Source organism: Flavimobilis marinus, assembly GCF_900113055.1.
GTDB classification, from domain to species: domain Bacteria; phylum Actinomycetota; class Actinomycetes; order Actinomycetales; family Cellulomonadaceae; genus Flavimobilis; species Flavimobilis marinus.
On record NZ_FONZ01000001.1, the window covers coordinates 509,350 to 624,692 of the forward strand.

The 115,343-nt window shown below is 72.8% G+C and carries 88 protein-coding genes, 1 tRNA gene, 1 pseudogene and 2 riboswitches (2 of these 92 only partly in view); of the genes and pseudogenes, 58 read left to right on the forward strand and 32 right to left on the reverse strand.

Annotated elements, in window-relative coordinates; all coding sequences use genetic code 11:
• The 4 genes from aceB to BMZ30_RS02390 form a co-directional block, all read left to right on the forward strand.
• On the forward strand, positions 1 to 407 hold the final stretch of the coding sequence (gene aceB, locus BMZ30_RS02375; RefSeq protein WP_229828313.1) for a malate synthase A. 1,291 nt of this gene lie to the left of the window's left edge; the window shows 407 of its 1,698 coding nt (coding positions 1,292-1,698); the start codon falls outside the window, past its left edge; the stop codon is at positions 405 to 407.
• Between the two features lie 113 nt (positions 408 to 520).
• Positions 521 to 1,645, forward strand: a complete 1,125-nt coding sequence (locus tag BMZ30_RS02380) for a GuaB3 family IMP dehydrogenase-related protein (RefSeq protein WP_093374702.1) — start codon at positions 521 to 523, stop codon at positions 1,643 to 1,645.
• A gap of 5 nt (positions 1,646 to 1,650) precedes the next feature.
• Complete coding sequence (locus BMZ30_RS02385; RefSeq protein ID WP_093374704.1) at positions 1,651 to 2,112, forward strand: GNAT family acetyltransferase; 462 nt, start codon at positions 1,651 to 1,653, stop codon at positions 2,110 to 2,112.
• A 254-nt stretch (positions 2,113 to 2,366) separates the two neighbouring features.
• Positions 2,367 to 3,983: a succinic semialdehyde dehydrogenase gene (locus BMZ30_RS02390; RefSeq protein WP_093374706.1), complete on the forward strand. Its 1,617-nt coding sequence runs from the start codon at positions 2,367 to 2,369 to the stop codon at positions 3,981 to 3,983.
• Positions 3,984 to 4,058: 75 nt separating this feature from the next.
• Here the strand turns inward: BMZ30_RS02390 and BMZ30_RS02395 are convergent, their stop codons facing one another.
• Genes BMZ30_RS02395 through BMZ30_RS02405 form a run of 3 tightly spaced genes read right to left on the reverse strand, consistent with a single transcriptional unit; the run spans position 4,059 to position 9,912 of the window.
• On the reverse strand, positions 4,059 to 5,315 hold the full coding sequence (locus tag BMZ30_RS02395) for an acetate kinase (protein ID WP_093374708.1): 1,257 nt from the start codon (positions 5,313 to 5,315) through the stop codon (positions 4,059 to 4,061).
• Positions 5,315 to 7,432 (reverse strand): phosphate acetyltransferase, encoded by a 2,118-nt coding sequence (gene pta / locus BMZ30_RS02400; protein WP_093374710.1) that lies wholly within the window; start codon positions 7,430 to 7,432, stop codon positions 5,315 to 5,317. The genes BMZ30_RS02395 and pta overlap by 1 nt, the downstream gene beginning before the upstream one ends.
• Entirely contained in the window at positions 7,429 to 9,912 is a 2,484-nt protein-coding gene (locus BMZ30_RS02405; RefSeq protein WP_093374712.1) for a phosphoketolase family protein, read from the reverse strand. The genes pta and BMZ30_RS02405 overlap by 4 nt, the downstream gene beginning before the upstream one ends.
• Positions 9,913 to 10,092: 180 nt before the next feature.
• On the opposite strand from BMZ30_RS02405, the gene BMZ30_RS02410 reads away from it, so the two are divergent.
• The gene (locus tag BMZ30_RS02410) at positions 10,093 to 10,938 is read left to right on the forward strand and encodes an SURF1 family protein (RefSeq protein ID WP_093374714.1); all 846 of its coding nucleotides are present in this window, start codon (positions 10,093 to 10,095) and stop codon (positions 10,936 to 10,938) included.
• Between the two features lie 7 nt (positions 10,939 to 10,945).
• Here BMZ30_RS02410 and BMZ30_RS02415 read toward each other — a convergent pair whose 3' ends face one another.
• Together BMZ30_RS02415 and BMZ30_RS02420 are read right to left on the reverse strand one after the other, a co-directional pair.
• Positions 10,946 to 12,685 carry an ABC transporter ATP-binding protein gene (locus BMZ30_RS02415; RefSeq protein ID WP_093374716.1) on the reverse strand — a complete coding sequence of 580 codons (1,740 nt, stop codon included), beginning with the start codon at positions 12,683 to 12,685 and terminating at the stop codon, positions 10,946 to 10,948.
• Positions 12,682 to 14,493: an ABC transporter ATP-binding protein gene (locus tag BMZ30_RS02420; RefSeq protein ID WP_093374718.1), complete on the reverse strand. Its 1,812-nt coding sequence runs from the start codon at positions 14,491 to 14,493 to the stop codon at positions 12,682 to 12,684. The genes BMZ30_RS02415 and BMZ30_RS02420 overlap by 4 nt, the downstream gene beginning before the upstream one ends.
• A 122-nt stretch (positions 14,494 to 14,615) precedes the next feature.
• On the opposite strand from BMZ30_RS02420, the gene BMZ30_RS02425 reads away from it, so the two are divergent.
• The 3 genes from BMZ30_RS02425 (at position 14,616) to BMZ30_RS02435 (ending at position 17,274) form a co-directional block, all read left to right on the forward strand.
• Complete coding sequence (locus tag BMZ30_RS02425) at positions 14,616 to 14,996, forward strand: DUF3817 domain-containing protein (protein WP_093375667.1); 381 nt, start codon at positions 14,616 to 14,618, stop codon at positions 14,994 to 14,996.
• 18 nt (positions 14,997 to 15,014) lie between these two features.
• On the forward strand, positions 15,015 to 16,589 hold the full coding sequence (guaA, locus tag BMZ30_RS02430; RefSeq protein WP_093374720.1) for a glutamine-hydrolyzing GMP synthase: 1,575 nt from the start codon (positions 15,015 to 15,017) through the stop codon (positions 16,587 to 16,589).
• A 172-nt stretch (positions 16,590 to 16,761) separates the two neighbouring features.
• The gene (locus BMZ30_RS02435; RefSeq protein WP_093374722.1) at positions 16,762 to 17,274 is read left to right on the forward strand and encodes a hypothetical protein; all 513 of its coding nucleotides are present in this window, start codon (positions 16,762 to 16,764) and stop codon (positions 17,272 to 17,274) included.
• Between the two features lie 202 nt (positions 17,275 to 17,476).
• Here BMZ30_RS02435 and BMZ30_RS02440 read toward each other — a convergent pair whose 3' ends face one another.
• On the reverse strand, positions 17,477 to 17,899 hold the full coding sequence (locus BMZ30_RS02440) for a hypothetical protein (RefSeq protein WP_093374724.1): 423 nt from the start codon (positions 17,897 to 17,899) through the stop codon (positions 17,477 to 17,479).
• The gene (locus BMZ30_RS02445) at positions 17,896 to 19,335 is read right to left on the reverse strand and encodes a PspC domain-containing protein (protein WP_093374726.1); all 1,440 of its coding nucleotides are present in this window, start codon (positions 19,333 to 19,335) and stop codon (positions 17,896 to 17,898) included. The genes BMZ30_RS02440 and BMZ30_RS02445 overlap by 4 nt, the downstream gene beginning before the upstream one ends.
• Positions 19,336 to 19,505: 170 nt before the next feature.
• On the opposite strand from BMZ30_RS02445, the gene BMZ30_RS02450 reads away from it, so the two are divergent.
• Genes BMZ30_RS02450 through BMZ30_RS02465 form a run of 4 tightly spaced genes read left to right on the forward strand, consistent with a single transcriptional unit; the run spans position 19,506 to position 22,386 of the window.
• Positions 19,506 to 20,786 (forward strand): ATP-binding protein, encoded by a 1,281-nt coding sequence (locus tag BMZ30_RS02450; protein ID WP_093374728.1) that lies wholly within the window; start codon positions 19,506 to 19,508, stop codon positions 20,784 to 20,786.
• Positions 20,783 to 21,493, forward strand: a complete 711-nt coding sequence (locus tag BMZ30_RS02455) for a LuxR C-terminal-related transcriptional regulator (RefSeq protein ID WP_093374730.1) — start codon at positions 20,783 to 20,785, stop codon at positions 21,491 to 21,493. Before BMZ30_RS02450 ends, BMZ30_RS02455 begins: the two co-directional genes overlap by 4 nt.
• A 24-nt stretch (positions 21,494 to 21,517) precedes the next feature.
• Positions 21,518 to 21,874 (forward strand): hypothetical protein, encoded by a 357-nt coding sequence (locus tag BMZ30_RS02460; RefSeq protein ID WP_093374732.1) that lies wholly within the window; start codon positions 21,518 to 21,520, stop codon positions 21,872 to 21,874.
• 26 nt (positions 21,875 to 21,900) lie between these two features.
• Complete coding sequence (locus BMZ30_RS02465; protein WP_177191251.1) at positions 21,901 to 22,386, forward strand: DUF456 domain-containing protein; 486 nt, start codon at positions 21,901 to 21,903, stop codon at positions 22,384 to 22,386.
• Between the two features lie 24 nt (positions 22,387 to 22,410).
• Here BMZ30_RS02465 and BMZ30_RS02470 read toward each other — a convergent pair whose 3' ends face one another.
• The 4 genes from BMZ30_RS02470 to BMZ30_RS02485 form a co-directional block, all read right to left on the reverse strand.
• Positions 22,411 to 23,550, reverse strand: coding sequence for an ABC transporter permease (locus tag BMZ30_RS02470; protein ID WP_093374734.1), 1,140 nt, complete (start codon positions 23,548 to 23,550; stop codon positions 22,411 to 22,413).
• On the reverse strand, positions 23,547 to 24,461 hold the full coding sequence (locus tag BMZ30_RS02475; RefSeq protein ID WP_093374736.1) for an ABC transporter ATP-binding protein: 915 nt from the start codon (positions 24,459 to 24,461) through the stop codon (positions 23,547 to 23,549). The genes BMZ30_RS02470 and BMZ30_RS02475 overlap by 4 nt, the downstream gene beginning before the upstream one ends.
• 127 nt (positions 24,462 to 24,588) lie before the next feature.
• Complete coding sequence (locus tag BMZ30_RS02480; RefSeq protein ID WP_093374738.1) at positions 24,589 to 25,275, reverse strand: response regulator; 687 nt, start codon at positions 25,273 to 25,275, stop codon at positions 24,589 to 24,591.
• The gene (locus BMZ30_RS02485) at positions 25,272 to 26,594 is read right to left on the reverse strand and encodes a sensor histidine kinase (protein ID WP_143073111.1); all 1,323 of its coding nucleotides are present in this window, start codon (positions 26,592 to 26,594) and stop codon (positions 25,272 to 25,274) included. Before BMZ30_RS02485 ends, BMZ30_RS02480 begins: the two co-directional genes overlap by 4 nt.
• A 123-nt stretch (positions 26,595 to 26,717) precedes the next feature.
• Here BMZ30_RS02485 and pcrA point away from each other — a divergent pair, with 123 nt between their 5' ends.
• The 9 genes from pcrA to purN all read left to right on the forward strand — a co-directional run bounded on the left by pcrA (position 26,718) and on the right by purN (position 38,199).
• Positions 26,718 to 29,177 (forward strand): DNA helicase PcrA, encoded by a 2,460-nt coding sequence (gene pcrA, locus BMZ30_RS02490; RefSeq protein WP_093374741.1) that lies wholly within the window; start codon positions 26,718 to 26,720, stop codon positions 29,175 to 29,177.
• Positions 29,178 to 29,280: 103 nt separating this feature from the next.
• Positions 29,281 to 30,459 carry an ADP-forming succinate--CoA ligase subunit beta gene (sucC, locus tag BMZ30_RS02495; protein ID WP_093374743.1) on the forward strand — a complete coding sequence of 393 codons (1,179 nt, stop codon included), beginning with the start codon at positions 29,281 to 29,283 and terminating at the stop codon, positions 30,457 to 30,459.
• A 34-nt stretch (positions 30,460 to 30,493) separates the two neighbouring features.
• Complete coding sequence (gene sucD / locus BMZ30_RS02500; RefSeq protein WP_093374745.1) at positions 30,494 to 31,384, forward strand: succinate--CoA ligase subunit alpha; 891 nt, start codon at positions 30,494 to 30,496, stop codon at positions 31,382 to 31,384.
• Positions 31,385 to 31,493: 109 nt separating this feature from the next.
• A complete protein-coding gene (locus BMZ30_RS02505) occupies positions 31,494 to 31,979 on the forward strand; it encodes a hypothetical protein (RefSeq protein WP_093374747.1) in 486 nt (161 codons plus the stop codon).
• Positions 31,980 to 32,024: 45 nt separating this feature from the next.
• Positions 32,025 to 32,456 carry a hypothetical protein gene (locus BMZ30_RS02510; RefSeq protein ID WP_093374749.1) on the forward strand — a complete coding sequence of 144 codons (432 nt, stop codon included), beginning with the start codon at positions 32,025 to 32,027 and terminating at the stop codon, positions 32,454 to 32,456.
• 9 nt (positions 32,457 to 32,465) lie between these two features.
• Positions 32,466 to 34,169, forward strand: a complete 1,704-nt coding sequence (locus BMZ30_RS02515; protein WP_093374751.1) for an ATP-binding cassette domain-containing protein — start codon at positions 32,466 to 32,468, stop codon at positions 34,167 to 34,169.
• Entirely contained in the window at positions 34,166 to 35,947 is a 1,782-nt protein-coding gene (gene cydC / locus BMZ30_RS02520) for a thiol reductant ABC exporter subunit CydC (protein WP_093374753.1), read from the forward strand. Before BMZ30_RS02515 ends, cydC begins: the two co-directional genes overlap by 4 nt.
• Before the next feature lie 61 nt (positions 35,948 to 36,008).
• Positions 36,009 to 37,544 (forward strand): cell division protein PerM, encoded by a 1,536-nt coding sequence (locus tag BMZ30_RS02525; protein ID WP_143073112.1) that lies wholly within the window; start codon positions 36,009 to 36,011, stop codon positions 37,542 to 37,544.
• A gap of 10 nt (positions 37,545 to 37,554) precedes the next feature.
• Positions 37,555 to 38,199: a phosphoribosylglycinamide formyltransferase gene (gene purN, locus BMZ30_RS02530; protein ID WP_093374757.1), complete on the forward strand. Its 645-nt coding sequence runs from the start codon at positions 37,555 to 37,557 to the stop codon at positions 38,197 to 38,199.
• Between the two features lie 6 nt (positions 38,200 to 38,205).
• On the opposite strand, the gene BMZ30_RS02535 is transcribed toward purN, so the two are convergent.
• Positions 38,206 to 39,477 (reverse strand): MFS transporter, encoded by a 1,272-nt coding sequence (locus tag BMZ30_RS02535; RefSeq protein ID WP_093374759.1) that lies wholly within the window; start codon positions 39,475 to 39,477, stop codon positions 38,206 to 38,208.
• 64 nt (positions 39,478 to 39,541) lie between these two features.
• Positions 39,542 to 39,630: riboswitch (ZMP/ZTP riboswitch) on the forward strand.
• 29 nt (positions 39,631 to 39,659) lie between these two features.
• Here BMZ30_RS02535 and purH point away from each other — a divergent pair.
• On the forward strand, positions 39,660 to 41,240 hold the full coding sequence (gene purH / locus BMZ30_RS02540) for a bifunctional phosphoribosylaminoimidazolecarboxamide formyltransferase/IMP cyclohydrolase (RefSeq protein WP_093374761.1): 1,581 nt from the start codon (positions 39,660 to 39,662) through the stop codon (positions 41,238 to 41,240).
• A gap of 71 nt (positions 41,241 to 41,311) precedes the next feature.
• Here purH and BMZ30_RS02545 read toward each other — a convergent pair whose 3' ends face one another.
• On the reverse strand, positions 41,312 to 42,310 hold the full coding sequence (locus tag BMZ30_RS02545; protein WP_093374763.1) for a glycoside hydrolase family 6 protein: 999 nt from the start codon (positions 42,308 to 42,310) through the stop codon (positions 41,312 to 41,314).
• Positions 42,311 to 42,593: 283 nt separating this feature from the next.
• On the opposite strand from BMZ30_RS02545, the gene BMZ30_RS02550 reads away from it, so the two are divergent.
• From BMZ30_RS02550 to BMZ30_RS02560, 4 genes are read left to right on the forward strand one after another with little or no spacing between them, the layout of a single operon-like run.
• Entirely contained in the window at positions 42,594 to 44,294 is a 1,701-nt protein-coding gene (locus BMZ30_RS02550) for a glycosyltransferase family 2 protein (protein ID WP_219810171.1), read from the forward strand.
• Between the two features lie 5 nt (positions 44,295 to 44,299).
• Positions 44,300 to 44,434, forward strand: coding sequence for a hypothetical protein (locus BMZ30_RS13935; RefSeq protein ID WP_268248137.1), 135 nt, complete (start codon positions 44,300 to 44,302; stop codon positions 44,432 to 44,434).
• The gene (locus BMZ30_RS02555) at positions 44,431 to 46,518 is read left to right on the forward strand and encodes an acyltransferase family protein (protein ID WP_177191252.1); all 2,088 of its coding nucleotides are present in this window, start codon (positions 44,431 to 44,433) and stop codon (positions 46,516 to 46,518) included. Before BMZ30_RS13935 ends, BMZ30_RS02555 begins: the two co-directional genes overlap by 4 nt.
• 21 nt (positions 46,519 to 46,539) lie before the next feature.
• Entirely contained in the window at positions 46,540 to 47,934 is a 1,395-nt protein-coding gene (locus tag BMZ30_RS02560; protein ID WP_093374769.1) for a UDP-glucose dehydrogenase family protein, read from the forward strand.
• Positions 47,935 to 47,963: 29 nt separating this feature from the next.
• Here BMZ30_RS02560 and BMZ30_RS02565 read toward each other — a convergent pair whose 3' ends face one another.
• Positions 47,964 to 49,211 (reverse strand): NAD(P)/FAD-dependent oxidoreductase, encoded by a 1,248-nt coding sequence (locus tag BMZ30_RS02565; protein ID WP_093375671.1) that lies wholly within the window; start codon positions 49,209 to 49,211, stop codon positions 47,964 to 47,966.
• 113 nt (positions 49,212 to 49,324) lie between these two features.
• Between BMZ30_RS02565 and BMZ30_RS02570 the strand changes: the two genes are divergently transcribed.
• The gene (locus BMZ30_RS02570; RefSeq protein WP_093374771.1) at positions 49,325 to 49,606 is read left to right on the forward strand and encodes a DUF3017 domain-containing protein; all 282 of its coding nucleotides are present in this window, start codon (positions 49,325 to 49,327) and stop codon (positions 49,604 to 49,606) included.
• A 4-nt stretch (positions 49,607 to 49,610) separates the two neighbouring features.
• On the opposite strand, the gene BMZ30_RS02575 is transcribed toward BMZ30_RS02570, so the two are convergent.
• Positions 49,611 to 50,606, reverse strand: a complete 996-nt coding sequence (locus BMZ30_RS02575; RefSeq protein WP_093374773.1) for an aquaporin — start codon at positions 50,604 to 50,606, stop codon at positions 49,611 to 49,613.
• Between the two features lie 177 nt (positions 50,607 to 50,783).
• Between BMZ30_RS02575 and BMZ30_RS02580 the strand changes: the two genes are divergently transcribed.
• The 3 genes from BMZ30_RS02580 to pulA all read left to right on the forward strand — a co-directional run bounded on the left by BMZ30_RS02580 (position 50,784) and on the right by pulA (position 60,626).
• Entirely contained in the window at positions 50,784 to 52,004 is a 1,221-nt protein-coding gene (locus BMZ30_RS02580; protein ID WP_093374775.1) for an NADP-dependent isocitrate dehydrogenase, read from the forward strand.
• Between the two features lie 115 nt (positions 52,005 to 52,119).
• Entirely contained in the window at positions 52,120 to 53,115 is a 996-nt protein-coding gene (locus tag BMZ30_RS02585; protein ID WP_093374777.1) for a malate dehydrogenase, read from the forward strand.
• 209 nt (positions 53,116 to 53,324) lie between these two features.
• Entirely contained in the window at positions 53,325 to 60,626 is a 7,302-nt protein-coding gene (pulA, locus tag BMZ30_RS02590) for a pullulanase-type alpha-1,6-glucosidase (RefSeq protein ID WP_093374779.1), read from the forward strand.
• A gap of 85 nt (positions 60,627 to 60,711) precedes the next feature.
• Here pulA and purU read toward each other — a convergent pair whose 3' ends face one another.
• A complete protein-coding gene (gene purU / locus BMZ30_RS02595; protein ID WP_093375673.1) occupies positions 60,712 to 61,584 on the reverse strand; it encodes a formyltetrahydrofolate deformylase in 873 nt (290 codons plus the stop codon).
• Between the two features lie 147 nt (positions 61,585 to 61,731).
• On the opposite strand from purU, the gene BMZ30_RS02600 reads away from it, so the two are divergent.
• The 6 genes and pseudogenes from BMZ30_RS02600 to BMZ30_RS02625 all read left to right on the forward strand — a co-directional run bounded on the left by BMZ30_RS02600 (position 61,732) and on the right by BMZ30_RS02625 (position 71,971).
• Positions 61,732 to 62,220, forward strand: a complete 489-nt coding sequence (locus BMZ30_RS02600) for a GNAT family N-acetyltransferase (protein ID WP_373296802.1) — start codon at positions 61,732 to 61,734, stop codon at positions 62,218 to 62,220.
• 61 nt (positions 62,221 to 62,281) lie between these two features.
• Positions 62,282 to 62,372: riboswitch (ZMP/ZTP riboswitch) on the forward strand.
• Between the two features lie 52 nt (positions 62,373 to 62,424).
• Positions 62,425 to 63,714 (forward strand): serine hydroxymethyltransferase, encoded by a 1,290-nt coding sequence (glyA, locus tag BMZ30_RS02605; RefSeq protein WP_093374783.1) that lies wholly within the window; start codon positions 62,425 to 62,427, stop codon positions 63,712 to 63,714.
• Positions 63,715 to 63,805: 91 nt separating this feature from the next.
• Positions 63,806 to 64,696, forward strand: coding sequence for a bifunctional methylenetetrahydrofolate dehydrogenase/methenyltetrahydrofolate cyclohydrolase (locus BMZ30_RS02610; protein WP_093374785.1), 891 nt, complete (start codon positions 63,806 to 63,808; stop codon positions 64,694 to 64,696).
• A gap of 321 nt (positions 64,697 to 65,017) precedes the next feature.
• A complete protein-coding gene (locus tag BMZ30_RS02615; RefSeq protein WP_093374787.1) occupies positions 65,018 to 68,404 on the forward strand; it encodes an ExeM/NucH family extracellular endonuclease in 3,387 nt (1,128 codons plus the stop codon).
• A gap of 174 nt (positions 68,405 to 68,578) precedes the next feature.
• Positions 68,579 to 71,089 (forward strand): annotated as a pseudogene (locus BMZ30_RS02620) (bifunctional metallophosphatase/5'-nucleotidase); the annotation flags it as partial.
• A gap of 78 nt (positions 71,090 to 71,167) precedes the next feature.
• Positions 71,168 to 71,971, forward strand: a complete 804-nt coding sequence (locus tag BMZ30_RS02625) for an exodeoxyribonuclease III (protein ID WP_229828311.1) — start codon at positions 71,168 to 71,170, stop codon at positions 71,969 to 71,971.
• Between the two features lie 88 nt (positions 71,972 to 72,059).
• Here BMZ30_RS02625 and BMZ30_RS02630 read toward each other — a convergent pair whose 3' ends face one another.
• Genes BMZ30_RS02630 through BMZ30_RS02640 form a run of 3 tightly spaced genes read right to left on the reverse strand, consistent with a single transcriptional unit; the run spans position 72,060 to position 75,028 of the window.
• Positions 72,060 to 73,187 (reverse strand): Mrp/NBP35 family ATP-binding protein, encoded by a 1,128-nt coding sequence (locus BMZ30_RS02630; protein ID WP_093374793.1) that lies wholly within the window; start codon positions 73,185 to 73,187, stop codon positions 72,060 to 72,062.
• 25 nt (positions 73,188 to 73,212) lie between these two features.
• Entirely contained in the window at positions 73,213 to 73,749 is a 537-nt protein-coding gene (locus tag BMZ30_RS02635; protein WP_093374795.1) for a DUF1003 domain-containing protein, read from the reverse strand.
• Positions 73,742 to 75,028, reverse strand: a complete 1,287-nt coding sequence (locus BMZ30_RS02640; RefSeq protein WP_093374797.1) for a magnesium transporter MgtE N-terminal domain-containing protein — start codon at positions 75,026 to 75,028, stop codon at positions 73,742 to 73,744. The genes BMZ30_RS02635 and BMZ30_RS02640 overlap by 8 nt, the downstream gene beginning before the upstream one ends.
• Positions 75,029 to 75,123: 95 nt before the next feature.
• On the opposite strand from BMZ30_RS02640, the gene BMZ30_RS02645 reads away from it, so the two are divergent.
• Positions 75,124 to 75,843: a YflT domain-containing protein gene (locus tag BMZ30_RS02645; RefSeq protein ID WP_229828309.1), complete on the forward strand. Its 720-nt coding sequence runs from the start codon at positions 75,124 to 75,126 to the stop codon at positions 75,841 to 75,843.
• 47 nt (positions 75,844 to 75,890) lie between these two features.
• Here BMZ30_RS02645 and BMZ30_RS02650 read toward each other — a convergent pair whose 3' ends face one another.
• Entirely contained in the window at positions 75,891 to 77,411 is a 1,521-nt protein-coding gene (locus tag BMZ30_RS02650) for an aminopeptidase P family protein (RefSeq protein WP_093374801.1), read from the reverse strand.
• 94 nt (positions 77,412 to 77,505) lie between these two features.
• Here BMZ30_RS02650 and BMZ30_RS02655 point away from each other — a divergent pair, with 94 nt between their 5' ends.
• From BMZ30_RS02655 to BMZ30_RS02665, 3 genes are read left to right on the forward strand one after another with little or no spacing between them, the layout of a single operon-like run.
• Entirely contained in the window at positions 77,506 to 78,348 is an 843-nt protein-coding gene (locus BMZ30_RS02655; RefSeq protein WP_229828307.1) for a PHP domain-containing protein, read from the forward strand.
• Positions 78,345 to 78,962 (forward strand): MarC family protein, encoded by a 618-nt coding sequence (locus BMZ30_RS02660; RefSeq protein WP_093374803.1) that lies wholly within the window; start codon positions 78,345 to 78,347, stop codon positions 78,960 to 78,962. Before BMZ30_RS02655 ends, BMZ30_RS02660 begins: the two co-directional genes overlap by 4 nt.
• Before the next feature lie 58 nt (positions 78,963 to 79,020).
• Positions 79,021 to 79,428, forward strand: coding sequence for a VOC family protein (locus tag BMZ30_RS02665; protein WP_093374805.1), 408 nt, complete (start codon positions 79,021 to 79,023; stop codon positions 79,426 to 79,428).
• Between the two features lie 75 nt (positions 79,429 to 79,503).
• On the opposite strand, the gene BMZ30_RS02670 is transcribed toward BMZ30_RS02665, so the two are convergent.
• The gene (locus BMZ30_RS02670) at positions 79,504 to 81,189 is read right to left on the reverse strand and encodes a DEAD/DEAH box helicase (protein WP_093374807.1); all 1,686 of its coding nucleotides are present in this window, start codon (positions 81,187 to 81,189) and stop codon (positions 79,504 to 79,506) included.
• A 288-nt stretch (positions 81,190 to 81,477) separates the two neighbouring features.
• Here BMZ30_RS02670 and BMZ30_RS02675 point away from each other — a divergent pair, with 288 nt between their 5' ends.
• The gene (locus BMZ30_RS02675) at positions 81,478 to 82,197 is read left to right on the forward strand and encodes a ferritin-like fold-containing protein (RefSeq protein ID WP_093374809.1); all 720 of its coding nucleotides are present in this window, start codon (positions 81,478 to 81,480) and stop codon (positions 82,195 to 82,197) included.
• Between the two features lie 20 nt (positions 82,198 to 82,217).
• Here the strand turns inward: BMZ30_RS02675 and BMZ30_RS02680 are convergent, their stop codons facing one another.
• A complete protein-coding gene (locus BMZ30_RS02680; RefSeq protein ID WP_093374811.1) occupies positions 82,218 to 82,442 on the reverse strand; it encodes a DUF3107 domain-containing protein in 225 nt (74 codons plus the stop codon).
• Positions 82,443 to 82,566: 124 nt separating this feature from the next.
• Here BMZ30_RS02680 and BMZ30_RS02685 point away from each other — a divergent pair, with 124 nt between their 5' ends.
• Both BMZ30_RS02685 and BMZ30_RS02690 read left to right on the forward strand, forming a co-directional pair.
• A complete protein-coding gene (locus BMZ30_RS02685; protein ID WP_229828304.1) occupies positions 82,567 to 85,812 on the forward strand; it encodes a UrvD/REP family ATP-dependent DNA helicase in 3,246 nt (1,081 codons plus the stop codon).
• Positions 85,809 to 89,069 carry an ATP-dependent helicase gene (locus tag BMZ30_RS02690; protein WP_093374813.1) on the forward strand — a complete coding sequence of 1,087 codons (3,261 nt, stop codon included), beginning with the start codon at positions 85,809 to 85,811 and terminating at the stop codon, positions 89,067 to 89,069. Before BMZ30_RS02685 ends, BMZ30_RS02690 begins: the two co-directional genes overlap by 4 nt.
• 24 nt (positions 89,070 to 89,093) lie before the next feature.
• On the opposite strand, the gene BMZ30_RS02695 is transcribed toward BMZ30_RS02690, so the two are convergent.
• Positions 89,094 to 90,026 carry a phosphotransferase gene (locus BMZ30_RS02695; protein WP_093374815.1) on the reverse strand — a complete coding sequence of 311 codons (933 nt, stop codon included), beginning with the start codon at positions 90,024 to 90,026 and terminating at the stop codon, positions 89,094 to 89,096.
• 128 nt (positions 90,027 to 90,154) lie between these two features.
• Here BMZ30_RS02695 and nudC point away from each other — a divergent pair, with 128 nt between their 5' ends.
• Entirely contained in the window at positions 90,155 to 91,135 is a 981-nt protein-coding gene (gene nudC, locus BMZ30_RS02700) for an NAD(+) diphosphatase (RefSeq protein WP_093374817.1), read from the forward strand.
• A gap of 46 nt (positions 91,136 to 91,181) precedes the next feature.
• On the opposite strand, the gene BMZ30_RS02705 is transcribed toward nudC, so the two are convergent.
• Positions 91,182 to 91,448 carry a mycoredoxin gene (locus BMZ30_RS02705; protein ID WP_093374819.1) on the reverse strand — a complete coding sequence of 89 codons (267 nt, stop codon included), beginning with the start codon at positions 91,446 to 91,448 and terminating at the stop codon, positions 91,182 to 91,184.
• A gap of 45 nt (positions 91,449 to 91,493) precedes the next feature.
• Between BMZ30_RS02705 and BMZ30_RS02710 the strand changes: the two genes are divergently transcribed.
• Both BMZ30_RS02710 and BMZ30_RS02715 read left to right on the forward strand, forming a co-directional pair.
• On the forward strand, positions 91,494 to 93,467 hold the full coding sequence (locus tag BMZ30_RS02710; protein WP_093374821.1) for an ATP-dependent helicase: 1,974 nt from the start codon (positions 91,494 to 91,496) through the stop codon (positions 93,465 to 93,467).
• A 399-nt stretch (positions 93,468 to 93,866) separates the two neighbouring features.
• On the forward strand, positions 93,867 to 94,271 hold the full coding sequence (locus BMZ30_RS02715; RefSeq protein ID WP_229828302.1) for a WhiB family transcriptional regulator: 405 nt from the start codon (positions 93,867 to 93,869) through the stop codon (positions 94,269 to 94,271).
• Between the two features lie 16 nt (positions 94,272 to 94,287).
• Here the strand turns inward: BMZ30_RS02715 and BMZ30_RS02720 are convergent, their stop codons facing one another.
• Positions 94,288 to 95,094 carry a hypothetical protein gene (locus tag BMZ30_RS02720; protein ID WP_093374823.1) on the reverse strand — a complete coding sequence of 269 codons (807 nt, stop codon included), beginning with the start codon at positions 95,092 to 95,094 and terminating at the stop codon, positions 94,288 to 94,290.
• Between the two features lie 71 nt (positions 95,095 to 95,165).
• Here BMZ30_RS02720 and BMZ30_RS02725 point away from each other — a divergent pair, with 71 nt between their 5' ends.
• Positions 95,166 to 95,786, forward strand: a complete 621-nt coding sequence (locus BMZ30_RS02725; protein ID WP_093374825.1) for a M48 metallopeptidase family protein — start codon at positions 95,166 to 95,168, stop codon at positions 95,784 to 95,786.
• Between the two features lie 4 nt (positions 95,787 to 95,790).
• Here BMZ30_RS02725 and BMZ30_RS02730 read toward each other — a convergent pair whose 3' ends face one another.
• Complete coding sequence (locus BMZ30_RS02730) at positions 95,791 to 97,221, reverse strand: zinc-dependent metalloprotease (RefSeq protein ID WP_093374827.1); 1,431 nt, start codon at positions 97,219 to 97,221, stop codon at positions 95,791 to 95,793.
• A gap of 92 nt (positions 97,222 to 97,313) precedes the next feature.
• Between BMZ30_RS02730 and BMZ30_RS02735 the strand changes: the two genes are divergently transcribed.
• Entirely contained in the window at positions 97,314 to 98,267 is a 954-nt protein-coding gene (locus tag BMZ30_RS02735) for a Rossmann-fold NAD(P)-binding domain-containing protein (protein ID WP_177191253.1), read from the forward strand.
• Between the two features lie 45 nt (positions 98,268 to 98,312).
• Positions 98,313 to 99,416 (forward strand): YlbL family protein, encoded by a 1,104-nt coding sequence (locus BMZ30_RS02740; RefSeq protein WP_229828298.1) that lies wholly within the window; start codon positions 98,313 to 98,315, stop codon positions 99,414 to 99,416.
• A gap of 34 nt (positions 99,417 to 99,450) precedes the next feature.
• Here the strand turns inward: BMZ30_RS02740 and BMZ30_RS02745 are convergent, their stop codons facing one another.
• Positions 99,451 to 100,014 carry a PPA1309 family protein gene (locus BMZ30_RS02745; RefSeq protein ID WP_093375683.1) on the reverse strand — a complete coding sequence of 188 codons (564 nt, stop codon included), beginning with the start codon at positions 100,012 to 100,014 and terminating at the stop codon, positions 99,451 to 99,453.
• 124 nt (positions 100,015 to 100,138) lie between these two features.
• On the opposite strand from BMZ30_RS02745, the gene BMZ30_RS02750 reads away from it, so the two are divergent.
• The 3 genes from BMZ30_RS02750 to BMZ30_RS02760 all read left to right on the forward strand — a co-directional run bounded on the left by BMZ30_RS02750 (position 100,139) and on the right by BMZ30_RS02760 (position 104,610).
• Positions 100,139 to 103,168: a UPF0182 family membrane protein gene (locus BMZ30_RS02750; RefSeq protein WP_229828296.1), complete on the forward strand. Its 3,030-nt coding sequence runs from the start codon at positions 100,139 to 100,141 to the stop codon at positions 103,166 to 103,168.
• A gap of 190 nt (positions 103,169 to 103,358) precedes the next feature.
• Positions 103,359 to 103,435: transfer RNA gene (locus tag BMZ30_RS02755), tRNA-Met, on the forward strand.
• A gap of 119 nt (positions 103,436 to 103,554) precedes the next feature.
• On the forward strand, positions 103,555 to 104,610 hold the full coding sequence (locus BMZ30_RS02760) for a 2,3-butanediol dehydrogenase (protein ID WP_093375687.1): 1,056 nt from the start codon (positions 103,555 to 103,557) through the stop codon (positions 104,608 to 104,610).
• 15 nt (positions 104,611 to 104,625) lie between these two features.
• Here the strand turns inward: BMZ30_RS02760 and BMZ30_RS02765 are convergent, their stop codons facing one another.
• Positions 104,626 to 105,246, reverse strand: coding sequence for a DUF305 domain-containing protein (locus BMZ30_RS02765; protein WP_093374831.1), 621 nt, complete (start codon positions 105,244 to 105,246; stop codon positions 104,626 to 104,628).
• Positions 105,247 to 105,346: 100 nt separating this feature from the next.
• On the opposite strand from BMZ30_RS02765, the gene BMZ30_RS02770 reads away from it, so the two are divergent.
• The gene (locus tag BMZ30_RS02770) at positions 105,347 to 105,742 is read left to right on the forward strand and encodes a TraR/DksA family transcriptional regulator (protein WP_093374833.1); all 396 of its coding nucleotides are present in this window, start codon (positions 105,347 to 105,349) and stop codon (positions 105,740 to 105,742) included.
• On the opposite strand, the gene BMZ30_RS02775 is transcribed toward BMZ30_RS02770, so the two are convergent.
• The gene (locus tag BMZ30_RS02775) at positions 105,722 to 106,510 is read right to left on the reverse strand and encodes a uracil-DNA glycosylase (protein ID WP_093374835.1); all 789 of its coding nucleotides are present in this window, start codon (positions 106,508 to 106,510) and stop codon (positions 105,722 to 105,724) included. The two genes, BMZ30_RS02770 and BMZ30_RS02775, sit on opposite strands and share 21 nt — an antisense overlap.
• Before the next feature lie 52 nt (positions 106,511 to 106,562).
• On the reverse strand, positions 106,563 to 107,657 hold the full coding sequence (locus BMZ30_RS02780; RefSeq protein ID WP_219810172.1) for a saccharopine dehydrogenase family protein: 1,095 nt from the start codon (positions 107,655 to 107,657) through the stop codon (positions 106,563 to 106,565).
• A gap of 604 nt (positions 107,658 to 108,261) precedes the next feature.
• On the opposite strand from BMZ30_RS02780, the gene BMZ30_RS02785 reads away from it, so the two are divergent.
• Positions 108,262 to 110,310: a DEAD/DEAH box helicase gene (locus tag BMZ30_RS02785; protein WP_219810190.1), complete on the forward strand. Its 2,049-nt coding sequence runs from the start codon at positions 108,262 to 108,264 to the stop codon at positions 110,308 to 110,310.
• Between the two features lie 6 nt (positions 110,311 to 110,316).
• Here BMZ30_RS02785 and BMZ30_RS02790 read toward each other — a convergent pair whose 3' ends face one another.
• Positions 110,317 to 110,928, reverse strand: a complete 612-nt coding sequence (locus BMZ30_RS02790; RefSeq protein ID WP_093375693.1) for a flavodoxin family protein — start codon at positions 110,926 to 110,928, stop codon at positions 110,317 to 110,319.
• Positions 110,929 to 111,059: 131 nt separating this feature from the next.
• On the opposite strand from BMZ30_RS02790, the gene BMZ30_RS02795 reads away from it, so the two are divergent.
• Positions 111,060 to 111,644: a dihydrofolate reductase family protein gene (locus BMZ30_RS02795; protein ID WP_093374837.1), complete on the forward strand. Its 585-nt coding sequence runs from the start codon at positions 111,060 to 111,062 to the stop codon at positions 111,642 to 111,644.
• A 7-nt stretch (positions 111,645 to 111,651) separates the two neighbouring features.
• Here the strand turns inward: BMZ30_RS02795 and BMZ30_RS02800 are convergent, their stop codons facing one another.
• Positions 111,652 to 113,667, reverse strand: coding sequence for a sensor histidine kinase (locus BMZ30_RS02800; RefSeq protein WP_093374839.1), 2,016 nt, complete (start codon positions 113,665 to 113,667; stop codon positions 111,652 to 111,654).
• A 100-nt stretch (positions 113,668 to 113,767) separates the two neighbouring features.
• Between BMZ30_RS02800 and BMZ30_RS02805 the strand changes: the two genes are divergently transcribed.
• The 3 genes in view from BMZ30_RS02805 to BMZ30_RS02815 are tightly spaced (each overlapping or abutting the next) and all read left to right on the forward strand, a layout consistent with a single transcriptional unit that may run on beyond the window.
• Entirely contained in the window at positions 113,768 to 114,136 is a 369-nt protein-coding gene (locus BMZ30_RS02805) for a response regulator transcription factor (protein ID WP_093374841.1), read from the forward strand.
• A complete protein-coding gene (locus BMZ30_RS02810; RefSeq protein ID WP_093374843.1) occupies positions 114,133 to 114,990 on the forward strand; it encodes a HEAT repeat domain-containing protein in 858 nt (285 codons plus the stop codon). The genes BMZ30_RS02805 and BMZ30_RS02810 overlap by 4 nt, the downstream gene beginning before the upstream one ends.
• Positions 114,987 to 115,343, forward strand: the start of a protein-coding gene (locus BMZ30_RS02815; protein ID WP_093374846.1) for a glycosyltransferase family 2 protein. Its footprint extends 1,062 nt past the window's final position; only the first 357 of its 1,419 coding nucleotides appear in the window; the start codon lies at positions 114,987 to 114,989; the stop codon falls past the right edge of the window. Before BMZ30_RS02810 ends, BMZ30_RS02815 begins: the two co-directional genes overlap by 4 nt.

Genomic DNA, 115,343 nt, shown 5'->3' on the forward strand with positions numbered 1-115,343 from the left:
CGGCGTCGGCGACGGGCGCCACGGTCTCCGCGGCTGGCCTGCGGACGAATGTGTCCGTCGGGGTGCGCTACCTCGAGTCCTGGCTCCGGGGCGTGGGCGCCGCCGCGATCGACCACCTGATGGAGGACGCGGCCACCGCCGAGATCTCCCGGTCGCAGGTGTGGCAGTGGATCCACAACGGCACCCGGACCGAGGGGGGCGTCCCCATCACGGCCGAGCGCGTGGAGGCGTTGCTCGCGCAGATCGTCGACGACTTCCCGCGGACGCCGGGCAACCGGATCGCCGACGCCGCCGACATCTTCCGCCAGGTCACGCTCGGCGAGGAGTTCCCGACGTTCCTGACCATCTCGGCGTACTCCCAGCACCTCGTGCGTGGCACGGCGCCGTCGGCCCCGACGCCGTCCTGAGGGCGAGCGGGCGTCACGCCCGCGACCCTGCCGACGCCCTCCGTCCCGCTCCGACCCCTGGAGCGGGGCGGGGGCGTTCTGGCATTGTCGCCGCAGCCCGATAGCCTAGGGCCGTGAGCAACGAGATCGAGATCGGCCGTGGCAAGCGCGGACGCCGCGCATACTCCTTCGACGACGTCGCGGTCGTCCCGTCCCGCCGCACGCGGGACCCCGAGGACGTGTCCGTGGGGTGGCAGATCGACGCGTACCACTTCGAGGTGCCGATCATGGCGGCCCCGATGGACTCGGTGATGAGCCCGGCCACCGCCGTCGCGCTCGGACGCCTCGGCGGGCTCGGAGTCCTCGACCTCGAGGGCCTCTGGACGCGCTACGAGGACCCGCAGCCGCTGCTCGACGAGATCGCCGGCCTCGACCCCGAGGCCGCGACCGCCCGCATGCAGGAGATCTACGCCGCTCCGATCAAGGCCGAGCTCATCCGGGCACGCCTCAAGGAGATCCGTGACGCCGGCGTCACGGTCGCGGGGTCGCTGAGCCCCCAGCGCACGCAGGAGTTCTCCGCCGACGTCGTCGCCGCGGGGGTCGACCTCTTCATCATCCGCGGCACCACGGTCTCTGCCGAGCACGTCTCGAGCAACGCCGAGCCGCTGAACCTCAAGCGCTTCATCTACGAGCTCGACGTCCCGGTGATCGTGGGCGGGGCGTCGACGTACACCGCGGCGCTGCACCTCATGCGGACCGGCGCGGCCGGGGTCCTGGTCGGGTTCGGCGGGGGCGCGGCGCACACGACGCGCACCTCGCTGGGTATCCACGCGCCGATGGCCACGGCCGTCGCGGACGTCGCGGCCGCGCGCCGGGACTACCTCGACGAGTCCGGCGGGCGCTACGTCCACGTGATCGCCGACGGCGGCGTCGGGCGTTCCGGCGACCTCGTCAAGGCGATCGCCGTGGGCGCCGACGCCGTCATGGTCGGTGCCGCGCTGGCCCGCGCCGAGGAGGCGCCGGGCCGCGGCTGGCACTGGGGCTCCGAGGCGCACCACCCGCAGCTGCCGCGCGGCGAGCGCGTGCGGGTCGGCTCTGCCGGCACCCTCGAGGAGATCCTCTTCGGCCCGGGGCGCCAGGCCGACGGCACGCTGAACCTCGTCGGTGCGCTGCGCCGCGCGATGGCGACCACCGGGTACTCCGACCTCAAGGAGTTCCAGCGCGTCGAGGTCGTCGTCTCGCCCTACCAGCCGTTCTGATCGGCGTGAGCGAGCGCGTCCCCGACGTCGAGATCGGGCCGGCGACCCAGGCTGACGGAACCGCCGTGGTCGCGCTCTGGCGGGCGGCCGGGCTGACCCGGCCGTGGAACGACCCCGACCGTGACTTCGCGGACGCGCTCGTGACCGCCACCTCCACGGTGCTCGTGGCACGTGGGCCGGGCGGCATCGACGGCACCGCCGCCGGGGACGACCCGGCCGTCGTCGGCTCCGTGATGGCGGGCTTCGACGGGCACCGGGGCTGGCTGTACTACCTGGCCGTGGCGCCCGAAGCGCGCGGGCAAGGGCTGGGGCGCGAGCTCGTCGTCGCCGCCGAGGCCTGGCTCGCCGGCCAGGGCGCACCCAAGGTGCAGCTCATGGTGCGCCGCGAGAACGCCGACGTGCAGGCCTTCTATGCCGCGCTCGGCTACGAAGACGCCGACTGCGTGGTGCTCGGCCGCCGGTTCTGAGACCCTGCCGTCGTCGAGGTGCCCGCCCGCGCGCTCGACGAGTCAGAGAGGCGGGTCCCCGCTCCGACAGCGCCTCCTGCCTGACTCGGGGCCGGGTTGTCGGAGTCGGCGTGCGTGGGAGGACGGGCGCCAGTTGTGGCCTCGTCGTGCTCTGCCTGTGTGTGGGTCTGGGTGGGGCGAGGTGGGACGCCGTGCTCGCCCTGGGTGTGCACAGCCCGCAGCCCGTGTCAGAGGTGGCGTCGTAGGGTCGGGGCATGGCCAACGACGACGACGCTCTCGAGATGCTCCTGAGCGACCCTGAGACCGACCCGCGCGCCACGTACGTGCTCGAGCCCGACGACGTCGCGCACCTCGTGGCGCGGGTCGTCGCCGCCACGGGTGCGCCGGGCCACACCGCGCACTCGCCGTTGACGGGCGCACCCCTCGCCGCGGTGCCCCGGTCCGCTGCGCAGGACGCGGCGCGCGCCGCCGGCCTCGCGCGCGCCGCGCAGCGCGACTGGGCCCGCGTGGCGCCGGCCCAGCGCGCTCGGGTCCTGCTGGCGCTACACGACCTCGTGCTGGCCGAGCAGTCGGACATCCTCGACCTCATCCAGCTCGAGTCCGGCAAGGCGCGCGCCTCGGCGTTCGAGGAGGTGGCCGACGTCGCCCAGGTCAGCCGGCACTACGGCCTGCGCGGCCCCGGGTACCTGCGCCAGCGGCGCGTGCCCGGGATGCTGCCGGTGCTCACCCAGGCCCGGGTCCACCACCGGCCCATCGGCGTCGTCGGCGTGATCGCGCCGTGGAACTACCCGCTCACCCTCGCGCTCGCCGACGTGCTGCCAGCGCTCCTCGCGGGCAACGGCGTCGTGCTCAAGCCCGACGAGCAGACGGCGCTGAGCGCGCTGTGGGCCGCGGACGCGCTCGAGCGCGCGGGGCTGCCTGCAGGGCTGCTCCAGGTCGTGGTCGGTGGCGCGGAGGTGGGTTCGGCCGTGGTGGACGCCGTCGACCACATCGTGTTCACCGGGTCGACCGCGACCGGGCGGATCATCGCGCGCCAGGCAGGGGAGCGGCTCATCGGCGCGACGCTCGAGCTCGGCGGCAAGAATTCCATGTACGTCGCGGCCGACGCCGACGTGGAGGCGGCCGCAGCCGGAGCCGTGCGGGCGTGCTTCTCCAACTCCGGTCAGCTGTGCATGTCGATCGAGCGGCTGGTCGTGCACGCCGACGTCGCCGACGCGTTCCTGCCGGCGTTCGTGGCGCGCGTGCGCGCGATGCGCCTCGGCGGGGACCTCGACTACTCGGCCGACATGGGCTCGCTCGTGTCCGCCGCCCAGCTCGAGCGCGTGGCCGCACACGTCGACGACGCGGTCGCGCGCGGGGCACGTGTGCTGACCGGCGGAGTGCACCGGTCGGACGTCGGTGAGCTGTTCTACGCACCGACCGTCCTCGCGGACGTCCCGGCGGACGCGGTCTGCGCCCGCGAGGAGACCTTCGGCCCGGTCGTGTCGGTCACCGTAGTCCCGGACGACGACGCCGCGATCGTCGCGATGAACGACACCGAGTACGGACTGAACGCCTCGGTGTGGAGCGGGTCCGCGGCCCATGGCCGTGCGCTCGCTGCTCGCGTCGAGGCCGGCACCGTGAACGTCAACGACGGCTACGCCGCAGCGTGGGGCTCGGTGGCCGCACCGCTCGGCGGCTGGAAGGCGTCGGGCCTCGGGCGTCGCCACGGCCGCGAAGGGCTGCTCGGGCTGACCGAGGCCCAGACCGTCGTCGTGCAGCGCGGTGGCCGACACGTCTCCCTCGACGCGCTCTTCACCCTGCCCGAGGGCAAGGGGCAGGCGCTACTGTCGACGGGTCTGCGTGCGCTCAAGGCACTCCGCCTCCCGTGAACGGCCCGAGGCCCGTCCCCTCGGGGACGGGCCTCGAGATGACGCGCCTCGAGCGGACGGGCCTCGACGCGCGCGTCAGACCTCGGCGGGGTCCTCGTCGACCAGCGCGATGCACTGACGAGCGATCGCCAGCTCCTCGTTGGTCGGGACCACCATGACGAGCGTCGAGGTCCAGTCGGGGGAGATGATCCTCGGCTCCTTCACCCGGCCCTCGTTGCGCACCGGGTCGACCGCGATGCCCAGGCTCTCGAGCCCGGCGGCCGTGAGCGCGCGCACGATGTCGTCGTTCTCCCCGACGCCCGCCGTGAACGTGATGACGTCGACGCGACCGAGGATCGCGTGGTACGCGCCGATGTACTTCTTCAGGCGGTGGATGTAGACGTCCAGGGCGAGCTTGGCGCCCTCGTCGCCCTGCTCGATCAGCTCGTGCAGCGCGCGGAAGTCGTTCTCCCCGCTCAGGCCCTTGAGGCCGGACTTCTTGTTCAGCAGGTCGTCGATCTCGTCGATGCTCATGCCCGCGTTGCGGTGCAGGTGGAACACGACCGCGGGGTCGATGTCACCGGTGCGGGTGCCCATGACCAGGCCCTCCAGGGGCGTCATGCCCATGGACGTCTCGATCGCCTTGCCGCCGCGCACGGCCGACGCCGACGCGCCGTTGCCGAGGTGCAGGATGATCTGGTTGAGGTCCTCCAGGCGGCGCCCGAGCACGCGCGAGACCTTGCCGGCGACGTACTGGTGGCTGGTGCCGTGGAAGCCGTAGCGCCGGACCCCGTGCTCGCGCGCCACCTCGGCGTTCAGCGCGTACGTGTACGCCGCCTCGGGGAGCGTCTGGAAGAACGCCGTGTCGAAGATCGCCACGTGCGGGACGTCGGGCAGCAGCGCGCGCCCGACCTCGATGCCCGCGACGTGACCCGGGTTGTGCAGGGGGGCGAGCGGGATCAGGTCGCGGATCTTGCCCAGGACGTCGTCGTCGATCAGCACGGGTCCCGAGAAGTACGACCCACCCTGCACGACGCGGTGGCCGACCGCGACGATGTTGGACTGCTCGAGGTCGGGGCCCTGCGTCTGGAACATGCCGAGCACCTCGCGGAGGGCAGCCCCGTGGTCCGGCACGACGGGGCGCGCGGTCGTCGTGTTGCCCGCGAACTTGTGCGTGACGATCCCTTCGCCCTCGCCGATGCGCTCGACCAGCCCAGAGGCGATCGCCTCACCACCGATGGGGTTCACCAGCTGGTACTTGACGGACGAGGAGCCCGAGTTGATGACCAGGACGCTGCCGTGCGCGCCGTTCGCGCTGTACGCGGAGAGACGGTCGCCGGGGGTGGGATTCATCATGCCTGGGGTGCTCCTTGCTCGGTGGTGGCTGCCGCGAGGAGCGCGGCATTCGCCTGTGCCTGGATGGCGGTGATCGCGACCGTGTTGACGATGTCCTGGACGAGTGCGCCGCGGGAGAGGTCGTTGACTGGCTTGCGCAGGCCCTGGAGGACGGGTCCGACCGCGATCGCTCCGGCCGAGCGCTGCACGGCCTTGTAGGTGTTGTTGCCGGTGTTGAGGTCCGGGAAGATGAACACGGTAGCCCGGCCCGCGACGGCGGAGTCGGGAAGCTTGGTCTTCGCGACCGACGCGTCGACCGCGGCGTCGTACTGGATGGGACCCTCGACCGAGAGGTCCGGGCGCCGCTCCCGCACGAGCTCGGTGGCCTGACGCACCTTCTCGACGTCCGGGCCGGAGCCCGACTCGCCGGTCGAGTACGACAGCATCGCGATGCGGGGCTCGATGCCGAACTGGGCCGCCGTCGCGGCCGAGGAGATCGCGATGTCCGCGAGCTGCTCGGCGCTCGGGTCCGGGTTCACCGCTGCGTCGCCGTAGACGAGCACGCGGTCCTCGAGGCACATGAGGAACACCGACGACACGACGGAGACGTCCGGGAGCGTCTTGATGATCTCGAACGACGGCTTGATGGTGTGCGCCGTGGTGTGCGCGGCGCCCGAGACCATGCCGTCCGCGAGCCCGAGCTGGACCATCATCGTGCCGAAGTAGGACACCGACCGGACGATCTCCCGCGCGCGCTCCACGGTCATGCCCTTGTGCGCGCGCATCTCGGTGTACTTCTCCGCGAACTGCTCGAGCATCTCGCCGGCCGTCGGATCGACGATCCGCGCCCCCGAGATGTCCAGACCGAGCTCGGTCGCCCGCCCGCGGATCTCGCGCTCGTCGCCGAGGATCGTGAGCTGGGCGACCTGCCGCTGCAGCAGCGTCGAGGCGGCGCGCAGGATGCGGTCGTCGCTGCCCTCGGGCAGCACGATGTGCTTGCGGTCCGCCCGCGCCCGGTCCAGCAGCTCGTACTCGAACATGAGCGGCGTGACGACCTCGGGCCGTGCGACCGCGAGGCGCGTGAGCAGGACCTCCGTGTCGACGTGCTGCTCGAAGAGCGCCAGCGCGGTATCGATCTTGCGCTGGGAGTCGGTCGAGACCCGGCCCCGGGCGCGCGAGGCCATGCTCGCGCTCCGGTACGTGCCCAGGTCCGTCTCGATGATTGGCAGGCTGGGGTCGAGACCCTCGACCAGGCGGGTCACCGAGTCCGGCGGAGAGAACCCGCCGTTGAGGATGATGCCGGCGAGCGACGGGAAGCCGTTCGCCGCATGGGCGGTGAGGAGCCCGAGCAGGATGTCGGCGCGGTCACCCGGGGTGATGACGACGGCGCCGTCGGTGAGCCGGTCCAGCAGGTGCTCGATCGACATGGCGCCGACGAGCACGTCGCGGACCTCGCGTCCCAGCAGGTCGTCGTCGCCGAGCATCAGGCGGCCCTCGACGGCCTCCATGAGCTGGCGCACGGTCGGGGCCATGAGGAACGGGTCCTCGGGCATGGCCCACGCGGGCACCTGCGTGCTGAGGGCCTCGCGGACCTCGTCGAGCCGGTCGGGGTCGCACCGGTTGGCGATCACGGCCATGATCTGGGCGTGGTTGGTGGTGAGCTCGCCCACCGAGACCTCGGAGATCTGCCGGATCTCCTCCGGGGAGCGGCCGTTGCCGGACACGACGAGCATCACGGGGGCGCCGAGGTTCGCGGCGATGCGGGCGTTGTACGCCAGCTCGGTGGGGCCGGCGACGTCGGTGTAGTCCGTGCCGACGATCACGACGACGTCGCAGAGCTTCTGCACCTCGTGGTAGCGCGTGACGATGGTCGAGAGCGCGGCCTCGGGGTCGGCGTGCACGGCGTCGTACGTGACCCCGACGCACTTGTCGTAGTCGAGGTCGACGCCGTCGTGCGCGAGCAGCAGCTCGAGGACGTAGTCAGGGGCCTCCGTCGACCGTGCGACCGGGCGGAAGACCCCGACGCGCTGGACCCGGCGGGTCAGCACGTCGACCAGGCCGAGCGCCACCGTCGACTTGCCCGTCTCGCCCTCGGGCGAGGTGATGTAGACGTTGCGCGCTTGCGTGGTACTCACTCGTTGTCGCCTCCTGTTGATGCGGCCGCGTTGGTCTGCGGCCCGCTGGCTTCCGTGCCGGTCTCGCCAGCGTCAGGCCACACCCAGTCGCGGATCTCGGGGAGGTCCTCCCCGTACGTCCGTGTGTATTCTCTCGCGCGCAACCGCTCGTCCTGCATCCGCTGGCGCAGGCTCGCGTACCGCGACCCCAGGCCCGGCACCCGGTCGATGACGTCCATCACCAGGTGGAACCGGTCCAGGTCGTTGAGCATCACCATGTCGAAGGGCGTCGTCGTCGTGCCCTCCTCCTTGTAGCCGCGCACGTGGATGTTCGAGTGCCCCGCACGGCGGTACGTCAGCCGGTGGATGAGCCACGGGTAGCCGTGGTAGGCGAACACGACCGGGCGCGTCGTCGTGAAGAGCGTGTCGAAGTCGCGGTCGGACAGGCCGTGCGGGTGCTCGGTCGAGTCCTGCAGGCGCATGAGGTCGACGACGTTGACGACGCGGACCTTGAGGTCGGGGATGTGCCGGCGTAGCAGGTCGGCCGCGGCGAGCGTCTCGATGGTCGGCACGTCGCCCGCGCAGCCCAGGACGACGTCGGGGTCCTCGCCGGGGACCTCGGTCCCCGCCCAGTCCCAGATGCCGACGCCGCGCTCGCAGTGGGCGACGGCCTCGTCCATGGTGAGGAGGTTCGGGTTGGGCTGCTTGCCGGCGACGACGACGTTGACGTAGTTCCGGCTGCGCAAGCAGTGGTCGTACGTCGACAGCAGGGTGTTCGCGTCGAACGGCAGGTAGACGCGCACCACCTCCGCCTTCTTGTTGACGACGTGGTCGATGAACCCGGGGTCCTGGTGGCTGAAGCCGTTGTGGTCCTGGCGCCACACGTGGCTCGAGAGCAGGTAGTTGAGCGACGCGATCGGACGGCGCCACGGCAGCTCACGGGTGACCTTGAGCCACTTGGCGTGCTGGTTCACCATCGAGTCGACGATGTGGATGAAGGCCTCGTAGCAGTTGAACATGCCGTGGCGGCCGGTCAGCAGGTAGCCCTCGAGCCAGCCCTGGCACTGGTGCTCGGAGAGCATCTCCATGACGCGTCCCGCGCGGGCGAGGTGGTCGTCGATGTCGGTGTCGAGGAAGTCCGCGTTCCAGACCTTGTCCGTGGCGTCGAAGACCGCCTGGAGCCGGTTCGACGCGGTCTCGTCCGGGCCGAAGATCCGGAAGTTCGTCGGGTTCCGTCGGATGACCTCGGTCAGGTACTCGCCGAGGACGCGTGTGGCCTCGTTCACGGTCGCGCCGGGCGCGGGCACGTCCACGGCGAAGTCGCGGAAGTCCGGCAGCCGCAGGTCCTTCATCAGCAGGCCGCCGTTGGCGTGCGGGTTGGCGCTCATCCGCAGCTCGCCCGCGGGTGCGAGCGCTGCGACGTCGTCGACCAGGCGCCCGGCGTCGTCGAAGAGCTCGTGGGCGCGGTAGGACTCGAGCCAGCCGCGCAGGATGTCGAGGTGCTCGGGCGTGTCCCGGGCGCTCGCGAGCGGCACCTGGTGCGCGCGCCAGGAGTCCTCGGTGCGCTTGCCGTCGATCTGCGGGGGACACGTCCAGCCCTTGGGGGTGCGCAGAACGATCATCGGCCACATCGGGCGGCTCTCGTCGCCGTCCGCCGCCCGTGCCTTGATCTCGGCGATCTCGTCGAGCACGACGTCGAGGAGCTCGGCGAACCGCCGGTGCGCCGCGGCGTGGTCCTCGCCGTCGAACCCTCCCGTGAAGAAGTGCGGCTTGTGGCCGTACCCGACCATGAGGGCGCGCAGCTCGTCGTCGCTGATGCGGGCCAGCACGGTGGGGTTGGCGATCTTGTAACCGTTGAGGTGCAGGATCGGCAGCACCACGCCGTCCTTGGCGGGGTTGACGAACTTGTTCGAGTGCCACGACGTGGCGAGCGGACCGGTCTCGGCCTCGCCGTCGCCGACGACGGCCGCGACCAGGAGGTCCGGGTTGTCGAAGGCGGCGCCGTAGGCGTGGGAGAGGGCGTAGCCGAGCTCGCCGCCCTCGTGGATCGAGCCGGGCGTCTCCGGAGCGACGTGCGAGGGGATACCGCCGGGGAAGGAGAACTGCCGGAACAGGCGGCGCATGCCCTCGTCGTCCTGCGACACGTCGGGGTACACCTCGGAGTAGCGGCCCTCGAGGTAGGAGTTGGCGACCAGCCCCGGGCCGCCGTGGCCGGGCCCGGTGATGTACATGGTCGAGAGCTGGCGCTCGATGATCGCCCGGTTGAGGTGGGCGTACACGAAGTTGAGCCCGGGCGTGGTGCCCCAGTGCCCGAGCAGGCGGGGCTTGACGTGGTCGCGCGCCAGCTCGGTCCGCAGCATCGGGTTGTCGAGCAGGTAGATCTGTCCGACCGACAGGTAGTTGGCCGCGCGCCACCACGCATCGATGCGGGCGATCGTCGCGTCGTCCAGCGGCGCTCCCGGGCCGGTGGGCCATGTGGTCGGGCTCGTGGTGACGGTCATCGCGCTTCTCCTCGGTGAGGTAGGTGGTCGAGTCGGGTCCAACGCTCTCCATCCAATCGCATGGGGGGCCGGCCTGCAGCGGGCCGACGGTCCCGGTCCGGACTTCCGCGGAGCGTGACGCTGGCCACGTCGCCTCGGGTGGCGGAAGGCCGGCGGTCCGGGCGCCGGTAGCGTAGAGGCATGCCAGACACGTCGCCGTCCGTGGTCGAACGACCCTCGGCAGGTGCCTTCGCACGGACCGCCGTGCAGCCGCGGATGCTCGCCCTGCTGCTGGTCTTCCTGGTCGCGGCAGCGGTCTGCGCCCGGCTCGGCGTCTGGCAGCTGGAGCGTGCGTACGAGCGCGGCGAGCAGGCGGCCCGGCACGCCGTCGCCGAGCAGGGCGCCCCCGTGCGGCCGCTGGGTGAGCTCCTGGCGCCGCAGGAGACGTTTCGCGGCGAGCTCGTCGGGGTGCGCGGCGCGGTGACCGGTCGGTTCGAGGACGGACAGCTGTTCGTCGAGCAGCGGGTGCACGACGGCCGCACCGGCTACCTGGTCCTCGCCCCGCTGCGGGTGTCCGACGACGGCACGGGTGGTGCGTCGTGGGCCGGCCTGTCGGGGCCGCCGGTCCTCCCCGTGGTGCGCGGGTGGGTGCCTGAGCCGGGCGACTACCCGCTGCCGACGGGCGAGGTCGACGTCACGGGCTACCTCCAGGCGTCCGAGGCCGTGGCGGCAGGCATCGTCGGCGACGGCGTGACCGACTCGATCAGCTCGCCGCTGCTGGTGGGGCAGTGGGGCGGGCCGGTGTACTCCGGCTACCTCGTCCTGGCCGGTTCCGAGCCGACGCCCGACGCAGCGATCGCGCTGCTGGACCGGCCGTCGCTCCCGGACGAGGGCGTGAACCTGCAGAACCTCTTCTATGCGCTGCAGTGGTGGATCTTCGGCCTGTTCGCCGTCGGCCTGTGGGCGCGCATGGTGCTCGACGAGGCGCGCGGCGGCGCCGCGGACGGGTTCGAGGGCTGGGAGGCCCTGCAGCCGCCCGCGGCGTGAGCGCGGACTACTCCGACTGCCAGGAGTGCCAGAGCGCGGCGTAGTCGCCCTCGGCCGCCACGAGGTCCGCGTGCGGGCCGATCTCCACGATCCTGCCCGCGTCTACGACCGCGACGCGGTCGGCGTCGTGCGCCGTGTGCAGCCGGTGAGCGATCGCGACCACCGTGCGACCGGTGAGCACCGCGTTGAGGGACCGCTCGAGGTGGCGTGCCGCGCGCGGGTCCAGGAGCGAGGTGGCCTCGTCGAGGATCAGCGTGTGCGGGTCCAGGAGCACGAGGCGCGCCAGCGCGACCTGCTGCGCCTGGGCGGGCGTGAGCACGTGCCCGCCCGAGCCGACGACGGTCGCCATGCCGTCGTCCAGCCGGTCCACCCACGCGGCGTCGACCGCGGCGAGCGCGGCGTGCAGCTCGTCGTCGGACGCCTGGGGTGCCGCGAGGCGAAGGTTCTCGGCGATGGTGCCGACGAACACGTGGTGCTCCTGGGTGACCAGGGCGACGTGCCGGCGCAGGTCCTCGAGCGGCAGGTCGACGAGCGGGACCCCGCCGACGGTGACCCGGCCCGCGGTGGGCGGGTGCACGCCCGCGAGCATGCGGCCGAGCGTGGACTTCCCGGCGCCGGACGGACCGACGACGGCGAGCCGCTCGCCCGGGGTGAGATCGAGGTCGATCGCGTGGAGCACGGGCTGGCCCTCGCGGTAGGCGTACTCGACCCCGGTCGCGACGACGTGCTCGTCGGCGGGGGCGGCGTCGCTCGCGGTCCGGTCCGGGGCGACGTCGCCGACGCCGAAGATCCGGGCGAGCGACGTGGTCGCGACCTGGATCTCGTCGAGCCAGAAGATCAGCTCCCAGATCGGGCCGATCAGCTGGCGGCCGTACAGCACGATCGTGGTCACCGCGCCGATGCTCGCCTGGCCCTGGGAGATCAGGAAGGCCCCCCAGATGAGCGTGACGATCGGCGCGGCGACGAAGACCGCGTCCATGCCCGGGATGAGCACGGAGCGCAGGTGCAGGGTGGCGCTCTCGGCCGCGAACGCCTCGCGGAGGTCGGCCCGGACCTTGGCGCGGCGGCGCTGGCCGAGGCCGAGCGCGTCGACGGTGCGCGCGCCCTCCACGGACTCCGTGATGGTGCCGTTGAGCGTCGCGTACGCCGCGGACTCCCGCTGGTACGCCGGGGTCGCGCGCGCGAGGTACCAGCGGGCGATCGGGATGATCACGGGCACCCCGACGAGGGTGATCACCGCGACCTGCCACGAGACGAGGAAGGACGCGCCGAGGGTGAGCACGATCGAGACGACGGCGACGAGGATCCGGGGGACCCCGAACCGCACGGCGTACTGCACCCGGTCCACGTCGTTGGTGGTGCGTCCCACGAGGTCGCCGGTCCCGGCGCGCTCCACCGTCGACAGGGGCAGCCGCGTGACGGTCGCGAGGAAGTCCTCGCGCAGCTCGGCGAACATCGTCTCGCCGAAGATCCGCGAGCCTCGCTGCGCGAAGCGCACCAGGACGGCCTGGGTGACGACGGCCGCGAGCAGGAGCAGGACGACGTCGTCGACGTGCTCGACCGTCGTGCCCTCGGCGACCTCGTCGACCAGACGGCCGAGGAGGACAGGCCCGAGGAGGCCGGCGACCGCCCCGAGGGTGTGCAGGACGGTGACCCCGGCGAGCGCGCGTCGGTGCGAGCGCAGCAGCTGCCACGTGCGGGTCCGCACGGTCGCCGGTGCGGCGACGGGCAGGGTGGTGGCGCTCATCGGGCTCCCTCCGAGGTCAGGCTCGGTGCGGTGTCGTCACGGGTGTCGGTTCCGGCGTCGGCGGCGGTGTCGGCAGCGTCGTCCAGCTGGCGGCCGACGACGCGTCGGTAGTGGCGGGCGTCGTCGTCCGTGCGGGCCAGCACCTCGCGATGCGTACCGCAGGGCGTGGCTCGGCCGTCGCGCAGGAGCACGACCTCGTCGACCTGCTCGAGCACGAGCGGGCTCGCGGTGACCAGGAGCGTGGTGCGTCCGGCGCGCGCACGCACCAGGCGCTCGGCGATCCGGGCCTCGGTGTGGGCGTCGACCGCGCTCGTGGGCTCGATCAGCACGAGGATCTCCGCCTCGGTGAGCAGCGCGCGGGCGAGCGCGACGCGCTGGCGCTGCCCGCCGGACAGCGCACGGCCCTTCTCCGGCACCTCGCCGTCGAGCGCCCCGGGCGTGGAGTCCAGGACGTCCTGGGCGTCGGCGACCGCCAGCGCGGCCAGGATCTGCTCGTCCTGCGCGGTCGCGCGCACGTCGAGCTCGCCCCGCAGCGTCCCCGAGAACAGGTGGATGCTGGCCTCGGAGACGACGATCCGGCTCCTGAGCTGGTCCTTGTCTAGCTCGGAGAGGAGCGTGCCGCCCCAGCGCACCGGCGTGGCGGCCTCGGCGGCGTCGTCGAACCTGCCGAGCCGTGTGGCGAGCGCCGCGGAGGCGTCGGGGTCCTCGCACACCAGTGCCACCACCCTGCCGGGCGCGAGCACCAGGCCGGTCGACTCGTCGACGAGCTCGGTGCCCGTGGGCGGCAGGGGAGCGGTCGCGGCGCCCGCTCCGGCGGCCGGCACGACCTCGAGGACCTTGATGATCTTGCGCGAGGCGATGAGCGCGCGGGTGACGAACTGTAGGGTCTCGGTGACGTTCTGCAGAGGCCAGGTGAGGAAGGCCGCGTAGCCGTAGAACGTCACGAGCTCGCCGGGCGTGATGGTGCCCGCCACGGCCTGGCGCGCGCCGAGCCAGAGGATCAGGGCGATCAGCAGACCGGGCAGCAGCACCGTCAGACCGTCCAGCCAGGACTGCGTCGTGGCGACGCGCACCCCGGCGTGGCGCACGCGCTGCGACTGCGCGCGGTAGCGGTCGGTGAAGGCGTCCTCACCGCCGATGCCGCGCAGGATCCGCAGGCCGGAGACGGTGTCCGCGCCCAGCGTCGTCAGGCGGCCCTGCGTCTCGCGCTGCTCGCGCTGACGGCTCTGCAAGGGTTTGACGAGGAGCGCGAGCACGCCAGCGACGGCTGGCAGGCCGAGCGCGACGACGAGCCCGAGCTGCAGGGACATCGACAGCATGATGACGGCGACCGCGACGTACGCGACGACGCTGCCGAAGAATCGCGACGCGCTCGCGAAGATCTCGCCCATGCGCAGGGCGTCGGTCGCCACGGTCGCGACGACCTCCCCGGTGGGGAGCTCCTCGCTGATCGCGTCGCCGGACGCGGTGATCTTGTTCCCGACGAGCTCCGACGTCGAGAACGCCGCGCGCAGCCAGTTCTCCACGTCCAGGCGGTGGCCGTAGAGCGCGGAGACGATCTGCACGGCCGCGGCTGCGCCCATGAGGCCGGCATAGCCGAGCAGGGTGCGGTCGACCCCGGACTCGAGCCCGGAGTCGAGCGCGGCGCCGAGGGCGTACGGCACGACCGCCTGAGCGGCAAAGGTCGCGATGCCGGCGAGCACGGCGAGGGTCAGCACGCCCCACTGCTGCCGGGCCTGCCACCAGATGAACCGGGCGGGGGACGTGAGCACAGGGGTGCCGAGGTGTTCGAGGGGGAGGGGGCGCACGGGACTAGCATGGTCGACGGCACCGACACGGGACCACCCAATAACGCTGTGCCGGTCGACACCTCTCCTGCTCGCCACCGATCCGAGCCCCGACCCACCCGCTGGAGCGCCGCGTGACCACCATGGACCTGTCCACCCGGATCGCCCGGACGCGCGCGTCGCTCGCGCGCTACCGCGCGCTGGCGTGGGTCACGGGGGTGTTCCTGCTGGTCCTGTGCGTGGAGCTGCTGCTCAAGTACGTCGTCCGGGTCTCCGACGACGTCATGGGCTACGTCGCCTGGATCCCGTACGCGCACGGCTGGATCTACGTCGTCTACCTGGTCACGGTCGTCGACCTGTGGGCCAAGATGCGGTGGCGGCTCGGACGGCTCGTGACCATGGTGCTCGCCGGCGTCGTGCCCGTGATGTCGTTCGTCGTCGAGAAGCGGGTGCACGCCCAGGCCGAGGCTCTGCTCGACGGCGCTGCCCAGGCCGTGGGCACCGCCGAGGTCGCCCCCTCCTGAGGCGACTATCCTGGGGCGGTGACGTCCTCACCCACCCCTGGTCCCGTCCTCGTCGTCGACTTCGGCGCGCAGTACGCGCAGCTGATCGCCCGCAGGGTTCGTGAAGCCCGCGTCTACTCGGAGATCGTCCCGCACACGTGGACGACCGAGCAGATGCTCGCCAAGCGGCCCTCCGCCATCATCCTGTCCGGCGGCCCCGCGTCGGTGTACGCCGCCGGTGCCCCGTTCGTCGACCCCGCCCTGTTCGAGGCCGGCGTCCCCGTGCTGGGCATCTGCTACGGCTTCCAGGCCATGGCCAAGGCCCTCGGCGGAGAGGTCGCCCAGACCGGCGCGCGCGAGTACGGGGGGACGCAGGTCGAGGTCTGCCGGGCCGGTGCGCTGCTGCACGGTTCGCCCGAGCACCAGACCACGTGGATGAGCCACGGCGACGCCGTGCACGCCGCACCCGAGGGCTTCGAGGTCCTCGCGACGTCGGCCGGCTCGCCCGTCGCGGCTTTCGAGCACACCGAGCGTCGCCTGTACGGCGTCCAGTGGCACCCAGAGGTCAAGCACTCGCCGCTCGGGCAGGACGCCCTCGAGAACTTCCTCTACTCCGGCGCGGGCCTCGCGCCGGACTGGACGGCGGACAACGTCATCGCCGACCAGGTCGCGGCCATCCGCGCGCAGGTCGGCGACGCCCGCGTCATCTGCGGCCTCTCCGGCGGCGTCGACTCGTCGGTCGCGGCCGCGCTCGTGCAGCGCGCCGTCGGCGAGCAGCTCACCTGCGTGTTCGTCGACCACGGGCTGCTGCGCGAGGGCGAGGCCGAGCAGGTCGAGCAGGACTTCGTCGCGGCCACCGGCGTGCAGCTCAAGGTCGTGGACGCCCGGGAGCAGTTCCTCGACGCGCTCGCGGGCGTGAGCGACCCCGAGACCAAGCGCAAGATCATCGGCCGCGAGTTCATCCGCGTGTTCGAGGCCGCCGCGCGCGAGGTCGTCGAGGAGGCCGGCGAGCACGGCGAGGAGGTCAAGTTCCTCGTCCAGGGCACGCTGTACCCCGACGTCGTGGAGTCGGGCGGCGGCGAGGGTGCCGCGAACATCAAGAGCCACCACAACGTCGGCGGGCTCCCGGACGACCTGCAGTTCCAGCTCGTCGAGCCCTTGCGCACCCTGTTCAAGGACGAGGTCCGCGCCGTCGGGCTCGAGCTCGGCGTCCCGGAGGAGATCGTCTGGCGGCAGCCGTTCCCGGGCCCCGGGCTGGGCATCCGGATCGTCGGCGACGTGACGGCCGAGCGCCTCGAGACGCTCCGCAAGGCCGACGCGATCGCGCGCGCCGAGCTCACCAAGGCTGGGCTCGACCGCGAGATCTGGCAGTGCCCCGTGGTGCTCTTGGCGGACGTGCGTTCGGTCGGCGTGCAGGGCGACGGGCGCACCTACGGGCACCCGATCGTGCTGCGCCCCGTGTCCTCGGAGGACGCGATGACGGCGGACTGGACGCGCCTGCCCTACGACGTGCTCTCGATCATCTCGACGCGCATCACCAACGAGGTGGCGGACGTCAACCGGGTCGTCCTCGACGTGACGAGCAAGCCGCCGGGCACGATCGAGTGGGAGTAGGTCCCCCGGAGGCCCCCGCGCGCGTGTGACTGCCGTCACGCGGGCGCGGGGGCCTCTGCGGTTGCATGTGAGTCAAAGGTCCCGCGAGGAGGCCCTGCGGCGTCAGTACGTTGGTGACATCGCAAGACACGCTGACCGGCGCAACCGCTCCGGCCGAAGAGGGGAATTAGAAATGTCGAACACCAAGAAGCCAGTCGCCATCATCGGGATCGTCTCCATGATCGCGGGTCTCGTGCTCATCATCGCCGGTGGCGCTGTGTGGGGCATGATCACCGGTCAGCTCAAGGACGAGAACATCACGATCTCCGCGGACGCGGACATGCTCGCCGGCAAGAAGGTTGGCGGCCCGTTCACGGCCTACGCCCAGGCTGGCGTCATCAACAAGCACGCGCTCGCCGGCTCCGGCGGCCTGACCTACGCCGAGCTCGGTGACAAGGCCAAGGAGCTTGAGAAGGCCGGCGCCACCGAGGAAGAGGTCGCCGAGGTCAAGGCCCAGCGCACCTCGGTCATGAACGGCTCGTTCCTCCGCGCCTCGCTCTTCACCTCGGTCGTCGCCTACGGCGTCTCCGCCCTGGTGATGGGCCTGGGCCTCATGTTCATCCTCATCGGCTACTCGCTCAAGGTCCTCGCGAGCGCCCCGGCTACTGCCGCACCGGCCGCCGCTCGGGAGACCGTGAACGCCTGATCAACGCTGATCAACGAAGGAGCCGCATCCCCTCGGGGGTGCGGCTCCTTCGTTGTGCCCTTGCGCGGTGCCCGGTGCCCGGTGCCCGCAGCCGGCACGCGCGCCCCGCTTGCGCGGACAGAGCACACTCCTGATCGGGCAAGCCGAGCAGGAGTGTGCTCTCTCGGGGTGTCGGGGCAAGGGCTGGGGCAGAGGGGCAGGGTCAGCCGGGGAGGTCCGAGGAGCGACGGCGGCGGCGGGCCGCCGTGGCCAGGGACCCGAGGAGCAGCAGCAGCCCGGCGACACTGAGCCCCACGATCAGGGCCAGCTCCGCGTCGATCCGGTATCCCTGGGCGACGGCGAGGACCCCGGCGGCGACGGCGACGAGGATCAGCCCCCAGACGATCGTCGCGACCCGTGGCTCCCGGCGCTGGTCGGCGTCCTTCGCACCCCCAGAGCTGTGCTCGGTGCTGCCCGTGGCGCTGGTCGGGCTCCCGGTGTGCGCCGGGACTCCCATGGGGCTCGTGGCCTCCGGGGAACCGGAGCCGCCGGTCGACCCGGCGTAGGCGCCCGTGGTGCCGATCGGCTGGGTGCGGGGCTCCGTGCGGTCGCTCGGGTCCGGGTCCGGGTGCGGGGTGGTGCTCATGACTCCTCCTCGATGATGCGGATCTCGCCGGCGCCGCCCTGGAGGTCCAGGACGACGGTGGGGGTGGCGCCGGCCTCGACGTCCGCGCTCGCGAACGTGAGTCCCGGGTGCAGGACGCCGTCCTGGGTCTTGCGGACCTCGCCGTCGCTGTCGTGCACGGAGACCTTCCCGGCGAGGAGCGCGACGTCGGCCTCCCACGCCGTGCCCTCCGGCACGATCACCTCGAGCTCGCCTGCGCCGAACGACGCCGGGATCTCGACCGCGCCCGACCAGGCCGCCGGCAGCTCCCGCAGGTCGATCGTCCAGTTGCCGGCGCCCATGACGTAGCCGTCCTCGGCGCTGGAGACGTTGGCCGGTGTGAAGGTCGCGTCCCCGACACCGACGCGGGTCGCGTCGCCCCAGTCGAGGTCCACCTGCTGCAGGCCGGCCGTCGGCAGCGCGAACAGGCAGGCGATGACCGCCCAGAACGACAGGGACCCGCTGGTGCGCCCACGCAGCCCGGCGACGACGATGCCCACGCCGCACAGGCCGATGAACGCGGCGATCGCGGGCAGGGCGACGGGGCCGTCGTAGGCGCCGGTGCGGCTGAGACCGAGGAGCACCGCGGCCGTGAGGGCCGTGACGCCGAACACGGCACCGACCGTCGTGGCACCGGGTCCGCTGCGCGCCGGCACGACCACGGGCGGCGGCACCCAGGCGGGGCCGGGCGCGGCGGCCCAGGTCGGCCTGGTGGCTGCCGGCGGCGCCGTGTCCGACGTGGTGGCGGACGGGGTCGGGTAGATCGGCGGCGTGGGGTGGGTCGACGTCGTCGGGTAGCCGGACGTCGCGGCCCAGGCTCCGGCGCCGTCGGCGGCTGAGCCTGCTGCGGGGGTCCACCCCGGTGCGCCGGCGTTCTTCGCCCGCTGGTGGTCGCGGACGGCGACCCAGACGAGCCCGATGATCGCGACGTTCACCGCGATCCACACGAGCGCGTTGAACCAGGCCCCCTCGTTCCAGCCGAGCCAGTCCTGGCCGCCCCAGGTGATGCCGAGGACGAAGGCCAGTCCGGCACCGAGCACGGCGCCGTCGAACCGGCCCTGGAGGGTCTCCTCGGCGTGGATGCGCCCGTCCTTCTCCTCCGGCAGGAGGACCCAGGCGAGGGCGTAGACGACGAAGCCCGCGCCGGAGACCAGGAGCGTGAGTGCCAGGAGGCCGCGCACGACCGTGACGTCGATGCCGAGGCGGCGGGCGATGCCACCCGCGACGCCACCGAACCATCGGTCCTCGGTGCGGACGATGCCCTGGCGACGGATCGTCGCGAAGAACTGCTGCAGCCCGGGCGTCGCTGCGCCCTGAGGGCCGGGTGCACCCTGCGGGCCGGCTGCGCCCTGCGGTCCAGGGGCGCCCTGAGGATACGGTGCGCCGGTCTGGCCGGTCGCGGAGTCGTTCTCGTTCATGGCTCCAGCCTGCGCTCCCGACCATGCCGCCGACCATCAGGCATCCCCCTGATCCGACCCTGATCTGCGTCGGTGGCGCCCGGCCCGGGACGGGGGAGCGACCCTGACCCGACCCTGGTCATGGCGTGCGAGGGTGGTCGACAGGCCTCGGGACAGAGGAAGATCGATCCATGGCCTCCCCGACGCTCGCCCCGCCCGACCGGCTGCCGCTGCGCCGGCCCGAGAGCGGTCGCTGGGTCGGTGGCGTCGGGGCCGGGCTGGCCGTCCACCTCGACGTACCCGTGGCCGCGGTGCGCGCGGTGCTCGCGCTCCTGGCGCTCTCCGGCCCGGTCGGCCTCGCGCTCTACGTGTTCTGGTGGGTGTCGATCCCGTCCGGGGACGCGGCCGACGTCGCGCGCGACACCGCGCCTGCGGCTCGCAAGAAGCTCAGCCGTGGCCTCGTGGTCGAGCGGGCCCGGGCGCTGCCGCTGACCGACGTCGCGGTCGCCGTGCTGCTGCTCGCTGGCGCCGTGCTGCTGGTCGCCTCGCGGAACGGGATGCGCGTCGACGTGCGGTGGGTGCTGCCGGTGCTCGTCGTCCTCGCGGGCGTCGGCCTGGCCTGGAGCCAGCTCGACAAGGTGGAGCGCGGGCGCCTGCTGTCGGGCGGGCGCACGCCGGGCGGCCTGGTGCGCCTCGTGGCCGGCGTCGTGCTCGTGCTGGTCGGGGTGCTCCTGCTGGTCGGGCGGGGGGAGCCGGTGGGTGCGCTCGTGACGTCCGGCGCGGCGGCGGTCGCGGTGCTCGGCGGCGTGGCGATCGTGCTCGCTCCGTGGTGGCTGCGGCTCGGCGCCCAGCTGCGCTTCGAGCGCGAGGCGCGGGCGCGCGAGTCCGAGCGGGCCGACATCGCGGCGCACCTGCACGACTCCGTGCTGCAGACGCTCGCGCTGATCCGGCGCGGCTCGGGCGACGCGGACCAGGTCGCCCGGCTCGCGCGCGCGCAGGAGCGGGAGCTGCGCGAGTGGCTGTACAGCGACCGGCCCGTCGCCGGGACGTCGGTGGCGGCGGACCTGCGCGCGGTGGTCGCCGAGGTCGAGGACGGGCGCGCCGGGCGCGGGGGACCCGCCGTCGCCGTGGACACGGTCGTCGTGGGCGACTGCGCGCCGTCGGCCACCACGACCGCCCTGCTGCAGGCGACGCGCGAGGCCCTCGTGAACGCCGTGGCGCACGGGGCGCCGCCCGTCTCGCTGTACCTCGAGGTCGGGCAGGACAGCATCGACGTCTTCGTCCGCGACCGCGGCGACGGCTTCGACGTCGACGCGATCCCGACCGACCGCTTCGGTGTGCGAGAGTCGGTGCTCGGCCGCGTCCGCCGCCGCGGGGGCGAGGCGACGATCACGAGCAGCCCGGACCGAGGCACCGAGGTGCACCTGCGCGTCCCGCACGAGCCGAGCACGGAGAACGGAAGAGGCGCATGACCGAGCCAGCCACACCGCGCACGCCCCGCACGCCCGACGACGCGGCCGTCCCTGACCTGCCCGTCGACGTCGTCCTCGTGGACGACCACCTGATGTTCCGCGCGGGCGTGCGCGCCTCGCTCGACGAGCGCGTGCGGGTCGTCGCGGAGGCCGCGACGGTCGACGAGGCGGTCGAGGTGATCGGCGCGCACGTGCCGCGCGTCGTGCTGCTGGACGTCCACCTGCCCGGCGGCGCGGGGGGCGGCGGGGCCGAGGTCCTGACGCGCCTCGCGCACCTGCGCGGATCGACGACGTTCCTCGCCCTTTCGGTCTCCGACGCCGCGCAGGACGTCGTCGCCGTCATCCGCGCTGGCGCCCGCGGCTACGTGACGAAGGCGATCTCGGGCCCGGACCTGAGCGACGCCGTCGTCCGGGTGGCCGGGGGGGACGCGGTGTTCTCGCCGCGCCTCGCCGGGTTCGTCCTCGACGCCTTCGGCACCGCGCCCGCGGACCTCGCCGTGCACGACGACGAGCTCGACCGCCTCTCGGCGCGCGAGCAGGAGGTCATGCGGCTGATCGCCCGCGGGTTCTCCTACCGCGAGGTCGCCAGCGAGCTGTTCATCTCCATCAAGACCGTCGAGACTCACGTCTCCGCGGTGCTGCGCAAGCTCCAGCTGTCGTCTCGGCACGAGCTCACGCGCTGGGCGGCGGCGCGGCGCCTGCTCTGAGAGATCCGGCCTACCATCGGGGCCATGGACATCGCCTACAAGATCATCCTCGTCCTCCACCTGCTCGGCTGGGCCATGCTGCTCGGCTCGGTGCTGGCCCACCTGCGCAAGCCGGTCGTGCCGAAGGGAGCGCTGCACGCCGCCCTCACCGCGCTCGTCACCGGGCTGCTGCTCGTCGGCATGGCGGAGATGGGCGACGGCGAGCTCAACCACGTCAAGATCGGCATCAAGCTGCTCGTGACGATCGTCGTGACGGTCCTCGTCGTGCTCGGGGTGAAGAAGGGCGACCGCGTGACCAAGGGCTATCTCGGGACGATCCTCGGCCTCGTCGTCGTCAACGTGGCGCTCGCGGTCGTGTGGGGGACCACGCACGGCGTGTGACCTGCCGCGCTGCCTAGAGTGAGCCCATGGACTCTGCTCTGCTCGAGGTGCTCGTCGGCCTCGCCATCACGTTCGGGCTCTTCGGCGTCGTCGTGCAGGTGCTGCCCGGGTCGCTGATCATCGTGGCCGCGATCGCCGTGTGGGCCGTCGTGACCGGAGGGACGGCCGCGTGGGTCGTGCTTGGGGTCGCCGTCGCGGCGATCGTGGCGTCGGCGATCGGCAAGTACGTCGTCGCCGGGGCTCATCTGCGCCGGGAGAAGGTGCCGGGCTCCGCGATCGTCTGGGGCGGCGTGGCCGCCATCGTGGGGTTCTTCGTGATCCCGGTCGTGGGGCTCTTCGTCGGCTTCGTCGGCGGCGTGTACCTCGCCGAGCGCATGCGCCTCGGGTCGCACCCGGACGCGTGGCGGGCGACGAAGGTCGCGCTCCGGGCGACCGGCCTCACGATCCTCATCGAGCTGGCCGGTGCGCTCGTCGCGACCGGCGCGTGGGTGGTCGGGCTCGTCGTCACCTGAGCCCGACCACCCACGCCCGCCGACTCAGGCGCCGCGCAGCGCGTCGCGCAGGGAGACCCGCGAGCCGGTCTTGAGCAGCGAGTTGGTGTAGATCTTGCTCGCGAGCGCGACGACGACGGCGGTGGTCGCGAGCAGGATGGTCAGGGAGATCAGCGGTTCCCACCACTGGGCCTCGTTGAAGAACATCCGTACCGGCATGCCGACCGGGGCGCTGAAGGGCACGTAGGAAAGCACCGTCATGACGGTCTCGTTGTCCGCGAAGAACACGACCCCGAAGTAGGGGAGCATGACGAGCATCATCGCCGGGGTCATGACCGTCCCGGTGTCCTCCTGACGCGACACGAGCGAAGCGCCGGCGGCGAAGATGCTGGCGATCAGCACGAAGCCGAACAGGAAGAACACCACGAACCAGATCAGCGGTGCACTGAGCGTGTCGAGCAGGTCCGTCTGACCCGTGAGGGCGAGACCGAGCGCGGCGGTCGCGGCGAGCGCAGCGGCCGATCCGACGCCGATCACCCAGTTGCCGAGGATCTTGCCGGCGAGCAGGGCACGCGCCGGGACTGCGGCGAGCAGGATCTCGACGATGCGCGACTGCTTCTCCTGGACCGTGTTCTGCACGATCATCGCGCCGGAACCGACGGCGGTCATCATGAACACGAGGCCGAACCCGAGGCCGATGATCGAGCGCATGCCCGACGACGTCTCGTTGGGCTCGAGCAGCTCCACCGGGGGCGCGACCGACAGCAGCTGCACGATCTCGGTGGGCGTGTCGTCGAGCGCGAGGACCGCATAGCCCAGGGGCGTGGAGCCGTCAGGGACGATCGCTGCGTCCACCTCGCCCGAGCGGACGAGGTCCTCCGCGGCGCCGCGGTCGGTCGCCGGGACCGCCTCGATCGTCTCGGCGTCGCCGAGCACCTCGGCGGTGGAGACGCCCGCGACGACGGCGACCGGCGTCGCGTCGTCGTCCCCGCCGCCCAGGACGCTCGAGAGCACGATGCCGCCGAGCAGGAGGAGCAGGGTGATGGCGTTGGAGATCAGAAAGGACTTCGAGCGCACCTGCGCGAGGATCTCGCGCTCGGCGACCAGGAGCGTCGCGCTCCACGGGGACAGGGCGCGCCGGGCGGGACGGGTGGGGGCCGGCTGGGTGGTGGCGAGCGTGCTCACGCTGCGTCCTCCTCGTTCGTGGTGGGGGAGTCGACGACGATCTCGCGGAAGATCTCGCCGAGGGTGGGCTGGAGGGGGCGGAAAGCGTTGACTCCGCCGTGGCCGACCGCGGTGCGCAGCACTCCCTCGGCGGTGGCCTTGTCCGACCGGAACACGACGGTCCCGGCGGCGAGCTCGTCGACGACGACGCCGGGAACGGCGCGCACCCAGCCGGCGTCGGTCGTGGTCTCGAGCTCGTACCGGTCGCCGTGGTGCGCGGCGCGGAGCTCCTCGCGGCTCCCGGCGGCGCGGATCTCGCCACCGGCGATGATGACGAGGTCGTCGCACAGCCGCTCGACGACGTCGAGCTGGTGGGAGGAGAACAGGACCGGGATGCCGCGCGCGGCGTGCTCCGCGATCACGGTGACGACCTCGTCGACGGCGAGCGGGTCGAGGCCGGAGAACGGCTCGTCCATGATGAGGACGTCGGGGTCGTGCACGAGGGCCGCGGCGACCTGCACGCGCTGCTGGTTGCCGAGGGAGAGCTCCTCGAGGCGCGACTTGCGTCGCTCGGCGAGCCCGAGGCGATCGAGCAGGTCGTCGGCGCGCTTGGTCGCGGCGGCCTTGTCGATGCCGTGCAGACGGGCGAGGTAGGCGAGCTGCTCGCTGATCTCCATCTTCGGGTAGAGGCCACGCTCCTCGGGCATGTACCCGAAGCTGCGCAGCGAGTCGCCCGTGACCGGGGCGCCGTCGAGGGTGACGTCGCCGCCGTCGGAGCTCAGCACGCCGAGGACGATCCGCATGGTGGTCGTCTTGCCTGCGCCGTTGCCGCCGACGAACCCGGTGAGGCGGCCGCGGGCGACGTCGAACGACACGTCGCGCAGGGCGCGATGGGCGCCGAAGCTCTTGTGGACACCTCTGAGGCTCAGCATGCGGGGCTCCTAGCTCGTGGACCTGGGGCGCAGGATCAGCGCCACGCCTCGAGGCTAGGAGAGCCGGGGTGGTCGGCACCTCCCCGCTGCGGCGGAACTTCGCGCTCCCCCATATGGGGGAGGTGCGTCAGGACGCGAGACCGTGCTGGTAGGCGAAGGCCACCGCCTGCACGCGGTCGCGCAGGGCGAGCTTGAGCAGGATGTTCGAGACGTGGGTCTTGATCGTCGCTCGGCCGACGAACAGCGCCTCGGCGATCTCCTCGTTGGACAGCCCCTGGGCGAGCAGCCGCAGCACCTCGCGCTCGCGCTCGGTGAGGCTCGAGGCCGCGGCGGGCGCGGTGACGGTCAGGGTGGGTCTCGCCGCCTCGGGCACCGTGGCGGGCCCGGCCACGGCCCGCTCGATCACGGCGCGCGTGACCTCGGGCGACAGCAGCGAGTCGCCCGAGGCGACGGTGCGGATACCAGCGGCGAGCGCCTCGGGCCGGGAGTTCTTCAGCAGGAACCCGCTCGCGCCCGCCGTGAGCGCCGCGAGGAGGTAGTCCTCGCGCTCGAACGTCGTGAGCATGAGCACGCAGGCGTGGATCTCGGGGTCGGCCACGAGCTGCCGCGTGGCTTCGAGGCCCCCCATGCCGGGCATCTCGACGTCCATGCACACGACGTCGGGCGCCGTGGCGCGCACCAGGTCGAGGGCTTCCTCGCCGGACCCGGCGAGCCCGACGACCTCGAGGTCGGGCTGGAGCGACAGGATGGTGGCGATGCCCTCGCGCATGAGGGCGTGGTCGTCGACGAGGACGACGCGGACCGGTGCGGTCATCGCGGGTCCGCCGCGAGCGCCGGCGCCGTGGGGAAGCCGGCGCGGACCACGAAGCCGGAGTCCGCACGCGGGCCGACGTGGATCTCGCCCGCGAGGCTCGCGACGCGCTCACGCATGCCGGCGATCCCGAGGCCGCCGCTCGGCGCGGGACCGGGGCGTCCGCGCCCGTCGTCGGACACCTCGACCTCGGCCCAGCTGTCGGTGTAGCGCAGGCGGACGTGGGTGCGGGTGCCCGGCCCGGCGTGCTTGACCACGTTGGTCATCGCCTCCTGGGTGATGCGGAACAGGTTGAGGGAGACGAGCGGGGGCAGCGGACGGGGGTCGCCCACGACCTGGAGGTCGGCGCGCAGGCCGGCGGCCCGGGCGTCGGCGACGAGCTGGGGCAGCTGGTCGACGCCGAGCGTGGCGGTCGGGGCATCCTCGGGCTCGGCGTCGCGCAGCGTGCCGAGCAGGCTGTAGAGCTCGGCGACGGCGTTGCGCGAGGACTCCTCGAGCGCCTCGATCTGCTGCTCGGCCTGCGCCGCGTCGACGGCGAGGAGGGCCCGCGCGGCGGCCGCCTGCACGCCCATGAGGGAGACGTGGTGGGCGACGGCGTCGTGCAGCTCCCGGGCGATGCGGAGCCGCTCGATCGTCACGGCCTGCCGGGCGGTACGTGCCCGCTCGGCCTCGAGCTCGTAGGTCCGGCGGTCCGTGACGGCCCGCTGCCGTGCGGCCGCCCAGGCGTGGTTGCCGAACCAGTAGGCGCCCGCGAAGTAGAGCACGTTGATGAGGACCTGGATGAGCATGTACGCCGCGAAGGGGGTGAGGGCACCGACGCCCGGCCCCTCGAGGTCGATCTCCTGGGTGCTGGCGCGGAAGAATGACGTGAGCAGCCACAGCCCCATCGCGGCGATCACGGCGCCGCGGACCCAGACCGCGCGGCGCCGGTCCGGCTCCCACGCGCCGACCGTGTACAGGGCCATGAACAGGGCGATGTTCGCGATCGTGGTCTCGGGCACGGCGAGCTCGCCGAGCGCCACGAACGCCGCAGCGATCACGAGTGCGACCGCGCTGGGTCGCCGGCGGCGCCAGGTGAGGGGTAGCACGATCAGCGCGAGCACCGCGATGGACAGCGGCATCCCGGCGGGCTCGGAGTACATCCCGGCTGCGCGGCCGAGCACGAGCGAGCCGACCGACGCCCCGAACAGCGCGACGGCGATCCCGACGTCCGCCTGGAGGCCCTGGGCGTCCGCCGCTGGGCGCCGCCAGTCGGGGGAGTCCGGGTCGGTAGGGACGTGGTCCGCCGGCGCGGCGGAGGGGTGGACTCGTGCGACGCTCACGCCCGTCACCGTAACGGTCGCGGACTGCCGGGCGCCTCCCCCACGAGGCGGAGGTGGTCGTCACAGTCCCGTCGCCGACGCGCGGTCCGCCGTGTCGGTGCGACGACCTACCCTGGAGGGGCTATGACATCGCTCTTCGACTCCCTGTCCCTGCCGGGCTTCGGCGACCTCGAGACCGCGCGCCTGCCGCGCGTCGCTCCCCGCTTCGTGGAGGAGGACGACGCGGCCGTGGGCGGCGTCGCGGCCGACGCGCTCGTCGAGGGGCTCAACCCCGAGCAGCGCGAGGCCGTGCTGCACGGTGGCTCACCCCTGCTCATCGTCGCCGGCGCAGGCTCGGGCAAGACGCGGGTGCTCACGCACCGCATCGCCCACCTCCTCGCCACGGGGCGCGCGTACCCGAGCCAGGTGCTAGCCATCACGTTCACCAACAAGGCTGCGGCCGAGATGCGCGAGCGTGTCGTCGCGCTCGTCGGCCCCCAGGCCGAGCGCATGTGGATCTCCACGTTCCACTCCGCGTGCGTGCGTATCCTGCGCCGCGAGGCCGAGCACCTGGGGCTCCGGTCGAGCTTCTCGATCTACGACGCCGCGGACTCGCAGCGGCTGATGACCCTCGTGTCTCGCGAGCTCGACCTCGACCCGAAGAAGTTCCCGCCCAAGGTGCTGCTCAACAAGGTCTCCGACCTCAAGAACGAACTCGTCACCCCCGAGGCCTTCGCGGCGCAGAACAGCGCCGACGACGGGTCGTTCGACGCGGTGCTCGCGAGCGCCTACTCGCGCTACCAGGCTCGCCTGCAGGCAGCGCACGCGCTCGACTTCGACGACATCATCATGGCCACCGTGCACCTGCTGCAGCAGTTCGACGGCGTCGCGGAGCACTACCGGCGCCGGTTCCGGCACATCATGGTCGACGAGTACCAGGACACCAACCACGCGCAGTACGTGCTGGTCCGCGAGCTCACCGGCGACGGGAGCGGCGCGCTTCCGCCCGCCGAGCTCACGGTCGTCGGCGACTCCGACCAGTCGATCTACGCCTTCCGCGGGGCCACCATCCGTAACATCCTCGAGTTCGAGGCCGACTACCCGCAGGCCCGCACCATCCTGCTCGAGCAGAACTACCGCTCCACCCAGACGATCCTCTCGGCCGCGAACGCGGTGATCGCCCGCAACCCCGAGCGTCGGCCCAAGCGGTTGTGGACCGACTCGGGCGATGGCGCCCAGATCGTCGGGTACGTCGCGGACAACGAGCACGCCGAGGCCCGGTTCGTCGCGGAGGAGATCGACCGGCTGCACGACTCTGACGGCGTGCGGCCCGGCGACGTCGCGGTGTTCTACCGCACCAACGCCCAGTCGCGTGCGCTCGAGGAGGTGCTGATCCGCGTCGGGCTGCCCTACAAGGTCGTCGGCGGCACACGCTTCTACGAGCGCCGCGAGATCAAGGACGCGATCGCGTACCTGCGCGCCGTCGCCAACCCGGACGACGACGTCAACCTGCGCCGGATCCTCAACGTCCCCAAGCGCGGGCTGGGCGACCGGGCCGAAGCCGCCGTGGCGGGGCTTGCTGCACGCGAGCGCGTGTCGTTCGGTGCCGCGCTCGACCGCGTCGACGAGATCGCGGGCCTCACCGCACGCTCGCTCAACCCGCTGCGCACGTTCGCCGCGCTGATGACGGACCTGCGGGCGCTCGCGGACTCCGGCGCGCGCCCGGCCGAGGTCCTCGCCGCCGTGCTCGACCGCACGGGCTACCTCGCGGAGCTGCGCGCGAGCGAGGACCCGCAGGACGCCTCGCGGGTGGAGAACCTCGCGGAGCTCCACGCGGTCGCGTCCGAGTTCACCCAGGCGGACCCCGAGGGCGACCTCGCGGACTTCCTCGAGCGGGTCTCGTTGGTCGCGGACTCGGACCAGATCCCGAGCGCCGACGACGCCGCGGGCGACGCCGACGGCAAGCCCGTGGTGGACCAGGGCATGGTGACCCTGATGACCCTGCACACCGCGAAGGGGCTCGAGTTCCCTGTCGTGTTCCTCACCGGCCTCGAGGACGGGACGTTCCCGCACATGCGCTCGCTGCACGACGAGGCCGAGCTCGCCGAGGAGCGGCGGCTCGCGTACGTCGGCATCACGCGGGCACGCGAGCGGCTGTACCTGTCGCGCTCCGCGGTCCGGTCGGCGTGGGGGATGGCCAACGAGTTCCCCGCGAGCCGGTTCCTCGACGAGATCCCGGAGAACCTGCTCGACTGGCGCCGCCGGGAGTCCTCCATGGCGACCCTGCGCGCCGGCGGCAGCGGGTATGGCGGTGGCTGGGGCAACCGCCGCCACGACGACGAGGGCACGGCGATCGGCAGCCGGTCCGGTCCGGTCACGCGCTCGAAGGTCCCGCCGTCGCCGTCGTTCGGCTCCGGGGCCGCGAAGGCCGACGAGGACATCCCGTCGCTGCAGGTCGGGGACCGCGTGACGCACGACACCTACGGCCTCGGCACGGTCGTCGTCGTCGAGGGTGCCGGGCGCAACGCCGTCGCGAAGATCGACTTCGGCGCCGACGGGGTCAAGCGACTGCTGCTGCGGTACTCGCCGGTCGAGAAGCTCTGACGCTTGCGCTCTGGTCTCACGATCCGCAGAACCGGACTACCCTAAAGAAGGTGTCTCGACGTCGAGACAGTTTTGCAGCCGGCCGATGGAAGGACACAGCAGGGTGGACCTGTTCGAATACCAGGCGCGCGACATCTTCGAGAAGCACGGCGTCCCCGTGCTGGGCGGCGTCATCGCGACGACCCCCGAAGAGGCTCGCAAGGGCGCCGAGGAACTGATCGGACGGGGCAACTCTCCCGTCGTCGTCGTCAAGGCCCAGGTCAAGACCGGAGGCCGCGGCAAGGCGGGCGGCGTCAAGCTCGCCAAGTCGGCCGACGAGGCCGCCGAGCGCGCCGAGGAGATCCTCGGCCTCGATATCAAGGGCCACGTCGTCCGTACCGTCATGATCGCCGAGGGCGCCAAGATCGCGCAGGAGTTCTACTTCTCCGTGCTCCTGGACCGCGCCAACCGCTCGTACCTGGCCATGTGCTCGGTCGAGGGCGGCATGGAGATCGAGCAGCTCGCCGTCGAGCGTCCCGACGCCCTCGCCAAGGTGCCCGTCGACCCGCGCGTGGGCATCGACCAGGCCAAGGCCGCCGAGATCGTGGCCGCCGCCGGGTTCGACGCCGAGATCGCCCCGAAGGTCGCGGACGTCATCCGCAAGCTCTGGGACGTCTACGCGGGCGAGGACGCGACGCTCGTCGAGGTCAACCCGCTCGTGCTCACCGAGGACGGCGAGATCATCGCCCTCGACGGCAAGGTCACGCTCGACGAGAACGCCGAGTTCCGCCACGCGGACCACGGCATGCTCGAGGACGCCGCCGCGACGGACCCGCTCGAGGCCAAGGCCAAGGAGTCGGGCCTCAACTACGTCAAGCTCGACGGCGAGGTCGGCATCATCGGCAACGGCGCGGGCCTCGTCATGAGCACCCTCGACGTCGTGGCCTACGCGGGCGAGAAGCACGGTGGCGTGCGCCCCGCGAACTTCCTCGACATCGGCGGCGGCGCGTCCGCCGAGGTCATGGCCAACGGCCTCGACGTGATCCTCGGCGACGAGCAGGTCAAGAGCGTGTTCGTGAACGTGTTCGGCGGTATCACGGCCTGCGACGCGGTCGCCAACGGCATCGTCAAGGCCCTCGAGATCCTCGGTGACGCGGCCACCAAGCCGCTCGTCGTGCGTCTCGACGGCAACAACGTCGAGGAGGGCCGCCGCATCCTCACGCAGGCCGCCCACCCGCTCGTCACTCTCGCGGACACCATGGACGGCGCGGCCGACAAGGCCGCCGAGCTGGCCAACGCCTGAGCCGGCCCGGACAAGAAAAGAGAAGCAGCGAAACATGGCCATCTTCATCACTGAGGCCTCCAAGGTCATCGTCCAGGGCATGACCGGCTCGGAGGGGCAGAAGCACACCACGCGCATGCTCGCCTCGGGCACGAACATCGTCGGCGGCGTCAACCCGCGCAAGGCGGGCACCTCGGTGTCCTTCCCGCAGGGCGACTCCCACGTCGAGGTGCCCGTGTTCGGCTCGGTCGCCGACGCCGTCGCCCAGACCGGCGCGGACGTCTCCGTCATCTTCGTGCCGCCCGCCTTCACCAAGGCCGCGGTCATCGAGGCGATCGACGCCCAGGTGCCGCTCGTCGTCATCATCACCGAGGGTGTGCCCGTCGCGGACACCGCCGAGTTCTTCGCGTACGCGCAGGCCAAGGGCGTGCGCCTGATCGGGCCGAACTGCCCCGGTCTGATCAGCCCGGGGCTGTCCAACGTCGGCATCATCCCGGCGAACATCAGCGGCGCCGGCAAGATCGGCCTCGTGTCGAAGTCCGGCACGCTGACGTACCAGATGATGTACGAGCTGCGGGACTTCGGGTTCTCGACCGCGATCGGCATCGGCGGCGACCCGATCATCGGGACCACCCACATCGACGCCCTCGAGGCGTTCGAGGCGGACCCCGAGACCGCGGCCATCGTCATGATCGGCGAGATCGGCGGCGACGCCGAGGAGCGCGCGGCGGCCTACATCGCCGAGCACGTCACCAAGCCGGTCGTCGGCTACGTCGCGGGCTTCACCGCCCCCGAGGGCAAGACGATGGGCCACGCCGGCGCGATCGTCTCCGGCTCGTCGGGCACCGCCCAGGCGAAGAAGGAGGCCCTCGAGGCCGCCGGCGTCAAGGTCGGCAAGACGCCGTCCGAGACGGCCGCGCTCATGCGGGAGATCCTCTCCGCCTGAGTCGCACCGCACGCACGACGACGCCCGCCCGGTCCACGCGACCTGGCGGGCGTCGTCGTCGATGTGGGTGCTGACATCGCGCAGCGCTGCGGAGTGCGAGGATCGCGACATGACCAGCGATCGTGCGCAGCGGCGCCACCCCGACTCGCCTGACTCGGACCTGCGGGTCGCCGTCGTCGGCCGTGCGCTGTTCCTCGGGACCATGACCGGGCTCGTCGCGGCGTTCCTCGGTGGCGTCGCCGCCGAGCCCGGGGCTGCCGCTGCCCTCAGCGTCGCAGCGATCGTGGGCATGGTCGGCGCCCTCGTCGGCTTCGCTGCTGGAGCACTGGTGGCGCCCGTGATGGTGCGTCTGGCCCGGCGCCGCCCGCACGCGGCCGAGCGTCCCGCCGTCGCCACGCTGGGCGTGCTCGTGGCGGGCGTGATGTGGCTCGTCGTCTCGAGCGGGGCCTGGGTGCTGCACGCGGGCACCGTCGTCTCCATGGTCGTGGCCGGGGCGATGTCCTGGTGGGCGTTGCCGTGGGTGCTGCGCCCCGTGCGCGGGGACCACCGCGCCATGCCCGGCACGGAGACCTACGACGATTCGCTGGCCTCGTAGGTCCTGTGGTCTGGCGCGCGGCAGCGCGCCTGGCACGATCACCGCATGAGCAGCAGGGGGAGTGCCGCGACCGTCGCCGTCGTGCGGAGATGCCTGGTCCTCGGCGCCGCGGGCGGGTTCGTCTGCGGGTTCGCCGGTGTCGTGGTGTGGGCCGCGGCCGGCCAGTCGTCGAGCTCGGGGTTGGCCGGCGGGTTGGTGGGGCTGGCAGTCGGTCTGATCCTCGGTGGGCTGCTTGCGCCGGTTCTCGTGCGCCTCGCGCCCTTGCCCGCGGGTCCGGTCGAGCGCCCCGCTGCGGCGATCGTCGCGGCCGTCGCGGCGGCAGGGCTATGGGCGCTCGTCTTCCGCAGCGGTATCGACGGCCCCGTGGCGCTGGGGACGGCGGTCTCGGTGGCGCTCGCCGGGACAGGCGCGTGGCTCTCCCTCGACTGGTGCGCGCGGCCGCTGCGCGGACAGGCCGGAGAAGCACCCGCGGCCTAGGATGCATCCATGCCCTCGCACCCCGGATCCGCGCCTGCCGGGGGACCGCAGCTACCCGTCTTGACCCGCGACCTCTGGCCGCCGGTGCTGGTGACCTGGCTCGCCACGATCGCCCTCGCGGTCGTCTACCTGGTGCTCGGCCGGGCGCTCGATGCGATCCGCGCGGGCCGTGACCTGGCTGCCGGTGAGATGGTGCTGGCCGTGGCCGCGGCGCTCGTCGCCGGCGTCGCGACCGCCTGGGTGGCCCGCGCAGCCGCAGGCCGCCAGGCGCAGGTGGAGCAGACGTTGCGCCACCGCGTGATGCGCGCGTTCCTCGCCGCCGGGCCGCCTGACGTCACCCGGGTCGCGACGGGTCGGCTCGTCTCCACCGCCACGGACGCGACCGAGCGCGTCGGGGCCTACCGCGGCGCGTTTCTCGGTCCCGCCGTCGCGTCGGTGACGGTCCCCGTCGTGGTGCTCGTCGTCGTCGGCGTCGCGATCGACCCGCTCACCGCCCTCGTGCTCGCGGTGGTCGTCCCCGTCGCGCCCGCGATCATCATCGGGTTCCAACGACTGTTCCGGGCGTCGTCGGCGGCGTACCGCGTGAGCTCCCGCCGCCTCGCCGGCGCGTTCCTCGACGCGATCCAGGGGCTGACGACGCTGCGGCTCCTGGGCGCAGGGGAGCAGCGCGCGCGCGAGCTGGCCGCGGCGTCCGAGGAGGTGCGCCAGGCGGTGATGCGGCTGCTGCGCGGCAACCAGGTGGTCATCCTCGTCGCGGACGCCGCGTTCTGGCTCGGCTTCGTGGCGCTGACGGGATGGCTCGCGATGACCCGCGTCGAGGCGGGCGCGATCACGCCCGGGGAGGGCGTCGCGCTCGTCCTGCTCGCGACGCTCCTCCTCGAGCCGCTCGACCGGGTCGGGCAGTTCTTCTACCTCGGGCTCGCGGGGCGGGCCTCGGAGCGCGAGGCCGAGAAGCTCGCCGCCCAGCGTCCGATCGTCGCGGAGCCGGCGCCGAGCCGCACCGCGCCGGAGCGGACCGCGGCGGGCATCGCCGTCGACCTCGACGCTGTGTGCTTCGCCTACCCCGACGGCACCGCCGTGGTCACGGACCTCGACCTGCACCTCGCACCGGGGGAGCGGGTCGCGCTCGTCGGGCGGTCCGGAGCGGGCAAGTCCACGCTCGCCGACCTCCTCCAGGCGGTGTGGCTCCCGCAGACCGGGACCGTGCGGCTCGGCGGGGTCGCGACCTCGGCCATGTCCTTCGCGCAGGCGCGCGCCCAGGTCGCGGTCGTCGCGCAGCGTACGTACCTGTTCACAGGAACGATCGCCGAGAACCTGCGGCTCGCCGCGCCCGATGCGAGCGACGAGGAGCTGTGGGAGGCGCTCGACGTCGCCGCGCTCGCCGACGACGTGCGCGCGCTCGACGCCGGGCTCGCCACCGCGGTGGGCGAGCGTGGCCTGTCGCTCTCCGGCGGCCAGGCCCAGCGGCTCGCGATCGCCCGCGCGGTGCTCCGGGACGCGCCCTTGCTGATCCTCGACGAGCCGACCGCCCAGGTGGACCTCGGCTCGGAGCGTGTGATCGTCGACGCGCTCGAGCGTGCGAGCCGGGGCCGCACGGTCCTGACCATCACGCATCGGGCCTCGGCCGCGGCCGGCGCAGACCGGGTGCTCGAGCTGCGCGACGGACGGCTCCTGGACGTGGCGCGCCCGACGACGGCAGGAGACGACCGATGAGCGCCGCCCCACGCCTGGCCGACCGCGCCCAGCGCCGCGCCGACGCCCGCCAGCTCCTGAGCCTCGCGCGGCCCACCCTGCCACCCCTCGCAGCATCCTTCGTGTTCCGGGTTCTGACGCAGCTGTGCGGCCTCGGCCTGCTGGGCGTCGCGGCCTGGGGCGTCGCCGGCGGCGTCGGTGGCAGCCCGGACGCCCCGAGCACCGGACGGGTCGTCGCGCTGCTGGTCGCCCTCGCCGTCGGCAAGGGAGTCACGCGCTACCTCGAGCAGCTCACCGGGCACACGGTGGCGTTCCGCGCGCTCGCGATCCTGCGCGTGTTCTTCTTCGAGCGGCTCGAGCCGCAGGCGCCCGCGGCGATCGAGGGGCGCCGCTCGGGCGACCTGCTGGCTCGCGTGACGCGCGACGTCGACCGGGTCGAGGTGTTCTTCGCGCACACGCTCGTGCCGGCGGTGACCGCGGTCGTGACGCCGCTGCTCGTCGCCGTGGGCATCGCGCTGTGGGCGCACCCGGTCCTCGCGCTGGTCGCGGGGGCCGCCTGGCTGGTCGCGGGCGCTGTGGTGCCCCGGTGGCGGGCGGTCCGGTCGGCCGCGCTGGCCCGGGACCTGCGCGCCGGGCGAGGCGACCTGGCCCAGCACGTGTCCGACACCGTGCAGGGCGCCCGGGAGATCCTCGCGTTCGACGCCGCGGCGCGCCGGCTGCGCGAGCTCGACGCCCGGGGCGACGCCACGGGGAGGGCCGTGCGCGGGGCCGCCGCCGCGGGGGGCGCACGCAGCGCCGCGAGCAGCGTGCTCGTCCCGGTCACGCTGCTCGCGCTCACCTGGGCGGGCGCCGGGCTCGTCGCCGACGGCGCCACGTCATGGACGGCGCTGGTCGTCACCCTTGCCGTGGTGCTCGGTGCGTTCCCCGCGGTGCTCGCGGTCGAGGGCCTCAGCAGCGACCTGGACCAGGCGTTCGCCTCCGCCCGGCGAGTCCTCGAGGTCGCGGACGCCGCCCCGGCCACCGCGGACCCGCCCGCGCCTCGCTCGTTGCCGGGGGAGGGGCCGTTCGGCGTCACGTTCGAGGGCGTCACCTTCACCTACCCCGGCAGCGCCACGCCGGCGCTCGCGGACGCGGACCTCACCATCCCCGCGGAGGCGACGACGGCGCTCGTCGGCGCCTCGGGGGCCGGGAAGTCGACGGTCACGTCGCTGCTCCTGCGCGCGTGGGACCCGGGCGCGGGCACCGTGCGCCTCGGCGGCGTCGACGTCCGTGACCTCACGCTCGCCGAGCTGCGCCGGTCCGTCGCCGTCGTGCCGCAACGGCCCTACCTGTTCAACGACACCCTCGAGGCCAACCTCCGCCTCGCCCGTCCCGACGCGACGCGGGCGGAGCTCGACGCCGCGTGCGCCCGCGCGCACCTGACCGACGTCGTCGCAGGCCTCCCCGACGGGTACGCCACGCGGATCGGTGAGCAGGGCGCGCGACTGTCCGGCGGGCAGCGCCAGCGCGTCGCGATCGCCCGGGCCTTCCTGCAGGACGCCCCGGTGATCGTGCTGGACGAGGCCACGAGCCAGCTCGACGCCACCACCCAGGGTCTCGTCCAGGCTGCCGTGACCGAGCTCGCGCGCGGTCGCACGGTCATCCAGGTGGCGCACCGGCTCGAGACGGTGCGGGACGCCGAGCAGATCGTCGTCCTCGACCAGGGGCGCGTCGTCGAGCGCGGCACCCACGCCGAGCTGGCCGCGGCGGGCGGTGCCTACGCCCGGCTCCTGGACCGCGAGCGCGACGTCGCGCCGTGACACCTCCCACGCGCGCGTGTCGGACTGCGCCAGCCGTGCGGACCCGGGTGACGATGGGACGGTGAGCGCCCCCACCGGTGCCCTCGCCGTCCTCGGACGGCGGCGGCGAGTGATCGACGACGCCACGACGCCGGAGCACGAGACCGCGTCGTGGGTCACCGGCGTGCTCGCTGCGCTGCAGGCGGCCGTGCTCTCGCTCGCGGTCGTCGTGCTGCCCGCGGTCGCGGTCTTCGTGGCGACGTCGGCCGACCCTGGCAACGAGTCGACCTCGTGGCCGGCGGCTGTCGTCACCGGCGCCGGGCTGTGGCTGCTGGCGCACGGCGTGCCGCTGGTGACCGCCGGGTCCGTGGTGTCCGTGATCCCGATCGGCCTCACGGCCCTCGCCGTGCTGGCCTGCTACGCGTCCGCGCGCCGGACCGCGCAGCGCACGTGGTCGGCGCTCGGGGCCGCGGTCGGGACGTACGTGCTCGTGACGGTGCTCGTCGTGCTGCTGGCCGGCTTCGCCGGGGCCGCCCAGCTCGGGTCTGCGGTCCTGGGCGGGCTCGGCGTAGCAGGGCTGGGCGCGGGGGCCGCGCTCCTGAGCACCGCGGACCGCCCGGACCTGCCGCAGTGGTGGGGAGCGCTCGAGCGCGTCCCCGCGTCGGCGCGGCTGGGAGCCCGCGCCGGGCTCGCTGCCGTGGCGATGGTCGTGGCCGTCGCGAGCCTGCTCGTGCTCGCGTGGGTCTTCATGGGCCGTTCCCGCTCGATGGACGTGGTCACGGCGCTCGACGTCACGGGCTTCGACGCGGCCGCGCTCGCGCTCGGTCAGTCGACCCTCGTGCCCAACGTCGTGCTTTGGGCTGTCTCCTGGGTCGCGGGGCCCGGCTTCGCCGTCGGTTCTGGCAGCCACTTCGCGCCGACCGACGTGGTGATGGGCCCGATGCCGGTCTTCCCGATCCTCGGCGCGATGCCGGCCGAGTCGCTGCCCGGTGCGTTCTGGCTGCTCGGGCCCGCGGCGGTGGCCGCCGCCGGTGCGCTGGCAGCGCTGCTGGTGCGCCGCGCGGCCGAGCGGTGGCGCGACGTCGGCCTGGCCGGCCTGACGATCGGGCTCACGGCGGGTGCCTCGACCGCCGTGCTGATGGACCTCGCCGGTGGCTCCGCGGGGCCGGGGCGCATGGCTGAGATCGGAGCGGACCCGCTCGTGGTGGGGCTCGTCGTCGGAGGCGAGGTCGCGGTCGGTGCGCTGCTCCTGCTGGTGCTCGCGCACCCCACCACGCGCCGCGGCGTGACCACCGGATGGCGACGCCTGCGTCGCGGGGACGCCAAGGAGGACGCGACGGACGCTCCCGGGGAGCCGACGGCGCGCACCGCCCTGACCCCGCGCACCGCCCGGACCGCGCGCACGTCGCGCACGGCGCCCTCGCCCGTGTCGGCCCCGTCCGTGCCGAGCCCGCCGTCAGCGCCGGCGATACCGGCCCCCCCGGTGCCGAGCCCGCCGGGCCCGGACGCCTCGCCCCCGGCGGTCCTCGGCGGTGGAGCCCGCGGCGGTGCGGCCGACGCCGCCGAGCCCGACGCCGACGAGCGGGACGGCACGGACGGCCCAGCCGCGTCCCGCTAGGGTCGGTCCCATGCCGACCCTCACGACGTCGCCGCGTGCCGACGGTCCTGCCCGCCTCGTCGTCCTGCTCTCGGGCGCGGGCTCCAACCTCGCCGCCCTGCTCGCCGCGCACGAGGATCCCGCGTACGGCGCGCGCGTCGTCGCCGTCGTCTCGGACCGCCCCGACGCCGGCGGCCTCGACCTGGCGCGCGCCGCGGGAGTCGCGACCGTCGTCGTGCGGCCGGCGGACTTCTCCGCGCGCCCGGAGTGGGACGGTGCGCTCGCGCAGGCGGTGCGCGTGTTCGCGCCTGACCTCGTCGTCTCGGCCGGCTTCATGCGGATCCTCGGCGCACCCTTCCTGGACGAGTTCGGCGGGCGGATCCTCAACACGCACCCCGCGCTCCTGCCGGCGTTCCCCGGCGCGCACGGCGTGCGGGACGCGCTGGCGTACGGTGTGCGGGTCACGGGCTGCACCGTGCACGTGGTGGACGCCGGTGTCGACACGGGCCCGATCCTCGCCCAGGCGGCGGTCGAGGTGCTCCACGACGACGACGAGGCGAGCCTGCACGAGCGCATCAAGGTCGCCGAGCGCGAGCTGCTGGTGACGTGGGTCGGGCGGGCGGCGCGCGAAGGCCTGCGGGTCGAGGGCCGACGCGCCCTCGTCGGCCACGGCTGACGGCCCTCAGCGTCGCACGGCCTCGCGGGCGCTCAGGGCGACCAGGGGCACGATGGCGAGCGCGAGGATGCCGCCGACGAGCGAGAGGACCGCGTAGCTCGTCGACGCGACGACGAACCCCGACGCCATCCCGCCGCTCGCGCCGGCGAGCGCGATGGTGAGGTCCACCGAGCCCTGGGTGCGGGCGCGGGCGGCGAGCGGGACGGCGTCGGCCAGCATCGCCGTGCCGGCGACCAGACCGAGGCTCCAGCCGAACCCGAGCAGCGCCAGGGCGAGCGCGAGGACACCGACGGACTCCACGGGCGCGAGCGCGGCCACGAGGCCCGCCGCGAGCAGCGTCACCCCCGCGCCTCCGGACACGGCGCGCGGCCCGAACCGGTCCACCAGCCACCCCGAGACCGGCGCGGGCAGGTACATCGCGCCGACGTGCACCGCGATGACGAGACCCGCGGCCCCGAGGCTGTGGCCGTGCGCGCGCATGTGCACCGGGGTCATGGTCATGATCGCGGCCATCACGAGCTGGGTGAGCACCATGACCATCCCCGCGTGCAGCACCGTGCGGGGGCGAGACTCGACGTCGGTGACCGCGGGCCCGCGCCCGGCGGCGGCCTCGGCTGCCGCGGTGACGGCGAGCTCGCGCGCGAGCAGGAGGGGGTCGGGCCGCAGCAGCACCCACAGGACGGCTCCCGCGGAGCCGTAGGCGAGCGCAGCGAGCAGGAACGGTCCGGCCAGCGCCGGGATGCCCCACGACTCGGCGAGCCGCCCCATCACGGTGACCAGGTTCGGTCCCGCGACGGCTCCGAGGGTCGTGGCGACGAGGACGGTGCTCACGGCGCGCCCGCGGTGGGCCGGCGCGGCGAGGTCGGCGCCCGCGTAGCGCGCCTGCAGGTTGGTCGCCGTGCCGGCGCCGTAGACGACGAGCGCCGCGAACAGCAGCGGCACGCTGTCCAGCACGGCGGCGACGACGACGGCGACGCTCCCGACGGCGCCGATCCCGTATCCGAGCGCGAGGCCGGCGCGTCGGCCCGCGCGCTGGGACACGCGCCCGACGAGGACCGCAGCGGCGGCCGAGCCGGCCGTGAAGAGTGCCGTCGGTAGGCCGGCGAGGCTCGTCGCCCCCAGCATCTCCTGGGCCAGCAGCGCGCCGACCGTGATGCCCGCGGCGAGGCCTGCTCCGGAGAGCACCTGCGCCGCGACCAGGACCCGGAGCGTGCGACGCTGGGCGTCGCTCGGCACCGGGGAGGACGGCGTCGTGCCGGGCTCGTCGGTCCTCGCCACGCGCGTTCCCTCTCGTCGGTGCAGCCGTGCGGGCCTGGCGCCCGGGCCGCTCACCGGTACAGTAGTGCCCGGCCGTGACTGGCGAAGGTGGACCTGACCACCGGGGAGCGGCCGAGGTCCCCGTACAGGGCGCCGCCCGCCTGGGCGCCTGGGTCATCCGTCACGCGACCTCGGGAGCATCCGTGAACCTGCCCAGCCAGCCGTCCTTCGCCACCGACCGTCGCGCCGTGCGCCGCGCGCTCGTGAGCGTCTACGACAAGACCGGCCTGCCGGCCCTCGCGACCGCCCTGCACGCGGCCGGGGTCGAGATCGTCTCGACCGGCTCGACGGCCGCGATGATCGCCGCCGCCGGGGTCCCGGTCACCGGTGTCGAGGAGCTCACCGGCTTCCCGGAGTGCCTCGAGGGCCGGGTCAAGACGCTGCACCCGCGCGTGCACGCCGGGGTCCTTGCCGATACCCGCAAGCCCGACCACCTCGCGCAGCTCGACGAGCTCGACATCGCGCCGTTCGAGCTGGTCGTGGTGAACCTCTACCCGTTCACCGAGACCGTCGCCTCCGGCGCGGACTTCGACGCCTGCGTCGAGCAGATCGACATCGGCGGGCCGTCCATGGTGCGGGCGGCGGCGAAGAACCACCCGAGCGTCGCCGTCGTCGTCGACCCCGCGGCGTACGACGTCGTGATCGAGTCCGTGCAGGATGGCGGCTTCTCGCTGGCCGAGCGCCGGGCGCTCGCGGCGCAGGCCTTCGCGCACACCGCGGCCTACGACGTCGCCGTCGCGCAGTGGTTCGCGGACCAGGACGCGACGGACGGCTTCGGCGACTTCGCGGGCGCCGCCTGGGAGCGGCAGGCCGTGCTGCGCTACGGCGAGAACCCGCACCAGGGCGCCGCGCTGTACCGGGAGCCGGGCGAGGCCGCAGGCCTCGCCGGCGCGGAGCAGCTGCACGGCAAGGAGATGAGCTACAACAACTACGTCGACGCCGACGCCGCCTGGCGGGCCGCCCACGACCACGACGCGCCGGCGGTGGCGATCATCAAGCACGCCAACCCGTGCGGCATCGCGGTCGGCTCCGACGTCGCCGACGCCCACGCCAAGGCGCACGCGTGCGACCCGGTGTCGGCGTTCGGCGGCGTGATCGCGACCAACACGGTGCTCACCCGCGCCGCGGCCGAGCAGATCGCGCCCGTGTTCACCGAGGTCGTCGTCGCGCCCGGCTTCGAGCCCGGCGCGCTCGAGGTCCTGACCCAGAAGAAGAACGTGCGCCTGCTGCAGGCGACCGCTCCCGTGCGAGGCGCAGTCACCGAGTGGCGGCCGATCAGCGGCGGCGTGCTCGTCCAGCAGCGCGATCAGGTCGACGCCGCCGGCGACGACCCGACGACGTGGACCCTCGCCGCCGGTCCCGCCGCGGACGACGCCGTCCTGGCCGACCTCGCCTTCGCGTGGCGGGCCGTGCGGGCCGTGAAGTCGAACGCGATCCTCCTGGCCTCGGGCGGCGCCTCGGTGGGCGTCGGCATGGGCCAGGTCAACCGCGTGGACTCGTGCCGGCTGGCCGTCGAGCGGGCGACGCCCGAGCGTGCACGTGGGGCCGTGGCGGCGTCGGACGCGTTCTTCCCGTTCGCCGACGGCCTCCAGGTGCTGCTCGACGCGGGCGTCCGCGCGGTCGTCCAGCCGGGCGGGTCGATCCGTGACGAGGAGGTCGTCGCGGCGGCCCAGGCCGCGGGCGTGACGATGTACTTCACGGGGACGCGCCACTTCGCGCACTGATGGCAGGGGGCGGGCCCGTCCGGGGATGAGCGACGGACTGGCCCGCCCGAGTTCGGCGCGCAGCCGAAGGATCAACCGCCGGGGGCGTTGCGCGCGAGCATGAGCGCGTACTCGGGCCACCACTGCCCGGCCGGAGGTCCGCCGTTGCACGGACCGTCCGACTTCCCCGGGTGCTTGATCCACAGGTAGGCATCGACCAGCGGGTGGTCGGTCTCCACGGTCGGCGTGCGACCCAGGCCACGCCCCGGAGGGTTGCACCACTCTCCGTCGTCCGACGGTCGACCGTTCCGGCTCGTGTCGACGACGAAGTGCGTCGACGTGCCCAGCGCCGCGGAGATCTCCGAGCCGTAGCGCACCTGGTCGTCCGTGCTGCGGAAGTTCGAGACGTTGAGGCTGAAGCCTGCGGCCTGCGCGACACCCGCGGCCTCTAGCCTGTCAGCCATCTCGGTCGCCCCGTGCCAGCCCGAGTGTCCGGCATCGACGTAGACCCACGAACCTTGCGCCGCGATCCGCTCGATGCCGTACCGGAGCAGCGTGATCCTCTCGGCCCGACGGTCGGGCGCGAGACAGTCGAGCTGTGCGAGGGCGTCCGGCTCGAGGACGACGACGGCCCGGTGCGTGCCGAGCCCGGCGACGAACGCGTCGATCCAGGCGCGATAGCCGGCGGCGTCGAGGTCCTGGGGCGAGGCGGAGTGGCTGCCGCAGTCGCGGCCCGGGACGTTGTAGGCCACGAGCGTCGCGGTGGCGCGTCGCGCGGTCGCCCCCTGGACCATCTCGTCCACGATCCGCTCGGCGGACTCCGGAGGCCCTGACACCCACAGGGCGGTGGGGCGCGTGCTGATCCGCCGCAGCAGGGCCCTGTCCTGCCTGCTCAGGGAGCTGGCGTCCTGCACGGCCCGGGCCGCCGCGGTGTCGGGGCTCACGTCAAGGCGCACGTCGAGTGGTGCGTCGAGCAGCGCTGTGCCGGGTGCGCGGCTGAACCACACCGCGCCGCCGACCAGAACGAGGGCCACGACCGTGGCGGTGGCCAGGAGCCAGGGGCGGAGCCTGCTCGGATCGCGACCGGTCATGCTGCCCCCGCTGTCCGCCGAATCGACCTGCCCTTCGCCGTCGACGCTAGCACCGCAATCCGCCACGGAAAGGACGAAACATGACGTTTACCGCGAAATCACAGCGAGGACACTTCCGGTGCCGCTCTGCGTGGTTGCCTGGGTGCACCGGCCAGACCGGTGAACGAAGTCCCTCGGGGCTCGACGACGCGTCCTGTTCACACCAGTGAACGGCTGAGCGCCGTTCCGTGCGTACACGGAGGTGAGCCCCATGCCCGCAGTCCAGATCCACCTCGATGGAGCTGTGCGAGCGAGACGCGAACAAGCGTCCGCGCCGTCTGAAGCGATCGAGATCGATCGCCCCGCCGTCGGCGGACCGGCGCCTCACGAGGAACCGGTCGCCGCCGTCGTCGCGCCGCCGGACGACGAAGAGCTCTACTGGTACCTCGGCCCGCAGCGGCGGTGGGTCCAGCTGCTGTCGATGGTCGCGTTCGCGCTCGCGGCGACGAGCCTCACGCGGTTCTCGCTGACGAGTCCCTGGCTCTACCCACTCCTTCTCCTGCTCGGCGTGAGCATCCTCGCCCTCGTGCTCTCCGCGATCTCCGGCCTGAACAGGCGACGGGACACGAGGGAGTCGCACGAGGTTCGCATCGCGACCTGGGACCGGACCACACCCGACGACGCGGTGCCGTCCGTCGACGTGTTCCTGCCGTCGTGCGGCGAGGACCTCGCCGTGCTCAGGAACACCTACACCTTCGTCGCGAAGATGCGGTGGCGCGGCAGGCTCGAGGTCTGGGTCCTCGACGACGCCGACCTGCCGGCGGTGCGAGACCTCGCCGCAGAGTTCGGCTTCCACTACCGCGTCCGACCCGACCGGGGACACCTCAAGAAGGCAGGCAATCTCCGCGCGGGCTTCGCACAGTCGGGCGGCGACTTCATCGTCATCCTCGACGCCGACTTCACCCCGCGCGCCGACTTCCTCCAGCACACGATCCCCTACATGGAGGACCCCGAGATCGGGATCGTGCAGACCCCGCAGTTCTTCGGCACCGCGACCGACATGAACTGGCTGGAGCGGACCGCCGGTGCGACCCAGGAGCTCTTCTACCGCTGGGTGCAGCCGTCGCGGGATCGCGCCGGCGCGCCCATCTGCGTCGGGACGTGCGCGGTGTATCGGCGGTCTGCGCTGGACCAGGCGAACGGCTTCGCCGAGATCGAGCACAGCGAGGACGTGCACACGGGGATCAAGCTCACGCATGCGGGCTACTCGGTGCGCTACGTCCCGATCCTCGTCTCGCGCGGCCTCTGCCCGGACGACCTTCAGGGATTCCTGAACCAGCAGTACCGGTGGTGCAACGGGTCGATGACGCTGCTCGCGAGCGGACAGGCGAACCACGGGGCGCTGACCCTCCGGCAGCGGATCGCGTTCTGGTCTGGCTTCTTGTACTACATCAGCACGGCGCTCAACGTCTTCGTGCTGCACCTGCCCGGCATGCTCATGGCGCTGTTCTTCGCCGACCAGGTGCGCGCCGACCACTACGTGCCGTTCCTCGCCGGCGTGTGGGTGTACTTCGTCCTCCTCCCGAGCGTCATGAAGTCGCACTGGCGGTTCGAGGTCCTCCGCGTCCAGATGGCCTACAGCTTCGCGCACGCGCTTGCGATCACGCACAAGCTCACGGGGCGCACCGCAGGGTGGGTCGCGACCGGGGCGGTGGGCAAGAAGAGCAGCCTGGCGACCACGATCGCGAAGGTCGGGATCGTCACGGTGTCGCTCACGCTCGCGATCTCGTGGGTCGCCCTCCTGTACGACATCCACGTCTACGGGTGGGCCGACTTCTGGATGATGGCTGCCTTCCTCCTCGGCTACACCTACCTCGCGGTCCCGCTGCTCGCGAGCTTTGTCGCCGTCGTGCGGCCAGCCGCCGCGCCGGCCCTGCCCCAGTCCCCACCTCGGGAGGCGCCAGCCGGCGTCCTTCCGTCCACGACGACGCACGAGAGCCGGTGACGACCATGGCTACACGCCACGACAGGACCCGTGAGAGCGGGAACGCGACAGCGATCGAGTCCATCGGCTTCAGCGCGTTCATCGCGCTCGTCGCCGCGATCGCCGCCGGATGGTTCGACGCGATGCTGCCCTGGCTATGAGCGGGACGACTGCCGCGCCCCAGGGGGGCACCGCGCTCGACGAACGATCGACGCGCCTCGCGCCGGTCGGTCGCGAGCACTTCCGCACGGACGTCGAGGGCCTGCGCGCCGTCGCCGTGCTGGCCGTCGTCGCGTTCCACGCTTCCGTCCCCGGCTTCACGGGCGGATTCGTCGGCGTCGACGTCTTCTTCGTCATCTCCGGATTCCTCATCACCGGGCTCCTGCTCCGCGAGGCGCAGGGGAGCGGGCGGATCGACTTCTTTCGGTTCTACGCGCGTCGGGCCCGGCGGATCATCCCGCCCGCCGCCCTCGTGCTCGTCGTCGTGTGCCTCGCCTCGTTCCTGCTCGAGCCGTTGCTGGGGGTGTACAACACGAGCCGAGCGGTCCTGGCCTCCGGCCTCTTCGCCGGCAACTGGCACTTCATCGGCGTCGGCACCGACTACTTCGCGTCGTCGGCCGCGGAGAGTCCCGTGCTGCACTACTGGTCGCTCGCCGTCGAGGAGCAGTTCTACCTGGTCTGGCCGCTGCTCGTCCTGGCCTCCTTCACCGTTGCCAAGCGGTTCCCGCTGCTGAACGCGAGACTCCTGACCCTCAGCGTCGTGCTCGTCACCGCCGTGTCGTTCGCCTACTCGGTCGTGACGACGAGCAGCGACCCGGTGCTCGCCTACATGGCGACCACTACCCGTGCCTGGGAGTTCGGGGTGGGCGGGATCGTCGCCACCGTGGCGCACTGGCTCCAGCTCCAGTCGAGGAGGGCCGCACCCCGTCGCACCGGGTACGCCCTGGGGTGGGCCGGCCTGGCAGCGGTCCTGTGGTCGGTCGTCGCGTTCGACGAGGCGACGCCGTTCCCGGGGTCGGCCGCCCTGGTCCCGACGCTCGGCACCGCCGCGATCATCGCCGGGGGCATCCTCGTCGCGAGCGAGCGCGGATCGATCGGAGCCTTCCTGTCGCGGCGACCGGTCCGCTACATCGGTCGCCTCTCCTTCGCGTGGTACCTGTGGCACTGGCCGGTGCTCGTGCTCGTCGAGAACCAGACCGGCCAGCTGCCGTGGCAGGAGCGGAGCGTGCTCATGCTCGGGGCGCTGCTGCTCGCCGTCGGCACTCTGCACCTCTTCGAGATCCCGCTCGGGCGGTGGCGGCAGATCGCTGTCCGCGCGACCGCGGCGACCGCAGTCGGCTTCCTCGGGGTCTCGGCGACCACCGCGGCCGCGCTGGTCACGGGGTCGTCGGCGGTCGAGTCGCTGTCGTCCACGGAGGCGTCCGTCCCGATCGACACCGCGACCTTCGAGCAGGTCTTCGGACCCGACCGCGGCACCGGCTCCGGCCCGGTGTCGCCGAACCCGCTCGACGCCCCCGGCGACGAACCGGTACCGGCGGACTGCCTCCACGACAAGGAAGTCGGGCTGGTCCTCTCGTGCACGCTCGGCCCACCGGGCGGGACACCCGTCGTCCTCTTCGGCGACAGTCACGCCCACCAGTGGCTCCCGGCGTTCGACGAGCTTGCTGCCACCCATGGGTGGGAGGTGTCCGTGTTCGCCAAGGCCGGCTGCCCCGTCCAGAACATCCGTCCGCGCGACGACGACTCACGGTTCTCCGACCCGGAGTGCGTCCGGTGGCGCGCCGCGTCCATCGAGGCGATCCACGACCTGAGGCCTGAGCTCGTCGTCGTCTCCTCGCTCCATACCTATCTGCCGGACAAGGCCGAGACCCTGGCGGCCTGGGAGGACTCCCTCGAGCGGCTGCGCGAGGCCGGTGCGCCGATCGCCTACCTCCGAGACACACCGAACCCGGAAGAGGACATCCCGACGTGCATCTCCTCGGCCTTCGACGACTGGTCGCGCTGCTCCTTCCCGCACGACGGCGTCGAGGAACCCGTCATCCAGGAGGCGATCACCGGCCGTCAGGCCGGCGTCACCGTGATCGACCTCCTGCCCCTGTTCTGCGACGGCGCGCAGTGCGCCGCTGTCCGCAACGGGCTGCTGCTCTACCGCGACGACTCGCACATCACGGCGACCGCCGCTCGCTCGCTCGCCCCCGCGCTGGAAGCAGCGCTGCGCGAGAACGAGATCGTTCCCTCCACCTGACGACACCCTTGAGGAGACCTCATGAGAATCTCTGTCTTCGGATGCGGCTACCTCGGAGCCGTCCACGCCGCCTGCATGGCCCACCTCGGGCACGACGTCGTCGGCATCGACGTCGACGAGTCCAAGGTGCGCGCTCTGTCGGCCGGCGTGGCGCCGTTCTTCGAACCGAACCTCGACACCATCGTCCGCTCGGGCCGGGAGTCCGGGCGGCTGACGTTCTCGGCCGACCCCGCGGCAGCCGCCGGTGCGCAGGTCCACTTCGTCGCGGTCGGCACGCCGCAGCGCCGGGGGGAGGACGCCGCGGACCTGACCTACGTCCACGCGGTGCTCGATGCGCTCCTCCCGCACCTGCGCCCGGGCGACCTCGTCGTCGGGAAGTCGACCGTGCCGGTCGGTACTGCCGCGCACCTCGCGCAGCGGATCATCGAGGCGGGAACGGGGGCCGTGCTCGCATGGAACCCGGAGTTCCTGCGAGAGGGGTATGCCGTCGAGGACACGCTCACGCCTGATCGACTCGTCTACGGTCTGCCGCCCGACGAGCAGGGCAAGGTCGACGGCACCCCCGCCCGCCAGCATGCGAGGGCGGTCCTCGACGACGTGTACCGGAGCGCCCTGGACGCCGGCACCCCGCTCGTCGCCACCGACTACGCCACGGCCGAGCTCGTCAAGGTCGCGGCCAACGCCTTCCTCGCGACGAAGATCTCCTTCATCAACGCGATGGCTGAGATAGCCGAGACGACGGGCGCCGACGTCACCTCGCTGGCGGACGCGATCGGCTACGACGCGCGCATCGGCCGGCGGTTCCTCAACGCGGGGATCGGCTTCGGCGGCGGATGCCTCCCGAAGGACATCCGTGCTTTCGCCGCCCGGGCCGAGGAGCTCGGCCGAGGGGACTCGGTGGGGTTCCTGCGCGAGGTGGACACGATCAACATGCGACGCCGCCAGCGGGTCGTCGACATGGTGGTCGACGAGCTCGGCGGCGACGTGCACGGCAAGAAGGTGGCGCTCCTCGGATTGGCGTTCAAGCCCGAGTCCGACGACATCCGGGACTCCCCGGCCCTCGACGTCGCCGTTCGCCTCAAGGGCCTCGGGGCCGACGTCGTGGCGACGGACCCGCACGCGATCCTCAACGCGATCCAGCAGCACCCGCAGCTGGGATTCGCGACCAACACGGTCGACGCGCTGTTCGCCGCCGACGTGCTCGTGCTCGTCACGGAGTGGGCGGAGTACCGCGAGCTCGACCCGTGGCGCGTGGCCGAGCTCGTGCACGGCAAGGTCGTCATCGACGCCCGCAACGCGCTCGACCCCGCCCGCTGGGCCGAGGCCGGATGGAGGTACCGAGGCATGGGACGCCCCGATGCCGAGCCGGCTGCGAGGCCTGTGGTCGAGCCACTCGAGGTCGCCGTGGTTGCCTGACCGGCTGAGCGGCCGCGCTGGTGGTCGGGCTACCGTCGCTCGACCATCGGCACGAGCCGTTCCGCGGGGTCCCGCACAGCCTCCGTGTCCACGCGAGGGAGCCGCTCGCCGGCGAAGAGCCGGCGGGCGGCCGCCGTGTCGCGCGGCCGGTCCACCGTGAGGATCGCCGAGGTGGTGCCGTCCACGGGCGAGACCCACAGCGCGGTCCAGCCGGTGCCGTCCTCTCGCAGCACGACCTCGGCGTCGGGGCTCGGGGCGCCGAAGAGAGCAAGGTCGTGACCGTGCTGGGTGGAGAACACGTACGGTGCCGGGTCCGGGGCGGTCGTCGGGTCGCCCGGGTGCTCCCCGGCGAGCTCGGCGACCAGGGACGCGGCGGCGGGCTCCGGACCCCGGAGGGCAGCGTCCCAGTGCCCCGGACGAACCCAGCCGTGCCGGCGCGACCGGCGCGTGGCGAGGTCGCCGACGACGCGGAGCCGCGGGAGCGCGACCTCGCCCGTCGCGAGCAGCGGCCGCATGAGCTCGTCCACGCGGACGGTGCCGTCGGGCAGGAGCGGCACCGGGCTGTCCGCGAGCCACGCCGTCGCCGGACGCACCCCGATCGCGGCGACGACGACGTCCGCGGGGATCTTCTCGCCGCCCTCGAGCAAGACGGCGCCCGCGACGACGTCCGCGACGGCGGAGTCCGTGCGGAGCGTTCCGGCCGGGTACCAGGCGGCTGTGCGCGCACCGACCTCCGCGCCGAGCGCCGCGTACAGGGGGGTCGGCGCAGCCTCGATGACCGTCACGTCGACGCCGGCGGCCGCGCAGACGCCCGCGAGCTCCGCGCCGATCCAACCGGCGCCCACGCAGGCCAGCCGGGTGCCCGGGGAGAGCGCCGCGCGCAGGCGGGCGGCGTCGTCGGCGGTGTGCAGCGTCCAAGCGTGCGGCCAGGGGTTGTGCGGCCGGGCGCCGGTCGCGAGCACGACGGCGTCGGCCCGGAGCGTCGCGCCGGAGCGGAGCCGTACCTCGTAGCCGTCGCCCTCGGCGGTCAGCGCGACGGCCGGGTCGCCCAGGCGCTCGTCGTCGATCGCCGGTGCGAGGCCGAGGTCCTCAGCCAGCCACACGGGCGTGGGCTGGTCGAACAGGTGCTTCGACAGCGGCGGACGGTCATAGGGCGCGAGACCCTCGTCGCCCACCAGGGTCAGGTGCCCGGCGAAGCCCGAGGTGCGCAGGCAGGCGGCGGTGCGGAGCCCGGCGAGGCCAGCTCCGACGACGACGACGGCAGGGGAGCGGCTCACGCCCTCACCGTAGTGGGCGTGGGCGCCAGGTCGCACAAGGAGAGGCCCCGCGCGGTCTGGGTCCGTCGATGCAGCACAATGGCCTCGGACGCTGCACCCGAGGAGGCCGACGCATGACCGAGACCCCGCTGCGGCCCGTCGCGCCCCGGCGCAACCAGTGGGTGTGGGGCAACGCCGCCGTGATCGCCCTCGCGGCGGTCGTCGCCGTGGTGGTCGGCCCCGCGGACGGGACGTGGGTGCTCGTCGCGCAGCTCGCCGTGTGCGGCGCTGTCCGCCTCACGGCCCGCAGCGGGCCCCCGGGCCTCGTGCTGCGCTCGCGGACCGTCGACGTCGCGACGATGTGGACCGTCGCCGCCGCCCTGGGACTGCTGGCGGCGACGGCCCCGACCATCTGAGCCGTCAGGCCCGGGCGCGGGCCTGCGTGCGCAGGAGCAGGTGCGCGGCGCCGACGACGGCGGCACCCACCAGCGGCGCGACCCAGAACACCCAGACCTGGGCGAGGGCGTCCGAGCCGCTGAACAGTGCGGCTGCCGTCGCGCGCGCCGGGTTCAGCGCACCGCTCGTCACAGGTGTGGTCGCGAGCAGCAGCGCGGTGTAGGCAGCGGCGACGGCGACGGCGCCCGTCACGTGTGCGCGGTGCAGGCCGCCAGGGACGTCGGCGTCGGCGTGGCTGCCGAACGACCGGGTGGCGGCGACGGCCACGGCCGCGAGGAGCAGCGTGCCCACCAGCTCGAGGAGCAGTACGGCCGGGAGGTCGAACTGCGCCTGCCCGTTGGTCATCGTGGCCAGCAGGGACGTCTCGCCGTACCCGTTCGCCACCCCGGCGAACACGTCAGCCGCGTTCCCGACGCCGAGGAGCTCGGGCAGCGCTGCCGGGACGGTCGCGAAGAGCACGCCCGCGGCGAGGACCGCCCCCACGAGCTGGGCGAGCCAGTACGGCAGGACGTCGCGCCACGACAGGTCACCGGCGATGGCGCGGGCCAGGGTGAGCGCGGGGTTGAACAGGCCGCCCGAGAGGTGCCCGAACGCGAGGAGCGCCGCGAGCGTCGTCGCGCCGAAGGTGAGGGCGAGCCCCAGCGAGCCCAGCGCCCAGGCGGTGGTGAGGTTCGAGTAGAGCGCCGCGCCGAGCCCGGCGAGCACGACGAGGAACGCGCCCGCGAGCTCGGCGCCGACGCGCACGACGAGCGGGGCGGCGAGCGCCGAGGACGGGGCGGCGTCGTCGAGCACGGCGTCGTCCTCCAGCAGGACGGTCTCCTCGAGCACGACGCCGTCCTGCGTCGCGATGTCGTCTGCTGCCGTGACGGGCGAGTCGTCGTGACCGTCGATGACGTCGGGCGGCGTCGGCGTCGTGGGCGTGCCGTCCTCGGACGGGGTGGACGCGGAGGTGGGAGTCATGAGCTTCCTGACGTGTGGAGGGCGCGCGGACGGCCGGTGGGCCGCCGCGGACAGTGTGCCGAGGGCACCTGTGCGCGCGCTGGACGGATGGTGAGAGCGTGTCCCGGAAGTATCTTGACGTCAAGAAGTCGGCTAGCCTGGAGAACAAAGCACCCAAGACTCAGGAGCGTTGCACGCATGGGCAAGATCAAGGTTGTCGGACCTGTCGTCGAGCTGGATGGCGACGAGATGACTCGCATCATCTGGCAGTTCATCAAGGACCGCCTCATCCACCCGTACCTCGACATCGACCTGCGCTACTACGACCTGTCGATCGAGAACCGCGACGCGACGGACGACCAGGTGACGATCGACGCCGCGAACGCGATCAAGGAGCACAACGTCGGCGTCAAGTGCGCCACGATCACGCCGGACGAGGCGCGCGTCGAGGAGTTCGGCCTGAAGAAGATGTGGGTCTCGCCCAACGGCACGATCCGCAACATCCTCGGTGGCGTCGTCTTCCGCGAGCCCATCATCATCTCGAACATCCCGCGTCTGGTGCCGGGCTGGAACAAGCCGATCATCATCGGGCGCCACGCCCACGGCGACCAGTACAAGTCGACCAACTTCAAGGTCCCCGGCCCCGGCAAGGTCACCATGACCTTCGAGCCCTCCGACGGCGGCGAGCCCATGCAGTTCGACGTCGTGACGATGCCTGAAGAGGGCGGCGTCGCGATGGGCATGTACAACTTCAACGAGTCCATCAAGGACTTCGCCCGCGCGTCCTTCGCTTACGGCCTGCAGCGGAACTACCCGGTGTACCTCTCCACCAAGAACACGATCCTCAAGGCCTACGACGGCCAGTTCAAGGACCTGTTCCAGGAGGTCTTCGACGCCGAGTTCGCCGACCAGTTCGCCGCCGCCGGCCTGACCTACGAGCACCGCCTGATCGACGACATGGTGGCCTCCGCCATGAAGTGGGAGGGCGGCTACGTCTGGGCCTGCAAGAACTACGACGGCGACGTGCAGTCGGACACGGTCGCGCAGGGCTTCGGCTCGCTCGGCCTCATGACCAGCGTGCTGATGACCCCGGACGGCAAGACCGTCGAGGCCGAGGCCGCGCACGGCACGGTCACGCGCCACTACCGCCAGCACCAGCAGGGCAAGCCGACGTCGACCAACCCGATCGCGTCGATCTTCGCCTGGACCCGGGGCCTCATGCACCGCGGCAAGCTGGACAACACCCCCGAGGTCGTCACGTTCGCCGAGACTCTCGAGGACGTCGTCATCACGACGGTCGAGTCCGGCAAGATGACCAAGGACCTCGCCCTGCTGATCAGCAAGGACACCCCGTTCCTGACGACGGAGGAGTTCCTCGCGGCGCTCGACGAGAACCTCGCGGCGCGCCTGGCCGCCTGAGCAGCACCCCGCACGACCCGTCGGCCTCCGCCGCACCGCGCCTGTGGCGCGGCGGAGGCCGACGGTGCACGATGAGCGCGTCGCCCTCGGTGTTCCGACAAAGGAGTTGTGACTGATGAGTGCCACCCCCGTGAACGTGACCGTGACCGGAGCCGCCGGGCAGATCGGCTACGCGCTGCTGTTCCGCATCGCGTCCGGGCAGATGCTCGGTGCGGACACCCCGGTCCGCCTGCGCCTGCTGGAGATCCCGCAGGGAGTCAAGGCGGCCGAGGGCACCGCGATGGAGCTCGACGACTGCGCGTTCCCGCTGCTGGCAGGCATCGACATCCACGACGAGCCCCGCGCGGCGTTCGACGGCGTGAACGTCGCGCTGCTCGTGGGCGCGCGCCCGCGCGGCCCGGGGATGGAGCGCGGCGACCTCCTCGCGGCCAACGGCGGCATCTTCAAGCCCCAGGGCGCGGCCATCAACGCCGGCGCGGCCTACGACGTCCGGGTGCTCGTCGTCGGGAACCCAGCGAACACGAACGCGCTCATCGCGCAGGCGCACGCCCCGGACGTGCCCGCGAGCCGGTTCACGGCGATGACGCGCCTCGACCACAACCGCGCGCTGACGCAGGTGGCCAAGAAGGCCGGTGTGCCGGTCGCCGACGTGCGACGCCTCACCATCTGGGGCAACCACTCAGCCACGCAGTACCCGGACCTGTTCCACGCCGACGTCGCAGGACGCCCGGGCGTCGAGCTCACCGAGGACCGTACGTGGCTCGAGGACGACTTCATCCCGACGGTCGCCAAGCGCGGGGCCGCGATCATCGATGCCAGGGGTGCCTCGTCGGCTGCGTCGGCGGCCAACGCGGCCATCGACCACGTGCACGACTGGGTGCACGGCACCCCCGAGGGCGACTGGACCAGCGCGGGCATCGTCTCGGACGGCTCGTACGGCGTGCCGGAGGGGCTGATCAGCTCGTTCCCCGTGACGTCGTCGGGCGGGGACTGGGAGATCGTCCAGGGGCTCGAGGTCGGCGAGCTTTCGCGCGTGAAGATCGACGCCTCGGTCGCCGAGCTCGTCCAGGAGCGGGACGCCGTCCGTGAGCTCGGCCTGCTCGGCGGCTGAGTCTGCAACTTATACCACCGAAACGCCCCTTCCGCCTTGTAACGGCGGAGGGGGCGCTTTGGCGTAGTTCCAGCGTTATTGGCACCTCTATTCATCCCATGTTGCAACGGGGCGGAGGGGTCTTGCTGCAACGTTTCATGCAGGTCTAGAGTCGGCCCCGTCACACACCAACGCACATCGCTGTGCGTGCCGACAAAGGGGTCGTACCGATGCTCAACCGTCGCCAGCCTGCCACCGAGCCGAGGCGCGGCGCAGGCCGCAAGGCCGCCGCAGCCCTGTCTCTGTTCTCGCTCACCGCGACCGGTCTCGTGGCCGTGCCGCTCGCCGCCCAGGCGGCGGACGAGCCAGCGAGCTATCGCCTCGTCGGCAGCCTGCAGAACGAGCTCGGCTGCGCTGCGGACTGGGAGCCGGCGTGCGAGGACGGTCTGCTGACCGCGGCCGAGGGCGGCATGTTCGCGTTGACGGCCCCCGTGCCAGCGGGCGACTACGAGTTCAAGGTGCTCGCTGGCGACAGCTGGGAGTCCCAGGCCTGGGGACGCGGCGGTGCGACCGGACCGGACGCCGCGAACATCCGGCTGACCACCGAGGGCGACGCGACGCTCCAGTTCGTGTTCGACCCCGAGACCGGTCGCACCACGGTGGTGCCGACCGACGACCCCGCCGACCCGACGGACGCCGACGCGCTCCCCCCGGTGCGCCAGGCGCAGTCCGACGAGCGGTTCTACTTCGTGCTGACGGACCGGTTCGCCAACGGCGACACGACCAACGACACGGGCGGGATCGACGGCGACCGCCTCGACCACGGGTTCGACCCGACGGACAAGGGCTTCTACCACGGTGGCGACCTCGCGGGGCTGCGCGAGAAGCTCGACTACATCGACGGGCTGGGCACCACAGCGATCTGGCTGACCCCGTCGTTCAAGAACATGCCCGTGCAGGGCACCGGTGACGACATCTCCGCCGGCTACCACGGCTACTGGATCACCGACTTCACGCAGATCGACCCCCACCTCGGCGAGAACGCCGAGCTCGAGGCGCTGATCGACGAGGCGCACGCCAAGGGCATCAAGGTCTACTTCGACATCATCACCAACCACACGGCGGACGTCATCCAGTACGCCGAGGGCGAGTACACCTACCGCGACACGAGCCAGGAGCCGTACACCCCGGTGATCCCGGAGGGCCTGGAGAACGTCAAGGTGCCGTCGTGGCTCAACGACCCGGCGCGTTACAACAATCGCGGCAACTCCACGTGGGAGGGCGAGTCCGCGGTCCTCGGCGACTTCGACGGCCTCGACGACCTCGACACGACCGACCCCGAGGTGGTCGACGGCTTCATCGACATCTACGAGGCCTGGGTCGACTTCGGGATCGACGGCTTCCGCATCGACACCGCCAAGCACGTCGACTTCTCCTTCTGGGAGCAGTGGACCGCCGCGATCGAGGAGCACGTGGCGAACGACGCCGTCGCCGCGAACGACGGCTTCTTCACCTTCGGTGAGGTCTACGACGCCGACCCGGTCAAGCTCTCGCCGTACCTGCGCGACACGGACATGGACGCCGTCCTCGACTTCACGTTCCAGGACCGCGTGGCCGGCTACGTCAAGGGCGGCACCGCGAAGGGGCTGGCGAACCTCTTCGCCGGCGACGACTACTACACGACCGCGGACAAGAGCGCGCACTCGCTGCCCACCTTCGTGGGCAACCACGACATGGGCCGTGTCGGCTTCTTCGTCAAGGACTCGACCAACCCGGAGGACCGCAGCGCGCTCGCACACTCCCTGATGTACCTCACGCGCGGCCAGCCGGTCGTCTACTACGGCGACGAGCAGGGCTTCGTCGGCGCCGGCGGGAACGACAAGTCCGCGCGCCAGTCGCTGTTCGCCTCCGAGGTCGCCGAGTACACCGAGCAGACGCTGCTCGACGGTACGGTCGCCGGGTCGCAGGACCGGTTCGACACCGACGCCTCGCTGTACCAGCACATCGCCGAGCTGGCCGCGCTGCGTGAGTCGCACGAGGCGCTCGCCACGGGCGCGCAGGTCGAGCAGTTCGTCGCCGACGGCGCGGGCGTGTACGCGTTCTCCCGTGTCGCCGGTGCGGACGGCGTCGAGTACCTCGTCGCGGCGAACAACGCGACCGAGGCCGCCTCGGCCACCTTCACGGCGCTGACGCCGTCTGCGACCTTCGCCGGGATCCATGGCACCGACAGCGCGGTCACCTCGACGAGCGACGGCACCGTGACCCTCGAGGTCCCGGCCCTGTCGACCGTCGTGCTCCGGGCGGAGACCGAGGTCGTCGCCGACGCGGCGATCGCACCGACCTTCACGACGCCAGCGATGGCCGCGGGAGTCAAGGGCCTGCAGCAGGTCGTCGTCGACCTCGAGACGGACCGGTATGCCGAGACAACCCTGTCCTACCGCGTGGCCGGAGCCACGGCCTGGACGACCCTCGGCGTCGACGACACGACGACGCCCCGCGTCTTCCACGACGTGGCCGACCTCAAGCCGGGCACGCTCCTGCAGTACCGGGCGGTCGTGCGCGACGCGGACGGCAATCTGACGCAGGCCACGACCTTCGCGAGCGTCGGTGACGACCACGGCGGCGGCACGCCCGTCGAGGCCGACCCGAGCACCAAGCTCACGATCCCCGGCGACCACGGCGTCGCCCTCGGGTGCAGCAACTGGGAGCCCGGGTGCGAGGCCAGCGCGCTGACGCAGCGCGCCAACGGCTCCTATGCGGGGACCTTCGACATCGCGGCAGGCACGTACCACCACAAGTACGCGTTCGGCAACGACTGGGCGGACAACTATGGGGCCGGGGGCGTGCACAACTCCGTCGAGGGCAACATCACCTACACCCACGCCGGTGGCCCGATCACGTTCTTCTTCGACCCGGACACGAAGCTCGGCGCCAACACCGCCGCGGGCCCGGTCTACACCGTGGCCGGGGACTTCCAGGACCAGCTCGGCTGCGTCTCGAACGACAACGCCGGCAACTGGTCCGACTCCTGCCTCGGCTCGCTCATGCAGCGCCAGGACGACGGGACGCTCACCCTCACGCTCGCCGACCTGACCCCGGGGTCGTACGAGGCCAAGGCGATCGAGAACCTCAGCTGGGACACGGCCTTCGGCGGCGAGGGCGGCGCGAACGTGTCGTTCACCGTCACGGCGGAGAACCCCGCGGTGACCTTCGCCTTCGACCCCACCACCCAGATCCTCACGGCGACCACGGGCGCGACGACGCCCGAGGAGCCCGAGGAGCCCGGTGAGCCGACAGGCCCGACGCCGATCCGCACGGACATCACGGTCAGCGTCCCCGGCAGCCTGAACAGCGAGATGGGCTGCGCGGCCGACTGGTCGCCCGACTGCACGCAGGCCCAGCTGACCGAGCAGGTGGGGTCGGTGCACTACGGCACGTTCGACCTCCCGGCCGGCTCGTACGAGTACAAGGCCGCGATCAACGGTTCGTGGGACGAGAACTACGGCGTCGACCGCACCGCGGGGAGCGGCAACGTCCCGCTCGTCCTCGCCGAGGACGCCGAGGTCACCTTCGTCTACGACGACGCCACGCACTTCGTGCAGGCGTTCTACCCGGGCGCCGAGACCGGGCGCCTCGCCGTCGTCGCGGGCAGCCTGCAGTCCCAGATGGGATGCTCGGCTGACTGGGACCCGGCGTGCCTGGGCTCCTGGCTGCAGAACCACGAGCGCGACGGCGGCGTGTACCAGCTCGTCACCGACCAGCTCACCGCGGGCTCGTACGAGGCCAAGGCGGCGTTCGGGCTCAGCTGGGACGAGGCCTACCCCGGCAGCAACGTCGGGTTCACCGTTCCGAAGGACTACGCGACGATGATCTTCCGGTTCGACTCTGCCACGGGCGAGTTCACCGCCCAGGCGGACGACTCCGTCCCCGGTGAAGGACAGCGGGCCTACTGGCTCGACGCGCGCACCCTCGCGGTGCCGTCCTCTGCCGGCACCGAAAGCGGATCGTGGACGCTGCACACGGCGCCCGAGGGCGGCCTCGGTGTCGCCTCCGGTGCGGTCACCACGCCGGACGGCACCGCCAGCTTCCCGCTGACCCAGCGCTCGACCGGGCTGCCCGACGACCTGCGGGCCACGTACCCGCACCTCGCCGCGTACGACGCGTTCGAGCTGGGCGCGGACGTGACCCGCGAGCAGGCCGAGGCGGCGCTCCAGGGGCAGCTGCTCGTGACGCAGGCAGGCACCGACGGCGTCACGTACGCCACCGGTGTGCAGATCGCCGGGGTCCTCGACGACGTGTTCGCCGCTGCCCTCGACCGCGACCTCGGCGTGACTTGGGACGGCGACAGCCCGACCCTCGCGCTGTGGGCCCCCACGGCCCGGAGCGTGACCACCCAGGTATGGCTGCAGGGCGCCGGCACCGCGACGGGCCCGGTCACCGAGCTCGAGGCCACCCGGAACGACGACGGCACCTGGGTCACCCCGGGCACGCCGTACTGGAAGAACATGGCCTACAAGTACGTCGTCGAGGTGTACGTGCCGTCGACCGGCAAGGTGGAGCGCAACGCGGTCACCGACCCGTACTCGGTGGCCCTCACGCTCAACTCGACGCACTCGGTGCTCGTCGACCTCGCCGACGCCGCCTACCAGCCGGACGTGTGGCGGACCACGCCAGCGCCCGCCATCGAGCGCGACGTCGACCGCAGCATCTACGAGCTGCACATCCGCGACTTCTCGATCACCGACGCGTCGGTGCCCGCCGACCAGCGTGGGACGTACCTCGCGTTCGCCGGCGAGGGAGACGGCGTCAAGCACCTGCGCGAGCTCGCTGCGGCGGGCCTGAACACCGTGCACCTGCTGCCGAGCTTCGACATCGCCACGATCGAGGAGGACCGCAGCAAGCAGCAGACCACCGGTGACCTGAGCGAGTTCGGGCCCGCGGGCACCGAGCAGCAGGCCGCCGTGGCCGCGATCGCGAACGAGGACGGCTTCAACTGGGGCTACGACCCGCTGCACTACACGGCTCCTGAGGGCTCCTACGCCTCCACCGGTCACCAGGACGGCGGTGCGCGGGTAGCCGAGTACCGCACGATGGTGGGCGCCCTGCACAAGAACGGCCTGCAGGTCGTGCAGGACGTCGTCTACAACCACACGGCGGCGGCCGGGCAGGCGGAGAAGTCCGTGCTCGACAAGGTCGTGCCCGGCTACTACCAGCGCCTGAGCGCGACCGGTGGCGTCGAGACCTCGACCTGCTGCTCCAACGTCGCGACCGAGAACGCGCTCGCGGAGAAGCTCATGGTCGACTCGGTGGTCACGTGGGCCACCCAGTACAAGATCGACGGCTTCCGGTTCGACCTCATGGGGCACCACTCCAAGGCGAACATGCTCGCGGTCCGTGCCGCGCTCGACGAGCTCACGGTCGCCGAGCACGGCGTCGACGGCTCGGCGATCTACCTCTACGGCGAGGGCTGGAACTTCGGCGAGGTGGCCGACAACGCGCGGTTCGAGCAGGCCACGCAGGGTCAGCTCGGCGGGACGGGCATCGGGACGTTCTCCGACCGCCTGCGCGACGCGGTGCACGGCGGCAGCCCGGTCGACGGGTCGTCCACGTTCACCCAGGGCTACGGCACCGGGCTCGGCACCGACCCGAACGGGCGTGAGGCGAGCACCGGCAATGCCGACAGCGTCAACGACGGCTCGCCCGACGAGCTCGCCGACCTGGCCCACCAGAGCGACCTGGTGCGCCTCGGGCTGGCAGGCAACCTGCGCGACTTCACCTTCGTGACGTCCGCGGGAGCCGAGCAGCGCGGGGACGAGATCGACTACCGCGGCGCGCCCGCGGGGTATGCCGACTCTCCGGAGGAGGTCATCACCTACGTCGACGCGCACGACAACGAGACGCTCTTCGACCTGCTCACGCTCAAGCTGCCCGTGGCGACGTCCATGGCCGACCGGGTGCGCATGAACACCCTGTCGCTCGCCACGACGGCGCTGTCGCAGACGCCGAGCTTCTGGCACGCGGGCACCGACCTGCTGCGCAGCAAGTCGCTCGACCGCGACAGCTACAACTCCGGCGACCACTTCAACGCGATCGACTGGACCGGTCAGGACAACAACTTCGGGGCCGGCCTCCCGATCGCGGAGAAGAACGAGGAGAAGTGGCCGCTGATGAAGCCGCTGCTGGAGAACCCCGCGCTCAAGCCGACGCCGGCGGACATCGCCACGGCCGAGGCTGCGGCGAAGGACCTGCTCAAGCTCCGCTACTCGACGCCGCTCCTGCGGCTCGGCAGCGCGGACCTGATCCAGCAGAAGGTCACGTTCCCCGGCTCGGGCGCCGAGGCGACCCCCGGCCTGATCCTCATGCACGTCGACGACCTCGTCGGCGCGGACGTGGACCCGGACCTCACGGGCGCGCTCGTCGTGTTCAACGCCTCCCCGGACACGATCACCGAGACGTCGGCGGAGCTCGCAGGACGCTCCTACGTCCTGTCGGACGTGCAGCGCACCGGGTCCGACCCGGTGGTCAAGCAGACGACGTGGGACGCCGCGAGCGGTGCGGTGACCATCCCGGCCCGCACGGTGGCGCTCCTGGTCGAGCACACCGTCGACCCGGGTGACCCGGGTGACCCCGGTGACCCGGGCGACCCCGACCCGGAGCCGGTCGACCCGGCGCCGTCGACCACGACGGTGACGCCCCGGTCGGTGACCGCCCGGGCGGGCGAGCCCGTCAGCTTCACCGTGCGCGTCGCCGCGGACGGCGCGGCGGCGACAGGCACCGTGCAGATCCGGCGGGGCACGAAGGTGTTCGGCTCGGGCACGCTGCGGGACGGGAAGGTGACCGTCACGCTGCGCGACGCGACGACGAGGGCCGGCTGGTCCAAGTACCGCGCGTACTACCTGGGATCGAAGACCGTGGCGCCGTCGTCGTCCGCGCTGCTGAAGGTGCGCACGCTCAAGGCGAAGGCCACGGTGAAGGTGACGCCGCTGCGTTCCACGATGGTGGTCGGGTCACGTGCCAAGCTGGACGTGCGGGTGCAGAGCACCGGAGACGCCGACGGCAAGATCCGCGTGCGGGAGCGCGGCCGGACGATCGCGATCGCGAAGGTCCGCGACGGCAAGGCCCGCGTCGTCCTGCCGCGGTCCTTCACGGCCAGGCCCGGCACGCACCGCCTCGAGGTGACGTACTACGGATCCTCGACCGTGGCCAAGGCGAAGGGCAAGGCAAAGGTGTCCGTCCGCAAGGCGACGCCGTCGCTCGCGGTCCGCGCCGTGCGCCCCAGCGTGTGGCCGTGGAGCCCGACGCTGCTCAAGGTGCACCTCGACGGTGACGGCGTGCGGCCGACCGGTCGGATCGCCGTCTCGGTCGACGGCAAGCGCCTGTTCTCGACGACGGTGCGGACCCGCAGCGACCGCGTCACCTACTACTTCCCGGTCGCCTTCGGCGCGCGCGGGGAGCGGGACGTGAAGGTCGTGTACTCAGGCAGCCGCACGCTGACCAAGGCGTCGGCGACCACCACGGTGCGGGTGCGGTAGCGCGGACGACCCGGCGGGACCTACGCGACGCAGGGCCGGTGCTCACCACGAGCACCGGCCCTGCGTGCGCTCGCTCCGGGGCGGCTCAGCGGAAGATGACCGTCCGGTGCCCGTTGAGGAGCACGCGGTGCTCGGCGTGCCAGCGCACAGCCCGGGCGAGCACGCGGCGCTCGACGTCCTGACCGAGCGCGACCATGGCGTCGGTGCTCCGGGAGTGGTCGACGCGCTCGACGTCCTGCTCGATGATCGGGCCCTCGTCGAGGTCGCCGGTCACGTAGTGCGACGTCGCGCCGATCAGCTTCACGCCGCGCGAGTGCGCCTGGTGGTAAGGCTTGGCGCCCTTGAAGCTGGGCAGGAACGAGTGGTGGATGTTGATGATGCGGCCCTCGAGCTTGCGGCACAGGTCGTCCGAGAGGATCTGCATGTACCGGGCCAGGACGACGAGCTCGACGTCGAGCTCCTCCACGAGCGCCAGCAGGCGCGCCTCCGCGTCGGCCTTGGTGTCCTTCGTGACCGGGATGTGGTGGAAGGTCTTGCCGTAGAACTCCGCGAGCGGCTCGAGGTCGCGGTGGTTGCCCGCGACGCCGACGACGTCGATCGGCAGGTCCTCCGACCGCTGCCGGAAGAGCAGGTCGTGCAGACAGTGCGCGGCCGTCGAGACCAGGACGAGCGTGCGCACGGGGCGCCCGACGACGTCGAGGTGCCAGGTCATGGAGAACTGGGCGGCCAACGCGGTGAGCGCCTCGGTGAGCTCCTCGCGCGCGACGGCGGCCTCGACCTGGACGCGCATGAAGAACAGGTGCGTCTCCGGGTCCCCGAACTGCTGCGACTCGGTGATGTTGCCCCCGTGCTCGGCGAGCAGGCCGGCGACGGCGTGCACGATGCCCGCGCGGTCGGGGCACGACAGCGTGAGCACCCAGTGCACAGGCTCGGCGGGCGCGGCAGGGGAGGAGGTCAGGTCGGTCACGAACCCCAGGCTAGTGGGCCGCTGGGCAGCAGCGACGGCGTGCTCAGGAGGCGGACCGGACGCGGTGTCCCGACACGTCTGCAGCGCCCGGTCCTGTGGGTGGACGGCCGGTGGTCCCGTGCGGGGTGACCTGACACGATGGGCGGCATGAGTGAGCTGCGGATCGACACGGTGGGTACCGACGACTCCGGCGAGCTGCTGACCCTGCGTCGGGCGGCGTTCGTCACGGAGGCCCAGGTCTACGAGGATCCCAACATCCCGCCCCTGACGCAGACGCTCGACGAGCTGCGCGAGGACCTCGTGCGCGACGACGTCATCACGCTCGGCGCGTGGGACGGCCACCGCCTCGTCGGGTCGGTCCGCGTCGAGCTCGAGCCCGGCAAAGCGACGCTCGGCCGGCTCGCCGTCGCGCCCGACCGTCAGGGGGAGGGGATCGGCACGCAGATGATGCTGTCCGTCCCGCCGCTGTTGCCCGACGACGTCGAGGAGATCTGGGTCTTCACGGGCCGCGACTCCAAGCAGAACCTCACGATGTACGCGAACCGCGGCTACGAGCACCAGTACGACCAGGCGGCGGGCGACCTCACCTACGCGTACCTGCGCAAGATCCTGGGCGAGCAGGGCTGAGCGCGGCCGAGCCGCCCGTTCGTGGAATGCCCTGGCCCGGCCCGCCGGTCCCTTGCTAGCATGAGCGCGCCGCGACTGGCGCATCAGGTGGGTCACCACCGGGGAGCGGCATCTTCATCCTCGACTACGGGTCGTCCGCCTGGGCCCGGGTCACCATCGCCTCCCGACGTGGCAGGCGTGTGACGACGAGTGATGAGGAGAACCATGAGCGACCAGCAGAACGCCTCACTTAACCTCGGCCTGGCCGAGGTGGACCCGGAGATCGCCGCCGTCCTCGACGGTGAGCTCGCGCGCCAGCGCGACACCCTCGAGATGATCGCGAGCGAGAACTTCGTGCCGCGCGCCGTCCTCGAGGCCCAGGGCTCGGTGCTGACGAACAAGTACGCCGAGGGCTACCCGGGCCGCCGCTACTACGGCGGCTGCGAGCAGGTCGACGTCGCGGAGACCCTCGCGATCCAGCGCGCCAAGGCGCTGTTCGGCGCCGAGCACGCCAACGTCCAGCCGCACTCGGGCGCGACCGCCAACGCCGCCGTCCTGCACGCCCTGATCAACAAGGGCGACAAGATCATGGGCCTCGAGCTCGCCCACGGCGGCCACCTCACGCACGGCATGAAGATCAACTTCTCCGGCAAGCTGTACGACGTCGCCGCGTACGGCGTGGACCCCGACACCTACCTCGTGGACATGGACAAGGTCCGCGAGACCGCGCTCGCCGAGCGTCCCGACGTGATCATCGGCGGCTGGTCCGCCTACCCGCGCCAGCTCGACTTCGCGGCGTTCCGCTCGATCGCGGACGAGGTCGGCGCGAAGCTCTGGGTCGACATGGCGCACTTCGCGGGGCTCGTCGCTGCCGGCCTGCACCCGAGCCCGGTCCCGCACGCCGACGTCGTCTCCTCGACCGTGCACAAGACGATCGGTGGACCGCGCTCCGGCTTCATCCTGTCCAAGGAGGAGTACGCGAAGAAGATCGACTCCGCCGTCTTCCCCGGACAGCAGGGCGGCCCGCTCATGCACGTGATCGCCGCCAAGGCCGTCTCGTTCAAGATCGCCGGCTCGGGCGAGTTCGCCGAGCGCCAGCAGCGCGTGCTCAGCGGTGCCAAGATCATCGCCGAGCGCCTGATGGCGAAGGACTGCGCCGAGGTCGGCGTCTCGGTCCTCACGGGCGGCACCGACGTGCACCTGGTGCTCGTGGACCTGCGCGCCTCCGAGCTCGACGGCCAGCAGGCAGAGGACCTCCTGCACGCCGTCGGCATCACCGTGAACCGCAACGCGGTCCCGTTCGACCCGCGCCCCCCGCGCGTCACCTCGGGCCTGCGCATCGGCACGCCGGCACTCGCCACCCGGGGCTTCGGCGACGCCGAGTTCACGGAGGTCGCGGACATCATCGCCACGGCCCTCGTGCAGGGCCTGTCCGCCGACGTCGCGGCTCTCAAGGCGCGCGTCGACGCGCTCACCGAGCAGTTCCCGCTCTACCCCGGGCTGCAGCAGTACTGAGCCCGTCCGCCCGCCCGGCGCGCGCCACCCGCGCGCGCCGGGCGCCGGCGACCGGCCGGCACCCGTGAAGCCCTGAAGCAGTGGAGCAGCGATGACCGCACAGACGTTGGACGGCAAGGCGACCGCAGCCGCGATCAAGGACGAGCTCACCGTGCGGGTGCGCGCGCTCGCCGAGCGCGGCGTGACCCCCGGGCTCGGGACCGTGCTCGTCGGGGACGACCCCGGAAGCCACGCGTACGTGGGCGGGAAGCACCGCGACTGCGCGCAGGTGGGGATCGCGTCGATCCGCGTGGACCTCCCCGGTGACGCGACGCAGGCCGACATCGAGGCCGCGATCGAGCGTCTCAACGCCGACCCCGCGTGCACGGGCTACATCGTCCAGCTGCCGCTCCCGCGCGGCATCGACACCAACGCCGTGCTCGAGAAGATCGACCCCGCCAAGGACGCCGACGGCCTCCACCCGACCAACCTCGGGCGCCTGGTGCTGCGCGTCGCCGAGGCCGTGGACTCGCCCCTGCCGTGCACCCCGGCGGGCATCCTCGAGCTGGTCCGCCGGCACGGGCTCGACCTCGCGGGCAAGGACGTCGTCGTCCTGGGCCGCGGGACCACCGTCGGGAGATCGATCGGCCTGCTGCTGACCCGCAAGGACGTCAACGCGACCGTGACCCTCACGCACACGGGCACCCGCGACGTCGCGCGGCACCTTCGGGAGGCCGACGTGATCGTCGCTGCCGCCGGCGTGCCGCGGTTCGTGACGACGGACATGGTCAAGCCCGGCGCGATCGTCCTCGACGTCGGCGTGAGCAGGATCGTCGACGGCGACCGCACCCGACTGGTGGGCGACGTCGATCCCGCGGTCGCCGAGGTCGCGGGCTGGCTGTCGCCGAACCCCGGGGGAGTGGGCCCTATGACCCGCGCGATGCTGCTCGCCAACGTGGTGGGGGCCGCGGAGCGCGCGGCTGGCATCCACGCCTCAGACTGACATCCCGAGGGCTGGACCCGGCGGATTCCGGCAAGTCGGGTATCGCGGGCGGTGGGGGGTGGTCGGGCTGCGCCCGCGTCCGCGCGGCCACCCCTCGTCGTCGTGCTCGTCGCAACGCTCTGACCTGCGGATATGTGTGGGCGGTGGTAGCGGGATGTTCACCTGCGCGACACCTGACGGAATCCTGACGGACCCCGCCAGCCCCTAGGTTCGGACCGGGCAGACCGGCACGAGGCTGGTCAGAGCGGGGCATCACAGGCCAGCATGTGACCCCTCATCAGCCCGCACTGGCGCAGGCTGCCTGCGCAGATTGGGGATTTCATGTCCGGAGGTCTGCTCACGCGCAGCATCGCTGCCGTGGCGGGAGGGTCGCTGATCGCGGTCTCCCTGGCGGTTCCCGCAGCACAGGCGGCGGTCGCACCCGACGCACCTGTTGTCATCAACGAGGTCTACGGCGGAGGCGGCAACAGCGGCGCGACCCTGCGCAGCGACTTCGTCGAGCTGTTCAACTCGTCGGACGCGGCCGTGAGCCTCGACGGCTGGTCCGTCCAGTACGCGAGCGCGACCGGCAACAGCTGGCAGGTGACCGAGCTCTCCGGCAGCATCCCCGCGGGCGAGCACTACCTCGTCAAGCAGGCGGACGGCACCGGAGGCACGGTCCCCCTGCCGACGCCGGACATCGCCGGCTCGATCGCCATGGGCGGGTCGAACGCCAAGGTCGCCCTCGTGTCCACGACGGTCGCGATGAGCTGCGGCAGCGGGTGCGCGGCGCTCCCCGACGTCGTCGACTACGTGGGTATCGGCACCGCGACGGACGCCGCGGGCACGGCGGCCCCGGCCATGTCGAGCACCACCTCGATCAGCCGCACGGGCGCGGCGAACACGATCGACAACGCGGCGGACTTCGCAGCCGGGGCCCCCACCCCGACCAACGCCGCAGGGCAGACTGCCGCTGAACCCGACCCGGACCCGGATCCCGATCCGGAGGACCCGACGACCCGGACGATCGCGGAGATCCAGGGCACCGGCGCGGCCTCCCCGTCCGTGGGCTCGACCGTGACGACGTCCGGCGTCGTGACAGCGGCCTACCCCTCGGGCGGCCTCAACGGACTCGTGATCCAGACCCCGGGGCCGGACACGACGCCCGGGGCCTCGGACGCGGTCTTCGTCTACCTCGGCTCCGGCGCGGCGGGCGCCCCCACCGCGACCATCGGCCAGCACGTGAGCGTGACCGGCACGATCGCCGAGTTCAACGGGCTCACCCAGATTGCCTCGACGAACGCCCAGGTGGTCGTCGACCCCGCGGGCGCAGGCACCGCGGAGGTCGTCGAAGGCCCGTGGCCGACGACGGACGCCGAGCGCGAGGCCCTCGAGTCGATGCTCTTCCTGCCCGTCGGCGACTTCACCGTGTCGAACACGTACTCGACGAACCAGTACGGCGAGGTGGGGCTGGCGGCCGGACAGCGTCCGCTGCAGCAGCCGACCGACGTGGCCCGCCCCGGCACCCCGCAGGCGGCCGCTGTCGAGCGGGACAACGCCGCGCGCGGCGTGATCCTCGACGATGGCGCCTCGACCAACTTCACCGGGGGATCAACCAACCAGGCACTCACCCCGCCGTACGTGTCGCTGACCGAGCCGGTGCGCGTCGGAGCGGCCGTCACGTTCGACGCGCCCCTCGTGGTCGACTACCGGAACAACGCCTGGAAGCTCAACCCCACGAGCCAGGCCGTCGCGGGGCAGGAGTCCGTGAGCTTCGAGAACACCCGGACGCAGGCGCCCGACGCCGAGCGCCTGGGCGACGGTGACCTGACCCTCGCGTCCTTCAACGTCCTGAACTACTTCACGACGCTCGGCTCAGACATCGAGGGCTGCACCGCGTACAACGACCGCGAGGGCGATGGCGTGACCACACGCAGCTGCCCCGACAACGGCCCGCGCGGAGCGTGGGACGCGGCGGACCTCGAGCGGCAGCAGGCGAAGATCGTGGCGGCCATCAACGCGCTCGACGCCGACGTCGTCGGCCTCATGGAGATCGAGAACTCGGTCGCGCTCGGGGAGGACGCCGACGAGGCGACCAAGACCCTCGTGGCCGCGCTCAACGCCGACGCCGGAGCCGACGTGTGGGCGGCCGTGCCGTCCTCGGCGGACCTTCCGCCCGTGACCGAGCAGGACGTGATCACGAACGCCGTCATCTACCGCGCGGGCGCCGTCGCCCCCGTGGGTGACGCGGTGGCGCTCGGCGACCAGAGCGGCCCCGGTGAGGCTTTCGTCAACGCCCGCGAGCCGATCGGGCAGATCTTCGAGCCGGCCGACGGCGGCGAACCGTTCCTCGTCGTCGTCAACCACTTCAAGTCCAAGGGCTCGGCCGGTCCGCTGCCCGGGGACGACGACGCCGGCGACGGCCAGGGCTCGTCGAACGCCTCGCGCATGGCGCAGGCGACCGCCCTGAGCGAGTGGGTGCCGCAGGTCCTCGCCGACGCCAAGACCGCCGGTCACCCGACCGACGCCGTCGCGCTCGTCGGTGACTTCAACTCCTACACCCAGGAGGACCCGCTCGGCATCCTCTACGACGCCGGCTACGCCAACGCCAACCTGACCCTGGCCCAGACGCCGGAGTACTCGTACAGCTTCAGTGGGCTGGCCGGATCGCTCGACCACGTCCTGCTGAACGACGCGATGCTCAGCCGGGCCACGGGCGCGGACATCTGGAACATCAACGCTCCGGAGTCCATCGCACTCGAGTACAGCCGCTACAACAGCCACGGCACGCTGTTCCACGAGGCGAGCCCGTTCCGGTCGAGCGACCACGACCCCGTCCTGGTGTCGTTCCGGTCCGCGGACGTCGCGCCGCCGGCAGACCCGGCACTGACGAGCACGAGCATCGCCGTCGTCGGTGAGGCCGTGGCAGGCACACCGCTCCGGCTGACCGCGAACGTCGAGCCCGAGGCCGCAGGCACGATCGAGTTCCGCTCGGGCGACACGGTCCTCGGGACGGTCAAGACCGCCACGGGCGACGCGACCTTGACGGTGACGGCGACCACCGGGACGCACGTCATGACGGCGCGGTTCGTCCCCGCGGACGAGTCCGCCTACCGTGCCTCGACGTCCGCGTCGGCCACCGTGACCGTCGTGGCCGCACCGGTGACGAAGTCCAAGGTCTCGGTGTCGGCGAAACTCTCCACCCCGAAGATCCGCTACGGGGGGAAGGCGACCGTCAAGGTGACGGTCAAGGGTCGCACCGCCGCGCCGTCGGGCACCGTCGAGCTCCGCGAGGGCAGCAAGGTCCTCGCGCGCGGCACGCTGAAGGTGAGCGCGACGACGGGCACCACCACGATCCGGGTGCCCCGGCTTGCCGTCGGCAAGCACCGGCTCACGGTCCACTACGTGGGGTCGGCGACGACGCTCCCGTACACGGCGAAGCCGCGGACGCTCACGGTCTACCGCGCACGGTCCGTCGTGACGGCCAAGGTGTCGAAGAGCGGGCGCACGGTGTGGGTGAAGGTGCGGGCCACCGGCTCCTCCACCGCGACCGGCAAGGTGACCGTCCGCGTCGACGGCCGCGTCGTCGGCAAGGCGCGGCTCAAGGACGGTGCCGCCACGCTGAAGGTGGCGAAGCCACGCCGCGGCACCCACGTGTACCGCGTCACCTACTCCGGTACGTCGCAGATCATCGGCGACACCGACGCGAAGCGGGTACGTATCCGCTAGCACCGAGGAACACCGGGGAGGCCGTGGTCATCCACGGCCTCCCCGGGGCACGACCCCAGCAACACCGGACGCGCGGTCCTGGCCGCGCAGCGAGAGGAAGCACACATGGACATCACCAAGGGGACACGGGTGCGGCTCGCCGCGGCCGTGGCCACCGGATCGCTCATCGGAGGAGGCCTGGTCGCCGTACCAGCCTCCGCCGCACCGGGCGACACCGTCGCGATCAACCTCCTGAACATCAACGACTTCCACGGGCGCATCGACGCCAAGACCGTCCAGGTGGCGGGCACGATCGAGAAGCTACGCGACGAGGCCGGAGAGGCCAGCACGCTGTTCCTGTCCAACGGCGACAACATCGGTGCGTCGCTGTTCGCCTCCGCGAGCCAGCGGGACGAGCCGACGATCGACGTGCTCAACGCGCTGGAGCTGGCCACGTCGTCCGTGGGCAACCACGAGTTCGACGGCGGATTCGCGGACCTCACGGGCCGCGTCGCCGACCGGGCCGACTTCACGTACCTCGGTGCGAACGTCTACAAGAAGGGCACCGCGACGCCTGCCCTGCCGGAGTACGACACGTTCGAGGTCAACGGCGTGACCGTCGGCGTCATCGGCACGGTCTCCGAGGAGACGCCGTCGCTCGTGACCCCCGCCGGCATCGCGGACCTCGCGTTCGGTGACCCGGTGGCCGCCGTGAACCGCGTCGCTGCCCAGCTCAGCGATGGGCGCGAGGCGAACGGCGAGGCGGACATCATCGTCGCCGAGTTCCACGAGGGCGCCGGCGCCGGCACCCCGGAGGGCGCGACGCTCGCGCAGGAGGTCGCCGCCGGCGGCGCCTTCGCGGACATCGTCACCAAGACCTCGGCGCTCGTCGACGTGATCTTCACCGGGCACACCCACAAGGAGTACGCGTGGGAGGCCCCAGTCCCGGGCGCGCCGGACGCGAAGCGACCGATCCTGCAGACCGGCTCCTACGGCGACAACATCGGCCAGGTCCAGCTTCAGGTCGACCCGGCGACCGGCCTGGTCAAGGACTTCACGGTGGGCAACGTCAAGCGCAGCACCACGGCTCCGGCCGACCTGGTCGCCGCCTACCCGCGCGTGGCCGAGGTCAACACGATCGTTACCGCGGCGCTCGCCGCGGCCGACAAGATCGGCTCGCAGCCGAAGGGCACCATCACGGGCGACATCACCCGCGCCCGCACCGAGGGCACGAGCGACGACCGCGCCTCCGAGTCCACGCTCGGCGGCCTCGTGGCGAACTCGCTGCGCGACTCCGCCCCGGGCGCTGACATCGGCGTCGTGAACCCCGGTGGCCTGCGTGCCGACCTGCTGTTCGCCAAGGACTCCAGCAACCCGCTGGAGAACGCTGACGGTATCGTCACCTACGCCGAGGCCAACGCGGTGCTGCCGTTCCTGAACAACGTGTGGACCACGTCGCTCTCGGGCACCCAGCTCAAGACGCTGCTCGAGCAGCAGTGGCAGACGAACCCGGACGGCTCGATCCCCTCGCGCCCCTACCTGCAGCTCGGGCTCTCGGACAACGTCCGCTACACGTTCGACGCGTCGCGTCCCGCAGGGGACCGCATCACGTCGATCACGGTCGACGGCACGCTCGTGACTGCGGACGACAGCTTCCGGATCGGCACGTTCTCGTTCCTCGCCACCGGCGGTGACAACTTCCGGGTCTTCACGGACGGGTCGAACCCGACCGACACGGGTCTCGTCGACCGCGAGGCGTGGATCTCCTACCTCGAGGACAACCCCAACATCACCCCGGACTTTGCGCGCCGGTCGGTGCAGGTCTCGGGCAACCCCGCCTCGGCGCAGGTCGGCACGGCCCTCGACATCGACGTGTCGATGCTGGACCTGACGAGCCTGGGTTCGCCGGACAACGCGACGCTCGCCGCCTCGTTCACCGGCGGCTCGCTCACGTCGCCGGTCGCTCTCGGGAGCTTCCCCGTCGCCGACGGCGCAGCCACCGTGGCAGGGTCCGTCCCCGCCTCGGCTGCGGGTGCCACCACCCTGACGCTGGTCGCTGCCCCGTCGGGCACGACCGTCACGCTCCCGCTCGAGGTGGCGGCGAAGCCGGTCACCCCGATCGAGAAGTCCCGGACGGCGATGGCGGTCCGGGTCCTCGACCCGAAGACCCGCTACGGCACCCCGGCCGTCGTCAAGGTCGCGGTGCGTGAGCTGAAGTCGCCGACCACCGGCAAGTCGGCCCAGGCGACCGGCGTCGTCGAGGTGCGCGAGGGCTCGCGGGTCCTCGGGCGAGCGACGCTCAAGAAGTCGTCCAAGCACGGGGTCGCCTACGTGGAGCTGCCGAAGACGCTCTCGATCGGCAAGCACCGCGTCACGGCCCACTACCTCGGCTCGGACACCGCGCTGCCGTACACGGCCAAGCCCCGCACCATCAAGGTGTACCGCGCCCGGACGACGGCCACGGCGAAGGTCTCGCGCTCCGGCAAGACCGTGTGGGTGACGGTCAAGGCCAAGGGGACGAAGGCCACCGGCAAGGTCTCCGTGCGCATCGACGGGCGCTACGTCGGCACCAAGACGCTGCAGAACGGCAAGGCGAAGCTCAAGGTCAAGCGCCCCGGCGACGGCCGCACGCGCTACGTCGTGACGTACTTCGGCACCTCGACCGCGCTGCCTGACACCTGGGCCAAGACGGTCCGCCTGAAGTAGCCCGGACAGCTCCACCGCACGACCAGCACGGGACCATCCTGGTCCGTCGGCCTCGCGCCGATGGGGCAGGATGGTCCCGTGCTGACCATCACCACCGCCAACGTGAACGGGATCCGAGCCGCCTTCCGCAAGGGCATGGAGGAGTGGCTCACCGCCACCGCCCCCGACGTCGTCGCGATGCAGGAGGTGCGGGCGACCGACGAGATCGTCGCTGACCTCCTCGGCGAGGGGTGGCACGTCGTGCACCAGGCGTGCGACATCAAGGGTCGCGCAGGGGTCGCGATCGCATCCCGCCTCCCGCTGACCGCCGTCCGCGTCGGTCTGGGCAACGGCGAGCCCGAGGTCCCGGTCGACACCGGTCGCTGGGTCGAGGCCGACGTCGAGACCGCCGACGGCGTGTCCGTCACCGTGGTCTCGGCATACATCCACTCCGGCACCGCCGGAACGCCGAAGATGGACGAGAAGTACGCCTACCTCGAGAAGGTCACGGCGCGGATGCGCGAGCTCGCGGCGGCCGGCGGGCACGCCGTGGTGACCGGGGACCTCAACATCGCGCACCGCGAGGTGGACATCAAGAACTGGAAGGGCAACCTGAAGTCGGCGGGCTTCCTGCCGCAGGAGCGCGCCTACCTGGACCTGTGGTTCGACGAGCTCGGGTTCGTGGACCTCGGGCGCCGGTTCGGCGGCGAGGGTCCCGGTCCCTACACGTGGTGGTCCAACCGCGGCCAGGCGTTCGACAACGACGCCGGATGGCGCATCGACTACCAGCTCGCGACGCCCGCCCTCGCGCAGGCCGCGCAGAGCGTCGCGATCGGGCGCGCGGCGTCCTACGACACGCGCTGGTCCGACCACGCGCCCGTGACGGTCAGCTACAGCGTCTAGGCGCCGCGGCCCGCTCGAGCCAGCTCACTCCTGATCGGTGGGACCGAGCCAGACTGTGCTCGCTGAGCGGGGCGGTCGTCGCCGGTGCTCAGAACGTCAGCGGCAGGCGGCGGCCCGCGAGTCCCCGCGCCCCGGCGGTGAGCTGGCGTGCGACCCCCCGCAGCGCCTGGGCGGCCGGGGAGTCCGGCTGCGTGAGCACAACCGGCACGCCGGAGTCGCCGCCCTCACGCAGCGACACGTCGAGCGGCACCTGACCGAGCACCGGCACGTCGATCCCGAGCTGCTGGCCCAGCGAGGCGGCCACCCGCGCGCCGCCGCCTGCCCCGAAGAGCTCGAGCCTGGAGCCGTCGGGCTGCTCGAGCCAAGACATGTTCTCGACGACGCCCGCGACGCCCTGACCCGTCTGGCGCGCGACCGACCCGGCGCGCTCCGCGACCTCCGCGGCGGCGGACTGCGGGGTCGTGACGACCACGATCTGCGAGCGGGGCAGCAGCTGGGCGACCGAGATCGCGATGTCCCCGGTCCCGGGCGGGAGGTCGAGCAGGAGGACGTCGAGGTCGCCCCAGAAGACGTCGCCCAGGAACTGCTGGAGCGCCCGGTGCAGCATCGGGCCACGCCACACCACCGGCTGGCCCGGCGGGACGAACATGCCGATCGAGACCACCTTCACGTCGTACGCCAAGGGAGGGAGGAGCATGTCGTCGACACGGGTGGGCTGACCCACGACGCCGAGCATCGTCGGGATCGAGAACCCGTAGATGTCCGCGTCGACGACGCCCACCCGGAGACCGTCCGCCGCCATCGCGACCGCGAGGTTGGCCGTCACCGACGACTTCCCGACGCCGCCCTTGCCGGAGGCGATAGCGAAGACCTTGGTCAGGGAGTCCGGCTGGGCGAACGGGATGACCGGTTCCCCGTCGCCGCCGCGAAGCTTCTTCTTCAGGTGCACGCGCTGCTCGGGGCTCATCACGCCCATCGCGACCGCGACCGAGGTGACGCCCGGCACCGCGCCAGCGACGGCGGTGACGTCGCGCTCGATCGTGCTCTTCAGCGGGCACCCGGCGGTGGTGAGGTCGATGTGCACGGTGACCGCGCCGCCGTCGGCGACCTCCACCTCACGGACCATCCCGAGCTCGGTGATGGGGCGGCGGATCTCGGGGTCGATCACCTGGTCGAGCGCGGAACGGACGTCGTCGGGGGAGAGCATGAGGCCCATCCTAGGTGCCGCCGGCGTGCGCCTCTCAGGCCCTCGGACCCTCGCCGGACCGCTCCGCGGCGACGTCGTCGTCCTGGTCCGCCGTCCGCATCTCCTCGAGGATCTCCTCGAGCAGGTTGCGGATCTCGGACCGCACGAAGTCGCGGGTCGCGACCTCGCCGAGCGCGATGCGCAGGGCAGCCATCTCCCGCGCCAGGTACTCGGTGTCGGCGAGGTTGCGCTCGGCACGCTGCCGGTCCTGCTCCGCGGCGACCCGGTCGCGATCGGCCTGGCGGTTCTGCGCGAGCAGGATCAGCGGGGCCGAGTAGGACGCCTGGAGCGAGAGCATGAGCGTCAGTGCCGTGAAGCCCAGCGCCGCGGAGTCGAACCGCGCCTGGTCCGGCATCAGGGTGTTCCAGCCGATCCAGAGCGCGCAGAAGACCGTCAGGTACAGCAGGAACGTGGGCGTGCCCATGAACCGCGCGATGCCCTCCGAGATGGAGCCGAACTTGTCGGGCGCGAATCGGGGACGCCGGAAGACGGAGCGCTTGGGGGACTTCGGCTGGTCGAGGCGCTCAGGCACGGCGCACCTTCCCCAGGCTCAGCTCGTCGCCGTCGACGTGGTCGGTCTCGCGCCAGTCGTCCGGGAGCATGTGGTCGAGCACGTCGTCGACGCTGACCGCACCGAGCACGCGTCGCTGGGCGTCCAGGACGGGCAGCGCCAGCAGGTTGTACGTCGCGAGCAGGCGGGTGACCTGGCTCAGCGAGGCGTCGGCGTCGACGTGATCGATCTCGTCGAGCACGGAGCCGAGCGGCTCGTGCGGCGGCTCGCGCAGCATCTTCTGGAAGTGCACGACGCCGAGGAACCGCCCCGTCGGCGTCTCGAGCGGTGGCCGGACGACGAAGACCATCGACGCGAGCGCGGGCGGCAGGTCCTGGCGGCGGATGTGCGCCATCGCTGCGGCGATCGTGGTCTCCGGGCTCAGCAGCACCGGCTCGGTCGTCATCATGCCGCCGGCCGTCCGCTCCCCGTAGGACAGCAGGCGGCGCATGTCGCGTGCGTCGCCGGGTTCCATGAGCTCGAGCAGCTCGGTGGCCTGGGCAGACGGGAGCTCGTGCAGGAGGTCCGCGGCGTCGTCGGGCTGCATCGCCTCGAGGACGTCGGCGGCGCGCCCCGTCTCGAGCGAGGACAGGATCGCGACCTGGTCGTCCTCGGGGAGCTCCTCGAGGACGTCAGCGAGCCGCTCGTTGTCGAGCGCAGAGGCGACCTCCACGCGGCGTGCGTCGGCGAGGTCGTGCAGGACGTCGGCGAGGTCCGCGGGCTTGAGGTCGTCGTAGGCGGCGAGCATGAGCGCGGCGCCCTGCGCCTTGTCGCCCGTCGCGAGCGTGACGACCTCCTCGATGTCCACGAGCTCGCTCGGGCCGCGCCGGCGGATGCCCAGGGCGCCCTTCTGGGTGCCCGTGCGCCGCACGAACACCTTGGACACGAGCCAGTCGCCGTTGCGCTGCTGCTCGATCGCGAGGTCCTCGACGATCGCCGCGCCCGAGCCGTCCTGGAGGGCGACCTGGCGGTCGAAGAGCTCGCCGACGACGAGGGTCTCGAGCGCACGCTGCTCGAACCTGCGCATGTTCACCAGGCCCGTGCTGATGACCTGCCCGCTGTCGATGCTGGTCACGCGCGTCAGCGGGAGGAAGACCCTGCGGCGCCCGGGGACCTCGACGACGAGACCGACCGCACGGGGCGCGCCCTTGGGGCGCAGGAGCACGACGACGTCGCGGACCCGGCCCACCTGGTCGCCGAGAGGGTCGAAGACGGTGGTGCCGGCAAGCCGCGCGACGAAGACTCTGGTTCCCACGCTCACGTTGCCAAGAGTACGCACTGGGGCGCATCGCGCGCGGGCAGGTCGCCCGGTGGGCACGACTGCCGCTGCGCGCGCTGGTGGGGCAGACTGGGACGATGAGCCAGCCGATGCCGAAGCCCGGACGCGTGCCCACGATGCCGACCCTGCCCCAGGGGATCGAGATCGGTGCGTTCGGGGACTACGCCGGTGCGCAGCGGGCCGTCGACCACCTCTCCGACAAGGCGTTCACCGTGCAGCACCTGACGATCGTCGGCGAGGACCTGCGGATGGTGGAGCGCGTGACGGGCCGCCTGACGTGGGGGCGCGTCGGCGTCGCCGGGCTCGCGGGCGGCGCCTGGTTCGGCCTGTTCGTCGGACTGGCGCTCTCGCTGCTCGGCGGGGTGGACAGCGGTGGAAGCATCGTCGCGGCCATCGCCATGGGCGCCGGGTTCGGCGCGATGTTCTCGCTCATCTCCTACTCGTTCTCGCGCGGCAAGCGCGACTTCACGTCCTCGAGCCAGATCGTCGCGGCGCGCTACGTCGTCCTGTGCGCGCCTGAGCACGCCGGCCAGGCGCGGCGGATCCTCGAGGAGGCCAACCTTCGCAGCACCGCCGCGCCCCGCCCGCCGGCCGGGCCCACGGCCCCGGAGCCCCAGCCAGGCGCCCAGTCGGTGTCGCCCGCTGCGTCGGCGGGCCCGGGCAGCGCCGCTTCCGGCGAACCGTCCGAGGGGACCCCCGTCAGCCCCCCGCGCTCGCAGTACCTGACGGCGGACGGACGCCCCCGCTACGGGGTGCGCGCCGACCCGCCCGCGCCCGACGCGACCGACGGCCGCTGAGCGCGGGACGTTGAGCGCGGACCGCCGGAGCGCGGCCCCAGGCGCGCTCAGCGCAGTGACGCCATCCAGGCCTCGACCTCGTCCGGCCGCCGCGGAAGGGCGGCGCTGAGGTTCTCGTTGCCGTCGGCGGTGATCAGCACGTCGTCCTCGATGCGCACCCCGATCCCGCGGAGCTCGGCGGGGATCGTCAGGTCGTCCGCCTTGAAGTAGAGGCCGGGCTCGATCGTGAACACCATCCCGGGCTCGATCGTCGCGTCGAGGTACATCTCGCGGCGCGCCTGGGCGCAGTCGTGCACGTCGATGCCCAGGTGGTGGGAGGTGCCGTGCACCATCCAGCGGCGGTGCTGCTGGCCCTCGGGCGCGAGCGACTCCTCGGCCGTGCCCGGCAGCAGGCCCCAGGACGCGAGACGGTCCGCGATGACCTCCATCGCTGCGGCGTGCACGTCGCGGAAGTTCTTGCCGGGCACGGCGACCGCGAAGGCCGCGTCGGCGGCGTCGAGCACGGCCTGGTAGACCTTGCGCTGCACCTCCGTGAAGGTGCCGTCCACCGGGAGGGTGCGCGTGACGTCCGCCGTGTAGAGCGACTCGACCTCGACGCCGGCGTCGAGCAGGAGCATCTCGCCCGGACGCACCTCGCCGTCGTTGCGGATCCAGTGCAGGGTGGTGGCGTGCTCGCCGGCGGCCGCGATCGTGTCGTACCCCACCGTGTTGCCCTCGAGGCGGGCGTGAGCCTCGAACACCGTCTCGACCACGCGCTCGCCGCGGGCGTGCGCGACCGCCCGGCCGAGGGCACGCACGACGTGCTCGAACCCGGCGATGCTCGCGTCGACCGCGGCGCGCATCTGCTCGATCTCGTAGGCGTCCTTGATCAGTCGGAGCTCGGACACGGCCTCCGCGAGGGTTGCGTCCAGCTGGGCGGAGTCCACGAGGTCGGCCTGGGCGCGGACCTCGGCGACGATCGCGTCCACTGCGGCGTCCACGTCGTCGAGCAGCGCGATGCGCAGGCCGTCGGCGCCGACGTCCTTCGCGAGGGCGTCAGCGAGCTCGTCGAGGTGCGCTGTCTGGATCCCCGTCAGCGCGGCGACGTCCTCGAGGCTCGGGCGGGCGCCGACCCAGAACTCGCCGTAGCGGGAGTCGGAGTAGAACTCGGTGCTGTCGCGCGGCGCGAGCGGGCGGAAGTAGAGCACGGCCTCGTGCCCCTCGACCGGCAGCGGGTGCAGCACGAGGACGGCGTCGGGCTCCTGGTCGGTGCCGAGCCCCGTCAGGTGGGCGAACGCCGAGTGGGGACGGAACCGGTAGTCGGTGTCGTTGGACCGCACCTTGAACGCACCCGCGGGAATCACGAGGCGGGTGCCGGGGAAGCGGGCGCTGAGCGCCGAGCGGCGCACCGCCGTGTACGGGGCGAATTCTCCCTGCTCCGGAGTCTGCGTGTCGCGCGGAGCCCAGCCCGAGGTGATGAACTCGCGGAAGGCGGAGGAGTCGGGCCGCTGCGACCGGTTGTCGTTGCGCGCGGCGAGGGCCTGCGCCTCTGACGTCGCGTCCGTGGTCGTCGCCTGCTCGTCGCTCATCGAGGTGCTCCTCAGCCGTTCGTTGTGGACCGTGTGGTGCCTTCGATCTTCGCACGTCACCGCGCCGGGCCGCGGTGTTCGTAGAGTGAGCGGTGTGCGCATCGACCTCCACACCCACTCGACCGCCTCCGACGGCACCGACGCACCCGGCGACGTGGTGCGTGCCGCCGCCCGGGCGGACCTCGACGTCGTCGCCCTGACCGACCACGACACGACCTCCGGCTGGGACGAGGCCGCGGCGGCGGCCCGCGAGACCGGCGTGGCGCTTGTTCGAGGCACCGAGATCTCCGCGCGCGCCGAGGACACGAGCGTGCACCTGCTGTCCTACCTGCACGACCCCGCGGACCCCACCCTGGTCGCCATGTTCGACCGCGTGTGCGCGGCCCGCGACGCCCGCGCCCGGGAGATGGTCGAGCGGCTCGGGGTCGACTTCCCGCTCACCTGGGAGCACGTGCTCGCGCAGACGGCGCCCGGCACCACGATCGGGCGTCCCCACATCGCCGACGCCCTGGTCGCCGCGGGCTACGCGACCGACCGTTCGGCCGCCTTCGCCCAGATGCTCAGCCCGGCGGCGCCGTACTACGTGCCGCACTACGCCCCGGAGGCCGTCGACGTCGTCGTCGCGGTGCGCGCCGCGGGTGGGGTCCCGGTGTTCGCGCACCCCGGCGCCTCGGAGCGTGGACGGATCGTCTCGGATCGTGTCGTGCACGCGCTCGCGGAGGCCGGGCTGGCAGGCTTGGAGGTTGCGCACCGCGACAACGGCCCGGAGCAACGGCTCCGCCTCTCGCGCCTCGCGCACACGCTCGGCCTGCTGGTCACGGGGTCGAGCGACTACCACGGCTCCGGCAAGCGCAACCAGCTTGGCGAGCACACGACGGCCAGCGACGTCTTCACGGAGATCGAGCGGCGAGGAAGGATCACTGTGGTGCGCGCATGAACTTCGACGTTCGCCTCTTCACCGAGGTCGTCATCACGCTGTTCGTGATCATGGACCCCCCGGGCACCGTCCCGATCTTCCTCGCGCTGACCGGCACGATGACGCACAAGGAGCGTGCGCGTGCGGCGCTGCAGGCCGTGCTGGTCGCCGCCGGAGTGATCATCGCGTTCGCGCTGTTCGGCCAGCAGCTGCTCGACTACATGCACATCTCGCTGCCGGCCCTCCAGGCGTCCGGTGGTCTGCTGCTGCTGCTCATCGCGCTCGAGCTGCTGACCGGGAAGATGGAGGAGCCGCAGCCTGGCAAGGTCGGCACCAACGTCGCGATGGTGCCGCTCGGGACGCCGCTGCTCGCGGGGCCGGGCGCGATCGTCGCGTCGATGCTGTTCGTGCAGCGCGTGGACGGCTCCGCGGGGGACTGGCTGGCGGTCACGGCCGGATTCTTCGTCGTGTGCGTGTGCCTGTGGGCCGCGATGCGCTTCGCCGGGCTCATCCAGCGGGTGCTCGGCGAGACGGGCGTGCTGCTCGTGACGCGCATCGCCGGCCTCCTGCTCGCGGCGATTGCGGTCCAGCTGATGGCCGACGCCGTCACGGCGTTCGTGCAGGCCGCAACCTGACACGGCGGTCGACGCCGCTCCGGGTGCCTTCGGGTGGAGGCGTCGCTACCATCCGGGCATGACTGCACCTACGCCGTACCTGCACCTGCCCGGCACCGCTCGTGCGGCGCTCACCTTCTACGGTCGCGTGTTCGGCTGTGGCGTGGAGCTGCACACGCTCGAGGAGTTCGGGCGCACCGACGGAGCACCGGACGCGATCGCGCACGGCCAGCTGGTCGACGGTCCGGTGTCCCTCTACGCCGCTGACGCCAATCCCGACGACGCGCCGCTCTTCCGGGGCGTGATGCTCGCCCTCCTCGGGGCGGCGCCGAGCGGGACGCTGCGAGCCTGGTTCGCTGCCCTCGCCGAGGGCGGCGAGATCGTCGACGACCTCCAGTCTCGGCCCTGGGGGGCGTGGGACGGGCAGGTCGTCGACGCGTTCGGCGTGCACTGGCTGATCGGCTTCGAGGTCGACGCCGAGGCCTAGGACGCACGACGCCCGTCGGGCGTGGTCGACAGCGATGCTGTCACCCACGCCCGACGGGCGTCGTCGGCGGAGAGGTCAGGCGGTGGGTGCGCCGCCCGTGCTGGTGCCCTCGGTGCTGCCGCCCCGCGTCCGGCGACGCCGGCGCGAGCGTGCGGGACGCTCACCCTCGGTGCGCTCGGCCGGGCCTGCGCTCGCGGGCGCCGCAGCGCGCTCGGGGGCGGAGCCGGGGGCCGCGCTCTCGGAGCGAGGGGTGCGCTCGCGGCGCTCGCCACCACGCTCGCCGCCGCGTGCACCGCCGCGTGCACCGCCGCTGCGGCCGCCGCGGTCGCCGTCCCGCCCGCGGTCGCCGCCACGTCCGCCACGTCCGTCACGGTCGCCGTCGCGCGCGGGCTTGGCGTGGCGCTTGCCGGTCTCCCCGAGGTCCTCGAGGACCTCAGCGTCCAGGCCCTCACGGACCTGCGCGGACTTGGGCAGGCGGCCCTTGGTGCCCTCGGGGATGTCGAGGTCGGTGAACAGGTGCGGGCTCGACGAGTACGTCTCCACCGGCTCGGGGATGCCGAGGTCGAGGGCCTTGTTGATCAGGCCCCAGCGCGGGATGTCGTCCCAGTCGACGAAGGTCACCGCGGTGCCCTTGTTGCCCGCGCGACCGGTGCGGCCGGTGCGGTGCAGGTACGTCTTCTCGTCCTCGGGGCACTGGTAGTTCACGACGTGCGTCACGTCGTCGACGTCGATGCCGCGGGCGGCGACGTCGGTCGCGACGAGGATGTCCACCTTGCCGTTGCGGAACGCGCGCAGCGCCTGCTCGCGCGCGCCCTGCCCGAGGTCGCCGTGGATGGCGCCCGCAGCGAACCCGCGGTCGACGAGCTCGTCGGCGACCTTGGCGGCGGTCCGCTTGGTGCGGGCGAAGACGATCGTGAGCCCGCGACCGCGCGCCTGCAGCATGCGCGCGAGCATCTCGACCTTGTCGAGGGCGTGCGCACGGTAGACGACCTGCTTGATGTTCTTGACCGTGTGGCCCGCGTCGTCGGGGTCGTTCGCACGGATGTGGGTCGGCTGCGTCATGTAGCGGCGGGCCATCGCGACGACGGCGCCGGGCATCGTGGCCGAGAACAGCATCGTGTGGCGCGAGGCCGGCGTGCGCGACAGGAGCTTCTCGACGTCGGGCAGGAAGCCCAGGTCGAGCATCTCGTCGGCCTCGTCGAGGACGACGCAGCGCACGCGGGAGAGGTCGAGGTGGCCCTGGTTGAGCAGGTCGATCATGCGGCCCGGGGTGCCGACGACGACCTCGACGCCCGTACGGAGGCGCTCGATCTGCGGCTCGTAGGCGCGACCGCCGTACAGCTGGATCACGCGGACGGAGCGGCGTGCGGACGCGGTGGCGAGGTCGTTCGCGACCTGCACCGCGAGCTCGCGGGTCGGGACGACGACGAGCGCCTGGGGCTTGCCCGGTGCGGGCAGCGTGTCGAAGCCGTCCTCGCCCGGTGCCACGACCCGGTGGAGCAGCGGCACGCCGAAACCGAGCGTCTTGCCGGTGCCGGTCTTGGCCTGACCGATGATGTCGTGGCCGCTCATCGCGACCGGGAGCGTCATGGCCTGGATCGGGAACGGGCTGGTGATGCCCGCGTCAGCGAGGGCGTCGACGATCTCGGGACGGATGCCGAAGTCGGCAAAGGTGGGGGACTCGTGCGAGTGGATCGAGCCGTCCTGGGTGTAGGACCCGGCCTGGTCGTCATCGCTGATGGTGGGGATCTCGGTGGTCACTGTGCCTCACGGTGATACGGGGCATGGACGCTGCTCGGGTCCTGGCTGCGCCTGGTGCGGTCTCCCGCCGGCGGTCACGGCTCGTGTCGGCGCGTCCACGCCGGGGGGCCGGAAGCCGATCGCGAAGATACGTGCTCTGAGCCTGGGCGAGGACGTGCAGCTCACGTCCTGGTCCGGCCCGCGCGGTCTGGTGCAGGTCATGTCATGACGACCGGGCATCCGATGTACCTCGCCATGCTAGCGGATGGCCCGCGCGGAAGGCAGGGGACGCGCGACTATCCTGGGCGGATGACCTCTCCCACCGCGAGCACCTCGGACGTCGTCGACCTGCTGGCGCTCGTCGCGCACCTGGAGGCGACTGCCTTCCTCCGTCTCGCGGGCGCAGCCGCGGCGGCCCCGGAGCCCGAGCAGCGCCTCTACCTGAGCAGGATGGCGGGGGCGACGCTGGCTCGCCAGGAGCGCGTCCTGACCGAGCTCGGCCGGCTCGACGCCGCCCAGGCTCCCGAGGCGCGGATGTTCACGTTCGACCACGTCTTCGACGACTACGAGGCACGCACCGCGCCCAGCAGCTGGTGGGAGGAGATCATGAAGTCCTACGTGGGCCACGGCGTGGCCGAGGACTTCTGCCGCATCGTCGTCGACGCGGTGGACCCTCAGACGCGGGCGATCGTGTGCGAGGTGCTCGACGGCGGGTCGGCGTCGGCGGAGTCGATCGAGCTGGTGGCGGCGGCGGCCCGCCAGGACGAGGTCCTGGCGGCGCGGCTCGCGCTGTGGGGCCGGCGTCTCGTCGGCGAGGCCATGAGCGTCGTGCAGTCGCTCCTGGTCGAGAACGAGTTCCTCGCGCGCCTGCTCGAGGCCGCCATCACGCGCCGGGACGGCGACCAGGCGGCGCTGGCGGCCCCCGGGGTCGCGCCGGAGGTCGTGCCCGAGGACCGCGCCGCGTGGCTGTTCAGCCAGCTCACGACGGCCCACACCCGTCGCATGGAGCGCCTCGGCCTCGCCGCCTGAGCGGCGAGGCCGGTCGTCCGTCAGATCGCGCCGAAGCCGACCTTGCGCTGGTCGGCGCTCGAGATCTCGACGTAGCCGATCGTCGCCGTCGGGACGATGACCTGTCGACCGCGGGTGTCGGTCAGCGTGAGGACCGTCTTGCCCTCGATCGCGGCGGTGACCTGGGCGGTGACCTCGGCAGCGTCCTGCTCGGTCTCGACGACGAGCTCGCGCGGCAGGTTCTGCACGCCGATCGTGATCTCCACGGGGACTCCTTCTGTGGTGCGGTGCCGCCGGGCGGGGTGCACGGCGCAGACCCAGAATCGCACCTTCCGGCGCCGCGTGCCGCACGCGGCCTCCTGTGTCAGACACTCGTGATGGGATCGGGACGTGCTTGACGGACGACGACTCGACCGGCTCGACCAGCCCGGCCGCTCCCACCAGCCCGACGCAGCCCCGCCGCCCGAGGCGGTCCGGCTGCGTGGTCGTGGTGCCCACGCCGAGCCGGTCCTGCTCGACCCGTCCCAGCGCGCCGCCCTGCGCTCGGCGCGTGAAGAGGCAGCCACCCTCGTCGTCGGCGCGCCGGGTTCCGGCAAGACCACGACTGCCCTGCACGTCGCGCTCGACGCGATCAGCCCCGCGGGCGGCGGGCCCGGGCTCGACCCTGCGCGCGTGCTCGTGCTCGGCGCCACCCGCCGCGGGGCCAGCCAGGTCCGTGACCGGCTGTCGCTGCTCGCGGGACGCACCGTCGGGCAGCCGATGGTGCGGACGGTCCCGGCGCTGGCCTTCGCGGTGCTCGCACGTCGCGCCGCGGCGCTGGGGCTCCCCGCTCCCACGCTGATCTCAGGGCCGGAGCAGGACCAGCTCCTCGCGGAGCTCCTCGCCGGGCACCTCGAGTCCGACGGCCCCCCGCTGCGCCTGCCGGAGGGGTTCCCCGAGGAAGCGCTCGCCACCCGCGCGTTCCGCGACGAGCTGCGCGACGTCCTCATGCGCGCGGCCGAGCGCGGCATCGACCCGGTCGGGCTCGACGAGCTCGGGCGCGCGCACGGTCGACCCGAGTGGCGGCTCTGCGCGCGCCTGTACGAGGAGTACCTGGACGTCACCCAGCTGCGCCTGGCGACGCCGGACCTCGGCCCGCGGTACGACCCTGCGGCCGTGGTGCACGAGGCCACCGAGGCGTTGCTCGCCTGGCGCGAGGAGGTCGAGACCCCGACGCCGTCCTGGGACCTCGTCGTCGTGGACGACTACCACGAGGCCACCGAGGCGACGGCTCGCCTGTTGCGGCTGTTCCAGGACTCGGGGGCGCGGCTCGTCCTGCTCGGAGACCCGGACGCCGCGGTGCAGGGCTTCCGGGGCGCCGTTCCTGCCCTGATGGGGAGCGCGGCGGCCCCCTCGAGCTCTGCCGCGGCGGACCTGGGCGCCCACGTCGTGGTGCTCGACGGCGTGTGGCGCCACGGGCGTCCCCTGCGGCAGGTGGTGCAGCGCGCGGCCCAGGTGGTCGGCGCGGCAGGGCACGTCGCGCACCGTCGGTCTGCCGCGGTCGAGCAGGACGGTCCCGCGGGGCGGGGATCGCACGTGGAGGTGGCCGTGCTGCCCGGCGTCGCCGCTGAGCACGCCTACGTCGCGCACGCGATCCGCTCCTGGCACCTCGACGAGGGCGTGCCGTGGCACGAGGTCGCGGTCGTGGCGCGGTCTGGCGGCGAGGTCGCCGCGCTCCGCCGGGCGCTCGCGGCGGCGTCCGTCCCGGTGAGCGTGCTCGGGTCGCAGGGGGCGCTCCGGGACGAGCCAGCGGCGCAGCCGCTGCTGCACGCCATGCGCGCGGTCGTGGACGGGCTGGACCCCGAGGCCGCGGCGGCGCTCCTGCTCTCGCCGCTCGGCGGCCTCGACGCGGTGGCGCTGCGTCGCCTGCGGCGGGCGGTGCGGACCGAGGAGCTCGCGGGCGGCGGCGGACGCAGCTCGGACGCGTTGATCGTCGAGGTTCTTGAGGATCCGGCGCACGCGGACCAGCTCCCGGGCGCGGTGCGCCGCAACGTCGTCGGGCTCGCACGGGTGCTGGCCGCCGGGCGCGCCGCAGCCGCGACGGCAGGCGCGACCGCGCAGACCGTGCTGTGGGCGCTGTGGGACACGGCGGGGCTTGCGGAACGGTGGCGCTCAGCGGCGCTGGCCGGCGGCGCCGCCGGAGCACGGGCGGACCGAGACCTCGACGCGGTGCTGGCGCTCTTCAAGGCGGCGGAGCGGTTCGTCGAGCGCACGCCGCACGCGGGCCCGGGCGCCTTCGCGGAGTACGTGAGCGCCCAGGAGCTCCCCGCCGACTCGCTCGCGGCCCAGGGTGGGCCGGAGTCCGCGGTCAGCGTGCTCACCCCCGCCGGCGCCGCCGGTGGTGAGTGGGAGGCCGTCGTCGTCGCCGGTGTCCAGGAGGGCGTCTGGCCGGACCTGCGCCTGCGCGACTCGCTTCTCGGGGCACAGGCGCTCGTCGACGTCGCCGCCGCGCGCGGTGTCGCCGGCCACGTCGATGCCCGGCGCGCCGTGCTGCACGACGAGGTCCGGTCGTTCCTCGTCGCCGTCTCCCGGGCGCGTCGTCGTCTGCTGGTGACGGCCGTCGAGGACATCGAGACCATCCCGTCCGCGCTCGTCGACCTCGTCGAGCCACCCGCGCAGGACGGGCCGGACCATCGGCGTCGTGAGGTCCCGGTGCCCCTCGACCTGCGCGGGCTCGTCCAGACCACCCGCGCCCGCCTCCTCGAGGCCGTCGGGGCCGGCCACGACGCTGAGGCCGCCGGCCTCGCGCGCCTGCTGGCCACGCTCGAGGACGCGGGGATCCGGGCCGCGGACCCGCGCCGCTGGTACGGCGTGGCGCCGGTGTCGAGCGACCGCCCGCTCTGGGGACCCGACCAGCAGCTGCGGGTCTCCCCGTCCAAGGTCGACGCCGTGACGCGGTGCCCGTTGCGCTGGGCCCTCGAGGCGGCCGGCGGCTCCGGAGCCGAGGCCCTCACCCAGTCGCTCGGCACACTGATCCACGCCGTCGCCGAGGATCTCCCGGCGGGAACCCGACAGGAGCTGCAGGCGCGGCTCGCCGAGCGCTGGCCCGAGCTCGGCCTGCGGCCCGGGGCGGTCGAGCTGCTCACGCGCCGGCGGGCCGAGGCCATGATCGACCGGCTCGCCACGCACGTCGCTGCCTCGGGGGACGTGGTCGGCGTCGAGGCAGAGTTCCGCGTCGACGTCGGTCGCGCCGTGCTCACCGGCAAGGTGGACCGGCTCGTCCGCGTCGGTGACGCCGTGCGCGTCGAGGACCTCAAGACGGGTGCCGCGATCTCGAACGACGAGGCTCGGCGCAACGCCCAGCTCGGGTCTTACCAGGTCGCTCTCGCCGAGGGCGCGTTCGGCGACGTCCCCAGCGCGGGGGCGGCGCTCGTGTACGTCGGTGGCACGACCAAGGGGCCGACGCAGCGCCACCAGGCGCCCTTGGAGACCGCCGACGAGCCCCGCTGGGCGCACGACCTCGTCACGGGCGCGGCCGACCTCATGGCGCAGGCGAGCTTCACCGCGCGCACCAACCCCGCGTGCGACTTCTGCCCTGTCCGCCGCAGCTGCCCGGTCCAGCCCGAGGGCCGCCACGTCACGCAGGAGCGCGCATGACGCAGTACACGCCCCACGAGATCGCCGCCCTGCTCGGGTTGCCCGCGCCGACGCCGGAGCAGACGGCCGTGATCGAGGCCCCGCTCGAGCCGGTGCTCGTCGTGGCTGGCGCCGGCTCGGGCAAGACCGAGACGATGTCCGCGCGCGTGGTCTACCTCGTGGCCAACGGGCTCGTCGCACCCGACGAGGTGCTCGGCCTGACCTTCACCCGCAAGGCCGCCGGCGAGCTCGCCGAGCGCATCCGGCGCCGGTTGCGTGCCCTCACGTCGCGCCTGCGCGCCGACGGCGTCGCGCACAGCCTCGAGGAAGGAGTGCTCGAGGCGATGCGCCGGCCCGCGGTGTCGACCTACAACTCCTACGCCGCGGGTCTCGTCAAGGAGCACGCGCTGCGCCTCGGCATCGAGCCGTCCGCGCGCCTGCTCGGGGAGGCCAGCGGCTGGCAGCTCGCCCACGAGGTCGTCGAGAGCTGGACCGGGGAGCTGCAGACCGGCGCGGCGCTGTCGACGATCGTCAGCGCCGTGCGGGAGCTGTCCGGCGCGCTCAGCGAGCACCTGCTCACCCCCGCGGAGGCGCGCGCTCAGATGCAGCAGATCGTCGATGCGATCGAGGCGACGCCCGCGGGCAACGGCCGGTCGGAGCACCTGGCCCCGGTCAAGGCGCTGCTCACGCTCATGCGCGAGCGGATCGAGCTCGTCGACCTGGTCGCCGAGCTCGCGCGACGCAAGCGGGTCAGCGAGGCGCTCGACTTCGGCGACCAGGTCGCGCTCGGGGCGCGCCTCGCCGAGGACTTCGGTGCCGTCGGCGAGCTCGAGCGCGCGCGGTACCGCGTGGTGCTCCTCGACGAGTACCAGGACACGTCCTTCGCGCAGGCCCGGATGCTCGGCGCCCTGTTCGGTGCCGGGCACGCGGTGACCGCCGTGGGGGACCCGAACCAGTCGATCTACGGCTGGCGCGGAGCGAGCGCCTCTGGCCTCTCGCGGTTCGCCGAGCAGTTCGACGCCGTCGGACGCGTGCACCACCTCGCGCTGAGCACGTCCTGGCGCAACGACGTCGCGATCCTCGACGCCTCGAACGCCGTGGCCCGCCCCTTGCGCGACCGTCAGGTGGGCATCGACGTCCCCGCCCTCGCGCCCCGGCCCGGTGCGGGTCCCGGGGCGGTATCGGCGGTGTACGCACCGACGCTCGCCGACGAGGCGACGGCGGTCGCCGACTTCGTCCAGCAGCACTGGCGCCCCGCCGCGCCCGGCCGGGCAGCCCGCACGGCGGCCGTGCTCTGCCGCGCCCGCAAGCAGTTCGTCGACGTCGAGATCGAGCTGCGGCGCCGCGGGATCCCGGTCGAGGTCGTCGGCCTCGGCGGGCTCCTCGACACCCCCGAGGTGGTGGACCTGGTCGCGTTCTGCGAGGTCGTCCACGACCCGGCCCGCGGGGACTCCCTGATGCGGCTGCTCACCGGACCCTGGCTCAACCTGGGCGCAGCCGACACGTTCGCGGTCGCCGACCGCATGCGCGAGCTCGCACGCGCCAGCCGGGCCGCCCAGGGACGGCAGGGGGACCCCGGCGCCGACGACGCCCACGTCGACGGCGTGGTCCCCGAGGCCGACATCGTCGACTCGCACTCGATCGTCGACGTGCTCGACGAGCTCCCGCCGCCCGGGTGGCGCAGCGTCGAGGGACGCGAGCTGACCGCGGACGCCCGCGAGCGCCTCGCCCGGCTGGCGGACGCGCTCGCCCACGTCCGCTCGCGCACGTACCTGTCGGTGCCGGAGATCATCGGGGAGGCCGAGCAGGCCCTCGGGCTCGACATCGAGGTCGCGCTCGCGGGCGGGCACAGCCGTGGCCGCGCCGCCCTGGACGCCTTCCGAGACATCGCCGTCCGGTTCGTCGACGGCGCCCCCCACCCGACGCTCGGCGCCTTCCTCGCGTGGCTCGACGCCGCACGGCAGGAGGAGCGCGGGCTCGACCAGCCGCTGCGCGAGCCGGACCCGCACGCGGTGCAGATCATCACCGTGCACGCGGCCAAGGGCCTCGAGTGGGACGTCGTCGCCGTCCCCGGGCTGTCCGACGGCACCTTCCCGTCCCTGCGCACCACCGGGGACGGCTACCCGCGGGACTCGGCCTGGCTCACCGGGCTCGGCACGCTGCCGTACCCGTTGCGCGGCGACGCCCCGGACCTCCCCGAGCTCCGGTACGCGGGCGCCAGCGACCCCAAGGACCTCGACGCGCGGCGCAAGGAGTTCCTCGGCGTCGCCGGCGAGCACCAGGTCGCCGAGGAGCGTCGGCTCGCGTACGTCGCCCTCACCCGCGCCCGGTCCCACCTCCTCCTCGCGGGGTCGTGGTTCCGCACCGGCGCCAAGCCCGTCCCGCCGTCGCCGTTCCTCACCGAGCTGGTCGAGGCCGGGCTCGTGGCCGGCGACGCGCTGAGCGCCGGACCGGACGACGGCGCGGTCAATCCCCGGCTGGCACAGGAGCAGACCGCCACCTGGCCCGCGCAGGCCCCCGCGGGCGTGGACCTGCGTCGCGACGCCGCGCAGCTCGTCGCGGCCGCCGCGCCTGCGGCCTGGGAGGACCTCACGACCGGCCCTGCCGGCGACCTCGCACGCACCGCGCTCCGCCTGCTCGACGAGCGCGAGGAGCGCCGCCGTCCGCGGCGCGAGGTCGAGCTGCCGGCGCACCTGTCGGCGTCGTCGATGGTCCGCCTCGCCAAGGACCGTGCCGCGTACGCACGGGACCTGCGCCGCCCCGTGCCCCAGGAGCCCTCGGTGCACGCGCGGCGCGGCACATCGTTCCACGCCTGGGTCGAGCAGTTCTACGGCGCCCCCGTGCTCCTCGACCTCGACGAGCTGCGTGGCGCGGACGATGCCGCCGTCGACGCGGACCTCGAGGCGCTCAAGGACGCCTTCCTGACGAGCGAGTGGGCAGGGCTCGAGCCGATCGCCGTCGAGGTCGACGTCGAGACGCCGATCGCGGGCGTCATGACGCGCTCGCGCATCGACGCGGTGTTCGCCGACCCTCGGCGCCCCGGGGGCGTCGTCGTCGTGGACTGGAAGACCGGCAAGGTCCCGACCGACTCCGCGACCGCGCGCGCCCGGGAGGTGCAGCTCGCGGTCTACCGGCTCGCGTGGGCACGCTGGAAGCACGTGCCGCTCGAGGACGTGGACGCCGCCTTCTTCTACGTCGGGAGCGGCACGACCGTCCGGCCCGAGTCGGTCGCCTCGGCCGACGAGCTCGAACGCCTCGTGCTCGGTGCGCCCGACTGAGCCGCGCGCTGGCAGGGGCTGCGGTCAGTCGTCCTCGGCCGCGCCCTCGCGGCTCGTCGTCTGGTCGAGGTCGAGGAGCATCTCGACCGCGTCGTCCACGACGTCGGACTGTCCGGTGCGCACCCCGTGCATGAGCCACCGCGCCACCGCGAGCTCGCCCGCGAGGAGTGCGCGCTCCACCAGGTGCGCGTCACGCTGCTCGGTGCGGCGCAGCTGGTACGCCTCGAGGATCGACTCGACCGCCTCGGGCGGGACGGTCGCGAGCAGCCAGGCCAGGTCGTCCGCGGGATCGGCCACGCGTGCCTCGCCCCAGCCGACGATCCCGTTCACCTGGTTCTGCGCGACCAGGATGTGCTCGTCGTCGAGGTCGCCGTGCACCACCGTGGGCTGGAAGCGCCACAGGGCGACGTTCTCGAGAGCGGCCTCCCAGCGGCGCAGCAGCCGCGCCGGGACGCGACCGGTCCGGGCGGCCTCGTCCACCTCCGCGAGCCGGCGCTCGCGGTACTCCGCCGCCGTGTACGACGGCAGGCCGGCGTCCTCGACCAAGGCCGCGGGCAGCTCGTGGATCGCGGCGATCGCACGGCCCACGGCCGCAGCCAGGCCTGGGCCGGGCTGCATCGAGGACGCGTGCAACGGCCGGCCGGGCACCTCCGGGTGCACCACGGCACGGCCGCCCTCGGGCAGAGGCGCGAACCCAGCGGGCTCCGGCACGGCGAACGGCAGCGTGCCGTCGTCGACCAGCGGGACGAGCGACCCGACGAGCACCATCTCCGCCTCCAGACGTGCGCCGGCGGCGGCGTCCTGCGGGCTGCGCACGACCCAGTGCCGGCGCGCGGCGTCGATGACGACCGCGACGTCGTCGTCACCGTCGCTGCGGACGGGACGGACGTCCACGACGTCCATCCCGGGGACGGCGACGGTCGACAGGGCAGCCAGGTTCAAGGCGGATCGGCTCACGCCCTAACCGTACGTCGGCACGGCCCGCCGACGGACGAGCCGCACCGCACCGGATCGTGAGGCCCGGGTGATCAGTCCGTCGCTCCACCCGGTGGGATCGGGCCGCGCCCGCGGGCTACGGTGGCCGGGTGGACCCGCAGCCCCCGACCGCCCCCTCCCCGCGCGCCTGGCGCGCCGCTCCCGTCTCGGCGCTCTCGCGTGCTGGGGCCGACCGCGCCGCCCTCCGCCGCGAGGAGACGGACCTCGTGCCCCGTCTCCTCGCCGACGCCGAGCGCACCCGCGTCGTGCTCGTCCGAGGCGGCGAGGTGGCCGTCGACGCCGACGGCCGGCTGGACCTGGTTGCCCCGGAGCCGGACGCCGCGGCAGGGCGGCTCGCGGCATTCCTCGGCGAGGACGCCCAGCACGCCTACGTGGCCCTGCTTCTCGACCAGCCGAGCGCGCTCGACCCGGTCCTCGGCGCCGACGGTCTCCCCGCCGCCGAGCGCTGGCCCGAGGCCGGCCGCGCCTGGGCGTCGCTGCGCGACCAGGGCGAGACTCTCGACGACCGTGATGCCGGGCTGGCCACCGCCGCCGTGGCCCTGGCAGCCTGGCACGCGCGGCACCCGCGCTGCCCGCGCTGCGGCGAGCCGACGACGCCCACGCGCGCGGGCTGGGCACGGCGGTGCTCCGCCGACGGCTCGGAGCACTTCCCGCGCACCGACCCCGCCGTGATCATGGCGGTCGTCGACGACACCGACCGGCTCCTGCTCGGCCACGCGGCGCACTGGCCCGACCGCCGGTTCTCGACCCTCGCCGGGTTCGTCGAGGCGGGCGAGTCCGCCGAGGGGGCCGTGCGGCGGGAGGTGGCCGAGGAGACCGCGATCGTGGTGAGCGACGTCGAGTACGTGACGAGCCAGCCCTGGCCGTTTCCCGCCTCCCTCATGCTCGCCTACCGGGCGCGCGCCACCACCACGACCATCGAGGTCGACGGCACCGAGGTGACGGACGCGCGCTGGTTCACCCGTGACGGGCTCGCGCGGGACGTGGCCAGCGGGGACGTCCTCCTTCCCCCGCCCTCGTCGGTCGCACGGCTGCTCATCGAGGACTGGTTCGGCGGCCCGGTCGGCTGACTGGGCGCCTCGTCGGCGCTGCCGGGGCCGGGGCTCCGGGGGCGGCTCAGCCCAGGCGTGCCTTGACGTCCGCGAGCGACGGGTTGGTCGCTGCGGTCCCGTCGGGGAAGACGACGGTCGGGACCGTCTGGTTCCCGCCGTTGACCTCCTCGACGTACGCGACGGCGTCCGGGTGCTCCTCGATGTTCACCTCGGTGTAGCCGATCCCTGCGGAGTCGAGTTGCGTCTTGAGGCGGCGGCAGTAGCCGCACCACGTGGTCGAGTACATGACGATCGTGCCGGCGTCGGGCGTGTGCGGAGCTGTGGTGGTCATGTGGCCATCATCGGCTGTCAGGGGAGGCTGCGACAATCGGCGGTGATGTCTCCCGACCAGATCCTCGATGCGCTCGACCCCGACCAGCGTGAGGTCGCGCTCGCCCTCACCGGACCCGTGTGCGTCCTCGCCGGTGCCGGCACCGGCAAGACGCGCGCCCTGACGCACCGGATCGCGTACGGCGTGCGCACCGGCGTCTACGCGCCCACCAGCGTCCTGGCGGTGACCTTCACAGCGCGGGCCGCGGGGGAGATGCGCACCCGGCTGCGCGCGCTCGGGGTGCCCGGCGTGCAGGCCCGCACGTTCCACGCAGCCGCGCTGCGCCAGCTCGGCTACTTCTGGCCCAAGATCGTCGGAGGCGCGCCTCCCCGCGTCATGGAGCACAAGGGGCAGGTCATCGCTGAGGCCGCACGGCGGCTCGACCTCTCGGTGGACCGTGTGGCCGTGCGGGACCTCGCCTCCGAGGTCGAGTGGTCCAAGGTCTCGATGATCCCGGCGGACGAGTACGGCCGTGCGATCGCGGCGCTGCGGCGCGAGCCCCCGGCGGGCTACGACGCTCACGTCGTGTCCCGTCTCATCTCCGTGTACGAGGACGTGAAGAACGAACGCGGGCAGATCGACTTCGAGGACGTCCTCATGTACCTCGGGGACATCCTCGCGTCCCACGGTGCGGTGGCCGACGAGGTCCGCCGCCAGTACCGGCGGTTCGTGGTCGACGAGTACCAGGACGTCTCCCCGCTGCAGCAGTTCGTGCTCGACCAGTGGCTGGGCGGCCGTCAGGAGCTGTGCGTCGTCGGGGACCCGAGCCAGACCATCTACTCGTTCACCGGCGCCACGCCCCGGCACCTGCTGGACTTCGCCAAGACCCGCCCGGGTGCCACCGTCATCAAGCTCGTGCGCGACTATCGCTCCACGCCGCAGGTCGTCGGCCTCGCGAACGCGCTGCTCGCGACCCGCCGCCACGCCGGCTTCGAAGGGCTCGAGCTGCGCGCGCAGCGCCCTGCCGGCCCGCCGGTCGCGTTCGACGTCTACGAGGACGACGAGGCCGAGGCCGCCGCGATCGCCGCCGCGGCGGCGCGGCTGATCGCCAGCGGGGTGCGCCCGAGCGAGATCGCCGTGCTGTACCGCACCAACGGTCAGTCCGAGACGTTCGAGCAGGCGTTCGCCGACCGTGGCGTCGGCTACCTGGTCCGCGGAGGCGAGCGATTCTTCCAGCGCCCCGAGGTGCGTGAGGCGATCCTGCTGCTGCGCGGAGCAGCGCGCGCCGTCGCCGAGGACCCCGTGCCCACAGCGGTGCGGGAGGTGCTCGCGTCGGTCGGCTGGGCCGAGGAGCCGCCGTCCGCCCGCGGCGCCGCCCGCGAGCGCTGGGAGTCGTTGCGCGCGCTGGTCTCGCTGGCCGACGAGATCGCGGCGCGCCCCGACGCGACGATGGCCCTCCTGGTGGCCGAGCTCGACGAGCGTGCGGCCGCGCAGCACGCCCCGACCATCGAGGGCGTGACCCTCGCGTCCCTGCACGCCGCCAAGGGGCTCGAGTGGGACGCAGTGTTCCTCGCCGGCCTCTCTGAGGGCCTGCTCCCGATCTCCCTCGCCGAGACCCCGGACGCGATCGCGGAGGAGAAGCGCCTGCTCTACGTCGGCATCACGCGGGCGCGGGAGCACCTCACCCTGTCCTACGCGCGCTCACGCGCCCCCGGCGGGCGCGCCACCCGCAAGCGCAGCCGGTTCCTCGACGGGCTGTGGCCCGCAGCGACACCCGGGCGTGGCCGCTCGACAGCGGACCTCGGCGACGCCGACCCGGCCGTGGTGGACGCGCTCGTCGAGTGGCGCACCCAGGTGGCCGCGGAGATCGACCGTCCGGCGTTCACGGTGCTCAGCGACACGAGCCTCGAGGCCGTCGCGCGGGCCCGTCCGCGGACGCCCGCGGAGCTGCTCAAGGTGCCCGGCATCGGCCAGGTGAAGGCCCAGACGTACGGTCCGACGCTCCTTGAGGTCCTCCGCCGCAGCGACGCGAAAAACTGATCCGGTAAATACCTTGGCGCGTTCTGCGCGCCCGGCATACAGTGTGCGAGTCCTTGTTGATGCAGCCCGGCCGAGAGGCGCGGGCTCGATGGAGAAAGGGGTGAGCAGGCAATGAAGAAGTACACCACCATGACGAACCGTTCAGGTCTCGGGATCAATGGTGCGGCCTCCGGTCGTCTTCGTGATGCCGCTCGCCTCGTCCCGGCCGGACCCTTCGGGTTCATTCGCGGCTGACGCCGCACCTGCCGAACCACCCCGCGGATCCGCGGGCTCTCCGTCACCTCGCACGTCCCCGCTCGGGGATCGTGCCGGCGCACCCTCATCCGGTGCTCCCACGTGCGGCAGAGCCTCGCCCGGATCCGTTCCCATCGCAGCACAGGAACATCTCTGGAGGACATCGTGCGGCTCAGCATGCTGCTCGACATCGACTCGCAGGCCGGACCGGTCACCGCCGGCCGCCTGCCCAGCACCCCGACCACCGACGCGCGCACCGCGCACGCGTCGACCACCACGCCGCAGGCCGCCGCACAGTCCGAGCGACGCGAGTTCGCGCTGCTCGTCGCCGGCCTGCTGCCGTGCCGCAACAACGACCCCGAGCTCTGGTTCGCCGAGCAGACGGCAGCGGTCGAGCAGGCCAAGGCCATGTGCCGCGAGTGCCCGCTTGTGGCCGGCTGCCTGGCCGGCGCGATCGAGCGCGCCGAGCCGTGGGGCGTGTGGGGTGGCGAGGTCTTCGTGGACGGCCGCGTGGTCGCCACCAAGCGTGGCCGGGGACGCCCCCGCAAGGTCGACGTGGTCGTCTCGTGACGCCGTCGTCGATCGATCAATCCGGGGCGTCCGCCGTCCCGCCCCCGAAGGGCCCGCTCACGTCGAGCGGGCCCTTCTGGCTTGCCACGAGGCTGTGGCAGCCGCACGTCGGGTGGGGCGGCCACCGCTCGACGTGGTGCGCGGCCGCAGCCGAGACGAATTGCTCGGTCGTGGCGATGCCGACGTCGCGCCCGTCCACGAGCCTCGTCACCGCGCGCACGGCCGCGCCTGCCGCCGCCAGCGCGAGCACCGTCTCCTCCGCGTGGCGTCCATAGCGCGCCGATGCCGTCCGTTGCGGTGCGCGTGCGGCATCGTCGGCGCGGTGCAGGTCCACGCAGCGCAGGCAGGCCGTGGTCCCCGGCACCACGAGCGGGCCCACCGTCACCGCGGCGCCCTCCCACGCGACGGGCAGGTGCGGGATGCCGTGGCCCATCAGCTGCCAGGTCCGCGTCACGTCGAGCGGACCGCCCCCGACCACGACGACGACGTCGAGGTCGGTCCGTTCGCCCAGGCCCACCCGTCCGCCGTGCCCGTGCAGCAGCCGGGCCGCCGCCGACCGCCGCGACGCGCCCACGTCCCGCAGGTCGTAGCCCCCTGGACCCACGTCTCGGGTGTCCACCTCGAGGTCGTCGTCGACCACGACCGTGCCCATGCCGCACGCGACCAGCGAGCGTGCGAGCAGCAGGCCCGTCCTTCCCAGCCCGCACACGCCCACCGTGGCCGAGGCCCGCAGGGCCCGCGTGAGCGCACCCCGCCCGTCGTGGCGCGCCGCGGACCACAGCTCCTCGTCAGGGTGGGCGGGGGTCCCGGCTCGCAGTCGCATGATCCCAGCGTGCCCCGGGCACGCCCGTCAGCGTCGACCTTCCACAGGCTCACCCGGGGCGATGGTGGGAAATGTCGCTCCTGAGCGGTACGGTCAGGCCTGTGTCCGGCGAACGGGAGGGGACCGTCGAGGTCCGTCGTAGTCGCCGCCGCGTGCGGACGGTGAACGCCTATCGCGACGGCGAGCGCACGGTCGTGTCCATCCCGGCCCGGTTCAGCGCCGCCGAGGAGGCCGAGTGGGTCGCCCGGATGCTCGCGCGCCTCGCCGCCAAGGAGCGCCGTCGGCGCCCGTCGGACGACGAGCTCATGGCGCGCGCGCAGGATCTCTCCGAGCGCTACCTCGGCGGGCGCGCCCGCCCCGACTCGGTCAGCTGGGTCGGCAACCAGGGGCGCCGGTGGGGCTCGTGCAGCATCGAGCAGCGGACCATCCGCATCTCGTCCCGGGTGCGGGGGCTGCCGTCCTGGGTGATCGACTACGTGATCCTGCACGAGCTCGTGCACCTGCTGCACCCCAACCACACGGCAGCGTTCTGGGAGACCCTCGCCGTCTACCCCCGCGCCGACCGCGCGCGCGGGTTCCTCGACGGCGTGGCGTTCGCGGACGAGCGCTCGGGTCGGGACCGGCTCGCCCCCTCGGACACGGACGACCGCTCGCCCGAGGCCGACGAGCCGCCGTCCGCCGCGACGGACTAGCGGCTCATCCCTCGACGGGCCGGTCGGTGCCGTCGTCGTCCGCGAGCAGCTCCGCGATCGCGCGGTCGACGTCCGCCTGCTCCTCGGTCGTCTCGCTGCGGCGGCGCACGAAGCCCGCGGGATCGTCCAGGTCGAGCGCGACGGGCAGCAGGTCGGGGTGGTCCCAGACGCGGTCGCGTCCCTCGGTGCCGAGGCCCGAACCGATGGCCGACCACAGCGCCGCGGCCTCACGCGAGCGGCGCGGGCGGAGCTCGAGACCGACGAGCGACGCGAAGGTCTGCTCGGCCGGGCCGCCAGCAGCGCGTCGGCGGCGGATCATCTCGCGCAAGGCCATGGTGTGCGGCAGATGGGGGAGCGCCGCCGTCGTCGTGACCTCGTCCACCCACCCCTCGACGAGCGCGAGGCTCGTCTCGAGCCGTGCCAGCGTCGCCTTCTGGTCCTCGGTCGCGGCGATGCCGAACACGCCGGAGGACAGTGCGGCCTGCATCGCGGCCGGGTCGGTGGGGTCGATCTGCGAGATCGCGGACTCGAGCGCGTCGGTGTCGATCGTGATGCCGCGGGCGTAGGCGTCGACGAGGCCGAGCAGGTGCCCGCGCAGCCATCCGACGTGCGTGAACAGCCGGGCGTGGGCGGCCTCGCGCAGCGCGAGGAACAGCCGCACCTCGTCGGCCGGCGTGTCGAGTCCCTCGGCGAAGGCGGCGACGTTGGTCGGGAGCAGGACGCTGACGCGCTCTTCGAGGAGCGGCACGCCGATGTCGGTGAGGCCGAAGACGTCGCGCGAGAGCGTGCCAGCCGCCTGACCCACCTGCATCCCGAACACCGCGGACCCGAGCCTGGTGACGATCGTCGTCGGGTCGAAGGCGTTGTCGCCCGCGCCGAGGATCCCGGCGAGGCGGCTCTCGATCCCGTCGGAGTCCGAGGCCATGGCGTCGAGGTCGGGCAGGTGCTCGCGCAGGACGCCGGTGAGCGCGGCGACGAGGTTCTCGGCGATCGGGGCGGCGAGAGCGTTCCAGGCCGGCAGGGTGCGCTCGACCCACTCGGACCGGCTCCAGGCGAGCCGCAGCCCGCCCGCCGGCGGGAGCTCGGTCGCTGAGTCCAGCCAGAGGTCGGCGACCGACAGGGCCTCGGAGACGGCGCGCACGTCCGAGCGCGTGATGCTGGGGTCGCCCTCGCCGGCTGCGACCTGCCGGGCGATGTCGTGGGCGACGTCGGAGTTCACCGGCGCGTTGCCCGCCCCCAGCAGCGACCTGACCTGCGAGAGGACCTGGTCCATCAGGGCAGGGTTGTCAGCGATGCCGGCGGCGGCGTTGAGCGCCTCGACGTCCATGCCGCGGGCCTTCAGCTCTTCGATCGCCTCGGCGGCGTCGGAGCCGAACACGGAGCGCAGCAGCTTCTCCCAGGGCGCCTCGTCGGGCGACGGGTCGGAAGGGGCCATGATGAACTCCTGACAGGATCGCGTGCTGGTGCACTGCCACGACCACGGTAGCGATCTTCTCGACCATCCGGTGCAGAAGGGAGGAGTTCAGGATGCCAGTTCGCTCACGGCGCACCGCTGTGCACGGCTCCGGCCCGGTGTCCGACACCCTCGCGCACCTCCTCGAGGCGGAGACCTGGGACCCCGACGACGCCGTCGCGCGCGCGTCGATCGATGTGCTCGTCGTCGTCCTCGACGGCGGTGACTTCGATCCGGTCCGCACGAACCGGCCGCGCGACGTCGGCTCGGGCCTGCACGACCTGACGACCGTCGCCCGAGCACCCGGCGCGCACGTCGTCGTGGTCACGAGCGCGGCCGTGCTGGGCGCGCGGCCCGGTCAGGGACCGCTCGGCGACGACGCCCCCGTGCTCGCCGACGCCGAGGGTTCCGTCGGGGAGCTCGTGGAGGCGGAGCGGGTCCTGCGCGAGGTCGTGTCCCCCGAGCGTCTCGCGGTGCTCCGCACCGCCGCGCTCGTGGGCCCGGGGGTCGACACGATGATGACGCGGCACTTCGAGGCGCCGCGCCTGCTGATGGTCCGTGGTCAGGAGCGTCCCTGGCAGTTCCTGCACGTCGAGGATCTCGCGGAGGCCGTCCGCACGATCGCCGACCTGACGCTGTGCGGTGACCTCACCGCCGGGGCCGAGGGCGAGCTCGCCGCCACCGAGGTCGCCCGGCTCAGCGGGCTGCGCACCGTCGAGCTGCCGGCCGCGACCGCGTTCGGCGTCGCGGAGCGGCTCCACCGGCTGGGGGTGCTCCCGGCGCCGGCGAGCGACCTCGCGTACGCCGTCTACCCGTGGACGGTGACGTCGGCGCGGTTGCGCCAGGCTCGCTGGCAGCCGGTCTATGACAACGAGGCGTGCCTGGCGGTGCTGCTCGAGGGTGCGCGCGGCCGGCTCGGTGTCGCCGGGCGGCGCGTCGGCGGCCGCGACGCCGCCGCCCTCGGCGCGGTCGGCGCGACCGTCGCGCTGCTCGGCACGGCGGCGTTGGTGCGGCGCGCGCGCCGATGACGACTCGTCCAGCGCACACCCAGCCGTCTCAGGGATGATGTGCCGGTGCCCGAACACCTGACCAACGACCAGCCCGTCGTCGAAGCCCCGCTGGCCGCGCGCCCGTCGCGACGCGCCGTGACGTACTCCGTCTCCATGGTGGTGGCCGCGATCGGCCTCGCGGCGCTCTCCGTGCTGCCCACGACGTACGTGGTGCGCGCGCCCGGACCGACGTTCGACACGCTCGGCGTCTCCGGGGAGCGGCCCGTGATCACGGTGGCGGGCACCGAGACGTTCCCGACCACCGGCGAGCTGCGGCTCACCACGGTCTCCGGCTCTGGCTCGCCCGACAACCGGGTCCCGCTCCTGCGCGTCGTCAAGGCGTGGGTCGACCCGGACGAGGCGGTCTACCCGCTCGAGGCGATCTACCCCGAGGGGCAGACGCAGGACGAGATCGCTGCCGTGACGACCGCCCAGATGGTCTCGAGCCAGGAGGCCGCGACCGTGGCGGCCCTGGTCAAGCTCGGCTATGAGGTTTCCGCCACGATGACGATCGCGGAGGCCGTCGACGGTTCGGGGGCGGCCGGCATCGTCGAGCCCGGCGACGTCGTGACCACGCTCGAGGGCACGGAGGTCGTGAGCTACCAGCAGCTCGTCGGCATGCTCGATGAGATCGAGGCGGGCACGACGGTCACGCTGGGCGTCGACCGGGCGGGCGCGGAGGTCGACCTCGAGATCACGACGACCGCGCACGAGGCGGACGGCTCGGCTTTCCTCGGGGTGCTGCTCACCACGGACTTCGACTTCCCGGTCGACGTGGACATGCAGCTGCAGGACGTGGGTGGCTCGAGCGCCGGGATGATGTTCGCCCTCGGTCTCATGGACAAGCTCACCCCGGCAGACGAGGCGGCGGGTGAGGTGGTCGCGGGCACGGGCACCATGTCGATCACGGGCGAGGTCGGCCCGATCGGCGGCATCCAGTTCAAGCTCGACGGCGCCGTGCGCGACGGCGCGCGCTGGTTCCTGGCCCCGGTCGAGAACTGCGACGAGGTCGTCGGCAACGTCCCGGACGGCCTTGGTGTGGTCGCGGTCGCGACCCTCGACGAGGCCTACGCCGCGCTCGAGGCGATCGGCTCCGGGGACACGGCGGGCCTGCCTTCCTGCGGCTGAGCGGCGCGGGTACCGCTCAGCGACGCGGCGCCGCTCAGTCCGAGAATGTCGCGTGCAGCGCCTCGACGAGGCCCGGCACCAGGTCCGGGCCCAGGCCGACCTGCGTCGGGTCGTCGTTGGCCTTGGTGCGGATGGCGCACCACGAGGGTCCGTCGCGCAGCACGGCGACCGCGAGGCGCACGTCCTGGCGGTCTGGGTGCTGGGCGAGGTAGGCGATCGCGGCGTCGGGGTCCTCGGGCATGTCGACCTCGGCCTCGGGCGGCACGATCACGCGCTCGACGACGACGGCGGCGCCGTCGACGGTCGGCGGCCAGGCGAGAGAGCCGAGCAGCTCCTCGAGCGACGACGCGGGCGGGAGGTCCTCCTGCTCGACGGACAGCAGGTGGTACTGGTTGGCCTCGAGCGCCGTCGGCAGCTCCGGCATCTGCTCCGTGAGCTCGGGCGTGGCCTCGAGGGCGCGGGCGGTGCGCAGGATCGCGAACACGCGGGGCGGGCCGTCCCAGCCGCCGGTCGCGACGTGCTGCTCGATCTCGCGGACGGTCTCGGAGAGCGTGAGCTCCTCGAGCGTGAAGGTGCGGTCGGTGGGCTCGGTGCTCATGGGTCCCAGCATCGCAGATCCACCTGACGCGGCCGTGCCGGGGCCGCGCGGTCTGTGGGAACCTAGGGGCACCCTCGTGCGTTGAGGGGGCAGAAGCACTTCTTCGACCACACGAGGTTCAACCGTGTCCTTCGCCGTACCGTCCAGACCCGCACGCCCCGAGAAGAAGCAGGGGCGTCGCGTCAGCCCGCTCGCGATGACCGTCGGCGTCCTCGCCGCCATCGCCTTCCTGCTCGTCCTCGCGTCCTCGTTCTGGACGGAGGTGCTGTGGTTCAGCGAGCTCGGTTTCAGCGAGGTCCTGTGGACCCAGTGGGGCACGCGCGCTGCGCTCTTCGTCGTCGGGCTCGTCGTGATGGCCCTCGTCGTCGGGCTCAACCTGCACCTCGCCTACCGCAGCCGTCCGGTGTACGCGCCGTCGACGCCCGAGCAGGCGACGCTCGACCAGTACCGCGAGGCGGTGGAGCCGCTGCGCAAGCTGATGATGGTCGCGATCCCGGCCGTCCTCGGGCTGTTCGCCGGCGCTGCTGCGTCCGCGCAGTGGGAGACGGTGCTGCTGTGGATCAATCGCGTGCCGTTCGGCACGAACGACCCGCAGTGGGGCATGGACCTGTCGTTCTTCATCTTCACGCTGCCGTTCCTGCGGTTCATCGTCTCGCTGCTGCTCACGGCGCTCGTCATCGGCACGCTCGCGGCGCTCGCGATGCACTATCTCTACGGCGGCCTGCGCGTCGGCCCGATCGCTGCGCACGAGCCGCGCGTCACGAAGGCCGCGCGCATCCAGCTCTCGGTGCTCGCCGCCGTCGGCATGCTGCTCCTGGCGGCCAACTACTGGCTCGACCGCTACTCGATCCTCACGGCGTCGAACGAGCGGTTCCAGGGGGCGTCCTACGCGGACGTCAACGCCGTCATCCCGGCCAAGGCGATCCTCGCCGGTGTGGCCGTCCTGGTCGCGCTCCTGTTCGTCGTCACCGCGGTGCGCGGCGACTGGAAGCTGCCCGCGATCGGCGTGGGGCTGATGATCGTCTCGGCCGTCGCGATCGGCGGGATCTACCCGGCGATCGTCGAGCGGTTCCAGGTGGCCCCCAACGCCCAGGAGCTCGAGGCCGACTACATCCAGCGCAACATCAATGCCACGCGCGACGCCTTCGGGATCGACGACGTCGAGGTCAGCCCTTACGACGCCGAGACCGAGGCGACCGCGGGGGCGCTGCGTGAGGACTCGCAGACCACGGCGTCGATCCGCCTGCTCGACCCGGCGATCGTCAGCCCGGCGTTCCGCCAGCTGCAGCAGAACAAGCAGTACTACAACTTCCCCTCCACCCTGTCGGTGGACCGCTACGCGATCGACGGCGAGAGCCGCGACACCGTGATCGCGGTGCGCGAGCTCGACCTCGACGGGATCGGCGCCGACCAGCGCAACTGGGTCAACGACCACACGGTCTACACCCACGGCTACGGCGTGGCGGCGGCGTTCGGCAACACGACGAACTCCGACGGCCAGCCGACGTTCTTCCAGGGCGGCATCCCGTCGGTCGGTGCGCTCGGCGAGTACGAGCCGCGCATCTACTTCGGGCAGCAGTCGCCCGAGTACTCGATCGTCGGGGCGCCCGACGGCAACGAGTGGGAGCTCGACTACCCGGACACGGCCGAGGGGCAGATCAACACGTCGTTCCCGACCGACTCGGTGACCGCGGGGCCGTCGATCGGCAACATCCTCAACAAGCTGCTGTACGCCATCAAGTTCGGTGACGAGAAGCTGCTGTTCTCCGACCGTGTGACGTCCGAGTCGCAGATCCTGTACGACCGCGACCCGCGTGACCGCGTCGCCAAGGTCGCCCCGTACCTGACCCTCGACCAGAAGGTCTACCCGGCCGTCGTCGACGGTCGCGTGGTGTGGATCGTCGACGGCTACACGACGACGGACGCCTACCCGTACTCGGCATCGCAGGCGCTCGACGCGGCCACGAACGACACGCTCACCGGCCGGGGATCCATCGCGGCCCTGGCTCCCCAGACGGTCAACTACATCCGCAACTCGGTGAAGGCCACGGTCGACGCCTACGACGGCTCCGTGACGCTGTACGCCTGGGACGCGCAGGACCCGATCCTGCAGGCGTGGTCGAAGATCTTCCCGGCGAGCATCACGGACCTGTCGGAGATGTCGGGCGACCTGATCAGCCACGTCCGGTACCCAGAGGACCTGTTCAAGGTCCAGCGCACGCTGCTGTCGAAGTACCACGTGACCACCGCCCCCGAGTACTTCTCGGGTCAGGACTTCTGGCAGACGCCGCAGGAGCCGACGAACCGGTCGACGACGGGCACCAAGCCGCTGCAGCCGCCGTACTACCTGACGCTGCAGATGCCGGACCAGGACGAGCCGACCTTCTCGCTGATGTCGACGTTCATCCCCGGTGGTAACTCTGACCGACAGATCCTCACCGGGTTCCTCGCGGCGGACGCCGACGCGGGAGCCGAGGCCGGCACGAAGGCGGAGGGCTACGGGAAGCTGCGCCTGCTCGAGCTGCCGAAGGACTCGACCGTGCCTGCCCCGGGCCTCGTGCAGAACCGATTCGATTCTGACCCGAAGGTCTCCGAGCAGCTGAACATCCTCAGCCGCGGCAACTCGCAGGTCGTCAACGGCAACCTCCTCACGCTCCCGGTGGGTGGCGGTCTGCTGTACGTGCAGCCCGTGTACGTGCAGTCGACGGGCTCCACGCAGATCCCGCTGCTGCGCAAGGTGCTGGTCTCGTTCGGTGAGAACATCGGCTACGCGGACACGCTCGAGGAGGCGCTCGACCAGGTCTTCGGCGGCGACTCCGGCGCGGAGATCGGCGACGACGACATGCCCGACGTCGAGGTCCCGGACGCTCCGCTCGAGCCCGGCGATGGCCAGCCGACGGACGAGCCGACGACGGAGCCCACGGACGAGCCCACCACGGAGCCGACGACAGAGCCGACGACCGAGCCGACGACCCCGGTCGTGCCGGGTTCGCCGCGCGAGGCGCTCGACGCGGCGCTGGCGGACGCCGTCGCGGCGATCCAGGCGGGGGAGGATGCTCTGGCGGCTGGTGACTTCGCGGCCTACGGCGCCGCCCAGGACCGCCTGCAGACCGCGCTCGAGGCGGCGCTGGCCGCCGAGGGCGCCCTGGAGTAGGGCCCCGCTCCACCCCCCAGGTCGTCGAGAACGGAGTTGCGACCAGTCGATCCCCGGATTCGCTGGTCGCAACTCCGTTCTCGACGGGTGGGAGCGGGCGGGACCGGGCGTGCGGGGGAGTGGGTGTGACCCGGGTGACAGTGGTTCGATTTGGCCTCCCGGCCGGGCTGACGTAGTGTTACGGAGTCGACGCGGGGTGGAGCAGCTCGGTAGCTCGCTGGGCTCATAACCCAGAGGTCGCAGGTTCAAATCCTGCCCCCGCTACCAACGACGAAGGCCCGGACCTGATGGTCCGGGCCTTCGTGCGTTCCGGGCCTTGCGGATGCGCGCCAGAGGCGTAACGTCAGCAGGGGGGAACAGCCCGATTCTCGATGGAGATGATCACCATGAGGGCAGCGCGATTCCACGGCCGGCACACCATCACGATCGACGAGGTCCCCGAGCCCGAGCTGCGGCCGGGAGCCGTCGCGATCGACGTGGCCTGGTGCGGCATCTGCGGCAGCGACCTGCACGAGTACCTCGAGGGGCCGATCTTCATCCCGCCGCCCGGCCACCCGCACCCGTTGTCCGGCGAGGAGCTCCCGGTGACGATGGGCCACGAGTTCTCCGGCACGGTCGCCGCCCTCGGGGACGGGGTCACCGATCTCGCGGTGGGTGACCGCGTCGTCGTCGAGCCGTACTTCACGTGCGGCGAGTGCGACATGTGCCTGGCGGACCAGTACCACCTGTGCCGCTCGATGGGCTTCATCGGTCTGTCCGGCGGAGGTGGCGGCCTGAGCGAGAAGGTCGTGGTCGGGCGCCGTTGGGTGCATCCGGTCGGCGACATGCCGCTCGACGAGGCAGCGTTGATCGAGCCGCTGTCCGTGGGCCACCACGCGTACGTGCGCTCGGGCGCACAGGAGGGAGACGTCGCACTCATCGGTGGGGCGGGCCCCATCGGGCTCCTCACCGCCGCCGTCCTCCAGGCCAAGGGTGTGACGGTGCTGATGTCGGAGCTGAGCGACGCCCGCAAGGCCAAGGCGCGCGACACCGGCGTGGCCGACCACGTGATCGATCCCACCGCCGAGGACCTCCAGGCCCGCGTGCTGGAGCTCACCGACGGCCGCGGGGTCGACGTCGCCTTCGAGTGCTCCTCGGTCAACGTCGTCCTCGATGCGCTGGTCGACGCGGTGAAGCCCGGCGGCGTCGTCGTGAACGTGTCGATCTGGGGCAAGCCCGCGACCGTGAACATGATGAAGATCGTGCTCAAGGAGATCGACCTGCGCGGCACCATCGCCTACGTCAACGACCACCCCGAGACGATCAGGCTCGTGCGGGAGGGCAAGATCGACCTCAAGCCCTTCATCACCGCGCGCATCGACCTCGCCGACCTCGTGGACGAGGGGCTCGACACGTTGATCAACCGCAACGACACCGCGGTGAAGATCCTCGTGCACCCGTGACGGCCTGAGGACGGGTCAGTCGCTCGGGCACGTCCGGTCGGCGGGCTCGGTGTACTCAGGGACGGGACGCTCGGCGGCCTCGGCCGCAGTCGCAGCGATCCCGTGCGCCGCGATGTCGTCGATCAACCAGTCCATCTCGAAGATCTCGCGGCGCTGTGCCTCGCTGATCTCGACCGCGAGCTCGCACACGCGGTAGTCGTCGAGATTCGCGCGCTCCGAGCGGGTGATGGCGAGCGAGTGGTGCGGGATCATCCCTCGCATGAACGCGGTGTCGCCGACCGTGGCCTGGCTCCGGTCGAGGTAGGCGCCCCCGCCGAGCAGCAGCACGCTGACCGCGATGACGGCGATGTTCGCCTTGGCGTCCTTGTACATGTGGGCCATCCACGCGAACATCACGAGGCCCATGGCTCCGCCCATGGTGAGCGTCATGAAGACGCGGCTCTCGCTGAACCGGATGTGCCCCCACTCCCACGAGCCGACGAACATGATGAAGTACATGACCACCATGCCCGTCGCGATCATCGCCGCGAAGCGCAGGTAGGGCTTGGCCGAGCCGCCGTGCCCACCGTGGTCCTCGTGGTCCTCGTCGTGGTGCTGCTCGGTGGCACGGGGCTGACTCTTGTCGTGCTCGGACATGGTTCACGCTCCCTCGCGATGCGCACGGGTCCAGACCTTCTCGACGCTAGGAGCGTTGTTCGCCGGGCGCATCCCGGGCGGCCCGTGCGACGATCACGGGATGTCTCGCGAGGACCAGGAGCACCCCGACCGCACGGTGGAAGGCAACCATCCGGCTGTCGCCGCGCTGGTCAGCGCTCGCGCCGAGGTCGCCGAGCGGCTGCGCGCGCTGCGCGGCGGGTTCGACGAGATCGTCGCGGCCTCTGCGGACTCGAACGCCGACGACGAGCACGACCCCGAGGGCGCGACGATCGCCTTCGAGCGGGCGCAGGTGGACGCGCTCGCGCGTCAGGCGCAGTCCCAGCTCGAGGAGATCCACGACGCGTTCGCGCGGGTCGCGGCGGGGACCTATGGGCGGTGCGAGGCGTGCGGGAGGCAGATCCCCGCGGAGCGGCTCGCGGTGCGGCCCACGGCGCGCCGCTGCGTCGCCTGCGCGTCAGGTGCGCGCCGGGCCTGAACGAGGTGCGAGGGCGGGCGGCGGCCCTGGAGGTGCGCCGAGCCCAGCGACCTCCCGTGCCGCCATCAGCACGTCGTCCAGCATCGCGGGCGTGAGGCGGCCGGTGAAGGTGTTCTGCTGGCTGACGTGGAAGCACCCGAGCACGGTGAGCGTGCGGCCGTCGGCGTGGACGAGGTCGACGCGCGCCCCGTGACCGAACCTGGGCCGGGGTCGCGGCACGAGCCAGCCCTGCTCCGTGAGCGTGGACAGCAGTGCCTGCCAGCCGAACCCGCCGAGCACGACGGCGACGCGCACCGTGGGTGCGAGCAGCTCGAGCTCCCGCCCGAGGTAGGGCGCGCAGGTGTGCCGCTCGGCGGGCGTGGGCTTATTGTCCGGCGGCGCGCAGTGCACGGGGGCGACCAGGCGCGCACCGGTCAGCACCATGCCGTCGTCGCGCGCGGTCGCCGTCGGCTGCGACGCGAAGCCCGTGCGGTGCAGCGCCGCGAACAGGACGTCGCCCGAGCGGTCCCCGGTGAACATCCGTCCGGTGCGGTTGCCGCCGTGGGCGGCCGGGGCGAGGCCCACGACGACGACGCGCGCGGACTCGTCCCCGAAGCTCGGCACCGGCCGGCCCCAGTACTCCTCGTCACGGAACGCTGCGCGCCGGGTCCGGGCGACGTCCTCGCGCCAGGCCACGAGACGAGGGCAGGCGAAGCACCCCGCGACCAGGGCGTCGACCTCGGCGAGCGTGCGCGCCCGGGCGGCGGACGGGGGATCGGCGTGGTCCATCCGGCCATCCTGCCGTGGATCGGGCCACCTGGCCGGGCGGCGCAAGCCAGGGCTACGGGCGCTCGACGGCGTCACGTCGCACCAGGCCCGCGGTCCGAGCGCCGGCCTCGAGGGCCTCGAGCCCGAACGCCGCGACCGGCCCGGCCGCACCGGTGACGCGCAGAGCGCCGGAGGCGGCCGCCATCGCGGACCACGCCAGGATGTCACCGGACAGCGTGTACGGATCGGGCCCGTCGAGGCGCACATGCTCGAGCAGACGCCCACCGGAGTCCCGCGCCTCGGCCACGACGATGGATCGCCCGCGTGCGCGCTGCTCGGGCGTCGGGCCGCCGGAGGGCGCACTGCGGTCGAGGAGCGCGGCGAGCGCCCGGCGGCCGGGCGGCAGCGCGGCGATCCCGGCGGCGACCGCCGTGGCCGCGGGCACGAGCCGCGCGGCGTGACCGCCGCCACCGATGACGACCGTGACGTCCTGGAGCGACGGGTACGCCGCCGGGAGCGTCAGGTGCTCAGAGCCTCCGACGCTGACGCCGCGCTGCACCGCGCCGTCGGCGAGCGTGAAGGGTGCGGTCCGCGCGCCCACCCGTTCCGTGCGCAGCCGTCCGCCTCGCCAGGCGAACGACGGCTCGAGGAGCACCCCGCCCACGCTGCGTGCGGTGCCGCCGCTCAGGCCGCCGCCGCCCCGGCTCGCATAGCCGACGACGAGGCGCGTCGCGCTCGCACCGGCAGCCTCGAGCGCGAGCGCACCGGCGAGGTTGCCCGGCACCCAGTCGAACGCGCAGGCGGGGACCATCGTCGTCCCGACCGTCGCGGCCCGCGGCCCGAGCTCGTCGAACACCAGACGCAGGAACCTGGGCTCGCCGGTGCTGTCCAGGTAGTGCGCACCGGCGTCGAGCGCGGCCTCGACCGCGACACCGCCCCAGCGCGCGAAGGGCCCGACCGTCGACACCAGCACGTCGCCGCGCTCGACGAGAGCGCGGACCGAGGCGGGCCGGGAGACGTCCGCGACCTGCGTGTCGAGCCCTCCCAGCGCCGCGGCGAGGGGCTGCAGCCGCTCCGCCGACCGTCCCGCGAGCACGGGTCGTGCCCCGCGCGCCACCAGCGCGCGCGCCGCCAGCTCGCCGGTATACCCGGTGGCACCGAAGATCACGATCCGACCCGCGATGGTTGCCTCCCCACGTCGCCCGTCTGCGTCGACCCTACGCCGACGCGCCGCGTCGGGTGCGCGGGCGAGGCGAGCGCAGGAGTAGCATGGCGGGCAGCACCGCGGGGCGTCGCCTGTCTGACGACGTCGCTCCCGGTCGAGGTCATCAGCCGATGACCGTCGGTTCGCACCGCGGACGCGCCCCACGGGGTGCTCGACGCGAGGGTCCCAGACCCGCGAGCCCCCCGCGTCGCGAGCGGCCGGCCCCGTCGTCTGGCCCGCGCGTCGCCGAAACGTCCCGGCCCCGGCCGCCGGACGGGGTTCTCCCCGTCGGCAGCGGCGCGGACCGTGCACTCCGGAGGAGGAGCTTGTGGCCCGAGGTGGCCAGCGCCGATCGGGCGCCAGCGGAACATCCGCGACCAGCAAGAACGCCAGCAAAACTGCTGGCGGCAAGAGCAACCGCACCGCGAAGCCCGCGGCTGCGGCGAAGCGGGGCGCGGGGCGCGGGGGCGGACGCAAGCAGCCCGCGCGCCCGCGCGACAACGAGGGCGTCATCCCGATCCTCGCCCGCGTCGTGCGGGAGGTCGAGGGGGCCGTCCAGCGCGACCAGATGCGCCCCTCCACGCGTACCAAGTTCCAGGTCGTCGCGCTGCTGATGCGCGAGGAGCGCGCCCGCGTGAAGGCGGATCCGACGCTCTCGGAGGCCCGGCGCGCCGAGCAGCTCAAGCGGCTCGACGGCGTCGCGACGATCCTCGCTCAGACCGCGGCCCGCAAGCCGGCGCTGCTGGCGCTGCTCACCGAGGACGCGGCCGTCTCTGACGCGGCCCTCGAGCTGCGCCGCGAGCTGCTGGACGCCGCCGGCCTCGAGGCGCCGCCCGCGCCTGCCGCCCCGACCCCGGCTGAGACCACGGCGCCGTCGACGCCCACGGCCGCGACGCCGTCGTCGACCCCCGCGCCCGTGGCGAGCGTCCCCGCGGAGCGCCGCGTCGTGCCGCAGGCGATCGTCGCCCGCAAGCGCTCCAACCCGTTCCTCCCGCCGGACTTCGAGATCGCCAACAAGCCGCGGGTCCGGCCGCGTCTGCTCGCCGGCTGGGAGCTGCTCGAGCCGCTGTTCCGGGCGTTCGAGCGGGGCGGCAGCTCCGCGTGCATGCCGCTGCCGCAACCGGCCTCGCTCCAGGCCCCCGGCGGCCTCGAGCTGATGCCCCACCAGGCGCGCGTGGTCGCCGCCGCGGCCGCGGGGCACCGCACGTTCCTGCTCGCGGACGAGCCCGGGCTCGGGAAGACCGCCCAGGCGCTGCTGGCCGCGCAGGCCGCGGACGCCTACCCGCTGCTCGTCGTCGTCCCGAACGTCGTCAAGACCAGCTGGGCGCGCGAGGCGGCCCGGTGGACCCCGAAGCGCCGGACCACGGTCGTGCACGGCAACGGCGAGTCGATCGACGGGTTCGCCGACGTCGTCGTCGTCAACTACGAGATCCTCGACCGGCACGTCGGGTGGCTCGCCGACCTCGGCTTCCGGGGGATGGTCGTCGACGAGGCGCACTTCATCAAGAACAAGGGCTCGCAGCGCTCCCAGCACGTGCTGGCCCTGTCGCAGCAGATCCAGGCGCGCACTGCGAGCCCCCTGCTGATGGCGCTCACGGGCACGCCCCTGATCAACGACATCGAGGACTTCCGCGCGATCTGGGAGTTCCTCGGCTGGATCGACGGCGAGAAGCCGGTCGGCGAGCTCATGGCGGCGCTCGAGGACAACGCGCTCACCCCGGCTGACGCCGCGTTCTACCCGGCCGCCCGCGACGCGGTGATCGACCGCGGCATCGTCCGGCGCCGCAAGATCGACGTCGCCGCGGACATCCCCGCGCGGCGCGTCGCGGACATGCCGGTCGAGCTCGACGACGACGCGGGGCGGTCCATCCGCGAGGCGGAGCGCGAGCTCGCCCGCCGGCTGGTCAAGCGCTACGAGACGGCGCTCGAGACCCGCACCACGGGCACGGTCGTCGACGGGATCGACCACGAGCTCGTGCGCCGCGTGGCGACGTGGGAGCGCGAGGAGTCCACCGGCGCGAAGACCGGCGAGAACGTGTTCTCGATGATGCGCCGCATCGGCCAGGCCAAGGCCGGGCTCGCGGCCGACTACGCCGCGCAGCTGGCGAACAACGTGGGCAAGGTGGTCTTCTTCGCCAAGCACGTCGACGTCATGGACGCCGCCGAGCAGACGTTCGCGAAGCGCGGCCTGCGGTTCACGTCGATCCGCGGCGACCAGACGCCGCGGGTGCGGGAGAAGAACATCGACGCGTTCGTCAACGACCCCGAGGTCGCGATCGTCGTGTGCTCGCTCAGCGCCGCGGGCGTCGGCCTGAACCTGCAGGTCGCGTCCAACATGGTGCTCGCCGAGCTCTCGTGGACCGACGCCGAGCAGACGCAGGCGATCGACCGCATCCACCGGATCGGTCAGGCCGAGCCCGTCACGGCATGGCGGATCATCGCCGCGCAGACCATCGACACGCGCATCGCCGAGCTCATCGACTCCAAGGCCGGCCTCGCCGCGCGCGCGCTCGACGGTTCCGACGAGGAGGTCGGCTCGTCCGCCGACGTCCAGCTCGAGGCGCTGGTCAGCCTGCTCACCGACGCTCTTGCCGGGCGGGTGGCCGACCTGCGCTGACTGGTCTCACGCAGGCGGGTAGCCCGAGTCCTTGAGCAGCCGGGCCAGGTGCGCGGTGTTGGCGGCAACGGTCGCGGTCGTCCCGGCGGTCGTCTCGGGGGTGTCGTCGAGGTCCTGGTAGTCGGTCCCGGCCATCGCCTCGCCCACCCAGTAGGTGATCCCCGCCGCGGGAATCGTGTATCCGACGTCGTTGAGCGCCTGGAAGAGCTCGGCGCTGACGTGGTGCGCGCCGTCCTCGTTCCCGACGACGGCGACCGCCGCGACCTTCCCGTAGGTCGCCAGCCGGCCCTGCTCGTCCGTGTTGGACAGCTCGGCGTCGAGGCGCTCGAGCGCGCGCTTGGTCACGCTGGAGGGCTGACCCATCCAGATGGGCGTGGCGAGCACCAGGATGTCGGCGGCCATGACGCGCTCGCGGATCGCGGGCCATGCGTCGCCGGGGCCCATGTCGGCCTTGACGCCGGGCTTGATGTCGTGGTCGACGAGCCGCACGACCTCACCGGTCACGCCGTGCGGGGCGAGCGCGTCGAGCACCTGGCGGCCGAGCAGCTCGCTGCTGGACGCCGCGGGGGAGGGGGACAGGGAGCCGACGAGGACGACGGCACTGAGTTCGGTAGTCATGCTTGCCATGCTGCCCCGCGCGGGCACCGGGCGCACGGGCAGGAACCTCTTGCGGCCCGCGCGCGGTGGCGGCACCCTGGCACCACGAGCGGCCGGGCGGACGGAGGCCGGTCCTGACGGGCGGGGACGACATGCGCAAGGTGATCCTGTGGGCCTCGGTGTCGCTGGACGGGTACTACGAGGGGCCGGGGGGCGACATCTCGTGGCACCAGGTGTCGCCGCAGCTGCACGCGTACTTCAACGAGGAGATCGCGACGCACAGCGCCTTCCTCGAGGGGCGTCGCACCCACCAGCTCATGACGGAGTTCTGGCCGACGGCGGACGAGGACCCGGCGAACGCCGGACCCGTGGCCGAGTTCGCGGAGATCTGGCGCCGGATCACGAAGATCGTGTACTCCCGCACGCTCACGGCCGCGGACGCGCCGTGGGCCGACCGGCTCGAGCGGCGTGTCGACGTCGGCGCGGTGGCGGCGCTCAAGGCGCAGCCGGGCGGCGACATGACCGTGGGCGGGGCGGACCTCGCGGCGACGTTCCTCGAGCTGGGGCTCGTGGACGAGGTGAGGTTGTTCGTGGTCCCGGTGCTGCTCGGCGCCGGACGGCTGCTGTTCGCTCCCACGGGTCGGGCGGAGAACCTGCGGCTGGTCGAGAACCGGACGTTCGACGGCGGGGTCGTCATGCTCCGGCACGAGGTCGTGCGCGAGACCTCGGTCGGGTAGCCGCCCGTCAGTGCCGCACGAGCGGCAGGCGCACCGTCGCCGTCGTGTACGACGCGCCGTCGGAGTCCAGCGCGATGGCGCCGCCGTTGCGCTCGACCAGGCTGCGCACGAGCGCCAGGCCGAGGCCGGTGCCCGGCACGGAGCTCTCCTCCGCGGCGGCACTGCGGTAGAAACGACCGAAGACCTGCTCCAGCTCGTCGGGGGCGATGCCCGAGCCCGTGTCCGTGACGGTCAGCACGGCGTGGTCGTCCTGCAGGGCGGTCGTGATCGTCACGCTGCCGTCCGCGGGCGTGAACTTGATCGCGTTCGTCATGAGGTTCGTGAGGATGCGCCCGACGTCGGCGCGGGCGGCCGAGGCCAGCAGCGGCGGCACCGCGGGGACCTCGAGCCGCACGCCGCGCGCGGTCGCGACGGGCAGCAGCTCCTGGCAGGTCTGCTGCACGGCGTCCCGCAGGTCCGTGGTCCCGGAGTCCCGCTCGTTGCGGGCGGCCCCGGCGCCGAGGTCGAGGAGGTCCTCCACGAGCACACCGAGGCGTCGTGCGTTGCGCTCCACCACGGCGAGGTACGCGCGCTGCTCGTCGTCGAGCTCGGTCTCGTCCTCGATCAGCTCGACGTAGCCGAGGATGCTCGTGATCGGCGTGCGCAGCTCGTGGCTGACCGACGACAGGAAGTCGTCCTTCTGGCGGTTCACCTCCCGCAGGCGTGCCGCCGCGGCGCGCTCGTCGCTGAGTGCGCGCTGCATCGCGGCGTCGGCGAGGTGGCGCTGGGTGACGTCGACGACCTGCGCGGTGACGAACGCCTCGCCTGGCCCGCGCGGCACGCGCGTGAGGAACAGCTCGACCTGGCGCTGGTCGGGGGTCTCGAACTCGTCGTACCACTCACCGAGCGGCGACAGGCGGGCGGCGACCAGGGCGGCCACGAAAGGCGTCGGAGGGTCGGGGATCTCGAGGAGCGGCAGGTCCTCGTCGAGCACCTCGGCCGAGGGGTCGTCACTGATCGCGGGCACCTCGCCCGCGAGCAGCTCGGCGGCCCGGACGTTCGCCTCGACGACGCGGATCTCCGTGGGCGAGACCTCGTGCATGATCACGAGTCCGATCTGCGCGTCGATCAGCCCGCCGCGCAGCACCTGCTCGCGCTCGGCCAGGCGCGCAGCGATCACCTGACGCTCGTCGCGCCCCGTAGCGAATGCAAAGATCGAGGCGGCGTAGGTGATGAGGAAGATCTGCACGGCCTGGACCGGACCTAGCGCGTCTGCCGTGACGGCAGCAAAGGGACCGTGCCCGGCGGCGGTGAGGCTGGTGACGGTGATCGCCACGGCGGCGAGCTGCACCGCCATCGCGCGTGAGGAGTACAGGAGCGTGCCCCAGACGAGGAACGGCATGGGCAGGAACGCCAGCGGCAGCGTGTGCCCGGGCCAGAACACGAACAGCACCGTGGTGGTGAGCGCGATGGGCTGTGCGACGAGCTGCCACCGCGGGCTACGCTCCGCGCTGCGGGTGCTGGTCAGCGCGAGGGGCAGGATCGTCAGGAGGGCCGAGGCGTGGCTCGTGAGCACGGGCGTCCCGCCGACGTACGAGCCACCGTTCGCCAGGAGGGTGACCGAGGCGATCACGGTGGCGATCGCGGCCCCGAGTCCGGCGGCACCCAGCAGCGTCAGGACGTCGCGCCGCCGCTCGAGGCGGGCGCGCCGTCGACCGTACGTCAGCAGGAACGAGACGAGGACGGCCTCCACGGCGTTCGCGAGCCCGTAGCCGAACGAGAGCCCGAACGGCCGGTCGGCGAGCATGTTGGCGACGGTCATCCACACGAGCACGGAGCCGCCCGCGACGAGGAACCACCGCCGGGGGACGGCCATCACGGCAAGCGTGCAGACCGCGATCGCGGGCCACCACACGGAGATCAGGTTGCTGCCGGTGAACGCCGCTGTGCCGGAGCCGAGCACGAGCGCGAGGCTCATCAGGGCCAGGTGCAGGATCACCGTGGCCTGCACGGACCGGGGGAGGCGCGTCGTGACGGGCAGCACACAGACTCCTCAGGCCGGGGGACGTTCGTCCGATTATGGTGGGTGTGCCCCGCAGCGAGCGAGGCGAAGGACTCGGCGGACGCCGGGGAAGGGCGTGAGCATGGCGCGGGTCTTGGTGGTCGAGGACGATCCTGACATCGCGGCGCTGGTCGCCCACAAGCTGCGTTCCGCCGGCCACGAGGTCAGCGTCGCCGTCGACGGCGAGGCGGGCCTGGCGGCGATCCGAGCCGACCGTCCCGCGCTCGTGGTGCTCGACTGGATGACGCCGCGGATGAACGGCATCGAGGTCTGCGAGGCCGTCCGGGCCGATGCCGAGGTGTCCGACACGCGCATCCTGATGCTGACCGCGAAGGCGCAGGAGGCGGACCTCGAGCGCGCCTTCACCGCGGGCGCGGACGAGTACATGCAGAAGCCGTTCAGCACGCGCGAGCTCGTGCTCCGGGCCCAGTCCCTGCTCGCGCGCACATGAGGTACGACGTCGCCGGCTGGGTCCTCGAGGCCACGGCGGCCGCCACCGTCCTCCTGATGCTCCTCATCGCGCTCGTGCGCGTCGTGACGATGGCGCGCGACCGCCGGCAGGCCCGGGCGCACGCGACCGTGCTGCCGCTGCTCCTGGACGTCACCGACGGCGAGGACGTACCGGTCCCGCGCAAGCGCTCCGACGCGCGCGCCATGGGCACGGCGGCCGCGGCGCTGGTGCACAAGGTGCGCGGGGCGGACCGCGAGGCGCTCGCCACCTGGTTGCGCACCCACGACTACGAGCCGCAGGCACGCCGGGGCCTGCGCGCGCGCCGCCCGTCGCGGCGCGCGGTCGCGATCGAGCTCTACCTGGCCCTGGGGGCCGACCCGGCACCCGTCGTGGCGATGCTGCGCGACAAGGACCCGCGGGTCCGGTCGGCTGCCGCGCGCGCCCTCGGTGAGGCCGGCGTCCTCGAGGCCGTGCCGGCGATCGCGCTCGCGGTCGGTGCCCGGCGTCGGCCGGTGTCGCGGAGCGTCGCCGCCATGGCGATCGTCCAGGTGGGTCCCGCCAGCGCGGACGCCTTCGGGGTCGCCTGGGCGTCGCACGATCCACGGGTGCAGCGTCTGGTCATCGACACGGCGGGCCACCTCGGGCTCGCGGACGCCCGGGACCGGCTCGAGGGGGCGCTCGCCTCCTGCGGCGGCGAGCTGCGCGCGCACGCGGCGACCGCGCTCGGGCGCATCGGCTCCCCGCGCTCCGTCCCCGCGCTGCGGACGGCGCTCGCGCTCGCGGAGCCGGCGTCAGCCGAGGACCGGGCCGTCCGGCAGGCCCTGGGCCTGCTCGGGGAAGGGGAAGGCCTGTGACCGTGCTCGCCGACGTCGTCTTCTGGGTGACCGTCGTCCTGGTGCTCTACTACCTGGCCTACAACGTCCTGTTCATCGCCCTGGTGGCCCGCGCGGGCGGGGCGATCGCCGCGGAGCTGGCCTGGCCGGACTCGATGACGCGGGATCTCACCTTCGCCAACCCCCTCACTCCCGGCGTCTCCGTGCTCGTCCCCGCGCACAACGAGGAGGCGGGGATCAAGCAGGCCGTGATCGCGCTCCTCGAGCTGCGCTACCCGATGGTCGAGATCGTGGTCGTCGACGACGGCTCGAGCGACCGCACGGCGCAGATCCTCGTCGACGAGTTCGCGATGGTCCCCACGGTCCTCGAGGTG

Excerpts from the sequence above, each read along its gene's own strand:
- BMZ30_RS02705 (WP_093374819.1), bottom strand. The coding sequence starts at position 91,448 with ATGACCACCACAGCTCCGCACACGCCCGACGCCGGCACGATCGTCATG.
- purN (WP_093374757.1), top strand. The coding sequence starts at position 37,555 with ATGCCGACCCTCACGACGTCGCCGCGTGCCGACGGTCCTGCCCGCCTC.
- BMZ30_RS02440 (WP_093374724.1), bottom strand. The coding sequence starts at position 17,899 with ATGAGCACCACCCCGCACCCGGACCCGGACCCGAGCGACCGCACGGAG.
- BMZ30_RS02465 (WP_177191251.1), top strand. The coding sequence starts at position 21,901 with ATGGACTCTGCTCTGCTCGAGGTGCTCGTCGGCCTCGCCATCACGTTC.
- BMZ30_RS02645 (WP_229828309.1), top strand. The coding sequence starts at position 75,124 with ATGAGCCAGCCGATGCCGAAGCCCGGACGCGTGCCCACGATGCCGACC.
- BMZ30_RS02445 (WP_093374726.1), bottom strand. The coding sequence starts at position 19,335 with ATGAACGAGAACGACTCCGCGACCGGCCAGACCGGCGCACCGTATCCT.
- BMZ30_RS13935 (WP_268248137.1), top strand. The coding sequence starts at position 44,300 with ATGGCTACACGCCACGACAGGACCCGTGAGAGCGGGAACGCGACAGCG.
- BMZ30_RS02660 (WP_093374803.1), top strand. The coding sequence starts at position 78,345 with ATGAACTTCGACGTTCGCCTCTTCACCGAGGTCGTCATCACGCTGTTC.
- BMZ30_RS02710 (WP_093374821.1), top strand. The coding sequence starts at position 91,494 with ATGTCTCCCGACCAGATCCTCGATGCGCTCGACCCCGACCAGCGTGAG.
- BMZ30_RS02480 (WP_093374738.1), bottom strand. The coding sequence starts at position 25,275 with ATGACCGCACCGGTCCGCGTCGTCCTCGTCGACGACCACGCCCTCATG.
- BMZ30_RS02650 (WP_093374801.1), bottom strand. The coding sequence starts at position 77,411 with ATGAGCGACGAGCAGGCGACGACCACGGACGCGACGTCAGAGGCGCAG.
- BMZ30_RS02580 (WP_093374775.1), top strand. The coding sequence starts at position 50,784 with ATGGGCAAGATCAAGGTTGTCGGACCTGTCGTCGAGCTGGATGGCGAC.
- BMZ30_RS02665 (WP_093374805.1), top strand. The coding sequence starts at position 79,021 with ATGACTGCACCTACGCCGTACCTGCACCTGCCCGGCACCGCTCGTGCG.
- BMZ30_RS02405 (WP_093374712.1), bottom strand. The coding sequence starts at position 9,912 with ATGACCGTCACCACGAGCCCGACCACATGGCCCACCGGCCCGGGAGCG.
- BMZ30_RS02745 (WP_093375683.1), bottom strand. The coding sequence starts at position 100,014 with ATGAGCACCGAGCCCACCGACCGCACCTTCACGCTCGAGGAGCTCACG.
- BMZ30_RS02775 (WP_093374835.1), bottom strand. The coding sequence starts at position 106,510 with ATGGACCACGCCGATCCCCCGTCCGCCGCCCGGGCGCGCACGCTCGCC.
- pcrA (WP_093374741.1), top strand. The coding sequence starts at position 26,718 with ATGACATCGCTCTTCGACTCCCTGTCCCTGCCGGGCTTCGGCGACCTC.
- BMZ30_RS02615 (WP_093374787.1), top strand. The coding sequence starts at position 65,018 with ATGTCCGGAGGTCTGCTCACGCGCAGCATCGCTGCCGTGGCGGGAGGG.
- BMZ30_RS02785 (WP_219810190.1), top strand. The coding sequence starts at position 108,262 with ATGCGCCCCTCCACGCGTACCAAGTTCCAGGTCGTCGCGCTGCTGATG.
- BMZ30_RS02730 (WP_093374827.1), bottom strand. The coding sequence starts at position 97,221 with ATGGCCCCTTCCGACCCGTCGCCCGACGAGGCGCCCTGGGAGAAGCTG.
- BMZ30_RS02575 (WP_093374773.1), bottom strand. The coding sequence starts at position 50,606 with ATGACTCCCACCTCCGCGTCCACCCCGTCCGAGGACGGCACGCCCACG.
- BMZ30_RS02555 (WP_177191252.1), top strand. The coding sequence starts at position 44,431 with ATGAGCGGGACGACTGCCGCGCCCCAGGGGGGCACCGCGCTCGACGAA.
- BMZ30_RS02570 (WP_093374771.1), top strand. The coding sequence starts at position 49,325 with ATGACCGAGACCCCGCTGCGGCCCGTCGCGCCCCGGCGCAACCAGTGG.
- BMZ30_RS02510 (WP_093374749.1), top strand. The coding sequence starts at position 32,025 with ATGAGCAGCAGGGGGAGTGCCGCGACCGTCGCCGTCGTGCGGAGATGC.
- BMZ30_RS02810 (WP_093374843.1), top strand. The coding sequence starts at position 114,133 with ATGAGGTACGACGTCGCCGGCTGGGTCCTCGAGGCCACGGCGGCCGCC.
- BMZ30_RS02455 (WP_093374730.1), top strand. The coding sequence starts at position 20,783 with ATGACCGAGCCAGCCACACCGCGCACGCCCCGCACGCCCGACGACGCG.
- BMZ30_RS02690 (WP_093374813.1), top strand. The coding sequence starts at position 85,809 with ATGACGCAGTACACGCCCCACGAGATCGCCGCCCTGCTCGGGTTGCCC.
- BMZ30_RS02600 (WP_373296802.1), top strand. The coding sequence starts at position 61,732 with ATGGGCGGCATGAGTGAGCTGCGGATCGACACGGTGGGTACCGACGAC.
- sucD (WP_093374745.1), top strand. The coding sequence starts at position 30,494 with ATGGCCATCTTCATCACTGAGGCCTCCAAGGTCATCGTCCAGGGCATG.
- BMZ30_RS02560 (WP_093374769.1), top strand. The coding sequence starts at position 46,540 with ATGAGAATCTCTGTCTTCGGATGCGGCTACCTCGGAGCCGTCCACGCC.
- BMZ30_RS02515 (WP_093374751.1), top strand. The coding sequence starts at position 32,466 with ATGCCCTCGCACCCCGGATCCGCGCCTGCCGGGGGACCGCAGCTACCC.
- BMZ30_RS02425 (WP_093375667.1), top strand. The coding sequence starts at position 14,616 with ATGGACCTGTCCACCCGGATCGCCCGGACGCGCGCGTCGCTCGCGCGC.
- glyA (WP_093374783.1), top strand. The coding sequence starts at position 62,425 with ATGAGCGACCAGCAGAACGCCTCACTTAACCTCGGCCTGGCCGAGGTG.
- BMZ30_RS02415 (WP_093374716.1), bottom strand. The coding sequence starts at position 12,685 with ATGAGCGCCACCACCCTGCCCGTCGCCGCACCGGCGACCGTGCGGACC.
- cydC (WP_093374753.1), top strand. The coding sequence starts at position 34,166 with ATGAGCGCCGCCCCACGCCTGGCCGACCGCGCCCAGCGCCGCGCCGAC.
- BMZ30_RS02610 (WP_093374785.1), top strand. The coding sequence starts at position 63,806 with ATGACCGCACAGACGTTGGACGGCAAGGCGACCGCAGCCGCGATCAAG.
- BMZ30_RS02390 (WP_093374706.1), top strand. The coding sequence starts at position 2,367 with ATGGCCAACGACGACGACGCTCTCGAGATGCTCCTGAGCGACCCTGAG.
- BMZ30_RS02630 (WP_093374793.1), bottom strand. The coding sequence starts at position 73,187 with ATGGGCCTCATGCTCTCCCCCGACGACGTCCGTTCCGCGCTCGACCAG.
- BMZ30_RS02805 (WP_093374841.1), top strand. The coding sequence starts at position 113,768 with ATGGCGCGGGTCTTGGTGGTCGAGGACGATCCTGACATCGCGGCGCTG.
- BMZ30_RS02675 (WP_093374809.1), top strand. The coding sequence starts at position 81,478 with ATGACCTCTCCCACCGCGAGCACCTCGGACGTCGTCGACCTGCTGGCG.
- BMZ30_RS02460 (WP_093374732.1), top strand. The coding sequence starts at position 21,518 with ATGGACATCGCCTACAAGATCATCCTCGTCCTCCACCTGCTCGGCTGG.
- BMZ30_RS02475 (WP_093374736.1), bottom strand. The coding sequence starts at position 24,461 with ATGCTGAGCCTCAGAGGTGTCCACAAGAGCTTCGGCGCCCATCGCGCC.
- BMZ30_RS02790 (WP_093375693.1), bottom strand. The coding sequence starts at position 110,928 with ATGACTACCGAACTCAGTGCCGTCGTCCTCGTCGGCTCCCTGTCCCCC.
- BMZ30_RS02395 (WP_093374708.1), bottom strand. The coding sequence starts at position 5,315 with ATGAATCCCACCCCCGGCGACCGTCTCTCCGCGTACAGCGCGAACGGC.
- BMZ30_RS02720 (WP_093374823.1), bottom strand. The coding sequence starts at position 95,094 with ATGCGACTGCGAGCCGGGACCCCCGCCCACCCTGACGAGGAGCTGTGG.
- BMZ30_RS02450 (WP_093374728.1), top strand. The coding sequence starts at position 19,506 with ATGGCCTCCCCGACGCTCGCCCCGCCCGACCGGCTGCCGCTGCGCCGG.
- BMZ30_RS02725 (WP_093374825.1), top strand. The coding sequence starts at position 95,166 with ATGTCGCTCCTGAGCGGTACGGTCAGGCCTGTGTCCGGCGAACGGGAG.
- BMZ30_RS02770 (WP_093374833.1), top strand. The coding sequence starts at position 105,347 with ATGTCTCGCGAGGACCAGGAGCACCCCGACCGCACGGTGGAAGGCAAC.
- BMZ30_RS02765 (WP_093374831.1), bottom strand. The coding sequence starts at position 105,246 with ATGTCCGAGCACGACAAGAGTCAGCCCCGTGCCACCGAGCAGCACCAC.
- BMZ30_RS02545 (WP_093374763.1), bottom strand. The coding sequence starts at position 42,310 with ATGACCGGTCGCGATCCGAGCAGGCTCCGCCCCTGGCTCCTGGCCACC.
- BMZ30_RS02760 (WP_093375687.1), top strand. The coding sequence starts at position 103,555 with ATGAGGGCAGCGCGATTCCACGGCCGGCACACCATCACGATCGACGAG.
- BMZ30_RS02795 (WP_093374837.1), top strand. The coding sequence starts at position 111,060 with ATGCGCAAGGTGATCCTGTGGGCCTCGGTGTCGCTGGACGGGTACTAC.
- pulA (WP_093374779.1), top strand. The coding sequence starts at position 53,325 with ATGCTCAACCGTCGCCAGCCTGCCACCGAGCCGAGGCGCGGCGCAGGC.
- BMZ30_RS02505 (WP_093374747.1), top strand. The coding sequence starts at position 31,494 with ATGACCAGCGATCGTGCGCAGCGGCGCCACCCCGACTCGCCTGACTCG.
- BMZ30_RS02410 (WP_093374714.1), top strand. The coding sequence starts at position 10,093 with ATGCCAGACACGTCGCCGTCCGTGGTCGAACGACCCTCGGCAGGTGCC.
- BMZ30_RS02735 (WP_177191253.1), top strand. The coding sequence starts at position 97,314 with ATGCCAGTTCGCTCACGGCGCACCGCTGTGCACGGCTCCGGCCCGGTG.
- BMZ30_RS02435 (WP_093374722.1), top strand. The coding sequence starts at position 16,762 with ATGTCGAACACCAAGAAGCCAGTCGCCATCATCGGGATCGTCTCCATG.
- BMZ30_RS02585 (WP_093374777.1), top strand. The coding sequence starts at position 52,120 with ATGAGTGCCACCCCCGTGAACGTGACCGTGACCGGAGCCGCCGGGCAG.